Here is a 115343-nt window from a genome sequence, read left to right on the forward strand (position 1 = left end):
ATTTAACCGAAGTATTTATGTGATTCTATCGGAATTATCTCTATTGCCGCTCAATGCTACGTCATATTCAGTGGGTATAAATCGCCAATATAGTTGTAACGCTATTTATTTTTAGGGTAATAATTGAATGACTTTGCTTTCAGGAAAAACCACACTGGTTCTCTGCCTCTCCTCTATTTTATGTGGATGTACGACGAACGGCTTACCCACACCTTATAGTATTAATTTGTCGTTCCCGGTCATTACACAAAACCAGATTAATTCCGGTGGTTATTACATAAATGACGCGGAACAAATTCGGACAACTGATGGTCTGTGCCTTGATACAGGCCCAGATCAACAGAATCGTTTGACGCTGCGGGAGTGTAAGCATGTGCAATCTCAGCTTTTCTCATTTCACCGAGACAGAATCACGCAGGGTGAGAAATGTCTGGATGCCGCAGGACAAGGTACAAAAGAAGGCACACCAATCATTCTTTATTCATGCACGGGTAATGATAACCAGCGCTGGCTCACTGATGATAACAAAATTAAGGGGAAACAGAGCCGAAAATGCCTGGGCACAAATAGCATTATTGTCAGAAAAGGCGACCCTGTTGTGTTGGCCGATTGCGATTTTAGTCGCGCCCTGGAATTTACCATCAGGTAGCAGGACACCGCTGTGAAGAGAGTGCCGCTAACCTCTTGACACGACAACAGGTTAGCGACCTTTACTTCCACGTGCGATCAATTTACTTTACGTCCGCAACGTCAGGATGACAAAACGGCGGCTAAACCTTGACACCAGTTATATACCCAGCTTAAATACTGGTCATCCAACCAGTAAAAAGGAAATGGCGATGTTCGTCGAACTCGTTTATGACAAGCGAAATGTTGAAGGTTTGCCAGGCGCACGCGAAATCATCCTCAATGAACTCACAAAACGCGTACATCAACTTTTTCCCGATGCGCAAGTGAAAGTTAAGCCAATGCAGGCGAACGCATTAAACAGTGACTGTACAAAAACCGAGAAAGAACGGCTGCACCGTATGCTGGAAGAGATGTTTGAAGAGGCTGATATGTGGCTGGTCGCCGAATAACGTCCCCTCCTGCGAAAGCGACATGTCCGATCGAAAACAGCGCCCTGAGGCGCTGTCTGTGACGATATAACGCAAACGCTACCACTCAGAACATGTTGTTGTTGATACCTCAGACCGGTATGTGGAACCGACATTCATCGCTTCACTGGCCTGTCGGTATGAGTAGCCCTTATCAACAATCAGCTGTGCGCATTCCAGCCTGAAATCTGAAAGTACGTTTGGTTTTGTTGTTTATTAAGAGCCTATCCCATTAGACTCTTTTATTCGCCAAACTGGCTTTAACGATTACGCCTACTGGGATAGGTTCTAAACTTATCATCAATACGTAAAATACCTATTTACGAACAAAAAGTAACAGGTAAAAATCCGAAATAAAACCAGCATAACTAAAACTTACTGCAGATATGCACACGCATTATTACTATGTTTCCAGGATAGTCTCGACCAGTCAAGACTATCTATTTTATATAAAAAAGGGAAATACTTCACATGAATAAAATACATGTTACATATAAAAATCTCTTACTTCCGATTACCTTCATTGCAGCAACTCTAATTAGCGCCTGTGATAACGATAAAGATGCCATGGCGGAAGCTGAAAAAAATCAAGAGAAATACATGCAAAAAATCCAGCAAAAAGAGCACCAGCAATCAATGTTCTTTTACGACAAAGCCGAAATGCAAAAAGCTATTGCCAATATCAACGCAAAAGGTGGAGCCAATCTTGCGATTATTGAAGTCCGTTTCTTCAAGGGCGGGTATTCATTCATTCGACAAAGCGTTAACCCCCCTGCTAAAGTAGAGATGTTTAAATTTAACAACGGCTACTGGGGGGGACCTTCGCCTGTCAACTTAACCATCTTTGGCACTATAACAGAGGAGCAAAAACAAGAAGCACTAAAAGAGGCTTTATTCAAATTCGACTCGATCAATTTCAGCATTATACCAGAGCGTATTCAGGAAACAATTAAACGCGCTAACGCCAGTGGCATCATTTCCGTTACGGAAGATAGCGATATCGTTGTACGAGCAGAGATAGCTCATAATGGCGAATTCGTCTATGACATTACCATCACTGCTAAAAATACAGCACGTGCGGTAATGACCTTAAATAAGGATGGTTCTATTGCCGGATATGAGGTCAAAGAACCTTTCGACCCAAAAAAATAAGCCGAAAAAGCACAGCAACTTGTTGAACAATCGAGAAAAGACATTGAAAGTCAGCGTAAAAAAGCAGCTGAAAAGATGAACGAAATACAGCAGACATTTAAAAAATAGCAGGCGATACAAACATTGATAAAAATTATAGCGCGAAAGAGCGCGTGCCAGGTACTAAGGCACTGCTTGAAGACAGCGAATCGCTATTTCATTCTCTGACACTGTAATTTTTCGTACTCAAGATGTTTATTTATTGAGTCTTTTGTGGATAACCAGGTGAAGTTATGTGACGCTAGGAATCTATTCCAGCGGGCGTACTTGTTGGAGCCAGTGTGAAGCCGGGCAGCGCGCAGAAACCGGAGCGTATACGTTGTACGTGAGAATTTCGAGCACTGCCCGACCTAAAAATGATGAATAAAATAGATATTTTAAAGAGGTAATATGAAGAATTTTTTCAAAATAATTACTGATTTCATCGCGGATATTTCCCTTGATCTATTTGCTATATTTTTATGCATGTTATTCGTATACAAAACAGGACCATCAATTGGTGTGATATCATTTTTTATTGCATTAATTATTTATATCATTCTTCATTTTGTTTTTTACTCATTTCGTGAAAAAATCATAAAAAAAATATTCAAATAAGTATTTAAAATTATTGTTTTGAGGTACAAATTCAGCGCAATAAAACAGAGCAACTAAAAAAAAATTAGGCGTAGCGAAGTGGAAAAGGACTGTCATGTACTGGACCGTGAGCTGGTCGGGAGAGCAATGTACGGGAAAGATCGAAATACTGTCATTGATATGAGCAGGAATATCGATAGCCAGTAAATCACTCCTGTGGTAATACAGGCCACTTGATGACTGTGAAGGTCGCTTCATCTGAAGCGCCGGTGAAGTCCAGCGATTTAAGTGAAAAGTAGCCAGCAGGCGCTTCTACTGGTCCATATTCCTCTATTTTGCTAGGCCATACTGGAGCGCCACCCAGGTATCTGCCAGATTGATCCTAAGCTAATAAATATAAAAATATAGCAGCTACTGCCTACCTCAAGAAGTATGCGCTCATGATCATTTAATGCTCTTTTAAAGAGCCTGATAATAAGCTTGTCAATATAATATTATGCAGTCTCTATTAAGCACCAGGTTTATTTGTTTTGCATAATCATATAGTTGACTTTCCGAGTAAGAGTTTTCTTGCAAAGACAAATAAACGTGTTTTATATCTCTGAATAAACATACATCACCATGAATATGAGCTTCTATATAATTCCCTTCATAGCCTTTACCATAATTAGAATGAGCTAAAAATTTTTCGCCCTTAGCCATTTTAACCAAACTCTTAAAGCAATTATAACCAAAAAAATCATTTTGACAGGATGCAATCAGGTTCTCCATATGCCAAAATGTTGATAGTTTACTCGTATCCAGACCAAATCTGTGGCCGTAGATATCAAAAGGTGATAATGTACAATTTGTTTTTACATTATCATTTAATTCAAAAAATGATTTCCCATAGGCGCTGGCACCTCCATTTTCACCGTTCAGAAAGTCCAGTGCAGCATAAATTGGTCTGCTTGTAGGGCTAAAAGTTCTACTGTTGGGAGTATATGCTACGGAAAAACCGCCTGTCTGACCATATGGGGCATAAGGTGAATCTGCAAGCCTCTCCAGTTCAAATGCTTTAGTTTCAACTGAATCACGTCCGACATTATAAGCAGGTAAATCTCCTGGTCTGCAACCTAATGCATAAGAGTTCAGATATTCTTTATTTTTTAAGAGAGAGACAAAGTCAATTTTTGCCGCATTAAAATTTATTGTCAGCCGGGCATTTTGTAAAATATCCACCATCTTATTTAGCAAGAGAGTGCAATCTATTTCGGTACCACACTCACGGCTTATCCGCCTGAGCGCTTTTTCTCTTATTATGTCAGCGTCTCGCTGACACCTGGAATGAATATGCGCAAGTACTTGTTTTCCAAAAAGGCGACCATACACCTTTTTACGCTCTTCATTGCTGAGACCGCAAAACACTTCGTCAAAAGAAAGCCTGTACGCTGCGCTCACAGAACCTCTCACCGTTCTGCTTTCTGGAAATGGCGGAACATCTTCAACAACATTTCTAACTTGCTGAATGTCTGAAGACAGTGGAGTACGTCCGGCATTTTTTTCCTTATCTGTTTCCAGATATTCCGGAACCTTTATACTTCCACTATGGCAGATAGGTTTGAGCATATGTCTCCTGAATTTTTATGACTAATATAGCATTCACTTTCGCTGACGTATTCTTTATCAGGCTGATATTTCAACACTTCTTAGCAGCCTTGTAGAAAAGCAAATAAAGCATGCTAATAATTTTATAAAATACTTAACCTACCCACTATTGTAGTCAATAAACCATCACTTTTTATTAAAAAATTATCCTGATAATAACAATAAATCTGGTAAGGCACTTTCAAAAAATAGCCAAATCACACATTATTAAGAAAACCACTACAATCAAAATCGGTAACTATCAGCTTTCAGGGGGGTCTCAGGTTATCATGACGATCGGGGTAAAGGATGAACTACTATTGCGGTCTGAATTGAGGGAGTTTTGATAAATTTTTTTGATAAAGTTTTGATAACCGTTCGAATACTAATAATAAAAACGGGGACGTTAAGTCCCCGTTTTAGTTTTTAACAATTATCGTTATTACATATTTGCGATAATCGCGTCACCAAACTCACTACATTTCAGCAGCTTAGCGCCTTCCATCAGGCGTTCAAAGTCATAGGTCACGGTCTTCGCGGCAATCGCGCCTTCCATACCTTTAACAATCAGGTCTGCGGCTTCGAACCACTGCATGTGGCGCAGCATCATCTCCGCAGACAGAATAATGGAGCCTGGGTTGACTTTATCCTGGCCCGCATATTTCGGCGCAGTCCCGTGAGTCGCTTCAAACAACGCGCATTCGTCGCCGATATTCGCACCCGGTGCAATACCGATACCGCCAACCTGAGCCGCCAGGGCATCGGAAATATAGTCACCGTTCAGGTTCATACAGGCGATAACGTCGTATTCCGCCGGACGCAACAGGATTTGTTGCAGGAACGCATCGGCGATAACGTCTTTAACCACGATCTCTTTACCCGTGTTCGGGTTCTTAATTTTCAGCCACGGACCGCCGTCAATAAGCTCACCGCCGAACTCGTCGCGCGCCAACTGGTAGCCCCAGTCTTTAAACGCGCCTTCGGTGAACTTCATGATATTGCCTTTATGTACCAGCGTGACGGAATCGCGATCGTTGGTAATAGCGTATTCAATCGCCGCGCGAACCAGACGTTTAGTGCCTTCTTCAGAACACGGTTTGATACCGATACCGCAGTGCTCCGGGAAGCGAATTTTCTTCACGCCCATCTCTTCGCGCAGGAACTTGATCACTTTCTCAGCGTCTGCAGAGTCAGCTTTCCATTCAATTCCGGCGTAGATGTCTTCAGAGTTTTCACGGAAGATGACCATATCGGTCAGCTCCGGATGTTTCACCGGACTTGGCGTGCCCTGATAGTAACGAACGGGACGCAGACAAACGTACAGGTCAAGCTCCTGACGCAGGGCAACGTTCAGAGAGCGGATACCGCCGCCAACCGGCGTGGTCAATGGACCTTTAATCGCTACGCGGTAGTCACGAATTAAATCAAGGGTTTCAGCGGGAAGCCAGACATCCTGGCCGTAAACCTGTGTGGATTTTTCTCCGGTGTAAATTTCCATCCAGGAAATTTTACGCTCGCCTTTATAGGCTTTCTCGACGGCGGCATCGACTACTTTAAGCATGGCTGGAGTGACATCAACACCGATACCATCGCCTTCAATAAACGGGATAATCGGATTCTCAGGAACGTTGAGTTTGCCGTTTTGCAGGGTGATCTTCTTACCTTCCACCGGAACAACTACTTTGCTTTCCATTCACCTCTCCTTCGAGCGCTTCTGGTTTGCTCGTCTGTCATCGCGCTGCATGTGCAATGGCGTCCTGCTGCACGACTGCGTTAGAGCAATTTTTTGTTAATGTTTTGTAATGAGCATGTCAATACTACCCTATTGTTTGCCGCCATGAAAGACACTCATTATTGCGCTATAATGCGGCAATTAATAAGTTCTGAAAACACCATGCAAAAAACTTCTTTTAGAAATCACTACGTTAAGCGATTCAGCTCACGACAAGCATCTAAATCACGGAAAGAAAACCAGCCAAAACGCGTGGTTTTGTTCAATAAACCTTACGATGTGTTGCCGCAGTTCACGGATGAAGCAGGTCGCCGCACGTTAAAAGATTTTATTCCTGTGCAAGGCGTTTATGCCGCAGGCCGCCTGGACCGCGACAGCGAAGGGCTTTTGGTGCTGACTAATGACGGCGCGCTGCAGGCGCGCCTCACGCAACCGGGCAAACGCACCGGCAAGATTTACTATGTTCAGGTAGAAGGCATCCCGGATAATGCAGCGCTGCAGGCGCTTCGTACTGGCGTCACGCTCAACGATGGCCCTACCCTGCCCGCCGGTATTGAGATTGTCGCGGAGCCTGACTGGCTGTGGCCGCGCACCCCGCCGATTCGCGAACGGAAGAATATTCCCACCAGTTGGCTAAAAGTCACCTTATATGAAGGCCGCAACCGCCAGGTAAGACGCATGACAGCGCATGTCGGTCATCCCACTCTACGATTAATTCGTTACAGCATGGGCGACTACACGCTCAACGGCCTCGATAATGGACAGTGGTGCGAGATCGCACAGGAGAAAGACAGATGAAACGGCTTCTCATTGCTTTTGCTTTATTAACACCGTTATCCGTTAATGCGGCCAGCTTCGACTGCCAGAAAGCGCAGGCTGCGGATGAAAAGGCTATCTGCGCGCACCTGACGCTGAATGATAAAGACGTGGAAATGCACACCAAATATCAGTTTCTAAAAGGGTTGTTCGCGATGGGCAGTCGCGGCGCGCTGCAGGACGCCCAGCAGAGCTGGCTTAAACAGCGTCAGCAGTGCAAGGCCGATGTCACCTGCCTGACAAAAGCTTATAACGAGCGTCTGAAACAGCTTGACGCGATCTATGACCACATTGATAAACCGCTTTAATAAGGATGCCTATGTTCAAGCCGCACGTGACCGTTGCCTGCATCGTACATGCCGAAGATAAATTTCTGGTGGTGGAAGAGACCATCAACGGTAAATCGTTATGGAATCAACCTGCCGGACACCTGGAGGCAGATGAAACGCTGGCGCAGGCCGCCGCGCGAGAACTGTGGGAAGAGACTGGCATCACGGCACAACCACAGTATTTTATCCGTATGCATCAGTGGATTGCGCCGGATAAAACCCCGTTCCTGCGCTTTTTATTCGCTATCAAGCTTGATCATATTTGCGCGACCACCCCCCATGACAATGACATCGATTGCTGCCATTGGGTGAGCGCCGACGAGATTCTGAACGCGCCTAATTTACGTTCTCCGCTGGTGGCTGAAAGCATTCGCAGTTATCAAACGGGACAACGTTACCCCTTATCTATAGTGGGCGAATTTAACTGGCCGTTTACAGAGGGTGTCAAGTAAAGGGCTGCGTGGTAGAATACGCCGCCTTGAAGTTCAATGTCGCGAGTATTCCAATGTCAGAAAGCCCAAAAAAAGTGATCGTCGGCATGTCCGGCGGTGTCGACTCCTCCGTTTCCGCCTGGCTGTTGCAACAACAGGGTTATCAGGTAGAAGGCCTGTTCATGAAGAACTGGGAAGAGGACGATGGTGAGGAATACTGTACCGCAGCAGCCGATCTGGCTGACGCGCAGGCCGTGTGCGACAAGCTTGGCATTGAACTGCATACCGTTAATTTTGCCGCAGAATATTGGGATAACGTCTTTGAACTGTTCCTTGAAGAGTACAAAGCAGGCCGTACGCCGAACCCGGATATTCTGTGCAATAAAGAGATCAAATTTAAAGCCTTCCTTGAATTTGCCGCAGAAGATTTAGGCGCCGACTATATCGCCACCGGTCACTACGTTCGCCGCGCGGATGTAAACGGCAAAAGCCGGTTGTTGCGCGGGCTCGACGGCAACAAAGATCAGAGCTACTTCCTCTATACGCTTGGCCATGAGCAGATTGCGCAAAGTCTGTTCCCGGTTGGCGAGCTGGAAAAACCGCAGGTGCGTAAAATCGCCGAAGATCTGGGGCTGGTAACCGCCAAGAAAAAAGATTCTACCGGTATCTGCTTTATCGGCGAGCGCAAATTCCGCGACTTTTTAGGGCGCTATCTGCCTGCGCAGCCGGGGAAAATCATTACCGTTGACGGCGATGAAATCGGCGAGCATCAGGGTCTGATGTATCATACGCTCGGTCAGCGTAAAGGGCTGGGAATCGGCGGCACCAAAGACGGTAGCGAAGACCCCTGGTATGTGGTGGATAAAGACGTTGAAAACAATGTGTTAATTGTCGCCCAGGGGCATGAGCACCCACGTCTGATGTCGGTAGGCCTCATCGCCCAGCAGCTACATTGGGTCGATCGCGAACCGTTCACCGGCACCCTGCGCTGTACGGTAAAAACCCGCTACCGCCAGACCGATATTCCGTGCACGATTAACGCGCTGGATGACGATCGTATCGAGGTCATTTTTGACGAGCCGGTTGCCGCCGTTACGCCGGGCCAGTCCGCTGTCTTTTACAGCGGCGAAGTCTGCCTGGGCGGCGGCATTATCGAGCAGCGACTGCCGCTGACGGTCTGATTATTCAATACACAACACCATTCAAGTCGCCTCAAAGCGGCTTAAAAGATGAAGTGTATTTTATTTGATACAAGGAAGCAGTGATTGTGGCAAAGAATTATTATGACATCACCCTCGCGCTGTCTGGCATTTGCCAGTCGGCACGCCTGGTGCAACAACTGGCGCACCAGGGGCACTGTGATGCCGACGCGTTGCACGTTTCACTCAACAGTGTCATTGATATGAATCCCAATTCTACTCTGGGCGTGTTCGGCGGCAGCGAAGCTAACCTGCGTCTTGGTCTGGAAACACTGCTCGGCGTGCTGAATGCCAGCAGCCGACAAGGACTTAACGCCGAACTGACGCGTTATACGCTTAGCCTGATGGTGCTGGAGCGCAAGCTGTCATCCGCCAAAGGCGCGTTGAATACGTTAGGCGATCGCATTAACGGCCTGCAGCGCCAGCTTGACCATTTTGATTTACAGTCAGACACGTTAATGAGCGCCATGGCGGGCATCTACGTGGATGTGATTAGCCCATTGGGCCCGCGCATTCAGGTGACGGGCTCCCCGGCCGTTCTGCAAAGTCCGCAGGTGCAGGCCAAAGTCCGCGCCTCGCTACTGGCAGGCATCCGTGCAGCCGTGCTCTGGCATCAGGTAGGCGGTGGTCGCCTACAGCTTATGTTTTCTCGTCATCGCCTGACGACTCAGGCAAAACAAATTCTTGCTCATTTAACCCCGGAGTTATGATCTATGGAATTATCCTCACTGACCGCCGTTTCCCCTGTCGATGGACGCTACGGCGATAAAGTCAGCGCGCTGCGCGGAATTTTTAGCGAATACGGTTTGCTGAAATTTCGTGTACAAGTCGAAGTACGTTGGCTGCAGAAATTAGCCGCGCACGCAGCGATCAAGGAAGTTCCTGCTTTTGCTGCCGACGCAAACGGTTACCTGGATACGCTTGTTGCAAACTTCAATGAAGAAGATGCCGCGCGCATTAAAACCATTGAGCGCACCACGAATCACGATGTGAAAGCGGTTGAGTATTTTCTGAAAGAAAAAGTCGCCGCGATCCCGGCGCTACATGACGTTTCCGAATTTATCCACTTTGCCTGCACTTCTGAGGACATTAACAACCTGTCGCACGCGTTAATGCTCAAAACCGCGCGCGATGAAGTGATCCTGCCTTACTGGCGTCAGGTGATTAACGCGGTTAAAGATCTCGCCACGCAGTATCGCGACATTCCTCTGCTCTCCCGCACCCACGGCCAGCCGGCAACGCCTTCCACTCTGGGTAAAGAGATGGCGAACGTGGCGTATCGGATGGAGCGTCAGTTCCGCCAGCTCAACCAGGTGGAGATCCTCGGTAAAATTAACGGCGCCGTAGGCAACTATAACGCGCATATCGCCGCCTATCCGGAAGTTGACTGGCATCAGTTCAGCGAAGAGTTCGTCACCTCGCTGGGCATCCAGTGGAATCCTTACACCACCCAGATTGAACCGCATGATTATATTGCGGAACTGTTTGACTGTATCGCGCGCTTTAACACCATCCTGATCGATTTCGATCGCGATGTCTGGGGCTATATTGCGTTGAACCATTTCAAACAGAAAACCATCGCCGGGGAGATCGGTTCTTCTACCATGCCGCATAAAGTTAACCCCATTGACTTTGAAAACTCAGAAGGCAACCTCGGTCTGTCTAACGCAGTGTTGCACCATCTGGCAAACAAACTGCCGGTTTCCCGCTGGCAGCGCGATCTGACCGACTCAACCGTCCTGCGTAACCTGGGTGTCGGCATCGGCTATGCGCTTATCGCTTATCAGTCCACCCTGAAGGGCGTCAGCAAGCTGGAAGTAAACCGCGATCATCTGCTTGACGAACTGGATCACAACTGGGAAGTATTAGCCGAACCGATCCAGACCGTCATGCGCCGCTATGGTATTGAAAAACCATATGAAAAACTGAAAGAGTTGACCCGTGGCAAGCGTGTTGATGCCGAAGGAATGAAACAGTTTATTGATAGTCTGGCCCTGCCGGAAGCAGAAAAAACGCGCCTTAAAGCCATGACGCCGGCAAATTATATCGGTCGCGCTGTGACTCTGGTCGACGAACTTAAATAATGCCTGCCTCACCCTCTTTTCTTCAGAAAGAGGGTGACTATTTGTCTGGTTTATTAACTGTTTATCCCCAAAGCACCATAATCAACGCTAGACTGTTCTTATTGTTAACACAAGGGAGAAGAGATGATGCGCGTACTGGTTGTAGAGGATAATGCATTATTACGCCACCACCTGAAGGTTCAGCTCCAGGATTCAGGTCACCAGGTCGATGCCGCAGAAGATGCCAGGGAAGCTGATTACTACCTTAATGAACACCTTCCGGATATCGCTATTGTCGATTTAGGTCTGCCGGATGAAGACGGCCTTTCCTTAATACGCCGCTGGCGCAGCAGTGATGTTTCACTGCCGGTTCTGGTGTTAACCGCGCGCGAAGGCTGGCAGGATAAAGTCGAGGTTCTCAGCTCCGGGGCCGATGACTACGTGACGAAGCCATTCCACATCGAAGAGGTAATGGCGCGTATGCAGGCGTTAATGCGCCGTAATAGCGGTCTGGCCTCCCAAGTGATCAACATCCCGCCGTTCCAGGTGGATCTCTCACGCCGGGAATTATCCGTCAATGAAGAGGTCATCAAACTCACGGCGTTCGAATACACCATTATGGAAACGCTTATCCGTAACAACGGTAAAGTGGTCAGCAAGGATTCGCTGATGCTTCAACTGTATCCGGATGCGGAACTGCGGGAAAGTCATACCATTGATGTTCTCATGGGGCGTCTGCGGAAAAAAATACAGGCCCAGTATCCGCACGATGTCATTACCACCGTACGCGGACAAGGATATCTTTTTGAATTGCGCTAATGAATAAATTTGCTCGCCATTTTCTGCCGCTGTCGCTGCGGGTTCGTTTTTTGCTGGCGACAGCCGGCGTCGTGCTGGTGCTTTCTCTGGCATATGGCATAGTGGCGCTGGTCGGCTATAGCGTAAGTTTTGATAAAACCACCTTTCGTTTGCTGCGCGGCGAAAGCAACCTGTTTTATACCCTCGCCAAATGGGAAAATAATAAAATCAGCGTTGAGCTGCCTGAAAATCTGGACATGCAAAGCCCGACCATGACGCTGATTTACGATGAAACGGGCAAATTATTATGGACGCAGCGCAATATCCCCTGGCTGATTAAAAGCATTCAACCGGAATGGTTAAAAACGAACGGCTTCCATGAAATTGAAACCAACGTAGACGCCACCAGCACGCTGTTGAGCGAGGACCATTCCGCGCAGGAAAAACTCAAAGAAGTACGTGAAGATGACGATGATGCGGAGATGACCCACTCGGTAGCGGTAAATATTTATCCTGCCACGGCGCGGATGCCGCAGTTAACCATCGTGGTGGTCGATACTATTCCGATAGAACTAAAACGCTCCTATATGGTGTGGAGCTGGTTCGTATACGTGCTGGCCGCCAATTTACTGTTAGTCATTCCTTTACTGTGGATCGCCGCCTGGTGGAGCTTACGCCCTATCGAGGCGCTGGCGCGGGAAGTCCGCGAGCTTGAAGATCATCACCGCGAAATGCTCAATCCGGAGACGACGCGTGAGCTGACCAGCCTTGTGCGCAACCTTAATCAACTGCTCAAAAGCGAGCGTGAACGTTATAACAAATACCGCACGACCCTGACCGACCTGACGCACAGTTTAAAAACGCCGCTTGCGGTTTTGCAGAGTACGTTACGCTCTTTACGCAACGAAAAGATGAGCGTCAGCAAAGCTGAACCGGTGATGCTGGAACAGATCAGCCGGATTTCCCAGCAGATCGGCTATTATCTGCATCGCGCCAGTATGCGCGGTAGCGGCGTATTGTTAAGCCGCGAACTGCATCCCGTCGCGCCGTTGTTAGATAACCTGATTTCTGCGCTAAATAAAGTTTATCAGCGTAAAGGGGTGAATATCAGTATGGATATTTCACCAGAGATCAGTTTTGTCGGCGAGCAAAACGACTTTGTCGAAGTAATGGGCAACGTACTGGACAACGCTTGTAAATATTGCCTGGAGTTTGTCGAGATTTCGGCTCGCCAGACCGACGATCATTTGCATATTTTCGTCGAAGATGATGGCCCAGGCATTCCCCACAGTAAACGATCCCTGGTGTTTGATCGCGGTCAGCGCGCCGATACCCTACGACCAGGACAAGGCGTGGGGCTGGCTGTCGCGCGCGAGATTACGGAACAATACGCCGGGCAGATCATTGCCAGCGACAGTCTGCTCGGCGGTGCCCGTATGGAGGTCGTTTTTGGCCGACAGCACCCCACACAGAAAGAGGAATAAACATTTCTGTGCGTTCTTCCACGCATCTCGTTAAGCATCCGTTATAATCGGTGTCAGATACCAGCCTGCGGATACTTAACATGGAATACCAATTAACTCTTAACTGGCCCGACTTTCTTGAACACCACTGGCAAAAACGCCCGGTGGTCTTAAAACGTGGGTTTAGCAACTTTATCGATCCGCTCTCGCCGGATGAGCTGGCGGGGCTGGCGATGGAAAGCGAAATCGACAGCCGACTCGTTAGCCATCAGGATGGCAAATGGCAGGTCAGCCATGGCCCTTTCGAAAGCTACGATCATCTGGGTGAGAGCAACTGGTCGCTGCTGGTACAGGCGGTAAACCACTGGCACGAACCCACCGCCGCGCTGATGCGCCCGTTCCGCGCTCTGCCGGACTGGCGTATCGACGATCTGATGATCTCCTTTTCCGTTCCCGGCGGCGGCGTTGGCCCGCATCTGGATCAGTATGATGTGTTTATTATTCAGGGAACCGGTCGCCGTCGCTGGCGCGTGGGCGAAAAGCTGCAAATGCGTCAGCACTGCCCGCATCCCGACCTGTTACAAGTCGATCCGTTCGAGGCCATTATTGATGAAGAGCTGGAGCCGGGCGACATTCTGTATATTCCGCCAGGATTCCCGCATGAAGGCTATGCGCTGGAAAACGCCATGAACTATTCGGTCGGTTTTCGCGCGCCCAATAGCCGTGAGCTGATCAGCGGTTTTGCCGATTACGTCCTGCAACGGGAGTTGGGCAATACATACTACAGCGATCCGGATATGCCGTCCCGCAAGCATCCGGCGGATATCCTGCCGCAGGAGATGGATAAACTGCGTAATATGATGCTCGATTTGATCAATCAACCCGCGCATTTCCAACAGTGGCTTGGCGAGTTTCTCTCTCAGTCACGCCACGAACTGGATATTGCGCCGCCGGAGCCGCCGTATCAGCCTGATGAAATTTACGATGCCTTAAAGCAAGGCGAGGTATTAGTACGTCTCGGCGGGCTTCGCGTATTGCGTATCGGCGATGAGGTCTATGCGAATGGCGAAAAAATAGACTCTCCGCATCGCCCCGCTCTGGAGGCGCTCGCCAGTCATATTGCACTGACCGCTGAAAACTTCGGCGATGCGCTGGAAGACCCGTCCTTCCTCGCGATGCTGGCGGCGCTGGTGAATAGCGGGTACTGGTTCTTCGAAGGATAAGAACATCGCAATGCCCGGCGACCGCCGGGCTGACGCAAACTATCCACAACGATCGCCGCCAGGTTTGGCGAAATCGTTATATTGCGGATCGCCCGGATAAATCGAGTGGGCCATTCGATGGCGAAATGACATTTGCCGATAGCGCCGCGCCAGTACGTTATCGCCAAGACCTTCGGCAATATTAGCCAGTTGCTGTAATCGTTCATACTGCATCTTTGCTGGATAAGCTACGGCATCAAGCGTAAAGGCGCGTTCCGCAAAGTCTTTTGCTTGTTCAAGCTGTTGATTATTCTGATAAAGCAGCGAAATACCATACAACACCATTGATACGTCAGACTGCCGACGTTTATATTCTTCCAGCAATGGGAGATAGGGGGAGGTACTGTCCAGGTCGATGTTTTCGGGCAAATAAAAGCGTAATCGTGATATTACCGTCGCCATTGGCGTTAAACGGCTCTGGTAATACGCGATAAGTTTAAGGTAGAGATCTTTCGCTTCCTTATAATGATGGCCCTGTGCATAAAAGCCAGCAAGATTATTGCTGTCAACCGTCATTTCGCCGAATTCGGCGCCATAAAGCGTTTGCTTAATTTTTAGCGCCTGACTTAGCGCATTAATCGCCTCGCTAATATGTCCTGCATTATAAGCAATATCCGCTTTCTGCTGCAAAAAAGAGGCGACGCGCTCACGATTATCCCAGGTTTTATCCCGTAAAATAACGTTCAGCCACTGCCGCTCCGTTGCGTCTATCTTCGCCAAATAATAGGCTTTACGCGCACTATCACATTCGACATCCCGCTCTTCCAGCGCATCAGAATAAGCGTCGCGCATCCTGTTTAAGGTATAAACCAATGCCTCCGTCGATGCCTTTTTGTCTTTAAGACGCCACGTTAATGCCTGCTCTTGCCAGGCTATCCGCTGACGGTAATCAACCTTGATCTCGTATCGCCACTGCTCTGTCGGTGAATACTCTATATGGCGATCGTCACCGTAAACATAAAAGGCCGCCAGGTGTTCAAACATATCGGCCCGATCACCCGGATAAGTACCCGCCGGAAATGTTTTCATGATTGCCCGCGCTCGCAGCAGCATTTGCGGCGTTAACTCCGGTTTACCCAGCCATTGATAAATATCGCTTTGTAATAGCAGGCTACGAACAAGCTGTATTGAGCGTTTGCCATATTGCTGCGAGGCCAGCCTCACCGCATCATCAATAAACGTCATGCAGGTTTCATCGCCGGTCATAAAACATGCTGCAGATTGTTGCTGGCGCTGGGACCAGGAAGGCGTATATTCGGCGCTCCAGGCAGAAAAATTGATGGCGGAAAATATCCCGCCATAAATAATAAAACGCTTCACCACAATGCGTAACATTCGCTACTGGCCGCGCTTCGCCGTCAGCTCCGCGATACGTACAATCACCTGTACCGCTTTTTCCATCCCCTCCAGCGTCACAAACTCATGTTTACCATGATAGTTATATCCGCCGGTAAAGAGATTAGGACACGGCAGGCCCATAAACGACAGTTGCGCCCCGTCTGTACCGCCGCGAATTGGTTTCATCTCCGGCGTAATATGACAGTCACGCATGGCCTGCTGGGCGATATCGAGAATATGCGGATGCTCAACCACTTTTTCGCGCATATTGTAATAACTGTCTTCAATCACCAGTTCGATATAGCAGTCCGGATGCAGCCCCTTACCGACTTTTTTGGCAATCTCCATCATTTTGCGTTTACGCGCTTCAAACTGCTTACGGTCGAAATCGCGAATGATGTAGTGCATTTCGGCCCGGTCAACGGTGCCTTTCATGCTGGCCAGATGATAAAACCCTTCGTAACCTTCAGTGGTTTCAGGCGCTTCATCCGCCGGCACTTCCGCGTGAATCCTCGCCGCCAACGACAGCGCATTGACCATCACACCTTTCGCCGTACCAGGATGCACGTTATTGCCGACGATTTTGATATTCACCGAGGCGGCATTGAAGTTTTCAAACTCCAGTTCGCCCACGCCGCCGCCGTCGACCGTATAGGCCCACTGCGCGCCAAATTCCTCAACATCGAAGTGCTTCGCGCCTTTCCCTACCTCTTCGTCAGGCGTAAACGCCACTTTAATGTCGCCGTGGGGAATAGGATTACCTTTCAGCACCGCCAGCGCGGTCATGATCTCCGCAACACCGGCTTTATCGTCCGCGCCCAGCAATGTCTTACCATCGGTAGTAACCAGCGTCTGTCCCAGTAATTGATGCAGTACCGGGAACATCACGGGTGACAACACCTCATCGCCAATCCCTAATGCTATATCGCCGCCGCGATAATTCTCGACAATCTGCGGGTTAACGTTTTTACCGCTGAAATCCGGAGAGGTATCCACATGGGAGATAAAACCAATGGCGGGAATATCCCCCTCAACATTGGCCGGGAGCGTCGCCATCAACGTCCCTTTTTCACTTAATGTAATGTTAACCAGCCCCATCTCTTCGAGCTGCTGTTTGAGCAAACGTAGTAACTTCCACTGCCCCTCAGTGCTGGGAACCTGCCGAACACCCGACTTTGATTGGGTATCCAGCGATACGTAGTGTAAAAAACGCTCAAGTAGTTTATCCATGCAGTCACCCTCACTTTTCGTGACAACATTATTAATAAGCAAGAAAAGACAAATATTGCGTCAGGTCACTTTTATCCCTGCAAACAAGAATATTTCACTTTGACACGCTTTCTGACTATAAAGCTAAGTCAGTAATTCGCAACAAGGATTGGCGATCACAGTGGTTTGCCGTAGAATGACCGCCCTCATTAAGAGTGATTAAGGTGGTTAACCACAAACCCCGCAGCGGTCAGCCATCCGTTGCGTTTACATGGGACAGAGTAAGAAATTGAATAATCAACCGCGTTCGCTTTCACCGCTGGTGCTTTTGTCGGGAATTAGCAAAAGTTTCGATGGCAAAGAGGTCATTTCACAGCTGGATTTGACCATTAACAATGGCGAATTCCTCACGCTGCTTGGCCCTTCCGGCTGCGGTAAAACAACCGTTCTTCGCCTGATTGCCGGCCTGGAAACCGTTGATGCCGGGCATATCATGTTGGATAACCAGGATATCACCCACGTTCCCGCCGAAAATCGTTATGTAAATACCGTATTTCAAAGCTACGCTTTATTTCCGCATATGACGGTGTTTGAAAATGTCGCATTTGGCTTACGAATGCAAAAAACGCCAGCCGCCGAGATAGCGCCTCGCGTGACCGATGCGCTGCGTATGGTGCAGCTTGAAGAGTTTGCACAACGTAAACCGCACCAGCTTTCCGGCGGACAGCAGCAGCGTGTGGCTATCGCTCGCGCGGTGGTGAATAAACCTCGCCTGTTATTACTGGATGAATCGCTTTCCGCGCTGGACTATAAATTGCGCAAACAAATGCAGAACGAGCTTAAAGCATTACAGCGTAAACTCGGTATCACGTTTGTTTTTGTCACTCACGATCAGGAAGAAGCGCTCACCATGTCCGATCGTATCGTGGTAATGCGTAATGGCGTGATTGAGCAAGACGGCACGCCGCGTGAAATCTATGAAGAGCCAAAAAACCTGTTTGTCGCCGGTTTTATCGGCGAAATTAACCGCTTTGACGCAACCGTCATTGAACGGCTTGATGAACAGCGCGTCCGCGCCAGCGTAGAAGGTCGGGAGTGCAATATATACGTCAATTTCGCTGTCGAACCAGGCCAAAAACTGAACGTCCTGCTGCGACCGGAAGATCTACGCGTCGAAGAGATCAACAATGATAACCACATCGAAGGGCTTATCGGCTACGTGCGCGAGCGCAATTACAAAGGTATGACGCTGGAGTCGGTGGTTGAACTGGAAAATGGCAAAATGGTGATGGTCAGCGAATTCTTCAACGAAGACGATCCTGACTTCGACCATTCACTTGACCAAAAAATGGCCATTAGTTGGGTAGAAAGCTGGGAGGTCGTACTGGCTGATGAAGAACACAAGTAAATTCCAGAATGTAGTGATTGTCACTATCGTCGGTTGGCTTGTGTTATTTGTTTTTCTGCCCAACCTGATGATCATTGGCACCAGCTTTCTGACCCGTGACGACGCCAGTTTCGTCAAGATGGTCTTTACGCTGGATAACTACGCGCGCCTGCTCGATCCGCTCTATTTTGAAGTGCTCCTGCACTCTCTGAATATGGCGCTGATCGCCACCCTCTCCTGCCTGGTGCTGGGCTATCCTTTTGCCTGGTTTCTGGCGAAGTTACCGGAAAAGATACGTCCGTTATTGCTGTTTTTGCTGATTGTTCCTTTCTGGACCAACTCACTGATCCGCATCTATGGGCTGAAAATATTCCTGAGCACTAAAGGTTATCTCAATGAATTCCTGCTGTGGCTGGGCGTGATTGATACACCGATTCGCATCATGTTCACCCCGAGCGCCGTTATTATCGGCCTGGTTTACATTTTGCTGCCATTTATGGTCATGCCGCTCTACTCCAGCATTGAGAAGCTCGACAAACCACTACTGGAGGCCGCACGCGATCTCGGCGCCAGTAAAATGCAAACGTTCATCCGCATCATTATTCCATTAACCATGCCGGGCATTGTCGCCGGTTGCCTGCTCGTGATGCTACCGGCAATGGGCCTGTTCTACGTCTCCGATTTAATGGGTGGCGCGAAAAACCTGCTGATTGGTAACGTCATTAAGGTACAGTTCCTGAATATTCGCGATTGGCCGTTTGGCGCGGCTACCAGCATTACGCTGACCATTGTGATGGGGCTCATGCTGTTGATTTACTGGCGGGCTTCCCGCTTATTGAATAAGAAGGTGAGTGATATAAGCGATTAATTGCGCAACGCTAACAAATCCACACGCATCCAGGCATGAAGTTTATTCAAGGGTAAACTTCATGCCTTCGGCATAAAAAACGCATGAAAGAAGTTGCCGCCAGTATTGCAAATCTACAACATCATCCGCGGTAGTCCTTCTTTTATTTTTACCTGTAGCGACGCTATCACAGACAGTAATGCGTTTATACGCGAAGCTCTCAGGTTTTATACTGATTGCCAGTCTCTTTTAAAAATTATATTACATCCGATGCGCCCGCAGTTGAGATAAAAAGGGTCGATTTAATCAATTATGTAGTCATTTTTACTCCAGTATAAGTGAGATTAATATGCCGATTACTATAGGGAATGGTTTTTTAAAAAGTGAAATCCTTACCAACTCCCCAAGGAATACGAAAGAAGCATGGTGGAAAGTTTTATGGGAAAAAATTAAAGACTTCTTTTTTTCTACTGGCAAAGCAAAAGCGGACCGTTGTCTACATGAGATGTTGTTTGCCGAACGCGCCCCCACACGAGAGCGGCTTACAGAGATTTTTTTTGAGTTGAAAGAGTTAGCCTGCGCATCGCAAAGAGATAGATTTCAGGTTCATAATCCTCATGAAAATGATGCCACCATTATTCTTCGCATCATGGATCAAAACGAAGAGAACGAATTGTTACGTATCACTCAAAATACCGATACCTTTAGCTGTGAAGTCATGGGGAATCTTTATTTTTTAATGAAAGATCGCCCGGATATTTTAAAATCGCATCCACAAATGACGGCCATGATTAAGAGAAGATATAGCGAAATCGTAGACTACCCCCTCCCTTCGACATTATGTCTCAATCCTGCTGGCGCGCCGATATTATCGGTTCCATTAGACAACATAGAGGGGTATTTATATACTGAATTGAGAAAAGGACATTTAGATGGGTGGAAAGCGCAAGAAAAGGCAACCTACCTGGCAGCGAAAATTCAGTCCGGGATTGAAAAGACAACGCGCATTTTACACCATGCGAATATATCCGAAAGTACTCAGCAAAACGCATTTTTAGAAACAATGGCGATGTGTGGATTAAAACAGCTTGAAATACCACCACCGCATACCCACATACCTATTGAAAAAATGGTAAAAGAGGTTTTACTGGCGGATAAGACGTTTCAGGCGTTCCTCGTAACGGATCCCAGCACCAGCCAAAGTATGTTAGCTGAGATAGTCGAAACCATCTCTGATCAGGTTTTTCACGCCATTTTTAGAATAGACCCCCAGGCTATACAAAAAATGGCGGAAGAACAGTTAACCACGCTACACGTTCGCTCAGAACAACAAAGCGGCTGTTTATGTTGTTTTTTATAAAATCAGACGACGCTTTCTCAGACGTCACGTTCAGGGTTTACTCACGTACTTCCTGTTTGCCTACAGAGTAACCTCTTGCCAGGCGCAATAATGCCGCATATGACCGGATCGGATGAGAATAGTCATTTAAATGGCCTTTTTTTCCCGCTCGTCTGGCAATTTGTTGTAAAATTCGCGGCTTCAAGCGGCAGCTTGCTTCTTCCTGGCTGCTGATAACCGCGAGACGTTTTGGAGAGATTTTGGAGAAGAGAAAAAATTGATCATTTTCAATACTCTAAAAGCACCCCATCCTCTGAATAAGAAGGTGGAACTTGAATGATCGGTCGGCTGCTCCGTGGCGGTTTCATGACTGCCATCTATGCGTATCTGTATATTCCCATCATTATTCTGATCGTGAACTCCTTCAACAGTTCGCGGTTCGGCATTAACTGGCAGGGCTTTACCACTAAATGGTACGATCTACTGGTCAATAACGACAGTCTGTTGCAGGCCGCTCAACATTCACTGACGATGGCGATTTTCTCAGCGACCTTCGCCACGTTGATTGGCTCGTTAACCGCGGTGGCGCTTTATCGCTACCGCTTTCGCGGGAAACCATTCGTCAGCGGGATGCTGTTTGTAGTAATGATGTCGCCGGATATCGTGATGGCGATCTCCCTGCTGGTGCTGTTTATGTTACTCGGCATTCAACTGGGCTTTTGGTCGTTGCTGTTCTCACACATCACCTTTAGCCTGCCGTTTGTGGTCGTCACGGTCTATTCGCGCCTGAAAGGCTTTGATGTCAGAATGCTGGAAGCCGCAAAAGACCTGGGGGCCAGTGAGGTAACGATTTTACGCAAAATCATTCTGCCGCTGGCGATGCCGGCGGTGGCGGCGGGCTGGTTGCTGAGCTTTACGTTGTCGATGGACGATGTAGTGGTCTCGTCGTTTGTCACCGGGCCGGGCTATGAAATTTTACCCTTAAAGATTTATTCCATGGTAAAAGTCGGCGTTTCACCAGAAGTGAACGCGCTGGCGACCGTTTTATTGGTGCTGTCTCTGGTAATGGTCATTGCCAGCCAGCTTATTGCTCGTGATAAAACCAAGGGCCGATAAGGCCCGTAATTCAGGGGACGTTAAATGAAAAAATGGTCACGCCACCTGCTCGCGGCGGGCGCCCTGGCGCTGGGTATGAGTGCCGCTCATGCCTCCGACAACGACACGCTCTATTTCTATAACTGGACTGAGTATGTACCGCCGGGCCTGCTGGAACAGTTCACTAAAGAGACAGGCATTAAGGTGATTTATTCGACCTACGAGTCGAACGAAACCATGTATGCCAAACTCAAAACCTATAAAGATGGCGCGTATGACCTGGTTGTTCCTTCTACATACTATGTCGACAAAATGCGCAAAGAAGGCATGATCCAGAAGATCGATAAGTCGAAATTAACCAATTTCCACAACCTCGATCCGGAAATGCTCAACAAACCGTTTGACCCCAACAACGATTATTCTGTTCCGTATATCTGGGGCGCAACGGCGATTGGCGTGAACAGCGATGCTATCGATCCAAAAACCATTACCAGCTGGGCTGACTTGTGGAAACCGGAATATAAAAACAGCCTGCTTTTAACCGACGATGCGCGAGAAGTCTTCCAGATGGCGCTGCGCAAGCTAGGTTATTCCGGTAACACTACCGATCCGAAAGAGATCGAAGCGGCATATGAAGAGTTGAAAAAACTGATGCCGAACGTAGCGGCCTTCAACTCCGATAATCCGGCGAATCCGTATATGGAAGGGGAAGTCAATCTGGGGATGGTGTGGAACGGTTCGGCCTTCGTTGCTCGTCAGGCTGGCACGCCGCTGGAGGTCGTCTGGCCGAAAGAAGGCGGTATTTTCTGGATGGATAGCCTAGCTATTCCGGCAAACGCGAAAAATAAAGAGGGCGCGCTGAAGCTAATCAACTTCCTGCTGCGTCCTGACGTCGCGAAAGAGGTGGCAGAAACCATCGGCTACCCTACCCCCAACCTGGCGGCGCGTAAGCTGTTAAGCCCGGAGGTCGCCAATGATAAGTCGCTCTATCCGGATGCGCAAACCATCAGCAAAGGCGAGTGGCAAAACGATGTCGGCGACGCCAGCGCCATTTATGAAGAGTATTATCAGAAGCTAAAAGCAGGACGCTAATTCAGCCAAAGCGCCTGTCGGGCCTACAGATGAACGTAACGTGAAATGTAGGCCGGATAAGGCGTTACCGGGCAAACAGCACTACAGCCCTTTCAGGAATTTATCAACAAATTCCGGCACAACCTGGCTTGCCGGGCCGTAGTGCTTCTCTTCAAACTCGCTGCCGACCTGGCTTGGCTCAAGATTCAGTTCCACCGTATGTGCGCCGTGCAGTTTTGCTTCATGCACAAAACCCGCAGCCGGATAGACATGACCGGATGTGCCAATGGCGATAAAAATATCCGCCATCGACAGCGCCATATAAATTTCATCCATGCCAAGCGGCATCTCGCCAAACCACACCACGTGCGGACGTAGCGGCGCCGGGAACTGGCAGCAGTGACATTTATCTTCCGGCATCACATCGCCGTTCCATTCCAGAATCTGGCCGCTTTGCGAACAGCGCACCTTCAACAGCTCGCCATGCATATGAATGATGTTGCGATTGCCCGCGCGTTCATGCAAATTGTCGATGTTTTGCGTCACCAGCAAAAAGCGATCGCCAAGCGCTTCTTCAAGCTTCGCTAACGCCAGATGCGCCGCATTGGGTTGTATTTCCGGCTGTTGAAGCTGCTGACGGCGGGCATTATAAAATGTCTGCACCAGCCCCGGATTACGGGCGAATCCTTCCGGCGTTGCCACGTCTTCAACCCGATGCTCTTCCCAAAGGCCATCCGCCGCGCGAAACGTACGAATACCAGACTCTGCAGAAATTCCTGCACCTGTAAGGACTAATACTCTTGGGTTTTCCATCATTTCCGGCACCACTCTGTCTCTGAAAAAGATCCGCTGGCGCAGACGTTCACGCAACAGACGTTTATTTTTACGAAAGCGGCTTAATCGATGAAACCGACGCGACTGCATAACAACCTCTTTTTTTGATTAGTCGGTAAGATGTAAAAAAGCAGCACCGCGCCTCCCACCTGCATCCCCATGCCGCGCACGCTCAATGCGCGGCGCGCGGGCAACAGGGAGGAGATGGCGCGGCAGTCTTTCCGCCAGTTGCGTTGTTATTGCCGTAAAGTTCGATAGTCCGCCGCCGATCACCAATAAATCGGGATCGACAATCGTCAGTATATTCCCCAGACAAACCGCCAGTAAATCCAGATAGCGCTCAACATGCGCGTGCGCCTGCTCATCGCCCTGCTCCCACAACGCGATAATCTCCGGCGCCTGCAGCGATTGATGATAATAATGCTGATATAGCCACGCAAACCCGCGCCCGGACAGATAATTCTCAATGCAGCCCATCTGGCCGCATCCACAACGGCGGAGAGGAAAATCAAACCCCATCAACGTTAGCGCGTCAACCGGCAAACGCATATGACCAAACTCGCCGGTGATATAGCTCTGACCAGTAATCGGCTTCCCGTTTAGCACCAGGCCGCCGCCGACGCCGGTGCCGAGGATAAGCCCCATAACCAAAGGATATTGCGTGAATTCATCATCCCAGGCTTCGGACAAGGCAAAACAGTTAGCGTCATTGTCCAGACGCACATCGCGATCCAGTCGGGCGCTGAGATCGGCGCGCAACGGCTTACCGCTGGCTGCCGGGACATTCGCGGCGTACAGCGTGCCGTCTTCGGTTTCCGGCATACCGGGTATGCCAATCCCTACCGACCCTTTTACGCCAAATCGCTGGTCGGCTTCCTCGACCAGTTCGCATACGGCGTCTAAAAAGGCGCTATAGCTGGTATGGGGCGTGGGAACCCGTTTTTCCCACTGCAGCCGCCGCGTTGAGTCAAATACGCCTAACGCAATCTTTGTTCCGCCAATGTCAAACCCGTAATACATCACCGCTCCTTGTTTTTATATTCCGCGATTACTGCCCGCTCAATACTCGCGCAGGGTCAATGTTGCTCGCCCGCCGCGCCGGATACCAGCTCGCCAGTAAGCTTAACAACAACGCCGTGACCAGTACGTAAACAACGTCCAGCCAATGTAATTCGGATGGCAGGAAGTCGATAAAATAGATATCGCCGGACAAAAACTGATGCCCGATCTCCTTTTCAATCCCATTAATAATGGCGGTAAGCTGAAGCGAAACGACAACGCCGATCGCCACGCCAATCAAGCTGCCCAGCAAGCCCGCCAGTAGCCCGTACCAGACGAAAATGGCACGAATCAAACCATCTTTCGCCCCCAGCGTTCTTAATACCGCAATGTCGCCGCTTTTGTCTTTTACCGCCATCACTAAGGTGGAAACGATATTAAAACAGGCCACGCCGATCACCAGAATCATCGCCAGATACATAATGGCGCGAATCATCTGGATATCGCGATACATATAGCCGTAGGTGCCGATCCAGCTCTTAATGTAGACATAGCTGTTAGTCACCTCACCCGCGTCACGCACCAGTTTGTTCGCATTAAACACGTCATGGACTTTAAGCGCGATACCGGAAACGCTGGACCCCATATCCAGATACTGCTGCGCATCCTCAAGCGGGATCATGGCGAAGCTGTGATCGAGCTGGCCGCTCAGTTGCAGAATCCCAATGACATGCAAACGCACGCGTTTGGGCTGGAGCAGCTTATGGTCGGCATTCGCATTGGGGATCATGATGGACACCCAGTCGCCCTGTTTCACGTTCAGCGCATCGGCGACGCCTTTACCGATAATGATCTGCTGCTCGCCCGCTTTGAAATGATCCCAGGCGTGATTTTGCACAAATGACGGTAACGCGCTAAGCTGCTGCTCTTGCTTAGGGTCGACGCCTTTAACCTGAATGGCGCGCAAATTCGCTCCGCTCTCTACCAGGCCGGTAAAATTGATATACGGCGCGGCGGCGGCAATGCCCGGTACCTTCTGCACTTTTGCCAGCGCTTCACGCCAGTTGGTCCACGGCTGATTGACCGCTTCAATCTCCCCGTGCGGAACCACCGCCAGAATACGGTTATTCAACTCGCGTTCGAAACCGTTCATCGCGCTTAAACCGACAATCAATACCGCCACGCCCAGCGCGATACCGATGGTAGAAATGACGGAAATGAGCGAAACCATACCGCCGCGCCGCCGTCCACGGCTAAAACGCAAGCCAATTAACAATGATAAAGGCGACGCCATTACTCAGCCCCCATCAGGCTCAGTTCCGCCGTCAGGCGGCCATCGCGCATCTCAAGCTGGCGGCTCATACGTTTCGCCAGTTGCAAATCGTGAGTCACCACCAGAAACGCGGTTCCCTGCAGACGATTTAACTCGCCCAGAAGCTCAAAAATACTGTCGGCATTACGCGCATCCAGATTACCGGTCGGCTCATCCGCCAGTACCAGACGCGGGTTATTCACCAACGCGCGCGCTATCGCGACACGCTGGCGCTCACCGCCGGAAAGTTCCGAAGGTCGATGGGTTGCGCGATGCTCCAGCCCTACAGCATGCAGCATTTCTCGCGCCCGAGCGTCAATCTCCGCCGGTTTCTTTTTGCCAATCAATAATGGCATCGCCACGTTTTCCAGCGCCGTAAAATCCGGCAGGAGATGATGAAACTGATAGATAAACCCCAGTTTCTGGTTACGTAATTCCGCTTTTGCCGCAGAAGAGAGTTTGCTCATCGGCTGGCCGCTAAAAATCACATCGCCGGAGGTGGGCGTATCCAGCCCGCCTAACAGATGCAGCAACGTACTTTTACCCGAACCGGAACTGCCGACGATCGCCATCATTTCGCCTTCGCCGATACTGAAGCTGACATCGTGCAACACGTCGGTTTGTACGGTGCCTTCCTGATAGCGTTTGCACAGGTTGTCGCATTGCAACAGGATCTTATTCATAACGTAAAGCCTCAGCGGGTTGAGTGGCGGCAGCGCGCCAGGAAGGATAAAGCGTAGAAAGCAGCGCGATGGCCATTGCCACCAGAGCGATAACGATCACCTGTAACGGCTCTATCGCCACGGGCAACGCAGCGCCATCCAGAAACGCGCCGATGATCGGCATCAGGTTATTCAGTTGGCTGGCAAGCAATGCGCCCAGCGCGGCGCCCAACAGCGCGCCGATAATCCCGGCGCTGGCGCCCTGCACCATAAAGACCATCATAATTTGTCGCGGCGTCAGCCCTTGAGTTTGTAAAATCGCCACTTCGCCCTGCTTCTCCATGACCATCAGGCCCAACGAAGTAATAATGTTAAAAGCCGCGACTGCCACGATGAGACTCAGCAACAATCCCATCATGTTCTTTTCCATGCGCACAGCCTGGAACAACTCGCCTTTGCGTTCGCGCCAGTCCTGCCACTTCGTGCCTTGCGGCAGCGTCTGTTGACTGAGGGTATCGACTTGCAGCGGTTCATCCAGCCACAGACGCCAGCCGGTAATATTGCCTGCCGGATAGCGCATTAAACGCGACGCGTCCTGAATATTGACCAGCATTTCATAGCCATCGACCTCGCTATTGGCGGCAAATGTGCCAATCACCGTAAACAGACGCTGGCTGGGCAGGCGTCCCATTGGCGTAAACTGGCTGGCAGATGGCACCATTAGCCGAATCTGATCGCCACGGTTGACCCCTAACTGTCCGGCGAGCTGCTCGCCGAGGATGACATTATACTTACCCGGCTGTAATTCGCTTTGCTTCACATTGACCAGATACGGCGTTAACGGATCTTTTTGCGCCGGATCGATACCCAACATCACGCCAACCGCAACGCTACGCGCGCTTTGCAGTACGACATCGCCCGTCGTCAGCGGCGCAATACGGTTAACGCCTTGCAGATTCACCGCTTTTTCCGGCATCTGACTCGGGTTAAGAGAACCATGTTCAGCAGAGAGGATGGCCTGAGGCATCAAACCAAGAATGTTATTTTGCAGTTCGCGCTCAAAACCGTTCATCACCGACAATACCGTGACCAGCGCCATCACCCCAAGGGTAATGCCGATAGTGGAAAGCCAGGAAACGAAGCGACCGAAGCGATCTGCTGCACGCCCGCGCATGTAACGCAGGCCGATGAATAGAGCGACAGGTTGATACATGTAATCCGTCTGGTTGCTGTTAGCAAAGTCCCGAGTATATAAGCGAAAGCGGAATGCGTAAATGTCTGAACCGTAAGAGTTCGTCAGCGTTATTCTGAAAAAGGCCGACAAATCAAGTCACTTACATGTTCATACTTTACCTGTTCGGCGCGTTATCCGGCGGATTCAATTTGCTAATAAACAACGATCGCGGATAATAAAGAACATTGCTTATCAGTCATATGCCCCTGAATACCTGAGTCCTTCATGCTGTCCCGGCGCGCAGCCAACCATGAAGCAGCCTGAAGGGTGACGCGTAGAGTGCGGCGTAAAACAAAAAGAGATACTGACAACCGTTATGCCTGAAAAACAACGTTACACGCTGCCGACAAAAGCGGGCGATCAGCGCCAGTTGGGCGAACTTACCGGTGCCGCCTGCGCTACGCTGGTGGCGGAGATAGCCGAACGCCATGCCGGTCCGGTGGTACTCATAGCGCCTGACATGCAAAATGCTCTGCGATTGCATGATGAAATCCGCCAGTTTACCGATCAGATGGTGATGAACCTGGCGGACTGGGAAACGCTACCGTATGACAGCTTCTCCCCGCATCAGGAAATTATCTCTTCGCGCCTGTCCACGCTCTACCAGTTGCCGTCGATGCAGCGCGGCGTCTTGATTGTACCGGTAAACACCCTGATGCAGCGCGTTTGTCCGCATAGCTATCTGCATGGTCATGCGCTGGTGATGAAAAAAGGCCAGCGGCTGTCCCGCGACGCTCTGCGCGCGCAGCTTGACAGCGCCGGTTATCGGCATGTCGATCAGGTGATGGAGCATGGCGAATACGCGACGCGCGGCGCGCTGTTGGATCTCTTTCCGATGGGCAGCGAACAGCCTTATCGCCTCGACTTTTTTGATGATGAAATCGACAGCCTGCGTCTGTTTGACGCGGATACCCAGCGTACGCTGGAGGAGGTCGAGGCCATCAATTTGTTGCCCGCGAACGAATTTCCTACCGACAAAGCCGCTATTGAGCTTTTCCGTAGCCAGTGGCGCGATACCTTTGAGGTAAAACGCGACGCCGAACACATCTATCAGCAGGTCAGCAAAGGCACCTTGCCCGCCGGGATCGAATACTGGCAGCCGCTCTTTTTCAGCGAACCGTTACCGCCATTATTTAGCTATTTCCCCGCCAATACTCTGGTGGTGAATACTGGCTCGCTGGAAACCAGCGCCGAACGCTTTCAGGCCGATACGCTGGCGCGTTTTGAAAATCGCGGCGTCGATCCTATGCGCCCGCTTTTGCCGCCGGAAGCCCTCTGGCTACGGGTAGATGAGCTCTTTTCCGAGCTTAAACGCTGGCCTCGCCTCCAGCTTAAAACCGACCATCTGCCGGAAAAAGCCGCCAATACCAATCTTGGTTTCCAGAAATTACCGGATTTGGCTATCCAGGCACAGCAGAAAGCGCCGCTGGACGCGCTGCGTAAGTTCCTCGAATCTTTCAGCGGCCCGGTGATTTTTTCTGTGGAAAGCGAAGGACGCCGCGAAGCGCTGGGAGAGCTCCTGGCTCGCATAAAAATCGCGCCGAAGCGGATATTACGCCAGGACGAGGCGCAGGATGCGGGACGCTATCTGATGATTGGCGCCGCAGAACATGGCTTTATCGACACCCAACGCAATCTGGCGCTGATTTGTGAAAGCGATCTTTTGGGTGAGCGGGTGGCGCGTCGCCGCCTGGATTCCCGCCGCACGATCAACCCGGATACGTTGATTCGTAACCTGGCGGAGCTCCACGTCGGTCAACCGGTAGTGCATCTGGAGCACGGCGTCGGACGCTATGCCGGCATGACCACTCTGGAGGCTGGCGGCATCAAGGGTGAGTATCTGATGCTCACCTACGCCAATGACGCCAAACTGTATGTGCCGGTCTCCTCATTGCATCTGATTAGCCGCTATGCCGGCGGCGCGGAAGAAAGTGCGCCGCTGCATAAACTGGGCGGCGACGCCTGGTCGCGCGCCCGGCAGAAAGCGGCGGAAAAAGTGCGCGATGTCGCAGCGGAACTGTTGGATATTTATGCGCAACGGGCGGCAAAAGAGGGGTTTGCCTTTAAGCATGATCGTGAGCAGTATCAGTTATTCTGCGACAGCTTCCCGTTTGAAACGACGCCCGATCAGGCACAGGCGATTAACGCCGTATTGAGCGATATGTGCCAACCGCTGGCGATGGACAGGCTGGTGTGCGGCGACGTCGGCTTCGGCAAAACCGAAGTGGCGATGCGCGCCGCGTTCCTGGCAGTGGAAAACCATAAACAAGTAGCGGTACTGGTGCCAACCACGCTGCTGGCGCAGCAACACTATGATAACTTCCGCGACCGTTTCGCCAACTGGCCGGTACGCATTGAGATGCTGTCCCGCTTTCGCAGCGCCAAAGAGCAGACACAAATCCTGGCGGAAGCCGCCGAGGGTAAGATCGATATTCTGATCGGTACGCATAAACTGCTACAAAGCGATGTGAAGCTGCGCGACCTGGGCCTGCTGATTGTCGATGAAGAGCACCGTTTCGGCGTGCGCCACAAAGAGCGAATTAAGGCGATGCGCGCCGATGTCGATATTCTGACGCTCACGGCGACGCCGATCCCGCGGACGCTGAATATGGCGATGAGCGGTATGCGCGATCTCTCCATTATCGCCACTCCCCCTGCCCGTCGTCTGGCGGTAAAAACCTTTGTTCGCGAGTATGATAGCCTGGTAGTAAGGGAAGCGATTCTGCGTGAAATCCTGCGCGGCGGTCAGGTTTACTATTTGTACAATGACGTCGAAAATATTCAGAAAGCCGCAGAGCGGCTGGCGGAACTGGTACCGGAAGCGCGAATCGCTATAGGCCACGGGCAGATGCGTGAACGTGAGCTGGAACGGGTCATGAACGATTTCCACCATCAACGTTTTAACGTGCTGGTGTGTACTACCATTATCGAAACGGGGATCGACATTCCCACCGCTAACACGATCATCATTGAACGCGCGGATCATTTCGGCCTCGCGCAGTTGCACCAGCTGCGTGGCCGCGTTGGGCGCTCGCACCACCAGGCCTACGCCTGGCTGTTGACGCCACATCCTAAGGCCATGACCACCGATGCGCAAAAACGGCTGGAGGCGATTGCGTCGCTGGAGGATTTAGGCGCCGGGTTTGCGCTGGCGACCCACGACCTGGAGATCCGCGGCGCGGGCGAACTGCTTGGCGAAGAGCAAAGCGGCTCAATGGAAACCATTGGCTTCTCACTCTACATGGAACTGCTGGAAAACGCCGTCGATGCGCTGAAAGCAGGCCGCGAACCCTCGCTGGAAGATCTCACCAGTCAGCAAACGGAAGTCGAGCTGCGAATGCCGTCGTTGCTGCCAGATGATTTTATTCCGGATGTTAATACCCGGCTGTCATTCTATAAACGCATTGCCAGCGCGAAGAACGAAAACGAGCTGGAGGAGATCAAAGTGGAATTGATCGACCGCTTCGGCCTGCTGCCCGATCCGGCGCGTAATCTGCTGGATATCGCCCGCCTGCGCCAACAGGCGCAAAAGCTCGGCATCCGAAAACTGGAGGGTAACGAGAAAGGCGGAACGATTGAGTTCGCCGAGAAAAACCACGTTGACCCCGCCTGGCTTATCGGGTTGCTGCAAAAACAGCCGCAGCATTTCCGTCTGGATGGCCCGACGCGCCTCAAGTTTATTCAGGATTTAAGCGAACGTAAAACGCGTATAGACTGGGTACGCCAGTTTATGCAGCAACTGGAAGAAAACGCTATTGCATAAGCGTCAGGCCGGGCGTCATTACTCTGCGTCCGGCCTAATCTTTACAGATTCTTTGCACTTCCCTGCAGTTCCAGACACAGCCAACCGCCATAATTCTTATTTCCTCTTTTATAAAAATAACCACATAATAATCATGGGTTTATTATAATGTTCAACAATACGCGACTCTCTCGCTGGTGGGCGTTGTTTGCGCTTACCGCGACCATCATGCTTGCCCTTCCCGCGCAGGCGAATACGTGGCCTCTTCCGCCCCCCGGCAGTCGACTGGTGGGAGAAAATAAATTCCATGTCGTTGAAGACGACGGCGGCTCGCTGGAGGCGATCGCCAAAAAATATAACGTGGGCTTTTTAGCCCTGTTACAGGCCAACCCCGGCATTGATCCTTACGTGCCACGCGCAGGCAGCGTGCTGACGATTCCGCTGCAAACGCTGCTACCGGACGCGCCACGTGAAGGGATTGTCATTAACCTCGCGGAATTACGGCTTTACTATTATCAACCGGGGAAAAATACGGTCACGGTCTACCCTATCGGGATTGGCCAACTGGGCGGCGATACCCTGACGCCAACGATGGTGACGACCATTTCGGATAAACGCGCCAATCCAACCTGGACGCCGACCGCCAATATTCGCGCACGTTATAAAGCGCAAGGCATCGATCTCCCCGCCGTGGTGCCTGCCGGTCCCGATAACCCAATGGGGCATCACGCGATTCGTTTAGCGGCCTACGGCGGCGTCTATCTGTTACATGGCACGAATGCCGATTTTGGCATTGGTATGCGCGTCAGTTCCGGCTGTATCCGTCTGCGCGACGGTGATATAGAGACATTGTTCCGTCAGGTCACGCCGGGAACCAAAGTGAATATTATCAATACGCCGATTAAAGCCTCGGTGGAGCCAGGCGGCGTGCGACTGGTGGAAGTTCATCAGCCGCTGTCTAAAAATATAGGCGACGATCCGCAGGTGCTGCCGATTGTGCTGAATGGCCCGATGCAGGCCTTTAAGGACGCGCCGCAGACCGATGCTGCGGTGATGGAACATGTTATGGAAGTGCGTTCCGGAATGCCGGTGGATGTAACCCGTCAAGCAGAGGCGAAACCGCAGTCGCTGTAAGCGTGAATAGCTGACCGACAAAAAAGCCTCGCGATGCATCGCGAGGCTTTCTTTTTTTATTGTGGCAATCGCAGCGGCATTAATGAGGGTTAATGCTTACTTATAGATTACCGCCGTACCGTGAAGGGTATTCGGGCCGGTAACAGAGGTAATACGGAAAGACTTCGCCCCCATCTCCTGCGCTTTTTGCGCCAGCTGATCTTCCAGCGAGCCCAGATTCGTGCCGCCATTCGCGGAAATGGTACCGAACTTCTGTTGACCTTCTGGCGTTGCCTGAACTTCAACGGCGGCGAAGCTGGCGAATGAGAGCGAACTCAGTACGGCAGCAGCGATGAGGTTTTTTACGTTTTTCATAGTGATGACCTTTAGCAGATGAATGGGTGTCGTAAGCATTAACTTAACGATCGATAAATTAATCATAGATGTGATCTACATCACACGTCAACTTCTTTTTATAATGATCGTTATATAATTTATAAAGATGTTATTTTTCATGTGAATAGAATTGATTTATTTTTCTAATGAATACTCTGGAGCCAGAAGTGGTTTGTTTTTATAATAGAGAAACCGCTCTTTAAACAGGTACAACGGCATCATGACAACGGATACCACGAGTTGCGCGAAGAAAAGCCGTGGCCGACCAAAAGTGTTCGACAGGGAAGCCGCGCTTGATAAGGCCATGACTCTCTTCTGGCAGCACGGCTATGAAGCAACTTCGCTTTCCGATCTCGTAGAGGCTACCGGGGCGAAAGCGCCTACTCTCTATGCGGAATTCACTAATAAAGAAGGATTATTTCGCGCTGTCCTGGATCGCTACATCACTCGCTTTGCCTCAAAGCACGAAGCCCAGCTCTTTTGTGAAGAGAAAAGCGTGGAATCGGCACTGGAAGATTACTTCACAGAAATTGCCGCCTGCTTTACCAGTACAGACACGCCGGCTGGCTGCTTTATGATTAATACGTCCGCCACCCTCGCCGCCTCCTCGCGCGATATCGCCCGCACGGTAAAATCACGCCACGCCATGCAGGAACAGACGCTCATCCAGTTTCTGCGCCAACGTCAGGAGCGCGGTGAAATTCCGGCGCACTGTAACCCGCAGGCGCTCGCGGAATATATAAACTGTATTTTACAGGGAATGTCGATCAGCGCCCGTGAAGGAGCCACCTTCGAACAACTGATGCAAATTACGCGTACGACTCTGCGCATCTGGCCTGAACTACTTAAGTCCTGAACGACGCGGCTTCGGATAAAAAAAGCCCCTCAGCCTGAGCGAATGAGGGGCTAACTTGCAGAGTACAGCTTTTTTATGCTTTGTTATTCAGAACCAGTTGGCCATTGCCGTCGAGGGGAATTTGCGTTCCGGGGTCTTTATCCATGCGGATTTTGCCCTGCTGATCGCCAATTTTGTAGGTCACGTCGTAGCCAAGCATCTTTTCAGATTTGTCATACACCGTCTTACAGCGTTGCTGCGTGGTAGTGTAAGTATCACTTTCCTGCATTGACCCCTGGATTTGATTGCCAGCATAACCGCCGCCCAGCGCCCCGACGACCGTCGCCACATCTTTACCACGACCGCCGCCAAATTGATGTCCAATCACGCCGCCTGCTACTGCGCCAAGCACCGAGCCGGCAATACGGTTTTCGTCCTGAACCGGTCTGCGATGCGTGACCGTGACATTACGGCACTCCTGACGCGGCGTTTTTACCGTCTCTTTAATCGGTTTAGCCGATATCACCTGCGCATATTGCGGACTACGATCAAATACGTTGAGACTGGCCACTGCCGCCACACCCAGCGCAGCCGCTACGCCAATCCCTATACCCGCCAACATTGATTTATTCACGGGAGCTCCTCCTTCGTTGCTATTGGTAACAATTTTGCAACCAGTATGCGAACAAAGCCAATCGGAATGAGGATGAAAAATGCGGGATGAGGCGGTAAAGCTGAAGGATTCGGACAACTCCGAAGCAAGAGATGGAGAAGCGCTCACCGGCGCGAGCAGCCGGTGAGGCGCAGAGAAATTAATGCAGTTTCAGACGCGGACGAATGACGCGGTTAATACTGCCCACCAGCATCATCAGGCCGGTTTTAAAGTATCCATGCAGCGCTATCTGGTGCATACGGTATAGCGAGATATACACGAAGCGGGCGATACGTCCTTCAATCATCATTGAACCGCGGGTCAGGTTCCCCATCAGACTACCCACGGTAGAGAAGTTGGACAGAGAGACCAGCGATCCATGATCTTTATACTGGTAAGCTTTCAGCGGTTTGCCATTCATCTGCGCCAGAATGTTATTCATCGCGCAGGTAGCCATCTGATGCGCCGCCTGAGCGCGAGGCGGCACAAAACCTCCCTCCGGACGTGCGCAGGAAGCGCAGTCGCCAATCGCATAAATATCAGGATCGCGCGTGGTTTGCAGCGTCGGTTCCACCACCAGTTGGTTAATGCGGTTCGTTTCCAGACCACCAATCTCTTTCATAAAATCTGGCGCTTTGATACCCGCCGCCCACACCATCAGATCGGCCTGAATATATTCACCTTCTTTCGTATGCAGACCGCCTTCGTCGGCGCTGGTGACCATAGTTTGCGTCAGCACGCGAACGCCCAGTTTGGTCAGTTCATTATGCGCGGCGCTGGAGATACGCGGCGGCAACGCAGGCAGAATACGCTCGCCAGCCTCAACCAACGTCACGTTCAGCGCGTCGTTGGTCAGCCCCTTATAACCATAGCTATGCAGCTGTTTTACCGCATTATGCAGTTCAGCCGACAGCTCAACCCCCGTCGCACCGCCGCCAACGATGGCGATATTGACCTTACCGTTCGCGCCCAGATTAGCCGAATACTTGAGGAACAGGTTCAGCATCTCCTGGTGAAAACGGCGCGCCTGATGCGGGTTATCGAGGAAGATACAGTGCTCTTTCACGCCCGGCGTGTTGAAATCATTAGAGGTGCTGCCCAGCGCCATCACCAGCGTGTCATACGCGATTTTGCGCTCCGGCACCAGCAGTTCGCCCTTTTCATCACGCAACTCGGCAATGGTGATGGTCTTCGCTTCGCGATCGATATCCATCACCGACCCCAGCTGGAACTGGAAACCATGATTACGCGCATGAGCCAGATAGCTCAGCGCATCCACGCCTTCGTCCAGAGAGCCAGTCGCCACTTCGTGCAGCAATGGTTTCCACAGATGGCTGTGATTTCTGTCTACCAGCGTGATTTTCGCTTTTTTCTTGCGCCCCAGTTTATGGCCTAACTGCGTCGCCATTTCCAGCCCGCCAGCGCCGCCGCCGACAATCACGATCTTTTTTAATGGTGTAGTCAACGTGCCCCCCTTAAATTTATTAACCAATTGTTAATTAAAAGTTATTAGTATAGCCTTTAATTAACAACAAGTTACGTTAATGAGAATAAGCTTCTGATATGAGAATAGCATGAACGGTGCATTGGTCATACCAAAATTGATGTGCATCAAGTTTTCATGCTGAAAAGATAGACAGTTTGCGAGAATTGAGCATAAAAAAACCAGCCGCAAGGCTGGTTATCCGGTCACTGATAACGCCATATTGCCGGATGGCGTTATCCCAGCGTTTTAAACGCTTTGATACGTTGCAAATGCGGCGAAATATTTTTGAATTTGTGAGTCTGTTCCTCATCCCACACAATTTCATAATACGGGTGAAGCGCTTGCGCTGAGCGTTGGCTGTCCAGCGCTTCGTCATGACGCGAGAGGATCACCAGACAACGATCGCGATTTTTTTCGCGAAAGTTGGTCACGCACTTTGTAGCGATGTCCGCATATTCTTCCGGGCGATCGATTTTCCCCTCCATGTTTTCATAGGGGAACAGGTTCGGGTTAAAAACCACCTGACGGATATCGCACAAAAAGCCAATCCGCTCCGCCCAGTAACCGCCCAGCCCCACGCCACAGATTAAAGGGCGCTCGTCCACATTCAACTGCAACATTTTGTCCACTTCTTTCAGCAGATGCTGCATATCGTGCTTAGGATGCCGCGTACTGTAGCTTACCAGCCGAACATCCGGGTCGATAAACTGTAATTGCAACACTTTTTCATGGTTGCCCGGACTATTTGAATCAAAACCGTGTAAATAAATAATCATCTGGCACCCTCACGAAAACTCGAGTTAATGACCTGCTTTTTCTTCCTGCCAGCGTTCATGTAACTGGTTGAGCTGGGCGCTGGCTGTTTTCCAGCGTGCTGAGTCCATGAGCTCCCGGCGTGAAAATGAACCTTTATGATACAAACGTGTAACACGTTCTGCTTTGATCGGCGACAGATTATCCAGCACGCTGACTGCGCCTTTACGATTATTGCAGACCAGAATCATATCGCAACCCGCATCCAGCGACGCCTGAGCGCGCTCAGCATAGCTGCCCATAATCGCCGCGCCCTCCATCGACAGATCGTCGGAGAAAATGACGCCATCAAAGCCTAACTCCTGACGCAGCACCGTTTTCAGCCAGTACGGCGAACCGCTTGCCGGACGCGGATCGATAGCGCGGTAGATCACGTGCGCAGGCATAATCGCATCCAGTTTATTCTCGCTAATCAGCGTGCGGAACACCGACATATCTTTGCCACGGATGTCCGTTTCAGGACGTGGATCGCACGGCGTCTCTTTGTGGGAGTCCGCCGTGACCGCGCCGTGGCCGGGGAAATGCTTACCGGTCGTTTTCATCCCGGCGTCATGCATACCGTCAATAAAGCGTGTTGCCATTGCCAACGCTTTTGCGGGATCGGCATGATAAGAACGCTCGCCAATTGCCGCGCTGATATGCCCGACGTCCAGCACTGGCGCAAAACTGATATCAATATCCATCGCGATCATTTCGCTGGCCATCAGCCACCCAGCCTCCTGCGCCAGTCGCCCCCCCTCTTCCAGCCCATGCAGCGCAAAAAAAGATTGCGCCGCGGGCAGGCGGGTAAACCCTTCACGGAAACGCTGTACGCGCCCGCCTTCCTGATCGACGGCCACCACCAGATGGTTACGCGATGCCGCCCGAATCTGGCGCACTAATTCGCGCAGCTGTTCCGGGTCATGGTAATTACGCGTGAACAGAATAAGCCCGCCAACCAGCGGATGCGCCAGTATCTCGCGCTCCTCCGCATCCAGCTCACATCCTTCGACATTCAACATTACTGGGCCCACACTGCTCTCCTTATCCTTTCATACGTAGCTGGCGCCAGGTTTCATCGGCCAGCCTGATAAATTGTTGCTCGCCGGTTTGTCGCCAGCGGTATTCGAACCACCCTGCTTTTAGCATAATGACCCAGGGGTGCCATAATCGTATCTGTCGCCATAGCTGCCGGGCGTCGATTCGCGCGCGCGCTGCATACGCGTCTGCCAGTTGTCGGTGCTGGCGTTCATCCTCAACCCATACTGCCGCCAGCTCCAACGCAATATCGCCGTCGCCGGCATACTCCCAGTCAATCAGTCTCAACCCGGCGGACGTTAATACTATATTGTCGCCATGGACATCCATATGCAAAGGCGCGAGCCGCAGCGGGCGAGGTTCACCGTTTTTTTGCAACTGTTTGAGCCGCCGCAACCAAAACGGCGTACGCCTCGCCGGATCGCAACACGACCAGTACTGCGCCAATAGTGGCGATAGCGCGATACGCCAGCCAAAACGCGGCTGTTGATGCAAATGATACAGTAAGGCCGCCAGTTCGTCGGCATCTGGCAGAGCGGAATTTACCACACCATGCAGATATTCTACCGCCATCCAGCCCGGCGTATAAAAAAGCGCTCGCGGCGCAAGACTGGCCGGCAATTGGGATAAGGCGCGGTAATGACGTAAAAAATGGGCTGGTGGAGCGTCGGGGTCGTGATGACGGCGCAGCACGATACGGTGAGTATCGTGGGCAATAATACAGCTCCCGCCGCTTAGCCCCTGCGATGCGGCGACGGCGGGACGATACTGGGGAAAATAGCGCGACAGGATCTCGTCGCGCGTTAAGGGATTATTGTTGTTGGACCGCACCTTTACCTGACCAGATTATCTCGCCCGTTTGCACCAGCATTAACTGCATCTGTAATGCAGGCGCGTTAACGTTACCGGATGCGCTGGAGTAAAGTACATATTGCGCCCCGACATTGCGCGCAATGCCAATAGCTTTACTGCGCGTTCCCAGACTATCCTGCGGAGACAACCCTAACTGCTGTTTTGCCATCGAGAGTTGCTGTACGGAGACCAGCGTAAATTTACCGTTGTTCGCCAGCGCATTACGTAACGTTTCCGTTGCCTCGTTCGCATTTAACGACCCATTCGTCCGGTTATTCACGCTGTCGACAAGCAATACGCTTCCGGCCGTCACGCCATCAGCCTGCAACATTTTGCTGACCAGCGGTTGCATCGCGCCGTTCCAGTCATAGTGGCGCACCTTAGGCGCTGGCTGGCCCGTTTGATCTTCATGTTCGATCGGCCCCGGTTGCTGTGGAATGGTTGGCACAGACGGCACAACAGGAGGTTGCGGTGGCTGCGCGGGTTGTTCTGGCGCTGGTTTTACCTCTTCAACTGGCGCAGGTTGACGTTGCGCCATACACCCGGAGAGAAATATCGCCAGCGCAGCAATGGCGGCGTAGCGATGCATTTTTGTCATCAAAATTCACTCCTCACAAATAAAGATAAAGCCTGACCTTATGCGCCCCCAGATAATTGGCGCTGCCAAATAGCGTTACCGACGAACGCGCGGGTATGGTTACGCTACGCGGCGCCTCCAGCGGATGCATCTCCAGCCCCCGCGCGTCATACCAGTAAAACCGATAATGAACGGTTATGGGCTCTTGCCTTTCGTTATAGACGCGGGAAGAGGCTGATGGCTGGATATCAGACGCCGTCAGTTCAGGCGGCTCTGCGGTGACGCCCGCCGCCAGAACCGTGGACTCCATCACCAGCGACTGCGCGTCGCTTACCGGAATTTCAGGGTGTGACCGGCAGCCGGTAAGCAGCAGCAAGCCCAGAGAAACCGCGATGCATCCTTTGATCATACTTACAAGCCTTTATGCGCCAGCATCGGGCCTAGCGGGCGGCCGCCCAGTAGGTGCATATGGATATGATAAACCTCCTGGCCCCCATGACGGTTGGTATTCATGATTAAACGATACCCATCTTCGGCAATGCCTTCCTGTTCGGCGATTTTCGCCGCCACGGTGATCATCCGACCTAACGCCTGTTCATGTTCCGCCGTCACGTCATTGACGGTTGGGATCAGGATATTGGGAATAATCAAGATATGCGTCGGCGCCTGCGGTGAAATATCACGAAAGGCGGTGACCAGCTCATCCTGATAAACGATATCCGAAGGGATTTCACGACGAATAATTTTGCTGAATATAGTTTCTTCTGCCACGACGTTTTCCTTTTTCATAATAGCCCTTGCAGCGCACATGCTACGCCGAGCCATACTGCGAGTATAGAGTATGAGCGAGTTACCGACGCTCTTTCAACTTTAACCCACGATTTATTAAGCGAAAAATGACTACATGCTGGACTTACCGCCATATCCCCCTGCCATGACGCCTTTGTACGCTTAAAAAATATTTCTAGTTTCCCTGTTTATACCGTTTTACACATTTAATACAAATGCGTATATTTCTCATTTGCATTTTTATGCGCATTAACTAGCAAAGAATGAAAAGGTTCAACGTCATACGTCCTGAACTTACCCCAATAACAAGCAAGGATTTTCAGATGTCTTTCATTCAATACCGCCGGGACAAACACCTTCCGTCCACCGCCGCACCGTCGCTGTTAGCTATGGGTATGGCGATGGCATTTATGCCTGCCGCCTTCGCGGCTGAGGATACCGTTATTGTCGAAGGCGCGACGACCGCTGACGCCGTAAACCGTGAAGAACAGGATTACAGCGTGAAAACGACCGCAGCGGGCACCAAAATGCCGATGACTCAGCGCGATATCCCGCAGTCGGTCAGTATTGTCAGCCAACAGCGTATGGAAGACCAGCAGTTGCAAACCCTGGGCGAGGTGATGACCAATACGCTGGGGATCAGCGGAAGCCAGGCTGACTCCGATCGCATCAGCTATTACTCGCGCGGGTTTGAAATTGACAACTATATGGTTGACGGTATTCCAACGTATTTTGAGTCCCGCTGGAATCTGGGCGATGCGCTAACGGATACCGCGCTGTATGAGCGCGTGGAGGTGGTTCGCGGCGCGAATGGGCTGATGACCGGGACCGGTAATCCTTCGGCCTCAATTAATATGATCCGTAAACACGCCACCAGTCGGGAGTTCAAAGGTAACGTTTCCACAGAATACGGTAGCTGGAATAAGCAGCGTTACGTCATGGATCTGCAAAGTCCGCTCACCGCGGACGGCAATGTCCGTGGGCGCATCGTGGCGGGTTATCAGAATAATGATTCCTGGCTGGACCGCTATAACAGTGAGAAAGCGTTCTTTTCCGGAATTGTCGATGCCGATCTGGGTACAACCACCAACCTTTCAGCCGGTTATGAATATCAAAAAATTGATGTCAACAGCCCAACCTGGGGCGGTCTGCCGCGCTGGAACACCGATGGCAGCAAAAATAGCTATGACCGCGCGCGTAGTACCGCCCCGGACTGGGCTTATAACAACAAAGAGATAAATAAATTCTTCGTCACGCTTAAACAGCGTTTTGCCGAAAGCTGGCAGGCGACCCTGAATGCGACCCATACTGAGGTCAAATTCGACAGTAAAATGATGTATATCGATGCGTTAGTCGATAAAGAGACAGGTACGCTGGTGAGTCCTTATGGCGCAAGCTACCCCGTGGTCGGCGGTACGGGCTGGAACAGCGGCAAGCGCAAAGTAGATGCCATAGATCTCTTTGCCGATGGCGCTTATGAGCTGTTTGGCCGTCAGCACAATATGATGTTTGGCGGCAGTTATAGTAAACAGAATAACCGCTATTTTAGCGCCTGGGCGAACGTCTTTCCGGACGACATTGGCAACTTCAGCGCCTTTAACGGTAATTTCCCCCAAACCCACTGGGCGCCACAAAATCTGGCGCAGGACGATACCACGCATATGAAATCGCTGTATGCCGCTACGCGCATTTCGCTGGCCGACCCGCTGCATCTGATTCTCGGCGCTCGTTATACCAACTGGCGTGCTGATACACTGACCTACAGCATGGAGAAAAACCATACCACGCCGTATGCCGGGCTGATTTATGATATCAACGACAACTGGTCCGCTTATGCCAGTTATACCTCTATCTTTCAGCCGCAGAATAAACGCGACAAAGCGGGTCAATATCTGGCTCCGATTACCGGTAATAACTATGAAGCGGGTCTGAAGTCCGACTGGATGAACAGTCGCCTCACCACCACGTTGTCCGTATTCCGCATTGAGCAGAATAACGTCGCTCAGGCAACCACTATTCCCATCCCTGGCAGTAATGGGGAGTTTGCCTGGAAGTCTACTGACGGAACGGTGAGCAAAGGCGTCGAATTTGAAGTGAACGGCGCAATTACCGATAACTGGCAGATGACTTTCGGGGCTACCCGGTATGTTGCCGAGGACAATGAAGGTAACGCCGTGAACCCTAATCTTCCGCGCACCAGCGTGAAGTTATTCACCCGCTATCGTCTGCCGGCGATACCGGAGCTGACGGTCGGCGGCGGCGTGAACTGGCAGAATCGGGTTTACAAAGATACCACGACGCCGTACGGCACTTTCCGCGCCGAACAGGGCAGCTATGCGCTGGTCGATCTGTTTACCCGCTATCAGGTGACGAAAAATTTCTCCGTACAGGGAAACATCAACAACCTGTTTGATAAAACCTACGACACCAATATTGATGGTTCCATTGTTTACGGCGCACCGCGTAACGTCAGCCTCACCGCCAATTATCAGTTCTGACAGACTGTCGGAGAGCGGCATGTAAAGCGCCATTAAAAAAGGCAGCCGAATGGCTGCCTTAATTCTCCCCAACATCATTACTGCTTAGCTGTTACGGATGTACTCATCCATTTCCGTTTTCAGGTTATCGGATTTCGTACCGAAAATAGCCTGAACGCCGGAACCCGCGACGACAACGCCTGCCGCGCCCAGTTTCTTCAGGCCAGCCTGATCCACTTTCGCTACATCGGCTACGCTCACGCGCAGACGCGTGATACAGGCATCCAGGTTAGTGATGTTCTCTTTACCGCCAAACGCCGCAACCAAAGCCGGCGCCATTTCGCTGGTCGCCCCCGCTTTTGCGTCATCAGTAGTGTCTTCACGACCCGGCGTTTTCAGATCCAGCGCTTTGATCAGCACGCGGAACACGGTGTAGTACACAATCGCATAACCGGCGCCAACAATCGGGAACAGCCACAATTTGCTGCTGTTACCGGACAGCACGATAAAGTCGATCAGACCGTGGGAGAACGACGTACCGTCACGCATCCCCAGCAGGATACAGATCGGGAATGCCAGACCTGCCAGAATCGCGTGAATGATGTACAGGATCGGCGCCACGAACATGAAGGAGAACTCGATAGGCTCGGTAATACCCGTCAAAAACGAGGTCAGCGCGGCGGAAATCATGATACCGCCCACTTTTGCGCGGTTTTCCGGTTTAGCAGAGTGCCAGATAGCAATGGCTGCAGCCGGCAGACCGTACATTTTGAACAGGAAGCCGCCAGACAACATACCCGCCGTCGGGTCGCCCGCCATATAGCGCGGAATGTCGCCGTGGAATACCTGACCCGCTGCGTTGGTGTATTCGCCGATCTGCATCTGGAAAGGAACGTTCCAGATATGATGCAGACCAAACGGCACCAGGCAACGCTCGATAAAACCGTAAATACCAAACGCGACAACCGGATTCTGATAAGCCGCCCACTGCGAGAACGCCTGGATAGCCGTACCGATTGGCGGCCATACGAAAGACAGCACCACACCGGTAAAAATAGCGGCCAGACCCGAAATGATCGGCACGAAGCGTTTGCCCGCAAAGAAGCCCAGATACTCAGGCAGTTTGATGCGGTAGAAGCGGTTAAACATATACGCTGCGATCGCACCGGAGATAATCCCCCCGAGAACACCCGTATCAGCAAGGTGTTTAGCGGCGATCTCTTCAGCAGGTAAATGCAGAACCAGCGGCGCAACCACAGCCATGGTTTTCACCATGATGCCATACGCTACTACCGCCGCCAGAGCCGAAACGCCGTCGTTGTTGGTGAAGCCCAACGCCACGCCGATAGCGAAAATCAGCGGCATATTGGCAAAAACAGATCCGCCCGCTTCTGCCATAACGTGCGATACAACGGCTGGCAGCCAGCTGAAGTTAGCGGAACCGACACCCAGCAGGATACCTGCGATAGGGAGTACGGATACCGGCAGCATCAGCGATTTACCGACCTTTTGCAGGTTAGCAAATGCATTCTTAAACATAATTGAGAGTGCTCCTGAGTATTTGTGCTTTTCTACGTTCTCACGCATTGGCGAGGGGGGAGAACCCCGCCGTGGACAGGACATCTAAGTGCCCTTTTATTTATTACACAGAGTAAAATAAATACGTCTGATTTTGTTTGACGGCTATCACGTTTCAGCGCCAGATAGCCTAAAAAGTATCACATTCTGCCAAAATGAGTTTCCGAATGTTTCCATAAGCTCGCTCACCGCCCCTTTTGTGGCGGTGAACTTTACGCGCTTTGCTTATTAATTACGAGCTTTAAAAAAACTCGTTTAACGGATTGATGACAGGCGAGACGCGTCAATATGGAACAGGCGAGCAAAGTTATCGGTGGTGATCTGCGCCAGTTCTTCAACGGCAACCCCTTTCAATACCGCCATATATTCTGCGACGTCGCGTACCATCGCAGGCTGGTTCTCTTTACCGCGATGCGGCACCGGCGCCAGATAAGGAGAATCGGTCTCGACTAACAACCGATCCAGCGGCACATAGCGCGCCGCATCACGCAACTGTTCAGCGTTACGGAACGTTACGATGCCGGAAAAAGAGATATAAAACCCCAGATCCAGCAATTTGCCGGCCGTTTCTCTGTCTTCTGTAAAACAGTGTAGTACGCCGCCGCAATCCGTCACTTTTTCTTCGCGCAGGATAGCCAGCGTATCGGCACGCGCGTCGCGAGTATGGACAATCACCGGTTTATGCAATTCGCGGCCAATCTGAATATGATGAATAAAAGACGCCTGCTGGCGGATTTTGGTCTCAGGCGTGTAAAAGTAATCAAGCCCGGTCTCGCCCATCGCCACCACATCGTCTTCTGCAGCAAGGAGGCGCAGTTCTTCTACGTCATATGCTTCATCCTGATTTAACGGATGCACGCCGCAGGAAAAGACCACATTATCGCGCTTGCCCACCAGCTTGCGCATATGGCGATACCCCGGCAGCGTCGTCGCCACCGCTAAACAGAACTTCACATCGCGCGCGGCGGCTTTCGCCAGCACATCGTCCACGTCCTTATGCAAAGATTGATAATCCAGACCATCAAGATGGCAGTGTGAGTCGACTAAAAACATAATGTCTCTCTCAAAGATGAGGAACAGGCAACAAGGTGCCTGGTTGCAGGTAATGCTCGATGCGGAGAATGAGATCGGTTAATACCAGTTCGCGGTTTAATCCGGTCACATGAAGTAATTGATCACGACAATGGCAAACATCGTTCAGGATTGCCTGAATACGCGCCGGGGATAGCGGCCCCGCCAGCGCGGCAACAACCGCGTCCGCATCAACGTTTGTCAGGTACGACGCGCCGTGCTGACGTTTCAGCGCGTCTACCAGCAGCGTCGCCAGCCAGTGCAGGCGCGCCGGGGCTTGCTCATGATTGAGCGCCGTTAATAACGCATACCAGTCGCCCGTATGCAAACTGTCCATTAACGCCTGACACAGCGCCTCACGCTGCGCCCAGCGTTCAGACTGCAACAGCGCCAGCGCGGCGCCGGGCGACCCCGCATTCAGACGTAGCGCCGTGAGCAATGCTTCTTGTGACGCCGTCACTTCTCGCGATAGCCATGACATCGCATACGATTCGGACGGCGGCGCCAGATGATGCAGCCGACAGCGGCTACGTAATGTCGCCAACAGACGAGCAGGCTCCGGGCTGGCAAGGAAAAACCAGGTTTGCTCCGGCGGCTCTTCCAGCGTTTTGAGCAACGCATTGGCGGCGGCGTCGGTTAATAGCGCCGCATCCGCAATCCACACCACCTTCGCACCGCCCAGACGGGAGTGCTCGTACAATTTCTCGCTTACCTCGCGTACCGCATCTACGCCGAGGCTGCTTTTGCCTTTATCCGGCGTCAGCGTGTAATAGTCCGGATGCGTGCCAGCCTGCATAAGCTGACAGCCACGGCAATGCCCACAGCTTTTGTGGCCCTCAGGCTGCTGGCATAACAGATAACGGCTCAGCGCATAGCACAGCGCCTCGTCGCCCATGCCAGGTAAGGCCTGAATCAGTAGCGCATGGTGCCCACGTCCCGCCTGGTAACTTTCTACCAGTTTTTCATAGGCGGGCCGTAACCATGGATACCATTTCATGCCGCTTGCTCCTGCACCCACTTCGTCACCGTGGCGCGAATGTCGCGCATGACGGCATCCAGCGGCTGGGTCGCGTCAATGGTGCGGATACGCGAGTCTTGCGCCGCCAGTTCCAGATAGCGCGCGCGAGTCCGGTTAAAGAAATCAAAAGATTCCTGCTCAATGCGATCCAAATCGCCGCGCGCTCTGGCGCGTTTTAGCCCGACTTCCGGCGTGACATCCAGATACAGCGTCAGGTCAGGGCGAAAATCGCCCAGCACGGCATCGCGTAGTGTCGCCAGCATGGTTTGATCAATGCCGCGCCCTCCCCCCTGATACGCCTGGGTCGAGAGGTCGTGGCGATCGCCGATCACCCATACGCCTTGCGCCAGCGCGGGTTTGATTACCGTTTCGACGAGCTGTACGCGAGCGGCATAAAACATCAGCACTTCCGCTTTATCGGTAATCACTTCGTCGCCTACCGATCGAATATCCAGCACCAGACTTCTTAGTTTTTCGGCAAGCTGCGTACCGCCCGGCTCACGGGTAAAAATCATATTACGAATACCCAGTTGCTCAAGGGTCTCCACCACCACGTCGCGCGCAGTGGTTTTTCCGGCGCCTTCCAGGCCCTCGATGACGATATAATTACTGCCCATTTTTTTCCTTAAGCACTTTCAGGTACTCCTGCACTGACCGATTATGGCTGGCAAGATTGGTGTTAAATGTGTGACCGCCTTTACCGTCGGCCACAAAATAGAGATACGGCGTTTTCGCCGGATGCGCCGCCGCCTGCAATGACGCTTCGCTGGGCGATGCAATCGGTCCTGGCGGCAGCCCGGTTATGGTATACGTGTTATAAGCCGTCGGCTTTTCCAGATCCGCACGCGACAAGTTACCATTATAACTCGTCCCCATTCCGTAAATCACGGTGGGATCGGTCTGAAGGCGCATACCGATTCTCAGGCGATTAATAAAGACTGAGGCCACCTGATCGCGTTCGCTGGCGACAGCCGTTTCTTTTTCAATAATCGAGGCCATTGTCACCAGTTGGTTCTGATCTTTATAAGGCAGCCCCTCGGCCCGGCCTTTCCAGACAGTATCGACAGCTTTCACCATCTTTTGGTGCGCTCGCTTGAGAATAGCGACATCGCTGGTGTTGGCGGTATACATCCAGGTATCGGGCCAGAACCACCCTTCTACCCATTCCGGATGCGCAAGCTTTAATGCCTGAGCGACAGTGGCGTAGTCATCATCCGGCAATGTATGGCGAATATACGGCGCCTCTCGTAGCTGTTTCAGGTAATCGCTAAGGCGCATCCCTTCCACAAACCGCAACGGGAATTGCGCTTCTTTGCCGCTCTCCAGCAACTCAAGCATCTCCCGTACGGTCATCCCCGGCGTAAAACGGTAAGTTCCTGCTTTAAAGTGCGATAACTCAGGCTCCACGCGCAGCAGCCACTGAAATACCCGGGGGCGATTAATGATTTTTTCATCATAAAGCTGGTCGCCAAGCGCCAGCCGCCCCGTTCCCGCCTTGAGCGTAAAGATAGTCTCGTTTTTAATAAGTAACGTGCTGTTCGCCAGATGGCGAACTTTCCACATCCCCACGCCCGCGGCAATACCCAGCACAACCAACAGCAGAAGGAAAACGCCTGACAATTTTTTCATAACTAATTCGGATGCTCACAAAATGGGGCTAAAAATTGAAACAGTGTTCGCGAAGAATACGACGTCCCGTGATAGGCGCGTATGGGAATAATCGGCATTAGCGCGTTGCAAATGATAATCTCATCCGCCTGCCTGACTGCCTCCTCTCTCGCCTGTACTTCAAGAACCTGGAAAGGAGATTGCGCCAGTTGGCGTAAACAAAATTGTCGCATAATGCCGTTCACCCCGGCCTGATCCAGACGCGGCGTAAAAACAATGTCGCCTGTACGCCAGAACAAATTAGCCGCACAGCATTCCGTAACCCATCCCTCGCTGTCAAGAACCAGCGCCTCATCGGCGTCCGTCTGCTCAAGATGAGAGCGAATCAACACCTGTTCGAGGCGGTTCAGATGTTTTAATCCGGCAAGATAAGGATTGCGCCCAAGCGGTATGGGACTAAGGGTAAGAGTGATGCCTTGCTTACGCCACTGAGAATAATAAGCGGGATAAGCAGAAACGGAGAGGATTCGGGTAGCTGCCTGACAATTCATGGCGCTGTATCCCCGGCCACCGCTACCACGGCTAATGATCACTTTCAACACGCCTGAATCATGCCCTGTGGCCAACATTGTCATCTCTTGCCGAAGGGTCGCCCAATGGCTAAAAGCGATCCGTAATTTTTCACAGGCAACCTGCAAGCGCTGAAGATGCGCTTCCAGATGGCAAATGTTGCCATCAACAATACGTGCGGTCGTAAAACTGCCATCGCCGAACTGCGTCGCCCGGTCGCTTACAGCAAGTTGATCCTGCGCATGGCCATTAATTAAAAACATAGTGGCTCCTTATCCGTCGCCTGCTAGTGTGGCAGGATGAATAACGCAGAACAAGAGGTGATATGCCTGATAAAAAAGGCCCGACAAGCGGACCTTTTTATTAATGTCTGTCTCTGGCTTAACTTAGATCTTTTTAAAAATCAAGGAACCGTTAGTTCCGCCAAAGCCAAAGGAGTTACACAGAGCGTACTCCAGATCGCTGACCTGGCGCGCTTCATGCGGCACGAAGTCCAGATCGCAACCTTCATCCGGGTTATCCAGATTAATGGTTGGCGGAATGGCCTGATCGCGTAACGCCAGAATAGAGAAAATAGACTCTACTGCGCCTGCGGCGCCCAACAGATGGCCGGTCATCGATTTGGTCGAGCTCACCATCACTCGGCTTGCGGCATCGCCAAAGACTGACTTAACCGCCTGCGTCTCAGCTTTGTCGCCGGCAGGCGTCGACGTGCCGTGCGCGTTGACGTAGCCAATCTGAGCAGGCTCAATCGCGGCATCACGCAACGCGTTAACCATCGCCAGCGCAGCGCCTGCGCCATTTTCCGGCGGCGACGTCATATGGTAAGCATCGCTGCTCATACCAAAGCCGACGATTTCAGCATAGATTTTCGCACCACGCGCTTTCGCATGTTCGTACTCTTCAAGCACCAACATACCGGCACCGTCGCCCAGTACAAAACCATCGCGTTCTTTATCCCACGGACGGCTCGCCGCCTGTGGGTTATCGTTGCGGGTCGACAGCGCGCGCGCTGCGCCAAAACCGCCTACACCCAGCGGCGTACTGGCTTTTTCTGCGCCACCTGCCACCATCGCGTCCGCATCGCCATAGGCGATGATACGCGCGGCATGGCCGATGTTATGCACGCCTGAAGTACAGGCAGTCGCAATAGAGATGCTTGGCCCACGCAGGCCATACATGATAGTCAGATGGCCTGCTACCATGTTAACAATCGTCGACGGGACAAAGAACGGGCTAATCTTACGCGGTCCGCCTTTTACCAGCGAACTGTGGTTTTCTTCGATCAGACCGAGACCACCGATACCGGAGCCGATAGCGGCGCCAATACGGCTTGCGTTCTCTTCCGTCACTTCAAGGCCAGAATCCTGCATGGCCTGTACGCCAGCGACAATTCCATATTGAATGAAGGCATCCATCTTGCGCTGTTCTTTGCGCGAGATAATGTCATCACAGTTAAAATCCTTTACTAAGCCAGCAAATTTCGTTGCATAGGCGCTAGTATCGAAATGGTCGATCAGGCTGATGCCACTCTGACCGGCAAGGAGAGCTTTCCAGGTAGACTCTACGGTATTGCCGACAGGAGACAACATGCCCAGTCCGGTCACAACTACACGACGCTTAGACACGGTTGTCCTCCAGGGAGGGAAAATGATTCTAGTGGGACAAAAAGATAAAACTCAGGCGGTCGAACGACCGCCTGGAGATGTTCACTTACGCCTGGTGGCCGTTGATGTAATCAATGGCAGCCTGAACGGTGGTGATTTTCTCAGCTTCTTCGTCCGGAATCTCAGTATCAAACTCTTCTTCCAGAGCCATTACCAGCTCAACGGTGTCAAGAGAATCTGCGCCCAGGTCTTCAACGAAAGAAGCATTGTTGGTTACTTCTTCCTGCTTAACGCCCAGCTGTTCGCCGATAATTTTCTTAACGCGTTCTTCGATAGTGCTCATACTCTTAAATTTCCTATCAAAACTCGCTTTCGCGATGGTTTTCGTAGTGTATAAAATGTTGAAAAATTTGCAACTAAATCCCGGCAGGTCTTACCACGATTTTACGTTATTTTGCGGCCTTTCGCCCTAATAACGCAAATATTTTTCAATCGTGATTAAACCATGTACATTCCGCCGTTGACGTGCAGAGTCTCACCAGTGATGTAACTCGCTTCGTCAGAGGCTAAAAATGCAACCGCACTGGCGATTTCCTGAGCGCCGCCGAGGCGACCCGCAGGCACCTGCGCCAGGATACCCGCACGCTGATCGTCAGACAGCGCACGCGTCATGTCCGTTTCAATAAAACCCGGAGCCACAACATTGACAGTAATACCACGGGACGCAACTTCACGCGCCAGTGATTTACTGAAACCGATCAGGCCCGCTTTCGCCGCAGCGTAGTTTGCCTGACCTGCATTTCCCATGGTACCAACCACAGAACCAATAGTGATAATGCGACCACAACGCTTTTTCATCATAGCGCGCATTACCGCTTTTGACAGGCGGAAAACGGATGATAAATTGGTTTCGATAATATCGTTCCACTCATCATCTTTCATTCGCATCAACAGATTATCACGAGTGATACCGGCATTATTAACCAGGATATCCACTTCACCAAATTCTGCGCGAATATTTTCCAGAACAGATTCAATAGATGCAGGATCGGTCACATTCAGCATCAAACCTTTCCCGTTAGCACCTAAATAGTCGCTAATGTTCTTCGCACCATTTTCACTGGTCGCAGTCCCGATAACTTTCGCGCCGCGGGCAACGAGAGTCTCTGCAATTGCGCGGCCTATGCCACGGCTTGCACCAGTCACCAGCGCAATCTTTCCTTCAAAGCTCATGGTTTTCCTCTTTTATTGCGTAAGTGCCGCAGACAGCGCCGCCGGCTCGTTCAGCGCCGACGCTGTCAGGGTGTCGACAATACGTTTCGTCAGACCAGTGAGGACTTTACCTGGACCCACTTCATAAAGATGTTCAACGCCCTGCGCCGCGATAAATTCCACGCTCTTCGTCCACTGTACCGGATTGTACAACTGGCGAACCAGCGCATCGCGGATAGCGGCGGCATCGGTTTCACATTTCACGTCAACGTTGTTTACTACCGGCACCGTTGGCACGTTAAAGGTAATTTTGGCTAATTCAACCGCCAGCTTATCTGCCGCTGGTTTCATCAGCGCGCAGTGCGACGGTACGCTCACCGGCAGCGGCAGCGCGCGTTTCGCGCCAGCGGCTTTACAGGCTGCGCCTGCGCGTTCTACCGCCTCTTTATGCCCGGCGATAACCACCTGTCCCGGCGAGTTAAAGTTAACCGGTGAAACAACCTGCCCTTCGGCAGATTCTTCACAGGCTTTAGCAATAGAGGCATCATCCAGCCCTATGATCGCAGACATGCCGCCAGTACCTTCCGGAACCGCTTCCTGCATGAATTTACCGCGCATTTCCACCAGACGAACGGCATCAGCAAAGTTGATGACGCCAGCGCAAACCAGCGCGGAATATTCGCCCAGGCTGTGACCTGCCATTAACGCAGGCATTTTACCGCCCTGCTGCTGCCAAACGCGCCAAAGCGCGACGGAAGCGGTTAATAGCGCCGGCTGCGTCTGCCAGGTTTTATTCAGTTCTTCCGCTGGACCTTGCTGGGTGAGCGCCCACAGATCATATCCCAGAGCCGCAGAAGCTTCAGCAAACGTTTCTTCTACGATAGGGTAATTTGCCGCCATCTCGGCCAACATCCCAACGCTCTGAGAACCCTGACCGGGGAACACAAATGCAAATTGCGTCATGTTTAAATCCTTATACTAGAAACGAATCAGCGCGGAGCCCCAGGTGAATCCACCCCCGAAGGCTTCAAGCAATACCAGCTGACCGGCTTTAATTCGCCCGTCACGCACGGCTTCATCCAGCGCGCACGGCACAGAAGCCGCGGAGGTATTGCCGTGCCTGTCCAGCGTGACGACGACATTGTCCATCGACATGCCGAGTTTTTTCGCTGTCGCGCTAATGATACGCAGGTTAGCCTGATGCGGCACCAGCCAATCGAGTTCTGAGCGATCCAAGTTATTAGCCGCCAGCGTCTCATCGACAATATGCGCCAGTTCAGTGACCGCCACTTTAAAGACTTCATTGCCCGCCATCGTCAGGTAAATCGGGTTATCCGGATTTACGCGATCGGCATTCGGCAGGGTCAGTAATTCACCGTAACGGCCATCGGCATGAAGATGAGTGGAGATAATACCCGGTTCTTCAGAAGCGCTCAGTACGGCCGCGCCTGCGCCATCGCCGAAAATAATGATCGTACCGCGATCGCCAGGATCGCAAGTGCGGGCTAATACATCGGAACCGACCACCAGCGCATGTTTAACCGCGCCGGATTTAACGTACTGGTCGGCGATGCTTAACGCGTAGGTGAAACCTGCGCACGCTGCCGCGACATCAAACGCCGGGCAACCTTTAATACCGAGCATACTTTGAATCTGACATGCCGCGCTTGGAAATGCATGCGTTGCTGATGTGGTAGCCACCACAATCAAGCCAATTTGGTCTTTATCGATCCCCGCCATCTCAATCGCGCGATTCGCAGCGGTAAAGCCCATCGTCGCGACAGTTTCATTAGGCGCGGCGATATGGCGTTCACGAATACCTGTACGAGTGACAATCCACTCGTCAGAGGTCTCAACCATTTTTTCCAGATCGGCGTTAGTCCGCACTTGTTCGGGCAGATAGCTGCCAGTACCAATAATCTTCGTATACATGTACGCTCAGTCACTTTTCGGTTATATACCGTTACCTGTAAACGTCTGGCACGCTGGCGGCGCCGGGGAGACAGCGATATTATCTGTGCGCCCGCAGGTTTACGCCTTTGCCATCGTCCAGCGGTTCAAATCCGGCTGGGTATACAGATTCCAGGCGAGCGGCAATTCGCTGAGGAACTTGTCGCTGCACCGCCTGCACTGCCTGTTCAATCGCGACTGCAAATGCTCGCTGATTGGCCGCACCATGACTTTTTATCACCGTGCCGCGCAATCCTAACAGACAGGCGCCATTATACTGGTCGGGGTTGAGGTGACTGAATCGCCTCGTCAGGCTTTTTTGTAACCAACGTTTTAATAACAGCAGCCACCACGACCGTTTTTTCCCCTCGCCCTGTGATTTCAGCAGTGAAAGGAACATTCTGACAACCCCCTCCATCGTTTTAAGTGTGACATTGCCTGTAAAGCCGTCACACACCAGTACATCGGTTTTTCCCGTCAGTAACTCATTCGCCTCAAGGTAGCCGATGTAATTGATGGTTGGGACTGTTTTTAACATTAAAGAGGCTTCGCGAATACTGTCGAGGCCTTTGGTTTCTTCTTCCCCGATATTGAGTAGCGCCACGCGGGGATTTTTGATCCCGACGACCTCTTCCGCCAAAACGGCGCCCATCACGGCAAACTGCACCAGCATGGTACTGTCACAGTCGACGTTGGCCCCCAAATCAAGCACTACCGTTTTGCCCTTTTGCTGGTGCGGTAATACCGTCACCAACGCCGGACGCTCAATCCCCTCAAGAGGCTTGAGCAATAATTTCGCCAGCCCCATCAGCGCCCCGGTATTACCGGCGCTAACGCAAGCTTCGGCTCGGCCTTCTTTCACAAGCTCCAGGGCCACACGCATGGATGTCCCGCGACTGGCGCGGATCGCCTGCGAAGGCCGGGCATCACTGGCAATAACTGACTGTGCAGGGATAATCTGCAGACGCGAACGTTGTTCAAAGTCAGCTTTGGCAAGTAATGGCGTGATAATATCGGGATTCCCGACTAAAAGAAGAGTGAGCTGCGAATTAGCGTTCAGTGCCTGCAATGCTGCAGGCACCGTCACGGAAGGACCAAAATCGCCCCCCATGACATCTAACGCCAGGGTTAGACGTGTCAAGGTATCGTCGCTGCCTGGTTCGGTGTTCTCCGCTTACGCGGAGAAATCCTCACTAAGCTTTATCACGCTTGTACTCTTCGGCTTTTACACCACAGGCACGCCTGTGATGCAAAAGGCATCGAGTATCGCGCGATTACTTAGCGATGACCTTACGGCCGCGGTAGTAACCGTCGGCAGTGATGTGGTGACGCAGGTGTTTTTCACCAGAAGTTTTGTCTACAGACAGGCTGGTGACTGCGGTCAGAGCGTCATGGGAACGACGCATGCCACGTTTGGAACGGGTTGGTTTATTCTGTTGTACGGCCATGGACCTTACTCCTCAATTACGGTTTATCCCTGCGTCCGCGGGGAAGACCTATTACTTACGCTTTAAGCTGGCTAATACGGCAAATGGGTTTGGCTTTTGCGCTTCATCAGGCAGTTCGCCAAAGACCATGTCCGCCTCGGACACTTCACAGTGTTCAGAATCATGCACCGGAACTACCGGCAAGGCGAGGATGATTTCATCTTCAACCGTCGCCAGCAGATCGATTTCGCCGAATTCGTTTACCTCAATCGGCTCATACGCTTCCGGCAGTGCTTCAGCCTGCTCGTCGGAACGGACAGGGCTAAAACAATACGTTGTGTGAACCTGATGGGTAAACGGTTTCCCGCAACGCTGGCATTCGAGCGACACCGTAACGACCGCATCGCCGGTTAAAACGGCGAGACGCTGGTTATCGATAGCGAACGACATGGAGCATTCCACATCACTGTCCACACTGACTACAGATTCGGCAACGCGCTCAACCTGATCGGGGGTATAGATACCCTGGTAATCAAGGCGTTTTTGAGCGGTACGAACCGGATCAAGAGTCAGGGGTAATTTTACCTTTTGCATAGGGCGCGCATATTAACTTCGTAACGTCATATAGTCAAAGAAAAAGGCAGCCTGCGGTTGCCTTTTGCCAATAATTCGCACACATTGCGGGTTACAGACTTATTTTCGCTCAAGACGAGTCAGTATGACAGGCTTGAAGACCGAAGAGCATAGTTTAAGATGGCTCTCATCATTACGCTATATCTGAGGGAAAAAATATGCCCCGTCTCATCCTTGCGTCTACCTCTCCCTGGCGTCGCGCGCTGCTGGAAAAGCTGACGATTCCTTTCGAATGCGCCACGCCGGATGTTGATGAAACCCCCATGCCGGGCGAAGCGCCGCGTCAGTTGGTGCTGCGGCTGGCGCAGGCGAAGGCGCAATCGCTCGCCGCGCGTTTCCCGAATCATTTGATTATTGGCTCCGACCAAATTTGTGTTCTGGACGGCGAAATCACCGGCAAACCGCTGACGGAAGAAAAAGCGCGTCAGCAATTAGCCAAAGCCAGCGGAAATATTGTGACGTTTTATACCGGACTGGCACTGTATAACTCCGCCTCCGGGCACTTACACACCGAAGTGGAGCCTTTTGACGTTCATTTTCGCCATTTAAGCGAAGCGGAAATAGACGACTATGTCCGTAAAGAGCATCCGCTGCACTGCGCGGGAAGTTTTAAAAGCGAAGGTTTAGGCATTGCATTATTTGAGCGCCTGGAGGGCCGCGATCCGAACACGCTGATCGGCTTGCCGCTTATTGCTCTGTGCCAGATGCTGCGACGGGAAGGCTTCAACCCGCTACTGCAGTAAACGGATATTCTGTAGGCTTTTCAAATACCGCTAAAAGCCGTTTCTGCACGTGTTGGTAGTTATCTCCCGTTTATTGGGGAGCAGTTTCGACCGCTTCCAGTTCTAACCAACTGGAAAGCGCTTGTTGTGAACAATTTAGCGCCTGCCGATCTTCACTCTCTTCGTGCGGGCCCGTTTCCTGGTCAATCCATTCACCGACCAGAAAAAAAGCATTGGTATTACGAACCGATGTACGGTGCGTTTTATCCCATAGGGTATCAACAGCGGTGTACGTGCGCGTTAATGAATTCCCCATCTCAGTTCAGTTTTGTAAAAACACATGTTCTCAATACTCGCCTGACGCGCTCTACGGCGTCAAAAGCGGCTTACAAACTTATTCTCGCGAGCAACTCTCAGGACGTTTACTGTCCTGAAACCTTCCCTTTGCGACTCGTTAAATTCCATCTCGCGATGAGTTTACGCCCCCCTAACATTGCTTCACCTCACGACACATTCCTTTAATTAACGCCGCCAGCATCCGCCGCATCTTGTTGACTATTTATAAATTCAACCATCTGCTGAGTAAGATGGTTTATATCATTCTGCGTAATGAAAAAATTAAATTGTTGATCCTGAAAGTGTTCTTTTGCTGCCAGGTCGACAAAAACCGCTTTTCCATCCGTTTCAAAGCGGACTTTATTTCCCTGTTTTTGCAGAAACTCGCCCATTGCGACCAGCTGGTCGAGCCGCTTTCCGCGCAGAAAATAATAGCGAGTCATCGTCTCATCCAGCGGTGTTACGGTTTTATTCCACGCAGCGTCAAAGACAGGCTTCACATCAGAGGGGAGCTTTAAAGCAGAATATTTTTTCTGTTTTCACTACTCACATTTTTCAACCGAAGGATAAATCGATTGTTTACGTCACGAGCCACACGTAGCTCGTTCAGGAAAACCAGATTATCACGCTCAGACTGAATAACACCGGTGATCTTATCCTCCTAGCCGGTCTCATACACCACAGCAAAGATTTGCCCGTAGGCAGCTAATAGTACATCGTAGTCATCGGCGTAATGACCAAAAGCCTGACGTTGGGCTGGCGTCAACTCACAGACGCCCACCACGGGAGACGTAATGATTTGCGTATTCAAATACTCAACGAAAGCCCGTCGTGAACTATCGCCCTTCCCTTCGCAACCGGTCAGCATCGCGATCACGAGCGGCACGATAACGTATTTTCCCCAACGCTGAGTAAATGAGCGCATCCAGCTAGTATTGGCCATCTGTTCGTCCTTAAACACGCCGAAATCCGGATCGCAAGAATAAACAGTACACAACGGTAAAAATGCGTCGGATACAGCAAAACAAAAATATTATGAGAAAAGTGAGATTCGGGCAGATAACCTGCCCGAGAGAGGAACTATTTTGCGTTACGCAGCACCTGCAGACAGCGCTTCAGGGCGTTATCCATCGGCGCTTCAATGCGCATGACTTCGCCCGTTCCCGGATGCGTGAACTTCAGCGCCGCGGCGTGTAGAAAGAGACGTTTAAGACCGGTTCCCGCTTCGGTAAGCTGTTGATCAAACTCACGGTCGCCGTAGCGATCGTCGAACGCAATAGGGTGACCGGCATATTGGGTATGTACGCGAATCTGATGCGTACGGCCCGTTACCGGGCTACAGCGCACCAGCGTGGCGAAGGCATAGCGCTCTTCCACCTTGAAGCGCGTTTCTGACGGTTTGCCTTCCTGGCTCACGCGAACAATACGTTCGCCGCTTTGCAGAATGTTCTTTAATAATGGCGCCTGTACGGTTTTAACGTGCGATTGCCACTGGCCGCGCACCAGCGCCAGATAATCTTTCTGCATTCCCTTTTCGCGCAGTTGCTCATGCAGCGAACGCAGCGCGGAGCGTTTTTTCGCCACCAACAGCACGCCGGAGGTATCGCGGTCAAGACGATGCACCAGTTCCAGGAATCGCGCTTCCGGACGCAACGCCCGCAGCCCTTCGATGACGCCAAAACTTAACCCGCTCCCGCCGTGTACGGCGGTGCCGGAAGGCTTATTCAGCACCAGAATATGGTCGTCTTCATACAAAATGACGTCCGCCAACGCCGCCACTTTTTGCAAATGCGGCGACACGGCCTCTTCTTCGCGTTCAGCAACGCGAACCGGCGGAATGCGGACTTCATCGCCCGCTTCCAGTTTGTATTCCGGTTTAATGCGTTTTTTGTTCACCCGCACCTCGCCTTTACGCAAGATGCGATAAATCATACTTTTTGGTACCCCTTTCAGTTGGGTGCGCAAAAAGTTATCAATGCGTTGCCCCGCTTCGTCAGCGGCGATAGCAACAATTTTTACGGATGGCGTTTCTGTTTTCATGGGGGGCGATTCTAAATAGCCTGTGAGATTCGCGCCACACATTTTTCTATGCTTATAGAGACGTCTACGCCAGTGGATGAACATTTTTCACTGCGGTTTTGCTGGTTATTAAAGCGATTGGCTCGCGCTGGTGAAAAAACTGTGAGTAAGCGGGTGATAAATGGTAAAAGTCATCTTGCTATAACAAGGTTAGCAGTGGAATAATGATGCGGTTTCCGCACCGAAACTTGTTAAAACAAAAAGTTTAGCGGAATAACCCATTTTGTCTGACCGATCATCAACGCAGCAATGGCGTAAGACGTATTGATTTTTCAGACAGTTAGCGGGCTGCGGGTTGCAGTCCTTACCGGTAGATAGGATCTTCTCTGGAGAGTAATGCCCAGGCTGCTTCCCTGATAATTGCGCTGTGTTTCCGTATGAAATACAGGCAACCGACACTCTGCGCCTCTTTGAGCTGACGATAACCGTGAGGTTGGCGACGCGAAATAGTCACGAGGCCATCGGTTCATGCCCGGTAAGGCGTCACCATGCCCGCAGCTTAGTCGTCAACGTAAGAATAATGAGTAAGTTACGATGAAAAGAATGTTAATCAACGCGACTCAGCAGGAAGAGTTGCGCGTCGCCCTTGTAGATGGGCAGCGTCTGTACGATCTGGATATAGAAAGCCCCGGACACGAGCAGAAAAAAGCGAACATCTATAAAGGCAAAATTACCCGTATTGAACCGAGCCTGGAAGCGGCTTTTGTTGATTACGGCGCAGAACGCCACGGTTTCCTCCCGTTAAAAGAAATTGCCCGCGAATATTTCCCCGCTAACTACAGCGCTCATGGTCGCCCGAACATTAAAGACGTGTTACGCGAAGGCCAGGAAGTCATTGTTCAAATCGATAAAGAAGAGCGCGGCAACAAAGGCGCGGCGTTAACCACCTTTATCAGTCTGGCGGGCAGCTACCTGGTACTGATGCCGAATAACCCGCGCGCGGGTGGTATTTCCCGTCGCATTGAAGGCGACGATCGTACCGAGTTAAAAGAAGCGTTGGCCAGCCTGGAACTTCCTGAAGGGATGGGGCTTATCGTACGTACCGCGGGCGTGGGTAAATCCGCCGAAGCGTTGCAGTGGGATTTAAGCTTCCGCCTGAAACACTGGGAGGCCATTCAGAAAGCCGCTGAAAGCCGTCCCGCGCCGTTCCTGATCCATCAGGAAAGCAACGTCATCGTACGCGCGTTTCGCGACTATCTGCGTCAGGATATCGGTGAAATCCTGATCGACAATCCAAAAGTGATGGAAATGGCGCGTCAGCATATCGCCGCGTTGGGCCGCCCGGATTTTAGCAGCAAAATTAAGCTGTACACCGGTGAAATCCCGTTGTTCAGCCATTACCAGATCGAATCGCAGATCGAGTCAGCGTTCCAGCGTGAAGTGCGCCTGCCCTCCGGCGGCTCCATCGTCATTGACAGTACCGAAGCGTTAACCGCCATCGATATCAACTCCGCCCGCGCGACTCGCGGCGGCGATATCGAAGAAACGGCGTTTAATACCAACCTGGAAGCGGCCGATGAGATTGCCCGCCAGTTGCGTCTGCGCGACCTGGGCGGCCTGATCGTTATCGACTTTATCGATATGACGCCGGTACGTCACCAGCGCGCGGTAGAAAACCGTCTGCGTGAAGCGGTGCGTCAGGACCGGGCGCGTATTCAGATTAGCCATATTTCCCGCTTCGGCCTGCTCGAAATGTCGCGTCAGCGCCTGAGCCCGTCGCTGGGCGAATCCAGCCATCACGTGTGTCCGCGCTGTAGCGGTACCGGCACCGTGCGCGATAACGAATCTCTGTCGCTGTCCATTCTGCGCCTGATTGAAGAAGAAGCGCTGAAAGAGAATACGCAGGAAGTCCATGCCATTGTTCCGGTGCCGATCGCCTCTTATCTGCTTAACGAAAAACGGACGGCAGTTAACGCTATTGAGACGCGTCAGGATGGCGTCCGCTGTGTCATCGTCCCGAACGATCAGATGGAAACGCCGCACTATTCCGTGCTGCGCGTACGCAAAGGGGAAGAAACGCCGACCCTGAGCTACATGCTGCCGAAGCTGCACGAAGAAGCGATGGCGCTGCCTTCTGAAGAAGAGTACGCCGAGCGTAAACGCCCGGAACAGCCTGCGCTGGCGACATTCGCTATGCCAGATGTGCCTCCGGCGCCGACGCCTGTCGAACCGGCGGTTAGCGTCGCCACGGCGAAAAAGGATAATGTTGCCGCCGCGCAGCCTGCCCAGCCGGGTCTGTTTAGCCGCTTCCTTAACGCGCTGAAACAACTGTTCAGCGGTGAAGAAACGAAAGCCGTCGAAACAGCCGCGCCGAAAGCGGAAGAAAAAGCGGAGCGTCAGCAGGATCGTCGCAAGCCACGGCAGAACAACCGTCGCGATCGTAACGAACGCCGCGACACCCGTGATAACCGTGCCGGACGTGACGGCGGCGAGAGCCGCGACGATAATCGTCGTAACCGTCGCCAGACGCAGCAGCAAAATGCGGAAGCGCGCGATACCCGCCAGCAGGAAACGGCGGAAAAAGTGAAAACCGGCGATGAACAGCAACAGACGCCGCGTCGCGAACGCAGCCGCCGCCGCAATGATGACAAGCGCCAGGCGCAGCAGGAAGTAAAAGCGCTTAACCGCGAAGAACAGCCTGTCCAGGAGACCGAGCAGGAAGAACGCGTTCAGCAGGTTCAGCCGCGCCGCAAGCAGCGTCAGCTTAATCAGAAAGTCCGCTTTACCAACAGCGCAGTGGTTGAAACGGTTGACACGCCGGTCGTCGTCGACGAACCACGCCCGTTTGAAAACGTTGAACAGCCCGTTCCAGCGCCGCGTACCGAGCTGGCGAAAGTTGATTTACCTGTCGTCGCCGATATCGCGCCGGAGCAGGATGATAGCGTAGAACCTCGCGATAATACCGGTATGCCGCGTCGCTCCCGCCGTTCTCCGCGCCACCTGCGCGTAAGCGGTCAGCGTCGCCGTCGCTATCGTGACGAGCGCTACCCGACACAATCGCCGATGCCGTTAACCGTCGCCTGCGCGTCGCCGGAAATGGCGTCCGGTAAAGTCTGGATCCGCTACCCGATTGTCCGTCCTCAGGAAACGCAGGTTGTTGAAGAGCAGCGTGAAGCAGATCTGGCGCTGCCACAATCGGTTGTCGCTGAACAGCAGGTTATCGCTGCGACCGTAGTGCTCGAACCACAAGCGTCGGTACAGGCAGTAGAAAACGTTGCCGTTGAGCCGCAGACCGTCGCCGAACCACAGACGTCGGAAGTCGTCGAGGTCGAGACAACGCATCCGGAAGTCATTGCCGCGCCAGTTGATGAACAGCCGCAACTGATTGCCGAAAGCGATACGCCGGAAGCGCAAGAGGTTATTGCTGACGCCGAACCGGTAGCAGAAACCGCCGACGCGTCCATTACGGTGGCTGAAAACGTGGCTGATGTTGTCGTTGTCGAGCCAGAAGAAGAGACAAAAGCGGAAGCGGCTGTTGTGGAGCACACGGCAGAAGAAACCGTTATCGCACCGGCCCAGGTGGTGGAAAAGCCGCAGGACGTTGTCTGCGTTGACGACGATCATAATCACGCCAGCGCGCCGATGACGCGTGCGCCAGCGCCGGAATATGTGCCGGAAACCCCGCACCATAGCGACTGGCAGCGCCCTTCCTTCCACTTTGAAGGTAAAGGCGCAGCAGGCGGACACAGCGCCACACGTCACGCCAGCGCCCCGGCGACACGCCCACAGCCGGTAGAATGATGTAAATGCTGATACAAAGCCGACCGCCAGGTCGGCTTTTTTATGCCCCTTACAGGGCGATGCCTCACCCCATGGCGTCTTTTAGTCACTCCAGGCGTTTATGAGATCGGGCGGGATAATACGTACGGATGGCGTCGCTACGGGCGCGACAATATGACCACTAACTCAATGACGACTAAAAAAATGCCCGCGCCGGGGTGGATGGCGCGGGCAGACAAAACATATCCAGTTTCGTGATATGTTTCAAAAAGAGGCGTTACCGGTTCAACTGGAAAAGCGACATTCCCTGCATGTCGGTAAACGTTTTATAGGACGCCTGTAATGCCGCCTGTTGCATGACGTAGGAGGAAATGACCGAGTTCCAGTCCACATCTACCAGGTTGCTCATCTGCAACTTCTGTCCCAGCGCACGGTCGCTTCCCAGTGAATCCAGCGTACTGAGTTCGCTCAGTTGCGTTCCCAGTTCCGCACGAACGGTCAGGACGTTATTAAGCGAATTTTTTAAGCCGCGATTGGTTTTATCAATGGCGGCAGCGGCTTTTTCTTTTTCCACGTCATTGCCTTCCACCGGGGTCTTGAGCGCGGCAATTGCCGTATCGAGCATGACAAACAGATTCTTTTCGGAGTCCGAGCCATCCGGTTCCGGCACCGCATTGCTGGTGATGCTATTAAAAATTTGCGCTCCCGTATGGCCAATTACCATCGTGCGTGCGGAATCCACCTGCTGGGTAACACTTTTCTCGCCGCCATGATAACCACCTGTCGCCTGGTCGAATGGCGCCGCTTCCGTTTTATACCCGGCAAAGATATAGCGACCATTGCCGTCAGTGCTGTTTGCCAGGTTCATCAGCTGATCGCGGATCCCCTGTAAATCCGTCGCCAGCGACGCGCGGTCATCGTCGCTTAACGTGCCGTTTCCGGCATAGACGATTTTTTCCTGCGCGGTTTGAATCGCCGTCGTCACCTGACTGAGTACGCTTTCTTCCAGCGACACTTTTTGGGTGGCAAACGTACGCGCCAGGGCGTACTGGCTATTCTGCGCCTGCGCCTGAGAGAGTACTACCGCCTGCGACGCGGCGATCGGATCGTCAGATGGGTTGGTAACGCGCTTACCGGTAGACATCTGCTCGCCCAGCTTCATCCATTCGGCCTGAGAATTAGTGATGCCGCTCATATTTTGTTCGTACATCATCTGGGTACTGATACGCATGTCATCCTTCTCCTTTAGCGAATATTCAATAACGCATCAAACAGCGCATTCGCGGTCTGCAATACTTGCGCATTCGCCAGATAATACTGCTGATAACGCTGCAAATTGCCGTACTCTTCGTCGAGGTTAACGCCGGAAACCGACTGTTGCTGTTTATAAAGCTGTTTAACCACATTCGCCTGCGTGGTGCTGCTGGTTTTCAGCGTTGACGTTTTGTTACCCACATCGCTGACCAACGTGGCGTAAGCATCGTTAAAAGTTTTGTTGCCGCCCACTACATTGCTGTTTTGTAAGTCCAGCAATGCCTGACCATTGCGGTTATCGCTGTCGCCGGTATCCACGTCAGGATCGAGTTTTGACTCAGACGCCATCGCAATCTCGGCTTCATTCGTCACTTTAACGTTCATGTCGACGATAGCATTGCTGACCGGCTTGAGAAGAAAACTGTCGTTTTTCTGTGCGCCGGTCCCTACCGTCACTTTCAGACCGTCAATCTCCAGTTTTCCGTCAGCATCTTTTGTCGCCGTGAAGGTGGTGTTATCCGCAGTGCGAGTAACCTGCCAGTCTGTACCGTCAAAAACAATCTTATAATCCGTCGCCTGAACCTTCGTGCTGTCGACCACCTTAGCGGTTAGCGATACCGTTTTATCGGCATTATTACTGTTGCTATATACCACCGGCGAGCCAATGCTAAAGAAGTCTTTCCCTTTATTGCCGTCGGCGTCATAACCTTTGGTATGCTGCGCGTTAAACGCATCGGCAAACGCCAACGCCAACTGGCCCAGCGTATTACGAGTCTGATCCAGATCCTGAGAACGGAACGTCAGTAGCCCGCCGAGCGAACCGGTGTTCAGCAACTTTTCCGGAATTTCGATGTTACCGGCGGCCTCATCGACATAAGCGACAGTCGTTCGCGTCGGGTCGGCGCTGGAGGGAACCGCCGCCAACTGACGCGCCGTCGACCCCTGCACCAGCGTATAGCCATTGGCCATCGTCAGGTTATAGGTGCCGCCGTCCTGTACACTCACCTCGACGCCAACGATCTTGTTAAGCTCGCTGACCAACTGATCACGCTGATCGAGCAGGTCGTTCGGCGATGCGCCCGCGCCTACGCCCGTCATACGGGAGATTTGATCGTTCAGGTTAGCTATCTGCTTCGCGTAATTGTTGATTTGCGCCACGCTGGAGCCAATCGCGATATTGACCTGTTTATCCTGATCGCGCAGATACTGATCGGTGGTTTTGAACTGGTTTACCAGCCCTTCCGCTTTACCAATCAGCGCCTGACGCGCCGCAGGATCTTCCGCGTTACTGACTAACGTTTGCAGGCTGGTAAAAAAACTCTGCAGCGAGCCAGACAGTGAGCTGGATTTATCGGCCAGCAGGTTGTCGATTTTCGACATTTGTTCATAGCGCGTGGTTAAGCCGCTGCTCTGGTTTTGCGCGCCGCGTAGCTGATTAGTGATAAACGCATCATATTCGCGCTGTACGCCTGAAACGTAAACGCCATTACCTATCCAGCCGCCAGCCCCTAACGTACTGTTTGCCTGCGCCAGAATAGTTGTCTGCCGGGTATAACCCGCAACGTTATAATTGTTGATGTTATTACTGACCGTATTTAACGCGGCCTGCGCGGCGTTAAGTCCGCTCATGGCGTGATTAATCAAGCTGGACATGATGGTTCCTTTTAATCCTTCAATACTCGTTGTTATCGGCAGCGACTACGAGGACTTGAGCAATTTAAAAGAGATTGTCGAGATTCGCGCTGTAGGTTTTGCTGACCTTTTCACTCATCGCTTTCAACTGCTGAATCATGCTGGTCAATTTACGAGCGTAATTCGGGTCAGTGGCGTATCCGGCGTTTTGCAGAGCCACTGCGCCCTGCTCTGCCGTGGCGGCAGTGGTCACGGCAGCGTAGCGTGGGTTACGCGTTAACAGCGCGACATAATCCGATAACGCCTCCAGATACGAGCTATAGACGCGGAATTTCGCTTTCACTTTTTTCGCTTCGCCATTTTCGTATTCAGTGGTGGTGATTTCCGTCACCGGCCCTTTCCAACTGGCGGTCGCTTTCACGCCAAATACGTTATAGCTGGGTTCGCCATTCTCCCGCAGGATTTGCCGCTGCCCCCAGCCGGACTCCAGCGCCGCCTGCGCCAGAATCAGATGATGCGGCACCCCGCTTTGTTCGCTGGCCAGCCTCGCCGGGAGCGAAAGCCGGGCCAGAAAGTCTTTACTGTCGCCGGAGAGCGGCGCATCGCTGCTGTCCGGCGTTTTCGGTATGGCTTTGCGCACCAGTTGGGTCAGCGCCTGATTTTGATAGCTGTTTACCGTCTCCAGGGAGAATTTAAGCGGTACTTGCGGCGCATCATCTGCAGGCATCGTCTGCCCGCCCGTCATCTGTTTAACCATCATATCCGCCAGCCCCAATCCCTTACCGGCGGTCATCTGCTGGGCGATCTGCTGGTCATACATGCTGGTATACAGACGCGTCTGATCGCTGCTGAATAAACCATCTTTGGGTAAAGCCTCGCGCATACTTTTCAGCATCATCTGCACAAACATCCCTTCCACCTGACGGGCCACAGGACGGATATTCGCCGCCGGGTCCTGGCCCGCTTTCGCTTTCAGTTCGTTCAGAGATTGCGCATCCCAGGCCGCGCTGGCCAGCAATTTACCGTCTCCGATCATCAGATGATTTCCAGTTTGGCGCGTAGACAGCCCGCGCTCTGCATGGACTGCAAAATCGACATCAGGTCCATCGGCGTCGCGCCAAGCGCATTCAGCGCACGCACTACGCTGTTCAGATTGGCGCTGGAACGCACGCTCTGTAGCGATCCGCCGCTCTGACGCAAATCTATTTGAGTCTGTGGCGTCACCACGGTCTGCCCGCCGCCAAATGGCGTATTCGGCTGGTTGACGTTGAGCTGGCGATTGACTGTCACTGACAAATTGCCCTGCGCCACAGCGCAGCTATCCAGCGTGACTTCCCGATTCATGACCACCGAACCGGTACGCGAGTTGATCACGACTTTTGCATCCTGCGGCGTCACGTTGACTTCCATATTTTGAATGTCCGCCAGAAAACGCACCTGCGAGCTGTTGCCGCTGGGCACGCGCACCTGTACCGTTCGCGCATCAAGCGCAGTGGCGCTGCCGTAACCGCGGGCGCGGTTAATGGCGTCGGTAATTTGCTGCGCCATCGTAAAATCTTCGTCGTTCAATTGCAGATTAATGGTGTTGCCAGCGCCGAACTGAGTCGGCAACTCGCGTTCGATAATCGCGCCGTTAGTGATGCGCCCGCCATTAAGCTGGTTAACCTGCACGCTACTGCCGCCTGCGGAAGCGCCCGCGCCGCCGACCAGAATATTGCCCTGCGCCAGAGCATACACCTGGCTGTCCACCCCTTTTAACGGCGTCATTAATAACGTCCCGCCACGCAGACTTTTAGCGTTCCCCATTGAGGAAACGACGACATCGATCGTTTGTCCCTGTCGCGCAAAAGGCGGATACGACGCCGTCACCATCACCGCCGCCACGTTTTTCAACTGCATGTTGGTGCCGGTGGGGACCGTAATCCCCAGTTGTGACAGCATGTTATTCAGCGTCTGGGTGGTAAATGGCGTCTGGGTCGTCTGGTCGCCCGTACCGTCCAGCCCGACCACCAGCCCGTAGCCGATCAGCGAGTTTTCCCGTACTCCCTGGACACTGGTCAGATCCCGGATACGCTCGGCGTGCGCCAGAGTGGCAACCAGTGCCAGAACGATTCCTGCAAGAGCTTTAAACACATACACCTCGCTTACATCGGCGACAAATTAAGGAAGAAACGTTGCAGCCAGCCCATATTTTGCGCTTCGTTAATATAGCCGTTCCCGACATATTCAATCCGCGCATCCGCCACCTGTGTCGAGGGAACGGAGTTGCTGCCGCTGATGGTGCGTGGATTTACCACGCCGGAGAAGCGGATGAATTCCGTTCCCTGATTAATCGCGATCTGTTTTTCCCCCACGACGTGTAAATTGCCATTGGCCAGAACCTGATCGACGGTCACGGTCAGCGTGCCGCTAAAGGTATTGCTGGCATTCGCGCCGCCTTTACCATTAAAAGAGTTGCCGCCGGAGGCCTCCATATCCGCGCGGGAATTACCGAATAATCCCTGCAGATAACGCGGTACCGTATCAAAACCAAAGCTGGTTTTGCCGTCGCGGCTGGCATTTGCCGACGAGCTTTTACTGGCGCTGACGTTTTCCTGTAACACAATCGTGAGCGTATCGCCGATATTACGCGGTCGACGATCTTCAAAAAGCGGCTGATAGCCATAATTAATCGGCTGCGCAGACTGAAATATGGAGCCATTCGCCACCGGTACCGGGCCAGGTATCGGCTGCGCCGTGGTCGCCCCCTGCACGAGCGGTTTAGCGGGTATCCAGGCGCATCCTGTCAGCGTCGCGACCATCAGGGCCATAACTGGGTAAGCGTGAAGCGCGTATTTTTGCATTACCTTCATCTTCAAAATCAGGGAGCCGGTGGCGTATCCCCCACCGGCGGCCCCTTAGAGTTGCGTCAGTTTCTGCAGCATCTGATCGGTCGTCGATACTGCTTTACTGTTAATTTCATAGGCGCGTTGAACCTGAATCATGTTCACCAGCTCTTCCGCCACGTTAACGTTCGACGTTTCGACATACCCTTGATACAACAACCCCGCGCCGTTGAGCCCCGGCGTGCTTTCGTTCGGCGCGCCGGACGATTGCGTTTCGATATAGAGGTTCTCGCCGATGCTTTCCAGCCCGGTGTCGTTCATAAAGGTGGTCAGGTTAAGCTGCCCGACCTGAACCGGCGCGGCCTGCCCCTGCTGGGTCACGCTGACCACGCCGTCGCGGCCAATCGTGATGCTTAACGCGTTGGCCGGAATGGTGATTGCCGGCTGCACCTGAAAACCGCCCGCCGTCACCAGTTGACCATTCTGATCCACCTGGAAAGAGCCGTCGCGGGTATAGGCAGACGTACCGTCCGGCAGCATGACCTGGAAAAAGCCCTGTCCTTTAATCGCCACATCTTTACTGTTGTTGGTCTGCGACAGGTTCCCCTGACTGTGCAGGCGCTCCGTGGCGACCGGACGCACGCCGGTACCGATTTGCAGCCCGGAAGGCAGCGTCGTCTGCCCGGACGACTGCGCGCCCGGCTGGCGGATGGTCTGATACAACAGATCTTCAAATACCGCGCGCTGACGCTTAAAACCATTGGTGCTGACGTTTGCCAGGTTATTGGCAATCACATCCATATTGGTTTGCTGCGCGTCCAGACCGGTTTTGGCGATCCATAATGAACTGATCATAAAATGTCCTGTATTAACTCATCGACAGCAGTTGGTTAGCTCGCCCTTCGTTCTCATCTACGCTGGTGATAACCTTCATCTGCATTTCAAAACGACGTGCGTTGGCGATCATGTCGGTCATCGCTTCAACCGGCTTGACGTTACTGCCCTCCAGCACGCCCGACATAATGCGAATTGACGGGTCGGCGGCCAGTACCGCCCCGCGTTCAGCCTGTGCCTCGGCGGTAAGGCGGAATAAACCGTCATCGCTCCGCTGCACTTCATTGCCTTCCGCTTTGACCAGCTTCAGTCGCCCAACGGGCGCCACCGTGTTTGGCGGGTCGCCGGGATTGAGCGCGGAGATCGTGCCGTCTGCCGCAATGGTGATTTCCGACCCTTCAGGAACGGTAATCGGGCCGCCTTCGCCGATAACCGGATGTCCCTGAATGGTTAACTGCCCGGTCGGACCCACCTGGATATTCCCGTTACGGGTATATCCTTCAGCGCCATCCGCCGCTTGCACTACCAGCCAGCCGTCCTGCTGTAACGCGACATCCAGCGGGCGGGAAGTGTAGTCCAACTGACCCGGGGTCATATCCGCCCCGGGCGTCGACGCCGTAACCAGCGTGCGCGTTGCTAAAGAGAGGCCATCAACGGGCACCGCGCGTAGCGCGTTAAGCTGCGCGCGAAAGCCCGGCGTTGAGGCATTAGCCAGGTTGCTGGCCGTTACCGCCTGCTGGTTAAGCGTCTGGCTGGCCGCCCCCATGGCGGTATAAATTGCGTGATCCATTAAGCTATCCCGTCAGGCGCTTAGCGCAGGTTAACCAGCGTATTGAGGATCTGGTCCTGGGTTTTGATGGTCTGCGCATTCGACTGGTAGTTACGCTGCGCGACGATCATATTCACCAGCTCTTTACTCAAATCCACGTTAGAGGCTTCCAGCGCGCCGTTCGTCAGCTTACCGAAGTTGCCGGAACCGGCAGTCCCCAGCAGCGCAACCCCGGAAGCCTGCGTCGCCGCCCAGACGTTATCGCCCTGGGATGCCAGACCTTCGTTGTTGGCGAAGTTAGCCAGCACAATCTGCCCCAGCACCTGCTCCTGCTCGTTGGAGTAGTTGCCAACTACGGTGCCGTCGTTGTTAATCTGGTAGCTCACCAGGTCGCCCGGCTTATAGCCGTTTTGATTGGTGGCGACGATGTTGTTAGCCCCGGTGTTCTGCTGCATGGAGTTAAGGAAGCTGAGGGAGAAGGTGGCCGCTGTCGCGCCATTAATCGTACCGGTGGTGATGTTCACCGTACCGCCAGACTCCAGAATCCCGTTTTCATTGAATTTCAGCGTAGTGGACGCCGTTGTTGGCGCAGTGGCTGCAGGATCGCTGCTGTCATGGGTGTACACAGCCCATTCATTATCTTTGGTTTTCACAAAATAGACGTTCATGTCATGGGCATTACCCTGGCTGTCATAAACGGTGACGGTGCCTTTTTTGTTATACGAATCCGCATCACTCACGCTAAAGGGCGTTTTAGACGGTACAGGGTCCGTTGAGTTCAGGTTGATCTGCATTGACGCGGTGGTGGTCGATTTCGCCGCCATCAGCGTGTTCGGAATGGTGATCGGCGCAGGATTCACCCCCTGCTGAATGGTCGGCGGCGTACCGGTGGCCGGATAGCCGGTCAACTGCATCCCCTGCATATTGACCAGGTTACGGTTCTCGTCCAGTTTGAACTGGCCGTTGCGGCTATAGAACACGGAACCGTTGCTGTCTACCAGGCGGAAAAAACCGTTCTGGCTAATCGCGACATCCAGCCCGCGCCCGGTGTTCGTTGTCGTACCGTCGGTAAAATCCTGGGTAATCCCCGCCACTTTTACGCCCAGCCCCACTTTGGAACCGGCGAACATATCGGCAAATGATGCCGTACCGGACTTAAAGCCATAGGTGGCGGAGTTGGCGATGTTATTACCGATAACATCAAGGTTGGTGGCCGCAGCGTTCAGGCCGCTAACCGCTTGAGAAAAAGACATGACTGACTCCTGATAAGTGCAAGGGCTTAGATTATTTGCCGAACTTCGTCGAGTGTGGTGGTGCCGTAGGTACCCAGATCCAACAGGTTGCCGTTACTGCCCTTCGTCACGCCCTGTACCAGAGCGAATTGCAGCGGCTGCGCCACCAGTTGCGTTCCGCCATTGCTGGCGGTAATCGCAATGTTGTAAGAACCATTCGGTACCGTTGTTCCGTCCGTTTGCTTACCATCCCAGGTAAAGGTGTGTACCCCGGCTCGCAACTCACCGATCTCCAGCGTCCGTACCACCCGGCCATCTTTATCGGTAATGGTTGCCGTCACTTTGTCCGCAGGCTGTTGCAATTCCACGCCAAACGGCGTCGTGGACGTCACGGCCCCTTCTTCCGCGCCTTTACCCGCCAGAATTGTGGTGCCAGGCACCATAACGCCATGTCCAATCAGCGTGGTCGCCTGTAGGGACTGACTATTATCGATTTGCCCGGAAATAGCCCCCAGCGTCGTATTCAGTTTTTCAATGCCGCTCACGGTACTGATTTGCGCCAACTGTGTCGTTAACTCATTATTTTGTAATGGGTTAGTCGGGTCCTGGTTCTTCAATTGCGCGACCAGTAAGGTCAGGAAACTGCTTTGCAGATCGGCAGCGTTGCTTCCGGTCATCGACCCGCTGCCGGTCGTCGTTTTGACGCCCGTGTTGGTCGGGTCATTCATATTTACGGCAATAGACATACGCGCCTCCTTTACTGGCCTAATGTCAGCGTTTTAAGCATCATGCTTTTTACGGTATTCAGGACTTCGATATTTGCCTGATAGCTGCGCGAGGCTGACATCGTGTTGACCATTTCGCCGACCACATCGACGTTGGGCATTTTGACGTAACCATTAGCGTCCGCCAGCGGATTGCCTGGCTCATAAACCAGCTTTTCCGGTGCCTGACTTTCAATCACGCTGGCGACCTTTACCCCGCCAGTGGCTTGACCCGGCGCGGCGTCCACCTGAAAAACCACCTGTTTGGCGCGATAAGGCTGTCCGTCCGGGCCGGTGACGCTATCCGCATTCGCCAGGTTACTGGCCGCAACGTTCAACCGCTTGGACTGCGCGGCAAGCGCCGATCCGGCAATATCAAAAATGTTTAACAGCGCCACGAATTAGTTTCCTCCCTGTAGCACATTCATCATGCCTTTGAGTTGGCTACCCAGAACGGTAAGCCCCATCTGATATTTGAGACTGTTATCCGCAAACTGCGTACGTTCCCTGTCCATATCTACGGTGTTACCATCCAAAGAAGGCTGATCGGGTACGCGGTAAAGCAGATCCACTGCGGGAGAAGAGACCGCCTGGGCGGGAATATGGTGAGAGGAAGTCAACGTTAACGCGACGCCGCCGGTTTCTTCCCGTCCACGCACCATCACCTTTTTTAACTCACTGGCAAAATCAATATCGCGCGCCTGATACCCCGGCGTATCGGCATTGGCGATATTCGCCGCTAATATTTCCTGACGTTGCGCGCGCAGATTAAGCGCTTCCTGCTGAAATCGTAAGGCGGCATCGAGCCTGTCGAGCATATCTCCTCCGCAAATGGCAAAATTCAGCCGACAGCTTAAATGCCTTCACGCGCGCGTTATCGCCGGAATAAACGCAAAATGCGTCGCTATTTATTGCGTTGATGCCTGCTTCACACGGGTAGAATCCTGTCATGACATCAACCAGGGGGAAGTACCATGCAAACGTTAAAACGAGGATTCGCCGTGGCGGCTTTGCTGTTCAGCCCCCTGACAATGGCGCAGGACATCAACGCCCAGCTGACCACGTGGTTTTCCCAGCGTCTGGCTGGCTTCAGCGACGAGGTGGTTGTCACGCTCCGTTCATCGCCCAATCTGCTACCGAGCTGCGAACAGCCAGCCTTCAGCATGACGGGCAGCGCGAAGCTGTGGGGCAACGTCAATGTGGTGGCGCGCTGCGCCAATGAAAAACGTTATTTACAGGTGAATGTGCAAGCGACCGGCAATTATGTCGCCGTTGCCGCGCCCGTCGCGCGCGGCGGAAAATTGACGCCGGCCAACGTCACGCTAAAACGTGGCAGGCTGGATCAGTTACCGCCGCGGACGGTACTGGATATCCGTCAGATTCAGGATGCCGTCAGTTTGCGCGATCTCGCACCCGGGCAGCCGGTACAGCTTACGATGATACGTCAGGCCTGGCGCGTCAAAGCGGGGCAACGAGTACAGGTCATCGCCAATGGCGAGGGGTTCAGCGTCAATGCGGAAGGTCAGGCGATGAATAATGCCGCCGTCGCGCAAAATGCGCGCGTGCGCATGACATCGGGTCAAATCGTGAGTGGAACCGTCGATTCTGATGGGAATATTCTTATTAACCTATAATTGTGTAAAGATTTTGTCGCGGCTGCCGATGAGATATTCAACCATGATGGTAGCTGGCCGCTACAACGTAACCCTCGATGAGGATAAATAAATGAGCATTGACCGTACCTCACCTTTGAAACCCGTTAGCACTGTCCAGACGCGCGAAACCAGCGACACGCCGGTACAAAAAACGCGTCAGGAAAAAACGTCCGCCGCGACGAGCGCCAGCGTAACGTTAAGCGACGCGCAAGCGAAGCTCATGCAGCCAGGCGTCAGCGACATTAATATGGAACGCGTCGAAGCATTAAAAACGGCTATCCGTAACGGTGAGTTAAAAATGGATACGGGAAAAATAGCAGACTCGCTCATTCGCGAGGCGCAGAGCTACTTACAGAGTAAATAAGCGTATGACTCGTTTGTCAGAAATACTTGACCAGATGACCACCGTCCTGAATGACCTGAAGACGGTGATGGACGCCGAGCAACAACAGCTTTCCGTAGGCCAGATTAACGGCAGCCAGCTACAGCGTATTACAGAAGAAAAAAGCTCGTTGCTGGCGACGCTGGATTATCTGGAACAACAGCGCCGTCTGGAGCAGAACGCGCAGCGTAGCGCAAACGATGACATTGCAGAGCGCTGGCAGGCGATTACCGAAAAAACGCAGCATCTTCGCGACCTCAACCAGCACAACGGCTGGCTGCTGGAAGGGCAAATCGAGCGTAATCAACAGGCGCTGGAGGTGCTGAAACCTCACCAGGAGCCGACCTTGTACGGGGCTGACGGTCAGACTTCCGTCTCTCACCGCGGCGGTAAAAAAATTTCTATCTAATCATTGCCGGATGGCGACGTTGCGCCTTTCCGGCCTGAATGCCTTGTAGGCCTGATAGCACAGCGCTATCAGGCACTGAATTTACGCCGTCCGGCGAACAAACTCTTTCACTTTAAAGCCCAGCACGGCAAGCGCGGCGAAATAGGCCGCAATACCCGCGATCACTACCGCCATCAAACGTAGCAAACGCCATAACATCGACCCTTGCGACCACTCCGGCATAATATGCAACACGCCGAACAATACGGCGGCCATCACCAGTACGGAAATGATCAGACGCATCAGGAACCACATCCAACCCGGTTGTGGCGTAAAGATATTCTGTTTGCGCAGTTGCCAGTACAGCAGCGACGCATTGAGACATGCCGCCAGACCAATAGAGAGCGACAGCCCGGCGTGTTTCAGCGGTCCAATAAACGCCAGGTTCATTAACTGAGTCATGATTAACGTCACTATGGCGATTTTCACCGGCGTTTTAATATCCTGGCGAGAATAGAAGCCCGGGGCCAACACTTTTACGACGATCAAGCCAATCAGCCCCACCGAATAGGCGATTAACGCCCGCTGCGTCATCGCCGCATCAAAGGCGGTGAATTTACCGTACTGAAACAGCGAGACCGTCAGCGGCTTCGCCAGAATGCCTAACGCTACCGCGCTCGGCAACGCCAGTAAAAAGCACAAACGCAGCCCCCAGTCCATCAGGCGGCAGTACTCATCATGATTGCCGCTGGCAAAGCTTTTCGACAATGACGGCAACAGGATGGTCCCCAACGCCACGCCCAGCACGCCGGACGGGAACTCCATCAACCGATCGGCATAGTACATCCATGAGACCGAGCCGGAGGCCAGAAACGAGGCAAAAATGGTATTGATGATAAGGGAGATCTGACTGACGGATACGCCCAAAATCGCCGGCCCCATCTGTTTGACCACCCGCATCGCCCCGGTGTCGCGAAAGTTAATGCGCGGCAGCACCAGCATACCGATCTTTTTCAAATACGGAAGTTGATACACCAGTTGCAGCACGCCGCCGACGGTGACTGCCCAGGCTAACGCCAGCACCGGCGGATTAAAGTATGGCGCGGCGAATAATGCAAAACCGATCATGCTGATATTAAGAAATGTCGGCGCAAAAGCGGGAATAGAGAAGCGATTCCAGGTGTTGAGAATGGCGCCAACCAGTGAAGCCAGCGAGATCAGCAGAATATAGGGAAACGTAATCCGCAGCAGTTGCGTCGTCAGCGCGAATTTATCCGCAGTATCGGCAAAACCCGGCGCGGTTACCATAATCACCCACGGGGCGGCCAGCATACCGGCCACTGTCACGACGGCCAATGCCAGCGTCAACAGGCCGGAAACGTAAGCGACAAAGATCCGCGTCGCTTCTTCACCCTGCTTGCTCTTATATTCCGCCAGGATAGGCACAAAGGCCTGAGAAAAAGCGCCTTCGGCAAAGATCCGGCGTAGTAGATTGGGGAGTTTAAACGCCACAAAAAAGGCGTCGGTCGCCATCCCTGCGCCAAAAATTCTGGCGACAATCGCATCACGGGCAAAGCCCAACACGCGTGAAAACATAGTCATCGAGCTGACGGCAGCCAGCGATTTCAATAAATTCATTTCTTTTGTATTCCAGACCCTGGCGTAAAACTCCTGCATGGCTGATCCATCGACCGGATAACGCAACTTCTGCCGTATCCGGCTGTATCACCGCGCCTGACGGCGACGTTAAAACGTCTTATCAGGCCTTACAGACTCCCCACGGTTTGCCATTATTCACTGTGAAAAGAGGTATTGTGTAGAGTGGGCATATATACCCGCCATACTTCGAGCTGCATGTGCGTTAGCTTTTCTGCAACTCGAATTATTGAGGGTATAGTACCTGGATTACGATGAATTACTACCGCCAGATGTTACAGAGGGTTATTCGCTGATGGCGTCCCGCCACAGCGCCTCCACGACGCGCTGGGCCAAAATCGCCTGCTCCCCCGCCGTTTCCGGAACCGTCTGATTTTGTACGCAGTCAATGAAATGCCGCGCGCATCCGACAAAACCACGCTGTTCAAGCGTCGTTTGCCAACTAGGAATGGGTTTGATGAGAATACCCTGCCCGCGCTCTTCGCGCCATTCACGCATATCCGTCACGTCATATAGCCCGCCGTCGGTGACGGCCTGGACCGATTCACGCTGACTTCCGGCGCGCCGGTGCATACTGGTGGTAATTTGTAGTTTGTCGGCGGAAAAATGATGTTCCGCATAGCACATTTCGCCGGACTCGCTGGTGAGCAACGTGCCGCTGGCAAGGCGCGCCTCGCCGCCCGCCAGCCACAGAGCGGTATCCACGACATGCAGATAGTCATCGAGCAAAGTAAAACGTAAGTCGTGCGGCCCGACGCTATCGGTACGATGTTTATCCATACGTAGTGACGCCGCAGTGCCGAGGCGCGTCTTCAGTTCGCGGTACAGCGGCGCGAAACGGCGATTAAAGCCAACCATCAGCGTCAATTTTTTTTGCGCCGCCAGCGCCACCAGCCGTTCGGCATCACGTAGATTTTCCGCCAGCGGTTTATCCACGCAAACATGGACGCCGGCATTGAGAAGTTCGCTGACCACGGCATAATGGCTTGCGGTACTGGAGTGGACGAAGACCGCATCGCAGCCGGACGCTAAATTCGCCAGCGAATCCACATACGGTATGCGCCAGCTTTCGCAGATACGTAAGGCTTTATCCCGCGAAGGAGACCAGGCGCCCTGTAACGTCCATCCGGCGGTGTTGGTTAATACCGGCAGCCAGGCCTTCTGCGCAATACCGCCTAATCCGACAATGCCAATCCGTAATGTTCTCACATTACTCTCCCAGGTGAGCTAACAAAGAATCCAGCCGCTGCTTTAACTCCGCCACTTCGCTTTCCAGCGCTTCGACGCGCGACTGAAGATCGCCCGACGCACTTTCCGGCGCAGACGTCTGGAGAGACAGTTCATCGACGTCGCCGCAAAAAAGGTGCATATAACGGCTTTCGCGCTTACCCGGTTCACGCGCCAGACGGACGACATACGGGCCGTCCTCACGACTGGCAAGCCGTTCCAGCGTGGATTCAACTTCCGCCATATCGCTGAATTCATGCATCCGCGACGCCCGGCTACGCAACTCGCCGGGCGTTTGCGCGCCGCGCAGCAGCAGCGTAGTGACAAGCGCCACTTCCGCCGCGCTAAGTTTCAGATCGCCAAATTCGGAATTACAGAAGCGCTGTTCATATTTGGTGACGCGATTGCCAAACCCGCTGACCGTACGCAAAAAGTGGCGTTTCACCAGGTTATCGAGCTGTTCTTGTACCTCTTGTTCCGTCAGGTTCATCACCGGTTCACGGTTGGTTTTCTGATTACAGGCTGTCACCACGCCGTTGACGGAAAGCGGATACTGTTCCGGCGTTGTCACCTGCTTTTCCAGCAGACAGCCAATCACTCGCGCTTCAGTGGCGGTTAATTCATATTTCATCGTTTTCTCCCTTTGCCTCTCATTCCGTAAGCCGCTCAACGCCCCGGCGTCCATAACGGCGTGGTTAACGCCGTCAGGACATGGTCGCGCCATTGTCCATCAATCAACAGGTAATCTTTCGCATAGCCTTCTTTTTCAAAGCCAAGCCGCGCCAGCAACGCGCCGCTACGTTTGTTGTGCGGCATATAGTTCGCCATGATACGGTGGATATGCTGAGTGCGCTGCATATAGCGAATCGCAGCGGTTAAGGCTTCAAACATCAGCCCTTGCCCCTGCCACTTCTGCGCAATGGAATAGCCCAGATAACAGGCATGAAAAGAACCGCGCACCACATTGGAAAAATTCGCCACGCCGATAATTTCTTTTTCTTCCGGATCAAGTAGCGCGAAATAGAAGGCGGAGCCCTGTTTGTGAAATTCACCGATCATTCCCAGACGCGCCTGCCATCCTGAAGGATAACAATGACTTTCATCACGGACCGGTTCCCAGGGTTTTAAAAAATGACGATTTTCCGCGTAATAATCGGCCAGACGCCAGGCATCACGCTCATGCACTAAACGTACCACCAGACGATCGGTGGTTAAGCGCACTTTTGGCACGTTACTACGATAGCCAAACATTCTATACCTACTCCTTCCTGTAACGTCTTCAGCACGCCAGTAACATTACTATACCTGCGCAACCAGGCTCTGTGAAAAGCGCAAATCGTCATTTTTTGAATTGCTGCCACATTTTGATGAAAACTCTCGATTAAAAAGGACTTTTGATAAAAAAATATTGTCCCGCTAACGGTAGGAAAAAACGAAACGCCGCCGCAGAATAGAAGACGCTCATCTTTTATTTCCCGGGAGGGGAAATGTCGCGCGTCTCGCAGGCGAGGAACCTGGGTAAATATTTTCTTCTCATCGATAACATGTTAGTGGTGCTGGGTTTTTTCGTCGTCTTCCCGCTCATCTCTATTCGCTTTGTCGATCAAATGGGGTGGGCTGCCGTAATGGTAGGGATCGCGCTCGGCCTGCGCCAGTTTATTCAACAAGGTCTGGGCATTTTTGGCGGCGCCATCGCCGATCGCTTTGGCGCGAAACCGATGATTGTCACCGGTATGCTGATGCGCGCCGCCGGCTTTGCCACCATGGGTATCGCGCATGAGCCCTGGCTCTTGTGGTTTTCCTGCTTTCTTTCCGGTCTCGGCGGTACGCTTTTTGACCCGCCGCGTTCAGCGCTGGTGGTCAAATTAATTCGTCCGGAGCAACGGGGCCGCTTCTTCTCTCTGTTGATGATGCAGGACAGCGCGGGCGCGGTGATTGGCGCGCTGCTGGGAAGCTGGTTGCTACAATACGATTTTCGCCTGGTCTGCGCGACAGGCGCTATTTTGTTCATATTATGCGCCCTTTTCAACGCATGGCTGCTTCCGGCCTGGAAGCTATCAACGGTCAGAACGCCGGTGCGTGAAGGAATGCGCCGCGTCATGAGCGATAAAAGGTTTGTCACCTACGTGCTGACGCTGGCGGGCTACTATATGCTGGCGGTACAGGTCATGTTAATGCTGCCGATTATGGTAAACGATATCGCCGGTTCGCCTGCTGCCGTGAAATGGATGTACGCTATTGAGGCGTGTCTCTCGCTGACGTTGCTCTACCCGATTGCCCGCTGGAGCGAAAAGCGTTTTCGGCTGGAGCATCGGCTGATGGCCGGTTTGCTCGTCATGTCGCTGAGCATGCTCCCCATCGGGATGGTGGGCAATTTACAGCAGCTTTTTACGCTTATTTGCGCTTTCTACATCGGCTCGGTTATCGCCGAACCGGCGCGCGAAACGCTCAGCGCGTCGCTCGCAGACGCGAGGGCGCGGGGAAGCTATATGGGCTTTAGCCGTCTGGGATTAGCCATTGGCGGCGCGATTGGTTATATCGGCGGCGGCTGGTTGTTTGATATGGGGAAAGCGCTTGCGCAGCCTGAACTACCGTGGATGATGCTCGGTATTATCGGCTTTATCACCTTTTTGGCTTTAGGCTGGCAATTTAGTCATAAACGCACGCCGCGCCGGATGCTGGAACCCGGCGCCTGATTTGATACCTGTCGCTATCTCCTCCATACTGGTCAGATACCGACAGTCAAATGGAGGAGAAACGTGAAGCTTTATATTTACGATCATTGCCCTTTCTGCGTTAAAGCCCGCATGATTTTCGGCCTGAAGAACATCCCCGTTGAACTTAACGTGTTACAAAATGACGACGAGGCGACGCCCACCCGGATGATTGGTCAAAAGATGGTGCCCATCCTGCAAAAAGATGATAGTCGCTACCTTCCTGAAAGTATGGATATTGTACATTATGTCGACAACCTCGACGGCAAACCGCTGTTAACCGGGAAACGCAATCCAGCCATTGAAGAGTGGTTGCGCAAAGTTAACGGTTACGTTAATCAGCTACTGCTGCCGCGATTTGCAAAATCCGCTTTCGATGAATTTTCTACCCCTGCGGCGCGTCAGTATTTTATCCGCAAAAAAGAAGCCTCATCTGGCAGTTTTGACAACCATCTTGCGCACTCTGCAGGACTGATTAAAAAGATCGGCGATGATTTACGTTTGCTGGATAAACTCATCGTACAGCCTAACGCCGTTAACGGCGAATTATCGGAAGATGATATTCATCTGTTTCCGCTTCTGCGTAATCTGACGCTGGTCGCCGGTATCCACTGGCCGACAAAAGTCGCGGACTATCGCGATAATATGGCGAAGCAGACGCAAATTAATTTACTCTCCTCAATGGCTATCTAACTCCCGCCAGGCGGCAACCCTTTCTTGCCGCCTTTTTCAGCTTTTTCTAGTGGCACCATGTCCGCTGGCGCGACATGCTGCTTTGTGTCAAGATTAGGGCACAGGCAACATGCTAAGGAACGCCATGAAAAAGTTTTTTTTTGCCGCTGCGCTGGTAGTTAGCGGCCTGTTAGTGGGTTGTAATCAACTTACGCAATACACCATTAGCGAACAAGAAATCAATCAAGCGCTTGAAAAACGGAATAATTTCTCAAAAGATATTGGTCTGCCCGGCATTGCCGACGCGCATATCGTATTGACTAACCTTGTCAGCCAGATTGGTCGGGAAGAACCTAATAAAGTCACCCTTACTGGCGATGCCAGGCTGGATATGAATTCCCTGTTTGGCAGTCAAAAAGCGACGATGAAACTCAAGCTAAAAGCCCTGCCGGTCTTTGATAAAGAAAAAGGCGCCATCTATCTTCAGGAGATGGAAGTAGTGGACGCCACCGTGACGCCGGAGAAAATGCAATCGGTGCTACAAACGCTCCTGCCTTATTTAAATCAGTCTTTACGTAGCTACTTTAACCAGCGGCCCGCTTACGTGTTGCGTGAGGACAGCAGTAAAGGCGAAGCGTTAGCAAAGAAACTCGCGAAAGGCATTGAAGTTAAACCTGGTGAAATCGTTATTCCTTTCACCAATTGATTTCGGAGGGCGCGCTCGCGCCCTTTTTTTTACGTGCAAACGAAAACGTTTCCGCTTATCCTTTGTTTCCGGCAAAAAGACTATTCCTCAGCCGGAGCTTATTAATGACTGCACCATCCCAGGTTTTAAAGATCCGCCGCCCGGACGACTGGCACGTTCACCTTCGCGATGGCGACATGTTAAAAACGGTCGTACCCTATACCAGCGAAATTTATGGTCGCGCTATCGTGATGCCGAACCTGGCGTCCCCCATCACGACCGTTGATGCAGCGATCGCCTACCGCCAGCGTATTCTCGATGCGGTGCCCGCCGGGCATGATTTCACGCCGTTAATGACCTGCTATTTAACGGATTCGCTCGATGCCGATGAACTGGAGCGTGGTTTCCATGAAGGCGTATTTACTGCGGCTAAGCTTTACCCGGCCAATGCCACCACTAACTCCAGTCATGGCGTAACGTCAGTCGACGCTATCATGCCGGTACTGGAGCGGATGGAAAAACTCGGAATGCCATTGCTGGTCCACGGTGAGGTGACCCATGCGGAGGTTGATATCTTCGATCGCGAAGCGCGTTTTATCGACACCGTAATGGAACCGCTACGCCAGCGTCTGACCGCGCTTAAAGTGGTCTTTGAGCACATCACGACCAAAGATGCCGCGCAGTATGTACGTGACGGCAACGACTACCTGGCGGCTACCATTACGCCTCAACATTTAATGTTTAACCGTAATGATATGCTGGTCGGCGGCATTCGTCCTCACCTGTACTGTCTGCCGATTCTGAAACGCAATATTCACCAGCAGGCGTTACGCGAACTGGTTGCCAGTGGTTTTACGCGCGCCTTCCTGGGGACGGATTCAGCGCCGCATTCACGTCATCGTAAAGAGACTAGTTGCGGCTGCGCCGGTTGTTTCAACGCTCCCTCCGCCCTTGGCAGTTATGCCGCCGTGTTTGAGGAAATGAACGCGCTGGCGCACTTTGAAGCGTTCTGTTCACTGAATGGCCCGCAATTCTATGGCCTGCCGGTGAATGCGGGGTGGGTGGAACTGGTTCGCGATGAACAACAGGTACCGGAAAATATCGCGCTGGCTGATGATTCGCTGGTGCCTTTTTTAGCGGGTGAAACAGTACGCTGGTCAGTAAAAAAATAAAAAATGCGCTTACCTGTTGCTATATATTAGATTTAACTGTATATATATCCAGTATATTCAACAGGGGGCCATTATGCGTATTGAAGTCACTATAGCCAAAACGTCACCTCTGCCTGCCGGTGCGATTGATGCGCTGGCGGGCGAACTCTCCCGTCGTATTAGCCATCATTTTCCTGAGAACTTGGGTAACGTCACCGTGCGTTACGCTACCGCCAACAACTTGTCCGTCATTGGCGCATCAAAAGAGGACAAAGAACGCATTAGCGAGATTCTCCAGGAGACCTGGGAGAGCGCTGATGACTGGTTCATCAATGAATAAAAAATGATATGCAGTGATGTATGTTTGCCGGGTCGCCCCGGCTTTTTTATTTGCGCAACTGATGAATATTTCGCCTGACCGTCAAAATAATTGCACAACATCCTAAAAAAATATGAATGAACTGCCGCTTTATTGTTCATATAATTCTTAAAAAGAGAAATTTATCCTCCGGTCTCTTTAAAAACGCAGTGAATAGCCTTATTAATTGGTATACTGAAGTTGCTTCAGAAGAAAAACACGCATTGAACCTCGAGAACCGTTGTCTTATAACACGTACCAGGGGGGCATGATGGAAAAGAATAATGAAGTCATTCAGACCCATCCGCTTGTAGGATGGGACATCAGCACCGTCGATAGCTATGATGCGCTGATGCTGCGTTTGCACTACCAGACCCCAAATCGTCCGGAACCGGAAGGGACTGAAGTTGGTCAAACGCTCTGGTTAACGACAGATGTAGCCAGGCAATTTATTTCAATATTAGAAGCCGGCATCGCCAAAATAGAATCAGGTGATTACCAGGAAAACGAGTATCGTCGCCATTAGCGTGACGCGCTCCCCCTCTCTCAGGCACCGTAAGGTGCCTCACTTATTTCTGGCTTGTATATCTCAGCGCAGTTATTTACCCTGAAATCATCGCGATAGCAGAGAGAAGCTGATGAAATACGACCTTATTATTATCGGCAGCGGTTCGGTTGGCGCCGCCGCTGGTTATTACGCCACCCGCGCCGGGCTAAAGGTCCTGATGACCGATGCGCATATGCCGCCTCATCAACAGGGCAGCCACCACGGCGATACCCGTCTTATCCGCCATGCTTATGGTGAAGGCGAAAAATATGTCCCGCTGATGCTTCGCGCCCAGACGCTTTGGGATGAACTCTCCACACACAATGAAGAGCCTATTTTTGTCCGCTCCGGCGTCGTCAACCTCGGCCCGGCCGATTCCGCTTTCTTAGCCAACGTCGCACGAAGCGCGCAACAGTGGCAATTGAACGTCGAGCGCCTGGACGCGACGGCCCTCATGACGCGCTGGCCGGAAATTCGCGTGCCCGATAATTATATCGGGCTGTTTGAAGCTGACTCCGGTTTTCTGCGCAGCGAATTAGCCATTACCACATGGCTTCGTCTGGCCCGAGAGGCTGGCTGCGCACAGCTATTCAACAGCCAGGTAAGCCATATTCATCATGATGATAACGGTGTGACGATAGAGACGAGTGAAGGCAGCTACCACGCCAGCAAGGCGCTAATTAGCGCGGGCACCTGGGTCAAAGCGCTGGTACCGGAGCTGCCCGTTCAGCCCGTACGTAAAGTTTTTGCCTGGTTTAAGGCGGATGGACGTTACAGCACTAAAAACCGCTTTCCGGCCTTTACCGGCGAAATGCCCAACGGCGATCAATATTACGGCTTCCCGGCGGAGAACGACGAGTTAAAAATCGGCAAACACAATGGCGGACAGCTAATACAGGCTCCGGAAGAGCGCAAGCCCTTTGCCGCCGTTGCCAGCGATGGCGCGGAAGCATTTCCTTTCCTGCGTAACGTACTGCCGGGTATCGGCGGTTGTTTACATGGGGCGGCATGTACCTATGATAATTCGCCGGACGAGAATTTTATTATCGATACGCTGCCTGGCCATGAGAACACGCTTGTCATCACTGGACTCAGCGGACATGGTTTTAAATTCGCCCCGGTGTTAGGAGAAATCGCTGCGGATTTTGCGTTGGGAAAAACATCCTCCTTTGATCTGACGCCGTTCCGGCTTTCCCGTTTTAGCCAATAATTTGTCGGCCCCGTAAAGGGGCTGTTTATTAAGGTAACCTATGCGCCGTCTCTTTCATTTTCTGATGAATAATATTCGCGAACATTTCATGCTTTACGTTATTCTTTGGTCACTGCTAGCGGTGATGGATATTGTTTATCTCCTTTTCTTCTGATTGCTTTTCATTGACGCTAACTGACACTTCCTGAAAATTCCTCACTTTTTATTTCATAACGTTGAAGCACGACAATAATGCCAGTTCCTGCCGTTGCGCGGTTACAGGAGTGAAATATCTCGAAACTTCTGAAGCTGAACCGCAAACAACATCAAAATTATTGAAATAAAAATAAATATCATTCAAATTCTTATTTATAAGTTGCATTCGGCGCTTTTCCACGCCATTTTCATTCTCTCGTGAAATATTCATTGGTGTGTTTATGCAATTTAAAAATACTCCACAGCGTTATGGCGTGGTTTCCGCCGCGCTCCACTGGCTGACCGCCCTGGTGGTCTATGGCATGTTTGCGTTGGGTTTATGGATGGTCACGCTCAGTTATTACGACGGCTGGTATCACCAGGCACCGGAAATACATAAAAGTATTGGCATATTACTGATGATGGCGCTGATCGTGCGTATTATCTGGCGGCTTTATTCTCCGCCTCCCGTTGCGTTGACCAGCTATTCCCGCTTAACGCGCGCTGGCGCCGCCGCAGGTCATCTCCTCCTGTATCTCCTGCTCTTTGCGATAATCATTAGCGGCTACCTGATTTCCACCGCCGACGGTAAACCGATTAGCGTCTTTGGCTGGTTTGAGATTCCGGCCACGCTTACGGACGCGGGCGCGCAGGCTGACATCGCCGGAACGCTGCATCTGTGGTTTGCCTGGTCGCTGGTCATTATCTCGCTCTCGCATGGGGTTATGGCGCTAAAACACCATTTCATCGATAAAGACGACACACTGAAACGTATGACAGGAATGTCGTCATCTGACTATGGAGCTCAAAAATGAAAAAAAACCTGCTGGGATTCACCCTCGCATCCTTGTTATTCACGACCGGTTCCGCCGTGGCGGCGGAGTATAAAATTGATAAAGAAGGCCAACATGCGTTCGTCAATTTCCGCATTCAGCATCTAGGCTACAGCTGGCTATACGGCACCTTTAAAGATTTCGACGGCACGTTCACTTTTGACGAAAAAAATCCGTCGGCAGACAAAGTGAACGTGACCATTAACACCAATAGCGTCGACACTAACCATGCCGAACGTGACAAACACCTGCGTAGCGCGGAGTTTCTTAATGTTGCGAAATTCCCGCAGGCAACCTTCACCTCTACCAGCGTGAAAAAAGAGGGCGATGAACTGGATATTACCGGCAATCTGACGCTCAATGGCGTGACTAAACCGGTGACGCTGGAAGCGAAGCTGATGGGCCAGGGCGATGATCCGTGGGGCGGTAAGCGCGCGGGCTTTGAGGCCGAAGGAAAAATTAAGCTGAAGGATTTCAATATAACTACCGATCTCGGCCCGGCCTCACAAGAGGTTGAGCTTATCATCTCAGTAGAAGGCGTTCAGCAGAAGTAACGCCTGGCGAAATGCCGGATAGCGGCCTTTACGCTGCTATCCGGCAAAATATTACTCAGCCGGATCGGGAATGCTCAGTTTGCTATTAAGCCGACCACGCGATTTATTAAAAATTTTATTGCCGTTCTCGCGACCCGCGCGACGTCGGCGCTGTTCTTCCTCCGGCAAGGCCAACTCTTCACAGCATTGTTCACTACAGCAGCCGTTAAATTTACTGGCGCACTGCGGACACTGGATAAACAGCAGATGGCAACCGTCATTTTTGCAGTTGGTATGGCTATCGCAGGGCGCGCCGCACTGATGGCAATGCGCGATAACCTCATCCGAGATTCGTTCGCCCATTCGCTCATCAAATACAAAGTTTTTGCCGATAAAGCGAACGGGAAGCCCCTGCTCGCGCGCGCGACGGGCGTACTCAATGATGCCACCCTCAATATGCCAGACTTTATTGAAACCGTTGTGTTTCATCCAGGCGCTGGCTTTCTCACAACGAATACCGCCGGTACAGTACATCACTATCTTTTTATCTGCATGTTCCCGCAGCATTTCAACCGCTTTTGGCAACTGTTCACGAAACGTATCCGCCGGGATTTCCAGAGCATTTTCGAAATGGCCGACTTCATACTCATAGTGGTTGCGCATATCAATAAAGACCGCATCAGGATCGTCCAGCATCGCATTCACATCTGCCGCCTTCAGATAATCGCCGACATTACTGGCGTCAAAAGTCGGATCGTCAATTCCGTCAGCGACGATACGGTCGCGAACTTTCATACGCAGCACCCAAAATGACTTTCCGTCATCCTCCAGCGCGATATTTAAACGCAGCCCGTCCAGCGCGGGGTCGAACGTATAAAGCTGTTGACGAAAGGTCTCGACCTTGCTTTGCGGCACGCTGATTTGCGCATTGATGCCTTCATGCGCCAGGTAAACACGACCAAAAACGTCCAACGCCGTAAACACCTGATACAACGCGTCCCGCGTCTGCTGCGGCGAGGCGATAGTGAAATATTTATAAAAAGAAATTGTCGTACGCGGCTCGCTTTCCGCCAGCATTTTGGCTTTCAGCTCGTCATTAGAGATGCGGTTGTGTAACACTGGCATGGTGTACGTATCCTGCAATCAGCAAAAAATAAAGTGGGCAGGCATGATAAGGCAAGTCTCGCCAATTTACATCCACACATTTTGAGCTACATTTCCTGCTTTACACTAAATAATTAACAACAATTGCCGATTTAATCGCCACTCTCCTGCTACATATTTTTGCTCAACGCAAAAAGATGCGAGAATACGGGGAATTGTTCGTTGAAAGACAGGATAGAAATGACGAAGTTGCCTAAATTCTCCGTGGCCTTACTGCACCCGCGCTATTGGTTAACCTGGTTGGGTATAGGCGCGCTTTGGTTGGTCGTGCAACTCCCCTACCCGGTCATCTATAAATTGGGTTGCGCATTGGGCCACCTGGCGCGACGCGTAATGAAACGCCGCGCAAAAATCGCCTATCGCAACCTTGAATTATGCTTTCCGGAAATGACCGCGCAGGAACGCCACACTATGGTGGTCAAAAACTTTGAATCCGTCGGTATGGGCGTGATGGAAACCGGCATGGCCTGGTTCTGGCCCGATCGGCGAGTGAACCGCTGGATGGAAGCGAGCGGTCTGGAGCATATCCGTGAAGTTAAGGCGCAGGGGCTGGGGTTCATTCTGGTAGGAATACATTTTCTTACCCTTGAGTTTGGCGCCCGCATGTTTGGTATGCATAACCCGGGGATCGGAGTTTATCGCCCGAATGATAATCCGTTGCTCGACTGGTTACAGACCTGGGGACGCTTACGCTCCAATAAATCGATGTTGGATCGCAAAGATCTGAAAGGCATGGTTAAGGCATTGAAAAGCGGCGAATTGATCTGGTATGCGCCGGATCACGATTACGGCCCGCGCGCCAGCGTCTTTGTACCGTTATTCGCCGTCGACCAGGCCGCTACGACCTCCGGTACCTGGATGCTCGCGCGCATGTCTAAAGCCTGTATTATCCCCTTCGTGCCTCGCCGTAAACCCGATGGGAAAGGCTACGAACTGATCATTCTTCCTGCGGAATATTCGCCTCCGCTGGAGAGCGCAGAAGCGACTGCCGCATGGATGAATAAGATTGTTGAGCAGTGCATTATGATGGCGCCAGAGCAGTATATGTGGCTGCATCGCCGCTTTAAAACTCGCCCTGAAGGCGTACCGTCGCGCTATTGACAGGATTGCAGCCGTCAGGCTGCAATTTTTCCCCTCTTTTAGCTTTAAAAGCTCCCCACATTGCGAGGCTGGTAAGGTCGGCGCATAATTATAATTAGTACGCTCATAATTAAATTGATGATAGCGCAAACCGCGCATCATACTGTGGAACGCTATGTCACCCTCTGATGTCCCCATAAACTGGAAACGCAATCTAACCGTTACCTGGCTGGGCTGTTTTTTAACCGGCGCAGCATTCAGTCTGGTCATGCCTTTTCTCCCTCTCTACGTTGAGCAACTCGGCGTAACAGGCCATAGCGCGCTCAACATGTGGTCCGGGCTGGTCTTTAGTATTACGTTCCTCTTTTCAGCTATCGCTTCCCCTTTTTGGGGCGGTCTGGCGGATCGTAAAGGGCGTAAGATCATGCTGTTGCGTTCCGCTCTCGGCATGGCCATTGTGATGCTGTTAATGGGCATGGCGCAAAATATCTGGCAATTTCTGATCCTCCGCGCGTTATTAGGCCTGCTGGGCGGATTTATTCCCAACGCCAATGCGCTCATCGCCACTCAGGTGCCGCGCCACAAAAGCGGCTGGGCGTTAGGGACGCTCTCTACTGGCGGCGTCAGCGGCGCTCTGCTTGGCCCACTTGCGGGCGGTCTGCTCGCCGACCATTACGGCCTTCGTCCGGTCTTTTTTATTACCGCCAGCGTTTTGTTTATCTGTTTTCTGCTCACCTTCTTTTTCATTCACGAGAATTTCCTGCCGGTGAGCAAAAAAGAGATGCTTCACGTTCGGGAAGTGGTCGCCTCGTTAAAAAATCCCCGCCTGGTGTTAAGCCTGTTTGTCACCACGCTGATTATTCAGGTGGCGACGGGGTCTATTGCGCCCATCCTGACGCTCTATGTGCGCGAACTCGCGGGAGATGTCAGTAATATTGCGTTCATTAGCGGGATGATAGCGTCCGTTCCCGGCGTGGCGGCATTACTTAGCGCCCCCCGGCTCGGCAAGCTTGGCGACAGAATTGGCCCGGAAAAGATCCTTATCGTCGCGCTGATTATTTCCGTACTGCTGCTGATTCCAATGTCTTTTGTGCAAACGCCGTGGCAGCTCGCGCTATTGCGGTTTCTGCTTGGCGCGGCGGATGGCGCGCTGCTGCCAGCCGTTCAAACTCTGCTGGTTTACAACTCTACCAACCAGATAGCCGGGCGCATATTCAGTTACAACCAATCTTTCCGCGATATCGGCAACGTCACCGGCCCTCTCATGGGTGCCGCAATTTCCGCGAGCTATGGCTTCCGCGCCGTATTCTGCGTCACGGCAGGCGTGGTGTTGTTCAATGCTATCTATTCATGGAACAGCTTACGACGGCGCAGACTGGCAATAGAATAATTTTTGCGCTTTCATACTTGCAATATTACAGAATCAGCTATTCTTTCCCTAAATACCTCATCAAATCAAAGGGAGACACTGATGACCATGTATGCCACGCTGGAAGAAGCTATCGATGCAGCCCGGGAAGAATTTCTGGCTGACCATCCAGGCCTCGAACAAGATGAAGCGAATGTGCAGCAGTTCAACGTTCAGAAATATGTACTGCAGGATGGGGACATCATGTGGCAGGTCGAATTTTTCGCCGATGAAGGTGAAGATGGCGAATGTCTGCCGATGCTGAGTGGTGAAGCCGCGCAGAGCGTGTTTGACGGCGATTATGATGAGATAGAGATCCGCCAGGAATGGCAGGAAGAGAATACTTTGCATGAATGGGATGAAGGGGAATTCCAGCTTGAACCCCCGCTTGATACCGAGGAAGGCCGTACTGCGGCAGACGAATGGGATGAGCGTTAATTACTCATAAGGCCCGTGGTGAATATCGAGCGGCAGTAGCAGTGTATCGAAGATCAGTGAGAAGGGCAGATCGAGGATAGTGATATAGCGCCATGCGGAATCACGCATATCCCACTGCACGCCAGGGTAATACTGGTTGCCGTGTCCTTGTCCGGGGATCGTTCTGCTGATAATACTGCCGCAGCCGCTCAGGGTAATCACCATTATGCTCACCGCGAATATACGCACCTGATACCTCATTTCACTATAAAAATACCGGCATCACGCCGGTATTTTTCACCTCACTCCAGACCTGAAGACCTTATCTCGCTGACGATGTTCGTCCCTGCAACGCCTGCGGATTCAGGACGAGAGACTGATAATGGTTTACCCAGGAAGAGTATCTCTCTGGCGCATTCCAGACCCGATAGTGTAAACGCGCCATTGTCACCGGATCGCTGAGCAAAACCAGACGCCGATCGCGGTTCAGTTTCTCCGGCGTTTCGTTTAGCGCCTGCTCCACATGACGATCGCGGGCTATTTCCAGCACCTTACTGGCGCGGTGACGCGCAGTGGCCATCGCGGTCGCCAGCGCATTAAGCGACGGGTTAAATACCGCATGCATAAAGCCATCGTCCAGAATACGGCGGCGATTCATCTCCAGATATTTATCGGTATCGACCAACACCTGAGGCGGCGAATACTCTTCCGGGATCAGGAACAGCTTCCAGCGTTTGGTGCGTAATCCTACCGTTGAACGACTGGAGATCACCGAAACAAATGGCGACAGAATCAGCGAAAAGACAATCGGCGCCAGCCAGAACAGAAAGCGTAAATCCAGCCACGCCATACCCACCGCCCAGACCAGCCCCAGCAGCAGTTGAGAGCCGTGACGCATAAAGGCTTCTCCCCACGGCGTAGAATCATCGTCGCGTTGCGGTGAGTTCCAGACCACTTCCCAGCCGAGGAACGCGCTGACCACAAACACGGTATGAAACAGCATACGCACCGGCGCCAGCAACACGGAGAACAGCACTTCCAGCAACAGCGACAACGTAACGCGCCAGAAACCGCCATACTCTTTGGTGCCTTTACACCAGATCAGCATAATACTGAGCAGCTTCGGCAGGAACAGCAGCACCATCGTTGATGCAAACAGCGCGATTGCCAGTTCCGGACGCCACTGCGGCCAGACCGGAAAAAGCTGGCGCGGCTGAAGGAAATATTGCGGCTCTGTTAACGCATGAACGACCTGCAGCGCGGTAGAAAGCGCGAGGAACATAAACCATAACGGCGCGGACAGATATGACATTACCCCCGTCAGGAACACGGCGCGATGCACCGGGTGCATTCCTTTCACCAGGAACAGACGAAAGTTCATCAGGTTGCCGTGACACCAGCGGCGGTCGCGTTTAAGCTCATCCAGCAGGTTTGGCGGCAGCTCTTCATAGGAGCCGGGGAGATCGTAGGCAATCCAGACGCCCCACCCTGCCCGACGCATTAGCGCCGCCTCCACAAAGTCGTGGGAAAGAATCGATCCGGCGAACGAACCTTCTCCCGGCAGCGGCGCCAGAGCGCAGTGCTCGATAAACGGCTTCACGCGGATAATGGCATTGTGCCCCCAGTAGTGCGACTCCCCCAACTGCCAGAAGTGCAGCCCGGCGGTAAACAGCGGCCCATAGACGCGGGTCGCGAACTGTTGGCAGCGGGCATACAGAGTATCCATCCCCGACGCTTTCGGCGAAGACTGGATAATCCCGGCGTTTGGATTCGCTTCCATCAGGCGCACCAAGCCGCTCAGACACTCGCCGCTCATCACTGAGTCCGCGTCCAGCACCACCATATAGCTGTACTGATTGCCCCAGCGGCGGCAAAAATCGTCAATATTGCCGCTTTTGCGTTTCATACGGCGGCGGCGGCGACGGTAAAAAATTTGGCCTTCGCCCTGCACTTCCGCGATAAGCTCCATCCACGCCTTTTGCTCCGCCACGCAGATATCCGGGTTATAACTGTCGCTAAGGATATAGACGTCGAAATGCGCGGCGTTGCCTGTGGCTTTAACGGACTCCCAGGTCGCGCGCAGACCGGCGAAAACGCGACTAACGTCTTCATTACAGATAGGCATGATCAGCGCCGTCCGGTGTTCCGGATTGAGGGGCTCATCGCCAACCGTAGACGCGGAGATGCTGTACTTATCGCGCCCGATAAGCAGTTGCAGGAAGCCCATCAGCGCCGTCCAGAATCCGGCTGACACCCAGCAGAACAGCACGGCAAACAGAATCAGGATACCGGTTTGCAGCATGTAGGGCAGGAGCTGCATAAAAGAGACCCAAATATCCTGCCCCACCATATCCATAGGATTGATGAGCGCCCATCCCTGATAAGGCAGAATGGTCTTCATATACCAGGTCGCGACGACGGTTTGCGCCAGAGTCAAAATTAACAAAATATAGCGGCGTATAGTGCCGACGGTACGCCATTTTTGCTCGCTCGCCTGCTCTTCTTTTGTCAGACGAGAAACATAGCGCGGCGTTACATCCCGCCCACGCAGACGATCCCAGAAACGGCCAACCGGGTTGGTTCGCCAGGGATCGGGAAACATCGAAGAGCGCGTCGCTTTTGGCATAGCCTGCAACTGATCGCGCCCTTCATCATCTTTAATTAACTGCCCCTTCGCCAATGAATCCGGCCAGGCGTGTTCAAGGCGGGCTTTTACGGAACCCTGCGGTGAATCGTCTTCTCGCGAGTAAGTCCGATGCTCGGCATCCAGCGCCTGATGCACGGCGCGGATGTCAGTTTTCGGCAATGCCGCTTTCTCACGTTCAGAAAGCAGCAGTGCGTCAATATACTCAGTTGTTTTATTCATTGGCAGGTAACTGGTAGCTCCAGGTTTCACTTAGCGTCTGATCGGCATTCACCAATGCGGCACGCATTTCCGTGGTTTTCTTCGCGTCTTTGACTTTCACGCGCAGCATTAAACGCCAGCCTTTAGTGACTGGGTTATAGCGTACATTACTGTCAACGATTTCACCGTTATCGCCAATGCTGGTTTGCGCAGCGACAGGCGTATCCGGCGGCAGTTTTTTCATGTCGGCGCCAACGAAATCCACCACAAAGGCAATAGTGCCGTCGGGCTGGCGAATCAGATTCGACTGTTTAACGTCGCCCGTTGAGCGGCGTGTTTGCAGCACCCAGGCATTATCCGGCGCATGAAGTTTATCTTCATCGCGGCTGAAGGTCAGAGTGTACTTGAAGTTCATCTCTTTACCCGGTTCCGGCAGTTGATCCGGAGTCCAGTAAGCGACGATGTTATCGTTGGTTTCATCATTGGTCGGAATTTCAACCAGTTCAACCTTACCTTTGCCCCAGTCGCCTTTCGGGGTAATCCAGGCGCTTGGACGCAGGTCGTAGCGATCGTCTAAATCTTCAAAGCGCGAGAACTCGCGACCACGCTGCAACAGGCCGAATCCCTGAGGGTTTTCCATTGCATAGCTGCTCACAGCGAGGTGTTTTGGATTGTTCAGCGGACGCCAAATCCACTCGCCATTACCCGCATGAATGGATAAGCCGTTCGAGTCATGCAGTTCCGGACGATAGTTGGTCGTCGGCGACGGCTGGTTTGGCCCAAACAGGAACATACTGGTTAATGGCGCAACGCCCAGCTTGCCCACTTTATCGCGCAGATAGACTTTTGACTGCACGTCCACCACGGTATCGCGGCCAGGAATGATCACAAAACGGTAAGCGCCGGTCGCGCGCGGAGAATCCAGTAATGCATAGACGGTCAAACGATTATCGGTGGGTTTTGGACGCTCAATCCAGAACTCGCGAAAGCGGGGAAACTCTTCACCAGATGGTAAGGCGGTATCAATCGCCAGGCCGCGCGCAGATAAGCCATATACCTGGCCTGCGCCGATAACGCGGAAATAGCTGGCGCCAAGCATACTGACGATTTCGTCGTTCTTATCTTTACTGTTGATGGGGTACAGAACTTTGAACCCGGCGAAGCCTAAATCTTTTACCGTGTCTTTATCGTGCTGAACATTGCCAAAATTGAAGTAATCCGGGCTGTATTTGATTCTTTTGACCGTCGTCGCCGTCACTTCGTTAATCTTGACCGGCGTATCGAAGTACATCCCCTGATGGTAAAATTCGAGCTTAAAAGGGGTCTTTAAGTTGTTCCAGTAGGCTTTATCGCTGTTAAACTGGATCTGCTGATAATCCGCATATTTCATGTCGCGGAAAACGGAGGGCAAGTTGCTTTTAGGCGCCTCATAGCCTTTCCCGGCTAAAGATTGAGCTTGTTTTGCCACGTCATCAATACTGAACGCCCAGCTCGATGATGCGTAGAGCGTTAACATAATAGCTGCGCCCAACCAACGCATTTTCATCATTTGTCGTTTATGTTTCATAATAAGTAAGCACTTCCCCCTTTGTGTGCTTATATCGATCCGATCCATTTTAATGGATAATCAGGCATTACGACAACTGAATCCAGGCTTTGTTCAGCGCGCTGGCTCATGGATTAAGCACCTCCCGCGCCTGTTTTCACTTTGCGTGCTTATCCTGGAGACAGGTTGTCGGAGTTGGTGTAGGGTTGCTACCGAATGTAACTATAATTCGCCTTATGGATAAGGTGAAAAATCTGAGAATACGTGACCTTATATGAGCTCTGTACCCGCGCCGCGTGAATATTTTCTTGACTCTATCCGCGCATGGCTGATGTTGTTAGGGATTCCCTTTCATATCTCGTTGATCTATTCCACTCACAGTTGGCATGTCAATAGCGCCACGCCATCGTGGTGGCTAACTCTGTTTAACGATTTTATCCACGCTTTTCGTATGCAGGTGTTTTTTGTTATTTCTGGTTATTTTTCGTACATGTTGTTTTTACGTTATCCGTTAAAACGCTGGTGGAAAGTACGGGTAGAACGTGTGGGTATTCCCATGCTTACCGCAATCCCTTTGCTTACCTTGCCGCAATTTATCCTGTTGCAATATGTCAAAGAGAAAACAGAGAACTGGCCTACACTCTCTGCCTATGAAAAATATAATACGTTAGCGTGGGAACTCATTTCACATCTGTGGTTTTTACTGGTGCTGGTGATATTAACCACCGTCAGCATCGGGATTTTTACCTGGTTCCAAAAAAGGCAGGAAACAAGCAAGCCTCGTCCCGCCGCTATTTCACTGGTCAGGCTTTCGCTTATTTTTTTCCTGCTGGGGATGGCTTACGCCGCTATCAGGCGCATTATTTTCATCGTATATCCAGCAATCCTCAGTGACGGCATGTTCAATTTTATTGTGATGCAAACGCTATTTTATGTGCCGTTTTTTATTCTCGGTGCGTTGGCCTTCATTCACCCCGATCTGAAAGCGCGCTTCACCACGCCCTCACGCGGATGCACTTTAGGCGCTGCCGTTGCTTTTATCGCGTATCTGCTGAATCAACGTTATGGGAGCGGCGACGCCTGGATGTACGAAACCGAATCCGTGATTACGATGGTAATGGGGCTGTGGATGGTGAACGTGGTATTCTCACTGGGGCATCGCTTGTTAAACTTCCAGTCCGCGCGTGTCACCTATTTCGTGAATGCTTCGCTGTTTATCTATCTGGTGCATCATCCCTTAACGCTTTTCTTTGGCGCGTATATTACGCCGCATATCTCCTCCAACCTGATCGGGTTCTTGTGTGGGCTGATATTTGTCATGGGTATTGCGTTAATTCTGTATGAAATTCATTTACGCATCCCGCTCCTGAAATTTCTCTTTTCAGGTAAACCGCCGGTAAAACAAGAAAGCCGCGCCGCGATCGGGTAGTTTTCCGCGCGCGGGTTCACAGCAACCATTCCACAGGTAAAATTGCCGCCAACCGTACCAGAACTCGCTGCCAGAAACGCGTAGCGGGTTCTTTCTTTAACACCTTTTCCTCTTCTTGCTGACGATCGATCCAGTTAATTCGTCCCCAGCGATCCAGCCGCAGTTGCCAGGCCGCATCGCGTTGGCTCTGCGTAAAACGCTTATGAATAAGCGTCGCCAGCGTTTCACTTTCAATGACAAAGCCCATTTCGGTATTTAAAAGCGTTGAACGGGGATCAAAATTAAGCGACCCGATAAACACCTTACTACCATCAATACTGAACGTTTTAGCATGTAAGCTGGAACCTGAGTTCCCGGTGAGTCCGCGATCATGTACGGCGGTTTCATGTTCGCGGGTCGGTTTCAGTTCGTAGAGCTCCACGCCATAGCGCAGTAATTTCTTGCGCCAGCGCGCGTACCCTGCGTGAACGACCGCCACATCGTTGGCCGCCAGAGAGTTAGTTAAGATGGCGATCTTCACGCCTTTCCTGACCAGATTAAGCAACTGCGCCACGCCTGCGCGCGTAGGGACAAAGTAAGCGGAAATAATGTCGATACGCTCCGTCGGCGACCCCATCACGTCAAATAATCGCTGCGGAAGAAGCGAATGGCGCTGCGCCTTCCCCTCGCCTTTAGAAGGGTCATCGCTAAGCAAGCGTGTTTTTGCCCAAATCAGCGGCAACGTTCCGCGATCGAGATCCGCCATAAACTGGCTGGTTTCCAGCTTATGCAGATAACGGCGGGTGATCTCATCGTTATACCAGGATTCGGGAAGTTCGATACGCTGCGTCAATTCCTGCTCAGAAAGGGATAATACTTGCTGCAATGTCGACACTGAACTACAGCGCCAGTAACGTTCAAAATCATTGGCGACATCATTGACCACCGGGCCAATGGCCATCACGTCCAGATCGGAAAATAGCGGCTCCTCGCCAGCGCCGAAATAGGCATCGCCGATGTTGCGCCCACCGACCAGCGTCACTACGCCGTCGGCAGTGTAACTTTTATTGTGCATCCGCCGATTCAGCCGCGCAAAATCCGTCAAATATCCCAGCGCGCGTAGCGTACGAAAAGAGAAAGGATTAAACAGACGAACTTCGATATTAGGATGGCTATCCAGCAAGCGCAACGTATCATCCAGACCAGGCGTATTGTTATCATCCAGCAGCAGACGAACATGAACGCCGCGCTTCGCCGCCGACAGCAGTACCGAAAAGAGCAGTCGCCCGGACATATCGTCTTCCCAAATATAATACTGCACATCCAGCGTCCGCGCCGCCATTTCGGTCAGGCGGTAGCGGGCGGCAAAAGCGTCCAGACTGTTATCCAGCGCGAGAATGCCGCACTCTCCGGGATGGCGCGCGCATAGCGGTTCAACGGCACGCTCCAGGCGTGTTTTATCAGGCAGGGTCGTCGCCTTGCTGAGTAAGTAATCTTGCGTAAAGCCGGGCAGTTTCTTCATCATAACAGACAAAGTATACCTGTTCAGGCAGAGCGTAACGGGTAATAAAATCTGAAACCGTCCTGACGGCGACTTCAGCGGCCTGGGCGCGTGGATAGCCATAAACGCCGGTACTGATTGCCGGAAAAGCGATGGAACGAAAGTGATTCGCCTCGGCAAGCAGCAAACAATTCCGGTATGCCTCTTCGAGTAGCTCAGCTTCCTGGTGTTCGCCGCCTCGCCAGACGGGCCCCACTGTGTGAATAACCGCCTTTGCCGAAAGCTTGCCAGCAGGCGTGATAACCGCATGTCCCGTCTGACATTCGCCCTGTTGCTGACGGATGAGTTTACAGGCGTCCAGCAATGCCGGCCCCGCCGCGCGATGAATCGCGCCGTCTACGCCACCGCCGCCCATTAATGATGCGTTAGCGGCATTCACAATCGCATCGACGCTAAGTTGAGTGATATCACCCTGTATGACCTGAAGACGTGATGTCATAACCCCCCCTTTTGTCTCACCTTATCTGCAAAGTGTACAGCAGGGCTTTCAACAGAGTCGCTCTTTTTATATCTATGACACCGCCGTTAACGGTACTCAATATTCATCACCGCCAGGCTTTTTTGCGCATCGAGATAATGCAGCCTCACCGTCGCAATGGACTGAATATCCTGCGGTAATCCAGATGCCTGCCGAAGGTCAATCCGGTGCATTTGCTTTTTACCTTCGCGCAGGCAGGTTAAATCAATATTTTCGGCATGAGTAGAAATATCGCACAGTGGCTCAACAATCGCGCCGCGAAAATGGATAACGCCGCCCTGTACCGTTTGTTGCCCTACCGCAGAATGGATAAAAAAAGCGCAGATACACAGGCCTATGCCAGGGATATTTTTCTTGATTACGGACATGTTAACTCCTCAATGATCAGTCATCCTCGAGGGTTCGGCGTTACCTTATAGCGACATGCCGAGACGATGAGACGCTTTTATCGCCTCTTTATACCCAGGTCAGCCAATCCATTTCCGCCACCATCAAAAACTACTGTGCAGAAGGCGGCCATTGTTGTGATAAATGCAGTGATTGTCCGTCCGAAACAGTAACAATAATTTTAACCGAGTCCTCTGAAGATATATTTACACTAAGACGAGACAACTCAATCGGTTGATTAGCAGGTAAAGATAGCGTTTGTTTTTGCTGTGTATGGCTTTGTCCCCCGACGCCGTCGCGCACAGAGAGAATTTGCACCTGACAGACGCAGGGTTCGTTTAATGTGACCTGAGGGATCACCGTGTAAATATCGCCTTGCTGAGTCGTGGTAAACGTAATCTGATTTGAAAGTGCGGCAAGGAGCAATAAAGTATGCATAATTTCCTCCCGAAAAAAAACAGGGCTTATGCCCTGTTTTTTTATTAGCGCAGACGCTAAATTAATACTGGTTAGCCGTGGCGTTGTTGCCAAAACCAACCTGACGCACCATTACGCTGGAATCAGATGCGGTCTGATTAACCAGCGCGGCGTTATTACCGCCGTATTGGCCGACAGTAATATCGGAGTTTTTAGCGTTCCACTGGTCGATGGTGGCATTATTTCTGAAACCATTCTGAGTCAGTTCAATAGTACTATTATCCGCACCCTGGCCTACATCGGCGCCGTTACCATAACCGCTCTGGGTAATGGTCGTTTCAGATTTACGGGCATCGCTTTGCAGAGCAAGCGCAGCGTTAGCGGAACCGTACTGATAAATGCTCAACGTTGAGTCCGGGCCGGAACTATTGCCGCCGCCGTTATGATTACCGCCGCCGCCCCATTGTGGAACGACGCCAGCCAGAGCACTGCCAGAAACTACGATTGCTGCGAATGCTGCCACTTTTAAAAGTTTCATGGTAAAACCCCCATCGGATTGATTTAAAAGTCGTAACGGTATTAGCGTTGGGTGACGCGAATAGCCATATGCGACTGTTTCTGCACTACAACTGCTGTTTTCTGCGTACCGTACTGGGTAATATTGGCCTTATTTCCAGAACCTTTCTGGATAATAGCCGCACTATTACCGTAAGCGCTTTGCGATATACTGGCATCGTTGGCATTGCCCGTTTGCTCAATATACGCAAAGTTATAATTCCCTGCCTGGTCGACTTTCGCCCGATTATTTCCTCCTTCTTGTGAAATAACGGACAATAGTTTTGATCCTTCCTGGCGTACTCTGGCACTATTATCCGTGCCGACTTGACCAATAATGGCCGCCTGATTAAATGAAGACTTGCTTAATTCATTTACCGCAAAATTATATTCTGAACGAGCCAGATCATAATTTGTCGCGGTTGCAATCCCAGGCGCACCCAGTATTGTCAACATCATAAATAACAATTTGTTTTTCATGCTGTCACCCTGGACCTGGTCGTACATAGCGAAAATTATCTATTACCTTGTTAGCGACATGCGTTTTTTGCTAACGCGTCGTTACGATGAAGAGTATGTCCGTGGAAAAATTTTTAATAACTCACCCACGCGTGGTATTTTGTTATTTAAGCTCATACCAAAGTGCTAATAAAACGATAGCCATGTGATTTTTTATAATTGATTTTTGGCCATAGAAGATAGTGTATCGCGAACCCAAAAAATGAAGTGTTGGTGTGTGTTATGCCGCCATGGGGATGTTCTTATGCTTCCTATGGGGGGCAATACGCACAAGACGTGACACACTTCGTTTTTTTTGTCTTTGTGCTGTCCAGGTTAATGCCTCGTCTCAAATTTTAAGAAAAAATAAAATCAAAACATGACACACAATAATTAAAATGATTAAAAATCAATGAATTATTATAATTTGTATGATTTTTTAAATCTATGCAATAACAGCGAAATGTACAACTTTACTATCAAATCTAAACTTCAAAAAAACCCAAAAACAACATTTTAATATATATTTTTACATCTTGTTACAAGTTTAACACTTGCTTTAAGATTTGTAATGGCTAGATTGAAAACAGTTAAAAGTATTTTCGTAAATATTTTTCTCTTTCTGGATAATGGGCTATTTCAACCCACAGCAGTGCAACATCTGTCAGTACTTCTGGTGCCTTTATTTTATGGGGGCAGCTGTCAGATGTGCGATTAAAAAAAGTGGAGTTTCATCATGTTTAATGAAGTCCATAGTAGTCATGGTCACACACTATTGTTGATCACAAAGCCATCTCTGCAAGCTACGGCATTATTGCAACATTTAAAGCAATCGCTGGCCATAACCGGAAAACTGCATAATATTCAACGTTCTCTGGAAGATATCTCAGCCGGTTGCATTGTTTTAATGGATATGATGGAAGCGGATAAGAAGCTTATCCACTATTGGCAGGATAATTTAAGCCGCAAAAACAATAATATAAAAACATTATTGTTAAATACCCCTGACGATTATCCCTACCGTGAAATTGAAAACTGGCCTCATATTAACGGCGTGTTTTACGCCACTGAAGACCAGGAACACGTGGTCAGCGGATTACAGGGTATTCTGCGTGGCGAATGCTATTTTTCACAAAAATTAGCCAGTTACCTGATTACGCACTCAGGAAATTACCGCTACAACAGCACCGAGTCCGCATTACTCACTCATCGCGAAAAAGAGATCCTCAATAAGTTACGTATTGGTGCCTCTAATAATGAAATCGCGAGGTCGCTATTTATCAGCGAGAATACGGTTAAGACACATCTTTATAATCTTTTCAAAAAGATAGCTGTCAAAAATCGCACCCAGGCAGTTTCATGGGCAAACGATAATCTCAGGCGGTAAGGCCATGAAACGCTATCTGACCTGGATTGTAGCAGCAGAGTTACTGTTCGCTACCGGAAACCTGCATGCCAATGAAGTTGAAGTCGAGGTTCCCGGATTGTTAACCGACCATACCGTCTCTTCGATAGGACATGAATTCTATCGTGCATTCAGCGACAAATGGGAAAGCGAATACACCGGCAATCTGACCATTAATGGAAGACCCAGTGCGCGTTGGGGAAACTGGATCACCATAACGGTAAATCAGGACGTTATTTTCCAGACCTTTTTATTTCCAATGAAAAGAGACTTCGAGAAAACCGTCGTCTTCGCATTAGCGCAAACAGAGGAAGCATTAAATCGCCGACAAATAGATCAAACGCTATTAAGTACGAGTGATTTAGCGCGTGATGAATTCTAAAACATGATTTTTATCCGGAGGCTGTCATGCGTGTTAAACATGCAGTAGTGCTGCTCATGCTTTTTTCGCCATTAACCTGGGCTGGAAATATGACGTTCCAGTTCCGTAATCCTAACTTTGGTGGAAACCCCAATAACGGTTCCTTTTTATTGAATAGCGCCCAGGCGCAAAATTCATATAAAGACCCCGCTTATGATAACGATTTTGGTATCGAAACCCCCTCAGCGTTGGATAACTTTACGCAGGCTATTCAATCGCAAATTCTGGGCGGCTTGTTGACCAATATTAATACCGGGAAACCAGGACGTATGGTGACCAACGATTTTATTATCGATATCGCTAATCGCGACGGACAGCTCCAGCTCAACGTCACGGACAGAAAAACGGGAAGAACCTCGACCATCGAAGTGTCAGGTTTACAAACTCAGTCAACCGATTTTTAAGCTACAGTCACTAAAGGATATAAATCATGCCGCGCTTACTTATTTTGGTTGCCGTTTTATTGTTGAGCGGATGCTTAACTGCCCCGCCGAAACAAGCTGCGAAACCGACATTAATGCCCCGCGCACAAAGTTACAAAGATTTGACGCACTTACCTGCTCCCACCGGTAAGATCTTTGTTTCGGTATATAACATTCAGGATGAAACGGGCCAATTTAAACCTTACCCGGCAAGTAACTTTTCTACGGCTGTGCCGCAGAGCGCCACCGCTATGTTGGTCACTGCGCTGAAAGATTCGCGCTGGTTTATCCCGCTGGAACGACAAGGCTTACAGAATCTTTTGAATGAACGGAAAATTATTCGCGCAGCCCAGGAAAACGGCACCGTGGCGATGAATAACCGTATCCCGCTTCAGTCGCTGACGGCGGCAAATATTATGGTGGAAGGTTCTATTATTGGTTATGAAAGTAACGTCAAATCCGGCGGGGTCGGCGCAAGATATTTCGGTATTGGCGCCGATACGCAGTATCAGCTGGATCAGATTGCTGTCAACCTGCGCGTGGTTAACGTCAGTACAGGCGAGATCCTTTCTTCGGTGAACACCAGTAAAACAATCCTTTCCTATGAAGTACAGGCAGGCGTGTTCCGTTTTATTGATTACCAGCGCTTACTGGAAGGCGAAATCGGCTATACCTCGAACGAACCGGTGATGCTGTGTCTGATGTCAGCCATTGAAACCGGCGTTATCTTCCTCATTAATGATGGTATCGATCGCGGACTGTGGGATTTGCAGAATAAAGCGGACAGGCAAAATGATATTCTGGTGAAATACCGTGAGCTGTCAGTACCGCCAGAATCCTGATGAATACGACAAAGCGTGGGGAAGAACCCCACGCTTTTTTATTTTGTGACCGCCGTATTCGCTGAATGTTGCTCGCGGCGTGATGCCAGCCATAGCCCACTATTTTTCATGGCATAGCCAAAGATTAGCCCCAGCGCCAGCGACGGTAATACCAACCGCCAGTCACCCTGCCCTGCAAATGTCGCGCAGGCGCCGATAAATGTTCCCGGAACAAAAGAAAGCAATAGCTGCTTTGCCTGGATACACATCAGGAATGCCACGATCCCCGTCAACACGTAACTGACAATTTCCAGATGCGGCGCCAACGCGCTACCGTGAATAATGACCAGCGCCCACACCATACCGCTTAACAGCGTACAGACGGAAATTAACAATCCCTTAAAGCCGCCCTGCGGACAGGCGAAATAAGCCGTACAACCTAAAAAACCGGCCCAGCTTAGTAACCCCAGGGAGACGGCCACCCATCCCCATATTCCAGAAAGGATGCCCGTCGTGATAGCAATAGAAAGAAGTATGTTCATGGCGCGCATCATAACAGAAAAGCGGCGCATTAATGAGATCACGCACACATTTTATGCAATGATGTAAAACCAGTTGCAGTTAAGGGTGATTTACATCACATTATTCTTCATCTTCTTCCTGAAGTTCATCCCACATGGCCCCTATCGCATCACGCGTTAGCGGCGCCAGAGTGCGCCAGAATGGCGTAACGGCATGGGCTTCAACTTTACCGAGGAAGGTATTGCACCAGGGAAGCAGATAATCGGCAAATAAGGTTTCCAGCGCTTCACTTTCATCTTCGGCAGACTGATCTTCCAGCCAGGAGGCCGCGAGCAATAAAGTGCCAATGTGATCGGCAGGCGTATCGGCCAGCGGCATCCCTCGCGACGTTAAAAAAGCGCGCACCTCAGACTCTTCCGCGCCTTCGACCCACGCACTGCGGTATGGCGCTACCGCGCACTCTTCCCCAACAAATAACGCATTGTAATCAGTGGAAATCTGCGTGATATCGCAGCTTTTCTGTAAACGCGCCAGCATGTCATCCTGCTCCAGCGGCCAGTTTGCCGCCAGTTTACCTTCACGGATTAACGTAAACAGCGGAACCAGTAAAGGATCTTGCGGTTGGCGGTAAAACAACGATCCCAGCACACGGCACAGGATTGAAAACTCATTCATTGATATCTTCCCGTAAATAACGATTAAAGTTCGGCAAATTCCGGTACAGGCGCCATACCGCGTGATTCGAGAAAGGCCAGTAAGCGCTGCGGAGAGACGTTCAGGATTCGATCTTCCGGAAAATTCACCGCATCCAGAATTTTCCGGCATTCGGTGAAATCGCCAAGCGTAAAGGCCGTATGGGAATCAGAGCCTAACGCTACCCAGCCTCCCGCATCGCGTACGGCGGCAGCGACCGCGCGGCAATTATCTTCGCTTCCTTTACGCGAATGCAGAAAAGAAGAGTTGTTGATTTCCAGCGCTACATGGTGTTTCGCCGCCGCCTGCGCGATGGCTTTAACCTCCACTGGATACTTTGGATTTCCGGGGTGACTAATTATATGCACCTTGCCGCTGGCGATGGTCGCGATCATCGCCTGGGTATTGGTTTCTTTATCATGTGGCGCAAAAACGGGCTCATGGAAGCCTGCGATAATCAGATCCAGCGAGTCGAACATCTTTCCGGAACAATCAATTTCACCGTTAATGTTCTTGATATTCGCCTCAATGCCACGCAGTATCCCCACGCCGTCAACCAGACGCGGCCAGATGCGCATGTTAATAAAATGCCAGTGATGCGGCGCATCTTCCATGTCCGGACCATGATCGGTAATCGCAAAAAGTTTAATGCCTTTGCGTTTGGCTTCCGCGATATAATCGCTCAGAGTACTGTAGGCATGAGTGCTGGCGACGGTATGCATATGCAGGTCAACGGGATACATTGCTCTCTCCTGTAGTCATTTCCGACAAGGATAGCAGGTATCGCCAGCGTTTTTTAGCGAAACCCGGCCCGCGCCGGGTTGATGTCAATATCCTCTCGCCCGATCCACCTGCCCCGTCACCGGCTCTCCCTTCTCCAGCTGGGTAATGGTGCGGCTAATATAATCGATGGCTTCCGCTGGACGGGTGACTGCCGCAATGTGCGGCGTCATGGCGACTCGCGGATGGCGCCATAATGGACTTTCCTGCGGTAACGGTTCCTGGCTAAAGACATCCAACATCGCGCCTTTTAGCTTACCGCTATCAAGCGCAGCCAGCAGATCCGCCTCCTGAACATGCACGCCGCGCGCGAGATTCAACACGTAAGCGCCATCCGGCAATTGATCCAACAATTCGCTATTAATAATTCCTACCGTTTGGGCCGTATTCGGCAGCAGATTAATCAGCACCCGCGTCTGGTTCAGGAAAGCGTGCAGCTCTTCACGCCCAACATAACTTTCCACGCCAGGCCAGGATTTGCGGCTACGACTCCAGCAACGTAACGGGAACCCCCACGCCTGTAGACTTTCTGCCACTTTTGCGCCCAGTACCCCTGCGCCCATGATACCGACGCTAAACTCTTCGCGGGTATATTCCGGCAACGGTTTCCATAGCGCCTGATTTTTCAGCGCCTGATAATCATCGAAACGACGGAACCAGTGTAATACCTGACTTACGGCATATTCCTGCATTTGCAGGCCCATTCCGGTATCTTCCAGACGGAATAGAGGAATGGAGGCGTCCAGCATTTCCGGATGCGCATTTAATTTACTCAGAATTGCATCCCCCCCCGCGCCCAGCGCAAAGACGGCTTTTAAGCGTCTTCCGGCCAGCATTTCAACCGGGGGCTGCCATACAAGCGCATAGTCTGCGGGGTTGTTATCACCGACCTTCCATTCACGAACGCGCGCATGTGGGAGAGCCTTCTCCAGCGCATTTACCCACCAGGCGGCGTTAAATGTCGGGTGATAAAAAATTATCTCCATGTTATCTCCTGAGCAGTATTGTGCGGAATGTGATTGCGCCTGTTATCAGCGTTTTCAACGGGATGTGCAGCATAGCAAATTTCCCGGCGCGGGCAAAAAAAGCAGTTTTCGCTTATTAAAACCACAGATTGGTGGAAGTTTGTATAAACGCGCTTTTTTTTAAAAAAGTTGATTGACGTAGAAAAGATATTTCCCTACATTAGCGCCCGTTCCAGTAATGCTGGAGCGACAATTTGGTGAGGTGTCCGAGTGGCTGAAGGAGCACGCCTGGAAAGTGTGTATACGGCAACGTATCGGGGGTTCGAATCCCCCCCTCACCGCCATATCTAAGTTGAGAGCCTGTACAGAAGTACGGGCTTTTTGCTTATATGTATCCCCCAAACCAAGGGGGGATGAGAACCACCGACCGGGGTTCGACAACTGGCGCAGCCAGTTGGACAGACGACGAGCTTGCGAGGAGACTGCCCGAAGGGCGAGCGCAGCGAGTCAATCCCCCCCTCACAGCCATATTTAAGTTGAGAGCCTGTACAGAAGTACGGGCTTTTTGCTTATTATGTATCCCCCAAACCAAGGGGGGATGAGAACCACCGACCGGGGTTCGACACAAAAACGCCGGGAGCATTTTTGAACAGAGCTTGCTCTGGCCCCGAAGGGGCGAGGCCCAGGGATGGGCTGAGTAGCGTCGCAGCCAGTTGGACAGACGACGAGCTTGCGAGGAGACTGCCCGAAGGGCGAGCGCAGCGAGTCAATCCCCCCTCACCGCCATATTTGATACAAAATCAATCGATTACAACGTAATATTGGTTTTGTCCTGCATAAAATACTGCATAAAGAAGCTCGTGTAAACGGACTTTTTTTGCATCTTAACCTCTTGTTTTTACTGTGATTTTCCTGATGAAAGGTTTATTTTTGGACCTTTGGCTGCTATGGGAAAGTTGCTGTAGATTGTGAAAAAACAGCCCCATTCCCCTACCTGAAACGCTTTAGAAAAGTTTGCATAAGTATCTCTCGGTAGTAAAAAGCACCGAGTTCCTCTGCCTGATGCTGCTGTTGCTTTATTAGAAGGCTTACCGCGTTTGAAAGATAACAATCAAGTATCCCCTGCCCCTCGCGCTTGACCTTCCCCCTGTAAACAGTATCAGTCTAAACTGAAGTTTCCGGTCTTTCTTCCATCTCACAGAGAGGCGCATTGCCATGAAAAAGACCCGTTATACCGAAGAACAGATTGCATTTGCCCTGAAACAGGCTGAAACCGGCACCCGCGTCGGGGAAGTCTGCAGAAAGATGGGAATTTCTGAGGCCACATTTTACATCTATGGACTACCTCCGTTTTGCAAGTACTGAATCTGGTTTTGGCTTGTTGCTTACATCTATCCGGCATCAGGAAAATCTGTGCCCAAATGGGTAGCCTCAACAACTGGACGGCCTCTGAGGCCAGTATAAAAATCAGGTTCCGATTGTGCAGGTGCAACCTGTCATCATTTCTCAGTACGCTGCAACTTTTGCTGGCAAGGGATTAATTACACACTACCTGATACCCGGTATCATTTCTCAGCATCGACCAGATTATTCTCGCGTTTTTGTTAGCGACCGCCACGGTCGTTTTATTAAATCCGCGCCGTTCCTTTAACTGGTTAACCCACTGATTCATATGACCATCATTGTTATTCGTGGCAACCCTGACGACAGCGCGGGCACCATGAATAAAAAGTGTCCGCAGATGCTTGTCGCCTTTTTTCGTCATATTCATCAGCACCTGCCTGTCGCCACTCGAATGCTGGCGTGGAACCAGACCCAGCCATGCAGCAAAGTGGCGACCATTCTTAAATTCAGTTCCTTTGCCAATAGCAGCAACAACGGCCGTGGCCGTTTTAGGACCAATGCCTTTAACTTTGGCGATACGCGGACAGGCTTCTGATTGCCTGAATACTGTTTCAATTTCCTTATCAAAAAAATGGATCCGACGCCCGAGATCGTTAAAGAGATCATAGAGTTCGGCAATTGTTCTGCGCATACGGGAACTTAGACCGTTTTCTGCATCTTCAAGGATAAGAGGAATAGCACGTCGAGCTCTGGAGACAGCACTGCCAATGGGGATCCCCCGGTCAAGTAACAGCCCCCTTATTTGACAGACTGTAGCAGTGCGGTGATTGACAATACGCTGCCTTGCCCGGTGTAAAGCCTGGATATCCTGCTGTTCGGGGCTTTTTGGCGGCACGAACTGCATTGTCGGTTGCATCAGAGCCACTGCGATGGCCTGTGCATCATTACCATCATTTTTTTGCCCGCGGACAAAGGGTCTTACATACTGAGGACTGATGACCTTTACTTTGTGCCCCAGTTTCTCAAGCTCACGCTGCCAGTAAAATGCCCCGGTGGACGCTTCGATCCCAATCAGACATGCAGGAATATTTGCCAGCGTCTGGAGCAATTCTTTTCGGCCAGTGCGTTTCGTATAAACCGGTTTGCCGGCCTGGTTTAACCCGCAGAGCTGAAAAACATTTTTAGCCAGATCAATACCCAGAAATACGATATTCATGGTGATTCTCCTGGTGAGCACATTTCGTACAGTTAACCGCAGCGGGAGGAAGTAGTCCATCCCATTAACTGGAAGAAAAAATTTGCCGGGCCGGGCGTGACGGAACTGCGGCGTCTGCGGCAACTGGAGGATGAGAATCAGCGGCTGAAGAAGCTGGTGGCTGACCTGAGTCTGGACAAGGAGATGCTGCAGGAGGTACTGAACTGACCAGAACACCATGATAAACACTGACAACAAATTAAAAGCGTAGTATTTTTGATTTGCGGCAACAAAATTAATAAGAGTCATGGTAGCTAAAAAAACTCTTTTTCTTTTCCTGTACAAATAAGATAAAAATCGCTTCATCCACCACCGCAAGAATATGTATATTATCTGTTATTACTATTTCGATAACACAATATCAAATTAAATATATCTCTATTACCTATCCATTAGTGTAATTTTCTTAAACTGAAAATTTATCATTTACAGCCCAAACTCTTACGCATTTTTTCTTTTAATGGCTCGGCTACTTCTGGACGTAATTTTGAGTATAAATTTTGTAGATTTTCACAGCCAGCAGGTTGGCCTGATGATAAAGGCTCTATTTTTGTCAGGATATTCCACAAAATATAAATTGCAAATGCGATTAGCATTATACTTAAAAAACAAATACGGATACCCCGAGCATTAAACAACGCTGGGACATTTGATGCTTCTTGTTTAACGGATGGCACATAATTTACGACTGGAGCAGTAACCTCAGGAATAACAAGTTGTTTTCCATACGGAACGAAGTATTCAGAAATATGCTCTGGGCTATAATGCTGTTCAACACGTTTCCACTCATCTGACGGAATGAGTAAGAACGATAATGTATCACTAAAAGTGCTGTTCTGATATACCCGCAAACTATATCCACTATTAGCCAATATATGCTCAATGCGCACCAGTTCTGTATCAAAACCATCACTTCCCATTGGGTAGTGATGAAACACATACTGCGTATCAACCAAATTTATCGTTGCTGTTTCAATCTCACTGTCATAATCGAATTTGACCGTGACAGGCTTCCCTCCCTGATTATCTGAAAGTGCCTCAAGCAGGCTAAAAGTCCCCTCTTTCCAGTCAATATTAATTCCGTAGATACTCATAAACAGCGCCTGGTAGTCCTCTAATGCAGACTCAGACAGACACGGTTCTTTATGTTTCTCCAAAAAAAACTTACGCCTTAAAGAGGCTTGTTCATCATCATTGGCAGCAAAAAAATCAGAAAACTCATCCTGTTCTGGTAATTGCATCGTGGTTCCATCCAATATTTTATTAATCAAAAATCGATCCCAGCAGCTAATTTTCCCTGCTGTCTATGATAGAATAGAATATGTGATCTCAAAGCGTCAAGATGACAAGACCAAACGAGCACGCATCCATTCAATAAATGAATAAACCCTGTTAATACAAATAGTTTCAAAAATGATTTATCTGGACAACTGAAATTATCTTTATACTGATAGCAGTACAGCCATTTCTGTAAGTTTAAATGACAGATAAAAACACGGACAAATCGTTTTACGTTATTTCCAATATTTTCAATGTCTGCCCTCTGTTTTTTTACGTAATCCCTATGTTGTCGCGACGGGAACAATAATAGCGAATTCGCGTATGACGTTTTAGGGGCATTCATAAAAGAGTTTTTTGAAAACATGAAGGGAGATGAACGGAAAAAGGTTCGTTAAGGCTGGATGCGATCACGTTCGCTTACGGCGAACGTAACCCTTTTTACCTGGCTGCATTTTTCTTCTTCTTTTCGTCCTCAACATGCTTATCAACAGGTGAGTCTTTTAAGCGATTGTTTTGCATGATGTCATCTTCAAGCGATTTTAGATAGCTTGCATCAGTCAGCAAGGCTATTGCCAGCGTTTTCGCATAAAATTGCGCGTGGCTTCGTGTCGTAGGATTTACCGCGTAGGTTCTGGCAAGCTCATGTCCAGGGGAGGCGGTATCACCACTGAAAAAGATTTCGCCTCTTTTCCACCATCCTCCAGCAATCCATTTCCTTTAAGATACCCTCACAGGATCCGTGTGAAGCAACGGCAGTTAAACTGTTTTGTCACCAGAGATGTGAGATGGGCGTTGCAAAAGAGTGTGAGCTTGTGAGCTAAAGAAGATAAAAGTGGATGCCCGACGCGCAGCAAAATGGTAAAAAACAGCATCAGTAGTAAGAAAAATCGAGCGAGTGAAAGAAATTTTAATGCAGGGATTTATGTATGACGAAATCAAAAACGCTTTGTCAGTGATTGATTTTGTTGAATGATTGGCGGAGAGAGGGGGATTTGAACCCCCGGTAGAGTTGCCCCTACTCCGGTTTTCGAGACCGTCCCAATATTCTTATTTAACATTAACTTATCTAATAACATGAGAAAAAAGTAGCATTTTTGTACGCAGTATTTTCAGAAAGTTAGCCTACTTATCAAAATCATTTTCTCACCATGATAGACTATTTTTTAAACAAAACCATCTCCTTTATTGACTTCCCACAACAACATGCGCCATAACATCTTCGTGGCATCTGGTGGTTTCCGTCCTTAATCAGTTATGGGATTCCTACAGGTTCACCGGATGCCACAACCTTCCCTCATGCTTCTAGTTAGCGCGGTAATCCCGTTTTTTAACTCCCTTCCGGTTAGCCGATAACAGAATCCAGTACAGCCCGTGTATCGACAGCCCCACATCATAAATAATCGCTACCTGCTGTCGCGGTATTCCTGCCCCAATCAGACGCCCGGCCTGCGCCCATTGCTCAGGTGATAACTTTGGTCTTCGCCCGCCAATCTCCCCTGTCCCCCTGCAATACAATAAAAACATATCGTATAAGAAGTATAAAATACTTATTCAAAAATGTAATTTTAAGCCCCCCCTAACCAAGTAAAAACTATCGTTTCAGATAGCTATGGCACGAAAATACGGTAGCAAATCTTCATACAAAAATCTTCCAATTTATTAAACTAAGGTTAAAACCCGATATCTTATCAATCTCAAATCATGGTATGTTATATTAATAGCGTAAGGGTTGAAAAATGTTTTCTCGAGTCAGAGGTTTTCTTTCATGCCAGAACTATTCTCATACTGCAACTCCAGCTATTACTCTGCCTTCATCAGGTAGTGCAAACTTTGCCGGAGTTGAATATCCTTTATTGCCATTAGATCAGCACACCCCCCTACTTTTTCAATGGTTTGAACGAAACCCAAGCAGGTTTGGGGAAAACCAGATCCCAATTATTAATACTCAACAAAACCCCTATCTCAATAATATTATCAACGCCGCTATAATAGAAAAAGAGAGAACTATCGGGGTTTTAGTTGATGGGAATTTTAGTGCTGGACAAAAGAAAGCATTAGCAAAGCTGGAAAAACAATATGAAAATATAAAGGTTATCTATAATTCCGACCTGGATTATAGCATGTATGACAAGAAACTATCAGATATTTATTTAGAAAACATCGCTAAAATTGAAGCTCAACCAGCAAATGTCAGAGATGAATATCTGCTTGGTGAGATAAAAAAGAGTTTAAATGAAGTTTTAAAGAACAATCCAGAGGAGTCCCTTGTTTCGTCCCATGATAAACGCTTGGGACATGTACGGTTTGATTTTTACAGAAATCTTTTTTTATTAAAAGGAAGTAATGCTTTTCTGGAGGCGGGCAAACATGGCTGCCATCACCTGCAACCTGGAGGTGGCTGCATATATCTTGATGCTGATATGTTACTTACAGGTAAACTCGGCACTTTGTATTTACCTGATGGTATTGCTGTTCATGTAAGTCGTAAAGGTAATAGCATGAGTCTTGAAAATGGGATTATCGCCGTTAACCGCAGCGAGCATCCGGCATTGAAAAAAGGACTTGAAATTATGCACAGTAAACCTTATGGCGATCCATACATTGATGGTGTCTGCGGTGGGCTAAGGCATTATTTTAATTGTTCTATACGGCACAATTATGAAGAGTTTTGTAATTTTATAGAATTTAAGCATGAACATATTTTTATGGATACCAGCAGTTTGACTATCAGCTCCTGGAGATAATTATTTGCAAACGTATGATATAAACGCGAGCAATGTTTCGGCAAAGCTAAACGTAAAGACCATACTGACGATTTCGATCGATATCGTGGATGTGACGCGCGTACCTCCATTAAATTGGATGACCTGCGTGCCGTGGTGAAAATCACTCATCCGGTTAACTCCGTGGTTAAGGGGTGAGTATATTTTCAGGTCAGTACACAAGAGGGGGCTATTTGTACCGGCTGTCAGGTTGATGGCACAACGACAGGAAAAAGAAAAGGCGGGTAATAAACCCGCCTGAATATTTAGCGTGGTATATCCGGCCAGTCAGGCGCAGATGTATCCACCCTGTTTACCATTACGCTATAAAGTTCCCATGCTTCCAGCCGTTTAATCTCTTCATCTGTGGCAATTTTTAGTTTTACTGCCCGTGCCAGTGGTGCGATGGCTGATTCAGCCTCAGCAAGGCGGCGAACTTTTTCAGCCTCCGCCTTTTTACGCAGCTCTTCCGGAGAATAACCCCGTTGAACGACTTTACCGTCCTGATATAACCACGTACCATCACCACGGCAATCATCAGGGCAGTCAGCAGCGTCTATTTCCGCAACAGACATATTAACCGGCCACAACATTGATACAGAATATGTGTTTCCTCGTTGCGGGACTGGCTTATTAACAACACCCCAGATAACCCCCTCATGGTCGTACATTATTTTTGCAGTATCATCAGAAAATAATGACTGACACTCATACCAGTCCTGTCCATCGTCCGACTCCAGAAAATATGCACCTATATTTATTTCAGCCTGAGTTTTATCCCTGTTTACGGGCGCGTCAATAAGTCTGAAATTTTTGATATTCTGATATTTTTTCATTATACCGTTCCCCCTTGTACGGTATACCACTGACTCCCGACTCGTTTTTGCAAAGGCGCATAATTAATACCATCAATATTTTCGCCCTGATAATCTTTCCAGACGGAGGTAACTACATATCCGGGAGTGTTAGGCCAGGAACCTGCATTGTTCCAGGTAGTCACTGATGTGCCAGCCCCTAACTGAACATCTAAGACGAGATTATTATTAATCCAGGTACTTAACCAGCCATTTCCCCATAGCGAACCAAAGATGTCGCCGTTATTCTGATAGATAGCCCCGCCTGCACGAAGCGTGTTAGCGGTGATATCTCCATTGACCGTAAAGACAATCGAACCGTCAGGATTTCGCTGGCTGTACAGATGCCATCCCTGATCGTCGTCCAGTTCAATAACTGTTGGCCTGTTTGCGTCGCCCCATAAATTAAACGTGGCTGTCATTGTCGAATTATTATTGCTCGTCAGTGACAGTTTTTTTGCGTTGCCTGCGCGTACGGCACCATTAGTGAGAACATCTACTGACATGTGCAGCCCGGAATTGTCGATATAACCAACCAGAGCATTATTGGCATAAATCCCCAGAACGCCGTCACTGTGCCACTTAAACCCTGTATCGTTATCTCCGAATACAATCGAATTACCACCCAGCGCATTATCAGTACCAATGCCTAACGGACCGTTTAGCCTCCCTCCATTAACTGACAGTGCCTCAACGTCACCGGCTGTGGGTTTCATCAGACTATTAAACAGTGTATATGTCTGACCGCTGGTTGAGTTTCCCGGCTGAACTGATGAATATTCAGGCGTACTGTGCAGCGTGACATTTGCATTACCGGTGTAATCATATTGCGCAATTAACCAGTACGCATACTGGCCGATATTAATATAAATATCGTAGGTGTCGCCTGATGTATTAACCCATGCGACCTCGTTAGCAGCAGAAGGTGAACGCCTCCATAATGTGGCGGTTATTCCAACAGGTGAACCATTACCGGCACGCAATACCAGTTCGCTGATTGCCGCCTGTTCAGGTGAACCAGCGTTAAACCCCGCCCCACCGTACAGTTTAATCACCGCAGTTGATGTAGCCTGCGGCATTACAACCGTGGCGATTTTGAACCAGCCTGATTCGCCAAGTGTAATGGTGGTTGACGTTACCGCACCGATGGTTCTCGCAAATTGTTTTTTGTCAGGAATATCGCCGCCGTTCTGCGATTTTTGCAGGGCCCCTGCAGCGAGATTTATCGTTTCTCCTAAACCGACGTTCTGGAGAAACAGCGGCTTATTCGGGATGTCCGCGCCATTCTGATTTTTTTCAAGACGGGTTTTAACCTGTTCATCGATCAGCCTGCCAATGGCGGCGTGAAGCTGCGTATGTTCGCCTTTACTGAGTGGTATGCCGGCGGCTTCAATAACAGTACAGACCTCTTCCTGGACTGCATCCCACATATCACTGTTGAGATCCGTTGCGCGGCGGCCCGTGGCGGGATCACCATTCGTAAATCCGTTTTTTCCCTGACCAAATTTATCTTTTTGCGCGGTGGGCGTATCAATTCTGTGCATTCTCTTTTCCTTCCGGATAAGCAAAAACAACAACCGTATGTGACGGACAAAGCTTATCAATCACACATTCAGCAACAGTATCGCCCCACGTTCTGATCGCAGAGTCGCAGGTGCTTGTACAGGTCTGCCAGCTGATGTTCGCATCAGCCGGAATATTCACACGCCAGTAGTAACGCCAGAATTCCCCCCATTCAGGATCGGGTGTGCTGTCGAGATTCTGAAACTGCTCAATGGTGGCAGCGGTATACCCCAACGCATCAAGCTGTTCCCGATAAAACCTCTCGTTTATACCGCCAGCAACATTTGCCTTTGCATCCAGCCGTTGCTGGCGCTGCTGTAATGTCTGAACGCCTTCCGGTGCACAGGAATCAGGCAGGCCATACAGCTGTTCATAACGGTCTATCAGTTCTGTGGTTCTGGCCGGATCAATTTCAGCCATCAGTTCATCCGCTCTCTGATGTACCCGGTTCAGCGACGGCGCCAGCCCTTCAATCAGTGGGTTTTCTCCGTCCCAGGCAGGCCCTTCCGGCAGAAGGTGATAAAGTAACTGCGTATATTCGTCCTGTAATGCCATAGTTATCCGTTCTCCCCGGTATAGGTGGCCCAGGTTATATTCCCCAGGACAGGAAGTTCAGTTTTTCCCAGCACCACATCTGCCGCCGGCACACGCAGCTGATGTGCCACTTCCCCGGTCGCCAGACTTATCGCCTCGCTGATTCGCGAAACATAAATTTTTCCGGACGGCGCGCCATCACGCAGCATCAGCGCATTTAGCTCCGCAATAATGGCAGTACGAATTTCCGGGGTATCTTTGGCCAGTGCGAC

114 protein-coding genes, 1 tRNA gene, 2 other RNA genes and 8 pseudogenes (1 of these 125 cut by a window edge) are annotated in these 115343 nt (G+C 51.2%); 52 read left to right on the forward strand and 73 right to left on the reverse strand.

Annotated features, from left to right (window positions below; all coding sequences use genetic code 11):
- The first annotated feature begins 127 nt into the window (after positions 1-127).
- The 4 genes and pseudogenes from N7E69_RS22055 (at position 128) to N7E69_RS24495 (ending at position 2885) form a co-directional block, all read left to right on the forward strand.
- On the forward strand, positions 128-649 hold the full coding sequence (locus tag N7E69_RS22055; protein ID WP_001532066.1) for an RICIN domain-containing protein: 522 nt from the start codon (positions 128-130) through the stop codon (positions 647-649).
- A 190-nt stretch (positions 650-839) separates the two neighbouring features.
- On the forward strand, positions 840-1079 hold the full coding sequence (gene msgA, locus N7E69_RS22060; protein WP_000497451.1) for a virulence protein MsgA: 240 nt from the start codon (positions 840-842) through the stop codon (positions 1077-1079).
- A gap of 489 nt (positions 1080-1568) precedes the next feature.
- Positions 1569-2357 (forward strand): annotated as a pseudogene (gene envF / locus N7E69_RS22065) (putative envelope lipoprotein EnvF).
- Between the two features lie 321 nt (positions 2358-2678).
- Positions 2679-2885, forward strand: a complete 207-nt coding sequence (locus N7E69_RS24495) for a hypothetical protein (protein WP_000787625.1) — start codon at positions 2679-2681, stop codon at positions 2883-2885.
- A gap of 462 nt (positions 2886-3347) precedes the next feature.
- Here the strand turns inward: N7E69_RS24495 and sopF are convergent, their stop codons facing one another.
- Both sopF and icd read right to left on the reverse strand, forming a co-directional pair.
- A complete protein-coding gene (sopF, locus tag N7E69_RS22070) occupies positions 3348-4472 on the reverse strand; it encodes a type III secretion system effector SopF (RefSeq protein WP_000917273.1) in 1125 nt (374 codons plus the stop codon).
- Between the two features lie 460 nt (positions 4473-4932).
- Positions 4933-6183, reverse strand: coding sequence for an NADP-dependent isocitrate dehydrogenase (gene icd / locus N7E69_RS22075; protein WP_000444508.1), 1251 nt, complete (start codon positions 6181-6183; stop codon positions 4933-4935).
- A gap of 171 nt (positions 6184-6354) precedes the next feature.
- Here icd and rluE point away from each other — a divergent pair, with 171 nt between their 5' ends.
- From rluE to N7E69_RS22120, 9 genes are all read left to right on the forward strand, one after another.
- The gene (gene rluE / locus N7E69_RS22080; RefSeq protein WP_001249411.1) at positions 6355-7020 is read left to right on the forward strand and encodes a 23S rRNA pseudouridine(2457) synthase RluE; all 666 of its coding nucleotides are present in this window, start codon (positions 6355-6357) and stop codon (positions 7018-7020) included.
- Positions 7017-7346 carry a lysozyme inhibitor LprI family protein gene (locus N7E69_RS22085; RefSeq protein WP_000825956.1) on the forward strand — a complete coding sequence of 110 codons (330 nt, stop codon included), beginning with the start codon at positions 7017-7019 and terminating at the stop codon, positions 7344-7346. Before rluE ends, N7E69_RS22085 begins: the two co-directional genes overlap by 4 nt.
- An 11-nt stretch (positions 7347-7357) precedes the next feature.
- Entirely contained in the window at positions 7358-7819 is a 462-nt protein-coding gene (locus N7E69_RS22090) for an NUDIX hydrolase (RefSeq protein WP_000476072.1), read from the forward strand.
- Between the two features lie 53 nt (positions 7820-7872).
- Positions 7873-8979 (forward strand): tRNA 2-thiouridine(34) synthase MnmA, encoded by a 1107-nt coding sequence (gene mnmA, locus N7E69_RS22095; RefSeq protein ID WP_000004540.1) that lies wholly within the window; start codon positions 7873-7875, stop codon positions 8977-8979.
- An 86-nt stretch (positions 8980-9065) separates the two neighbouring features.
- Positions 9066-9707 (forward strand): high frequency lysogenization protein HflD, encoded by a 642-nt coding sequence (gene hflD / locus N7E69_RS22100; RefSeq protein WP_001675572.1) that lies wholly within the window; start codon positions 9066-9068, stop codon positions 9705-9707.
- Between the two features lie 3 nt (positions 9708-9710).
- Complete coding sequence (gene purB, locus N7E69_RS22105; protein ID WP_000423763.1) at positions 9711-11081, forward strand: adenylosuccinate lyase; 1371 nt, start codon at positions 9711-9713, stop codon at positions 11079-11081.
- Positions 11082-11207: 126 nt separating this feature from the next.
- Positions 11208-11879: a two-component system response regulator PhoP gene (gene phoP / locus N7E69_RS22110; protein ID WP_001537766.1), complete on the forward strand. Its 672-nt coding sequence runs from the start codon at positions 11208-11210 to the stop codon at positions 11877-11879.
- A complete protein-coding gene (gene phoQ / locus N7E69_RS22115) occupies positions 11879-13342 on the forward strand; it encodes a two-component system sensor histidine kinase PhoQ (RefSeq protein WP_001031687.1) in 1464 nt (487 codons plus the stop codon). Before phoP ends, phoQ begins: the two co-directional genes overlap by 1 nt.
- A gap of 80 nt (positions 13343-13422) precedes the next feature.
- Positions 13423-14544, forward strand: a complete 1122-nt coding sequence (locus tag N7E69_RS22120; RefSeq protein ID WP_000456501.1) for a cupin domain-containing protein — start codon at positions 13423-13425, stop codon at positions 14542-14544.
- Positions 14545-14583: 39 nt separating this feature from the next.
- Here N7E69_RS22120 and N7E69_RS22125 read toward each other — a convergent pair whose 3' ends face one another.
- Positions 14584-15918, reverse strand: coding sequence for a hypothetical protein (locus tag N7E69_RS22125; RefSeq protein ID WP_000944540.1), 1335 nt, complete (start codon positions 15916-15918; stop codon positions 14584-14586).
- Positions 15919-15921: 3 nt separating this feature from the next.
- The gene (gene pepT, locus N7E69_RS22130; protein ID WP_000359421.1) at positions 15922-17151 is read right to left on the reverse strand and encodes a peptidase T; all 1230 of its coding nucleotides are present in this window, start codon (positions 17149-17151) and stop codon (positions 15922-15924) included.
- A 250-nt stretch (positions 17152-17401) separates the two neighbouring features.
- On the opposite strand from pepT, the gene potA reads away from it, so the two are divergent.
- The 5 genes from potA to potD all read left to right on the forward strand — a co-directional run bounded on the left by potA (position 17402) and on the right by potD (position 22890).
- Positions 17402-18538, forward strand: coding sequence for a spermidine/putrescine ABC transporter ATP-binding protein PotA (potA, locus tag N7E69_RS22135; protein ID WP_000531608.1), 1137 nt, complete (start codon positions 17402-17404; stop codon positions 18536-18538).
- On the forward strand, positions 18522-19385 hold the full coding sequence (gene potB, locus N7E69_RS22140; protein WP_000799391.1) for a spermidine/putrescine ABC transporter permease PotB: 864 nt from the start codon (positions 18522-18524) through the stop codon (positions 19383-19385). The genes potA and potB overlap by 17 nt, the downstream gene beginning before the upstream one ends.
- A 328-nt stretch (positions 19386-19713) precedes the next feature.
- Positions 19714-20724 carry an SPI-2 type III secretion system effector SifA gene (sifA, locus tag N7E69_RS22145; protein WP_001533329.1) on the forward strand — a complete coding sequence of 337 codons (1011 nt, stop codon included), beginning with the start codon at positions 19714-19716 and terminating at the stop codon, positions 20722-20724.
- A gap of 315 nt (positions 20725-21039) precedes the next feature.
- On the forward strand, positions 21040-21819 hold the full coding sequence (gene potC, locus N7E69_RS22150) for a spermidine/putrescine ABC transporter permease PotC (protein WP_000580295.1): 780 nt from the start codon (positions 21040-21042) through the stop codon (positions 21817-21819).
- A gap of 24 nt (positions 21820-21843) precedes the next feature.
- Positions 21844-22890: a spermidine/putrescine ABC transporter substrate-binding protein PotD gene (potD, locus tag N7E69_RS22155; RefSeq protein ID WP_000759329.1), complete on the forward strand. Its 1047-nt coding sequence runs from the start codon at positions 21844-21846 to the stop codon at positions 22888-22890.
- Between the two features lie 81 nt (positions 22891-22971).
- On the opposite strand, the gene cobB is transcribed toward potD, so the two are convergent.
- Genes cobB through lolC form a run of 5 tightly spaced genes read right to left on the reverse strand, consistent with a single transcriptional unit; the run spans position 22972 to position 27889 of the window.
- Positions 22972-23793 carry a Sir2 family NAD+-dependent deacetylase gene (cobB, locus tag N7E69_RS22160; protein WP_001191856.1) on the reverse strand — a complete coding sequence of 274 codons (822 nt, stop codon included), beginning with the start codon at positions 23791-23793 and terminating at the stop codon, positions 22972-22974.
- 18 nt (positions 23794-23811) lie between these two features.
- On the reverse strand, positions 23812-24723 hold the full coding sequence (gene nagK, locus N7E69_RS22165; RefSeq protein WP_000291339.1) for an N-acetylglucosamine kinase: 912 nt from the start codon (positions 24721-24723) through the stop codon (positions 23812-23814).
- A gap of 28 nt (positions 24724-24751) precedes the next feature.
- Complete coding sequence (gene lolE / locus N7E69_RS22170; protein WP_000168092.1) at positions 24752-25996, reverse strand: lipoprotein-releasing ABC transporter permease subunit LolE; 1245 nt, start codon at positions 25994-25996, stop codon at positions 24752-24754.
- Complete coding sequence (lolD, locus tag N7E69_RS22175) at positions 25996-26697, reverse strand: lipoprotein-releasing ABC transporter ATP-binding protein LolD (RefSeq protein WP_001033714.1); 702 nt, start codon at positions 26695-26697, stop codon at positions 25996-25998. Before lolD ends, lolE begins: the two co-directional genes overlap by 1 nt.
- On the reverse strand, positions 26690-27889 hold the full coding sequence (gene lolC / locus N7E69_RS22180) for a lipoprotein-releasing ABC transporter permease subunit LolC (protein WP_001532069.1): 1200 nt from the start codon (positions 27887-27889) through the stop codon (positions 26690-26692). The genes lolD and lolC overlap by 8 nt, the downstream gene beginning before the upstream one ends.
- Before the next feature lie 337 nt (positions 27890-28226).
- Here lolC and mfd point away from each other — a divergent pair, with 337 nt between their 5' ends.
- Both mfd and N7E69_RS22190 read left to right on the forward strand, forming a co-directional pair.
- Positions 28227-31673, forward strand: a complete 3447-nt coding sequence (mfd, locus tag N7E69_RS22185) for a transcription-repair coupling factor (RefSeq protein WP_001114337.1) — start codon at positions 28227-28229, stop codon at positions 31671-31673.
- Between the two features lie 147 nt (positions 31674-31820).
- Positions 31821-32786, forward strand: coding sequence for a L,D-transpeptidase family protein (locus tag N7E69_RS22190; protein WP_000482961.1), 966 nt, complete (start codon positions 31821-31823; stop codon positions 32784-32786).
- A gap of 96 nt (positions 32787-32882) precedes the next feature.
- On the opposite strand, the gene bhsA is transcribed toward N7E69_RS22190, so the two are convergent.
- Entirely contained in the window at positions 32883-33140 is a 258-nt protein-coding gene (gene bhsA, locus N7E69_RS22195; protein WP_000800134.1) for a multiple stress resistance protein BhsA, read from the reverse strand.
- A 241-nt stretch (positions 33141-33381) separates the two neighbouring features.
- Between bhsA and comR the strand changes: the two genes are divergently transcribed.
- On the forward strand, positions 33382-34017 hold the full coding sequence (gene comR, locus N7E69_RS22200) for a TetR family copper-responsive transcriptional repressor ComR (RefSeq protein WP_000205991.1): 636 nt from the start codon (positions 33382-33384) through the stop codon (positions 34015-34017).
- Positions 34018-34090: 73 nt separating this feature from the next.
- Here comR and N7E69_RS22205 read toward each other — a convergent pair whose 3' ends face one another.
- From N7E69_RS22205 to hinT, 8 genes are all read right to left on the reverse strand, one after another.
- Positions 34091-34630, reverse strand: coding sequence for a glycine zipper 2TM domain-containing protein (locus N7E69_RS22205; RefSeq protein ID WP_001043452.1), 540 nt, complete (start codon positions 34628-34630; stop codon positions 34091-34093).
- Positions 34631-34808: 178 nt separating this feature from the next.
- Positions 34809-36113 (reverse strand): NADH-quinone dehydrogenase, encoded by a 1305-nt coding sequence (gene ndh / locus N7E69_RS22210; RefSeq protein WP_000211053.1) that lies wholly within the window; start codon positions 36111-36113, stop codon positions 34809-34811.
- Between the two features lie 254 nt (positions 36114-36367).
- Positions 36368-36910 (reverse strand): alpha/beta hydrolase YcfP, encoded by a 543-nt coding sequence (gene ycfP, locus N7E69_RS22215; protein WP_000587945.1) that lies wholly within the window; start codon positions 36908-36910, stop codon positions 36368-36370.
- 24 nt (positions 36911-36934) lie between these two features.
- A complete protein-coding gene (gene nagZ / locus N7E69_RS22220; protein ID WP_000529340.1) occupies positions 36935-37960 on the reverse strand; it encodes a beta-N-acetylhexosaminidase in 1026 nt (341 codons plus the stop codon).
- A 10-nt stretch (positions 37961-37970) separates the two neighbouring features.
- Positions 37971-38795 (reverse strand): thiamine kinase, encoded by an 825-nt coding sequence (thiK, locus tag N7E69_RS22225; RefSeq protein WP_001257327.1) that lies wholly within the window; start codon positions 38793-38795, stop codon positions 37971-37973.
- Positions 38776-39414 carry a penicillin-binding protein activator LpoB gene (gene lpoB, locus N7E69_RS22230; protein WP_000164359.1) on the reverse strand — a complete coding sequence of 213 codons (639 nt, stop codon included), beginning with the start codon at positions 39412-39414 and terminating at the stop codon, positions 38776-38778. Before lpoB ends, thiK begins: the two co-directional genes overlap by 20 nt.
- Positions 39415-39427: 13 nt before the next feature.
- Positions 39428-39802 (reverse strand): YcfL family protein, encoded by a 375-nt coding sequence (locus tag N7E69_RS22235; protein ID WP_000589563.1) that lies wholly within the window; start codon positions 39800-39802, stop codon positions 39428-39430.
- A gap of 2 nt (positions 39803-39804) precedes the next feature.
- The gene (gene hinT, locus N7E69_RS22240) at positions 39805-40164 is read right to left on the reverse strand and encodes a purine nucleoside phosphoramidase (protein WP_001532068.1); all 360 of its coding nucleotides are present in this window, start codon (positions 40162-40164) and stop codon (positions 39805-39807) included.
- 341 nt (positions 40165-40505) lie between these two features.
- Here hinT and fhuE point away from each other — a divergent pair, with 341 nt between their 5' ends.
- The gene (gene fhuE / locus N7E69_RS22245; RefSeq protein ID WP_000008401.1) at positions 40506-42680 is read left to right on the forward strand and encodes a ferric-rhodotorulic acid/ferric-coprogen receptor FhuE; all 2175 of its coding nucleotides are present in this window, start codon (positions 40506-40508) and stop codon (positions 42678-42680) included.
- An 84-nt stretch (positions 42681-42764) separates the two neighbouring features.
- Here the strand turns inward: fhuE and ptsG are convergent, their stop codons facing one another.
- The 14 genes from ptsG to yceD all read right to left on the reverse strand — a co-directional run bounded on the left by ptsG (position 42765) and on the right by yceD (position 55294).
- The gene (gene ptsG / locus N7E69_RS22250; RefSeq protein WP_000475705.1) at positions 42765-44198 is read right to left on the reverse strand and encodes a PTS glucose transporter subunit IIBC; all 1434 of its coding nucleotides are present in this window, start codon (positions 44196-44198) and stop codon (positions 42765-42767) included.
- A gap of 294 nt (positions 44199-44492) precedes the next feature.
- Entirely contained in the window at positions 44493-45290 is a 798-nt protein-coding gene (locus N7E69_RS22255; RefSeq protein WP_000480277.1) for a metal-dependent hydrolase, read from the reverse strand.
- 10 nt (positions 45291-45300) lie between these two features.
- Positions 45301-46305, reverse strand: a complete 1005-nt coding sequence (gene holB, locus N7E69_RS22260) for a DNA polymerase III subunit delta' (protein WP_000872450.1) — start codon at positions 46303-46305, stop codon at positions 45301-45303.
- Complete coding sequence (gene tmk, locus N7E69_RS22265; RefSeq protein ID WP_000535399.1) at positions 46302-46943, reverse strand: dTMP kinase; 642 nt, start codon at positions 46941-46943, stop codon at positions 46302-46304. The genes holB and tmk overlap by 4 nt, the downstream gene beginning before the upstream one ends.
- The gene (gene yceG, locus N7E69_RS22270; RefSeq protein ID WP_000736459.1) at positions 46933-47955 is read right to left on the reverse strand and encodes a cell division protein YceG; all 1023 of its coding nucleotides are present in this window, start codon (positions 47953-47955) and stop codon (positions 46933-46935) included. The genes tmk and yceG overlap by 11 nt, the downstream gene beginning before the upstream one ends.
- A 2-nt stretch (positions 47956-47957) precedes the next feature.
- Positions 47958-48767, reverse strand: a complete 810-nt coding sequence (gene pabC / locus N7E69_RS22275; protein WP_000478653.1) for an aminodeoxychorismate lyase — start codon at positions 48765-48767, stop codon at positions 47958-47960.
- Between the two features lie 123 nt (positions 48768-48890).
- Positions 48891-50132, reverse strand: a complete 1242-nt coding sequence (fabF, locus tag N7E69_RS22280; protein ID WP_000044664.1) for a beta-ketoacyl-ACP synthase II — start codon at positions 50130-50132, stop codon at positions 48891-48893.
- A gap of 85 nt (positions 50133-50217) precedes the next feature.
- Positions 50218-50454 (reverse strand): acyl carrier protein, encoded by a 237-nt coding sequence (gene acpP / locus N7E69_RS22285; protein WP_000103754.1) that lies wholly within the window; start codon positions 50452-50454, stop codon positions 50218-50220.
- Between the two features lie 155 nt (positions 50455-50609).
- Positions 50610-51344 (reverse strand): 3-oxoacyl-ACP reductase FabG, encoded by a 735-nt coding sequence (fabG, locus tag N7E69_RS22290; protein WP_000007236.1) that lies wholly within the window; start codon positions 51342-51344, stop codon positions 50610-50612.
- A gap of 12 nt (positions 51345-51356) precedes the next feature.
- Complete coding sequence (gene fabD, locus N7E69_RS22295; protein ID WP_000191342.1) at positions 51357-52286, reverse strand: ACP S-malonyltransferase; 930 nt, start codon at positions 52284-52286, stop codon at positions 51357-51359.
- 15 nt (positions 52287-52301) lie between these two features.
- Positions 52302-53255 (reverse strand): beta-ketoacyl-ACP synthase III, encoded by a 954-nt coding sequence (fabH, locus tag N7E69_RS22300; RefSeq protein WP_000288148.1) that lies wholly within the window; start codon positions 53253-53255, stop codon positions 52302-52304.
- A 79-nt stretch (positions 53256-53334) separates the two neighbouring features.
- Entirely contained in the window at positions 53335-54414 is a 1080-nt protein-coding gene (gene plsX, locus N7E69_RS22305) for a phosphate acyltransferase PlsX (RefSeq protein ID WP_001518286.1), read from the reverse strand.
- 133 nt (positions 54415-54547) lie between these two features.
- Positions 54548-54721 (reverse strand): 50S ribosomal protein L32, encoded by a 174-nt coding sequence (rpmF, locus tag N7E69_RS22310; protein ID WP_000290727.1) that lies wholly within the window; start codon positions 54719-54721, stop codon positions 54548-54550.
- Between the two features lie 51 nt (positions 54722-54772).
- Positions 54773-55294 carry a 23S rRNA accumulation protein YceD gene (yceD, locus tag N7E69_RS22315; RefSeq protein WP_001174492.1) on the reverse strand — a complete coding sequence of 174 codons (522 nt, stop codon included), beginning with the start codon at positions 55292-55294 and terminating at the stop codon, positions 54773-54775.
- 197 nt (positions 55295-55491) lie between these two features.
- Here yceD and N7E69_RS22320 point away from each other — a divergent pair, with 197 nt between their 5' ends.
- Positions 55492-56076 (forward strand): Maf family protein, encoded by a 585-nt coding sequence (locus N7E69_RS22320; RefSeq protein ID WP_001137613.1) that lies wholly within the window; start codon positions 55492-55494, stop codon positions 56074-56076.
- Positions 56077-56146: 70 nt separating this feature from the next.
- Here N7E69_RS22320 and N7E69_RS22325 read toward each other — a convergent pair whose 3' ends face one another.
- From N7E69_RS22325 to rluC, 3 genes and pseudogenes are all read right to left on the reverse strand, one after another.
- Positions 56147-56371, reverse strand: a complete 225-nt coding sequence (locus N7E69_RS22325) for a hypothetical protein (protein ID WP_000528430.1) — start codon at positions 56369-56371, stop codon at positions 56147-56149.
- A 202-nt stretch (positions 56372-56573) separates the two neighbouring features.
- Positions 56574-57316 (reverse strand): annotated as a pseudogene (locus N7E69_RS22330) (DUF3053 domain-containing protein).
- 155 nt (positions 57317-57471) lie between these two features.
- A complete protein-coding gene (gene rluC / locus N7E69_RS22335; protein WP_000846319.1) occupies positions 57472-58431 on the reverse strand; it encodes a 23S rRNA pseudouridine(955/2504/2580) synthase RluC in 960 nt (319 codons plus the stop codon).
- A gap of 573 nt (positions 58432-59004) precedes the next feature.
- Here rluC and rne point away from each other — a divergent pair.
- Positions 59005-62211, forward strand: a complete 3207-nt coding sequence (gene rne / locus N7E69_RS22340; protein ID WP_000827454.1) for a ribonuclease E — start codon at positions 59005-59007, stop codon at positions 62209-62211.
- 256 nt (positions 62212-62467) lie between these two features.
- Here the strand turns inward: rne and flgL are convergent, their stop codons facing one another.
- The 11 genes from flgL to flgB all read right to left on the reverse strand — a co-directional run bounded on the left by flgL (position 62468) and on the right by flgB (position 72318).
- Entirely contained in the window at positions 62468-63421 is a 954-nt protein-coding gene (flgL, locus tag N7E69_RS22345) for a flagellar hook-associated protein FlgL (RefSeq protein WP_001223032.1), read from the reverse strand.
- 14 nt (positions 63422-63435) lie between these two features.
- Positions 63436-65097: a flagellar hook-associated protein FlgK gene (gene flgK / locus N7E69_RS22350; protein ID WP_000096425.1), complete on the reverse strand. Its 1662-nt coding sequence runs from the start codon at positions 65095-65097 to the stop codon at positions 63436-63438.
- A 64-nt stretch (positions 65098-65161) separates the two neighbouring features.
- Positions 65162-66112, reverse strand: a complete 951-nt coding sequence (gene flgJ, locus N7E69_RS22355) for a flagellar assembly peptidoglycan hydrolase FlgJ (RefSeq protein ID WP_000578685.1) — start codon at positions 66110-66112, stop codon at positions 65162-65164.
- Entirely contained in the window at positions 66112-67209 is a 1098-nt protein-coding gene (locus N7E69_RS22360) for a flagellar basal body P-ring protein FlgI (protein WP_001518955.1), read from the reverse strand. The genes flgJ and N7E69_RS22360 overlap by 1 nt, the downstream gene beginning before the upstream one ends.
- A gap of 11 nt (positions 67210-67220) precedes the next feature.
- On the reverse strand, positions 67221-67919 hold the full coding sequence (gene flgH, locus N7E69_RS22365; protein WP_001174897.1) for a flagellar basal body L-ring protein FlgH: 699 nt from the start codon (positions 67917-67919) through the stop codon (positions 67221-67223).
- Positions 67920-67973: 54 nt separating this feature from the next.
- A complete protein-coding gene (gene flgG / locus N7E69_RS22370; protein WP_000625859.1) occupies positions 67974-68756 on the reverse strand; it encodes a flagellar basal-body rod protein FlgG in 783 nt (260 codons plus the stop codon).
- A 13-nt stretch (positions 68757-68769) separates the two neighbouring features.
- Positions 68770-69525: a flagellar basal body rod protein FlgF gene (locus N7E69_RS22375; protein ID WP_000349278.1), complete on the reverse strand. Its 756-nt coding sequence runs from the start codon at positions 69523-69525 to the stop codon at positions 68770-68772.
- 20 nt (positions 69526-69545) lie between these two features.
- On the reverse strand, positions 69546-70757 hold the full coding sequence (gene flgE / locus N7E69_RS22380; protein WP_001751307.1) for a flagellar hook protein FlgE: 1212 nt from the start codon (positions 70755-70757) through the stop codon (positions 69546-69548).
- Positions 70758-70783: 26 nt separating this feature from the next.
- Complete coding sequence (gene flgD / locus N7E69_RS22385) at positions 70784-71482, reverse strand: flagellar hook assembly protein FlgD (protein WP_000020450.1); 699 nt, start codon at positions 71480-71482, stop codon at positions 70784-70786.
- 11 nt (positions 71483-71493) lie between these two features.
- Positions 71494-71898 (reverse strand): flagellar basal body rod protein FlgC, encoded by a 405-nt coding sequence (flgC, locus tag N7E69_RS22390; RefSeq protein ID WP_001196448.1) that lies wholly within the window; start codon positions 71896-71898, stop codon positions 71494-71496.
- A gap of 3 nt (positions 71899-71901) precedes the next feature.
- Positions 71902-72318 carry a flagellar basal body rod protein FlgB gene (gene flgB / locus N7E69_RS22395; protein ID WP_000887043.1) on the reverse strand — a complete coding sequence of 139 codons (417 nt, stop codon included), beginning with the start codon at positions 72316-72318 and terminating at the stop codon, positions 71902-71904.
- A 156-nt stretch (positions 72319-72474) separates the two neighbouring features.
- Between flgB and flgA the strand changes: the two genes are divergently transcribed.
- From flgA to flgN, 3 genes are all read left to right on the forward strand, one after another.
- The gene (gene flgA, locus N7E69_RS22400) at positions 72475-73134 is read left to right on the forward strand and encodes a flagellar basal body P-ring formation chaperone FlgA (RefSeq protein WP_001194086.1); all 660 of its coding nucleotides are present in this window, start codon (positions 72475-72477) and stop codon (positions 73132-73134) included.
- Between the two features lie 91 nt (positions 73135-73225).
- Complete coding sequence (flgM, locus tag N7E69_RS22405) at positions 73226-73519, forward strand: flagellar biosynthesis anti-sigma factor FlgM (RefSeq protein WP_000020893.1); 294 nt, start codon at positions 73226-73228, stop codon at positions 73517-73519.
- 4 nt (positions 73520-73523) lie between these two features.
- Positions 73524-73946 (forward strand): flagella biosynthesis chaperone FlgN, encoded by a 423-nt coding sequence (flgN, locus tag N7E69_RS22410; protein WP_000197547.1) that lies wholly within the window; start codon positions 73524-73526, stop codon positions 73944-73946.
- 81 nt (positions 73947-74027) lie between these two features.
- Here the strand turns inward: flgN and murJ are convergent, their stop codons facing one another.
- The 4 genes from murJ to rimJ all read right to left on the reverse strand — a co-directional run bounded on the left by murJ (position 74028) and on the right by rimJ (position 78059).
- On the reverse strand, positions 74028-75563 hold the full coding sequence (gene murJ, locus N7E69_RS22415) for a murein biosynthesis integral membrane protein MurJ (protein ID WP_001537775.1): 1536 nt from the start codon (positions 75561-75563) through the stop codon (positions 74028-74030).
- A gap of 303 nt (positions 75564-75866) precedes the next feature.
- On the reverse strand, positions 75867-76790 hold the full coding sequence (locus N7E69_RS22420) for a Gfo/Idh/MocA family protein (protein ID WP_001259729.1): 924 nt from the start codon (positions 76788-76790) through the stop codon (positions 75867-75869).
- A gap of 1 nt (position 76791) precedes the next feature.
- Positions 76792-77439 (reverse strand): YceH family protein, encoded by a 648-nt coding sequence (locus N7E69_RS22425; protein ID WP_000873047.1) that lies wholly within the window; start codon positions 77437-77439, stop codon positions 76792-76794.
- Positions 77440-77474: 35 nt separating this feature from the next.
- The gene (rimJ, locus tag N7E69_RS22430) at positions 77475-78059 is read right to left on the reverse strand and encodes a ribosomal protein S5-alanine N-acetyltransferase (protein ID WP_000468204.1); all 585 of its coding nucleotides are present in this window, start codon (positions 78057-78059) and stop codon (positions 77475-77477) included.
- Between the two features lie 236 nt (positions 78060-78295).
- Here rimJ and mdtH point away from each other — a divergent pair, with 236 nt between their 5' ends.
- From mdtH to N7E69_RS22480, 10 genes are all read left to right on the forward strand, one after another.
- Complete coding sequence (gene mdtH, locus N7E69_RS22435; RefSeq protein ID WP_000092178.1) at positions 78296-79504, forward strand: multidrug efflux MFS transporter MdtH; 1209 nt, start codon at positions 78296-78298, stop codon at positions 79502-79504.
- Between the two features lie 63 nt (positions 79505-79567).
- Entirely contained in the window at positions 79568-80215 is a 648-nt protein-coding gene (gene grxB / locus N7E69_RS22440) for a glutaredoxin 2 (RefSeq protein WP_000780893.1), read from the forward strand.
- 124 nt (positions 80216-80339) lie between these two features.
- The gene (locus N7E69_RS22445; RefSeq protein WP_000713057.1) at positions 80340-80900 is read left to right on the forward strand and encodes a lipoprotein; all 561 of its coding nucleotides are present in this window, start codon (positions 80340-80342) and stop codon (positions 80898-80900) included.
- Positions 80901-81004: 104 nt separating this feature from the next.
- Positions 81005-82051 carry a dihydroorotase gene (gene pyrC / locus N7E69_RS22450; protein WP_000126602.1) on the forward strand — a complete coding sequence of 349 codons (1047 nt, stop codon included), beginning with the start codon at positions 81005-81007 and terminating at the stop codon, positions 82049-82051.
- Positions 82052-82124: 73 nt separating this feature from the next.
- Positions 82125-82370 carry a DNA damage-inducible protein I gene (gene dinI, locus N7E69_RS22455; RefSeq protein ID WP_001217763.1) on the forward strand — a complete coding sequence of 82 codons (246 nt, stop codon included), beginning with the start codon at positions 82125-82127 and terminating at the stop codon, positions 82368-82370.
- A gap of 289 nt (positions 82371-82659) precedes the next feature.
- Positions 82660-82914, forward strand: coding sequence for a biofilm formation regulator BssS (bssS, locus tag N7E69_RS22460; protein WP_000414441.1), 255 nt, complete (start codon positions 82660-82662; stop codon positions 82912-82914).
- A 112-nt stretch (positions 82915-83026) separates the two neighbouring features.
- Positions 83027-84145 carry an N-methyl-L-tryptophan oxidase gene (gene solA / locus N7E69_RS22465; protein ID WP_000872758.1) on the forward strand — a complete coding sequence of 373 codons (1119 nt, stop codon included), beginning with the start codon at positions 83027-83029 and terminating at the stop codon, positions 84143-84145.
- Positions 84146-84185: 40 nt separating this feature from the next.
- Positions 84186-84299, forward strand: coding sequence for a YceO family protein (locus N7E69_RS22470; protein WP_001253282.1), 114 nt, complete (start codon positions 84186-84188; stop codon positions 84297-84299).
- A 262-nt stretch (positions 84300-84561) separates the two neighbouring features.
- Entirely contained in the window at positions 84562-85134 is a 573-nt protein-coding gene (locus N7E69_RS22475) for a cytochrome b (RefSeq protein ID WP_001159784.1), read from the forward strand.
- The gene (locus tag N7E69_RS22480; RefSeq protein ID WP_000739886.1) at positions 85131-85706 is read left to right on the forward strand and encodes a YceI family protein; all 576 of its coding nucleotides are present in this window, start codon (positions 85131-85133) and stop codon (positions 85704-85706) included. Before N7E69_RS22475 ends, N7E69_RS22480 begins: the two co-directional genes overlap by 4 nt.
- A gap of 51 nt (positions 85707-85757) precedes the next feature.
- On the opposite strand, the gene N7E69_RS22485 is transcribed toward N7E69_RS22480, so the two are convergent.
- A complete protein-coding gene (locus tag N7E69_RS22485; protein WP_001144637.1) occupies positions 85758-86810 on the reverse strand; it encodes a rhodanese-related sulfurtransferase in 1053 nt (350 codons plus the stop codon).
- A 219-nt stretch (positions 86811-87029) separates the two neighbouring features.
- Here N7E69_RS22485 and N7E69_RS22490 point away from each other — a divergent pair, with 219 nt between their 5' ends.
- The 3 genes from N7E69_RS22490 (at position 87030) to N7E69_RS22500 (ending at position 89775) form a co-directional block, all read left to right on the forward strand.
- Positions 87030-87950: a Kdo(2)-lipid IV(A) acyltransferase gene (locus N7E69_RS22490; RefSeq protein WP_000163977.1), complete on the forward strand. Its 921-nt coding sequence runs from the start codon at positions 87030-87032 to the stop codon at positions 87948-87950.
- A gap of 154 nt (positions 87951-88104) precedes the next feature.
- Positions 88105-89319: a multidrug efflux MFS transporter MdtG gene (gene mdtG, locus N7E69_RS22495; protein ID WP_000075044.1), complete on the forward strand. Its 1215-nt coding sequence runs from the start codon at positions 88105-88107 to the stop codon at positions 89317-89319.
- Between the two features lie 81 nt (positions 89320-89400).
- A complete protein-coding gene (locus N7E69_RS22500; protein ID WP_000180050.1) occupies positions 89401-89775 on the forward strand; it encodes a MysB family protein in 375 nt (124 codons plus the stop codon).
- On the opposite strand, the gene N7E69_RS22505 is transcribed toward N7E69_RS22500, so the two are convergent.
- From N7E69_RS22505 to mdoG, 3 genes are all read right to left on the reverse strand, one after another.
- Positions 89776-90003, reverse strand: coding sequence for a YceK/YidQ family lipoprotein (locus N7E69_RS22505; protein WP_001217832.1), 228 nt, complete (start codon positions 90001-90003; stop codon positions 89776-89778). It lies immediately after the preceding gene.
- 73 nt (positions 90004-90076) lie between these two features.
- On the reverse strand, positions 90077-92620 hold the full coding sequence (mdoH, locus tag N7E69_RS22510; RefSeq protein WP_001044610.1) for a glucans biosynthesis glucosyltransferase MdoH: 2544 nt from the start codon (positions 92618-92620) through the stop codon (positions 90077-90079).
- Entirely contained in the window at positions 92613-94148 is a 1536-nt protein-coding gene (gene mdoG, locus N7E69_RS22515) for a glucans biosynthesis protein MdoG (protein WP_001675580.1), read from the reverse strand. The genes mdoH and mdoG overlap by 8 nt, the downstream gene beginning before the upstream one ends.
- 271 nt (positions 94149-94419) lie before the next feature.
- Here mdoG and mdoC point away from each other — a divergent pair, with 271 nt between their 5' ends.
- The gene (gene mdoC / locus N7E69_RS22520) at positions 94420-95574 is read left to right on the forward strand and encodes a glucans biosynthesis protein MdoC (protein WP_000100071.1); all 1155 of its coding nucleotides are present in this window, start codon (positions 94420-94422) and stop codon (positions 95572-95574) included.
- A gap of 16 nt (positions 95575-95590) precedes the next feature.
- Here the strand turns inward: mdoC and N7E69_RS22525 are convergent, their stop codons facing one another.
- The 6 genes from N7E69_RS22525 to csgB form a co-directional block, all read right to left on the reverse strand.
- Positions 95591-97078, reverse strand: a complete 1488-nt coding sequence (locus N7E69_RS22525; protein ID WP_000976323.1) for a phospholipase D family protein — start codon at positions 97076-97078, stop codon at positions 95591-95593.
- Positions 97014-97553, reverse strand: a complete 540-nt coding sequence (ymdB, locus tag N7E69_RS22530) for an O-acetyl-ADP-ribose deacetylase (protein WP_000203944.1) — start codon at positions 97551-97553, stop codon at positions 97014-97016. The genes N7E69_RS22525 and ymdB overlap by 65 nt, the downstream gene beginning before the upstream one ends.
- An 86-nt stretch (positions 97554-97639) precedes the next feature.
- Positions 97640-97960 (reverse strand): type 1 fimbrial protein, encoded by a 321-nt coding sequence (locus N7E69_RS22535; RefSeq protein ID WP_000111257.1) that lies wholly within the window; start codon positions 97958-97960, stop codon positions 97640-97642.
- 130 nt (positions 97961-98090) lie between these two features.
- The gene (csgC, locus tag N7E69_RS22540; protein WP_000557256.1) at positions 98091-98417 is read right to left on the reverse strand and encodes a curli assembly chaperone CsgC; all 327 of its coding nucleotides are present in this window, start codon (positions 98415-98417) and stop codon (positions 98091-98093) included.
- A gap of 61 nt (positions 98418-98478) precedes the next feature.
- The gene (gene csgA / locus N7E69_RS22545; RefSeq protein WP_000771416.1) at positions 98479-98934 is read right to left on the reverse strand and encodes a curli major subunit CsgA; all 456 of its coding nucleotides are present in this window, start codon (positions 98932-98934) and stop codon (positions 98479-98481) included.
- A gap of 41 nt (positions 98935-98975) precedes the next feature.
- The gene (csgB, locus tag N7E69_RS22550; RefSeq protein WP_000791655.1) at positions 98976-99431 is read right to left on the reverse strand and encodes a curli minor subunit CsgB; all 456 of its coding nucleotides are present in this window, start codon (positions 99429-99431) and stop codon (positions 98976-98978) included.
- A gap of 754 nt (positions 99432-100185) precedes the next feature.
- On the opposite strand from csgB, the gene csgD reads away from it, so the two are divergent.
- From csgD to csgG, 4 genes are read left to right on the forward strand one after another with little or no spacing between them, the layout of a single operon-like run.
- Complete coding sequence (gene csgD / locus N7E69_RS22555; RefSeq protein WP_000481517.1) at positions 100186-100836, forward strand: biofilm master transcriptional regulator CsgD; 651 nt, start codon at positions 100186-100188, stop codon at positions 100834-100836.
- A 4-nt stretch (positions 100837-100840) separates the two neighbouring features.
- Positions 100841-101236: a curli production assembly/transport protein CsgE gene (gene csgE / locus N7E69_RS22560; RefSeq protein WP_108610903.1), complete on the forward strand. Its 396-nt coding sequence runs from the start codon at positions 100841-100843 to the stop codon at positions 101234-101236.
- 26 nt (positions 101237-101262) lie between these two features.
- Entirely contained in the window at positions 101263-101679 is a 417-nt protein-coding gene (gene csgF, locus N7E69_RS22565) for a curli production assembly/transport protein CsgF (protein WP_001264073.1), read from the forward strand.
- Between the two features lie 26 nt (positions 101680-101705).
- Positions 101706-102539, forward strand: coding sequence for a curli production assembly/transport protein CsgG (gene csgG / locus N7E69_RS22570; RefSeq protein WP_001137620.1), 834 nt, complete (start codon positions 101706-101708; stop codon positions 102537-102539).
- Positions 102540-102577: 38 nt separating this feature from the next.
- Here the strand turns inward: csgG and N7E69_RS22575 are convergent, their stop codons facing one another.
- From N7E69_RS22575 to ghrA, 4 genes are all read right to left on the reverse strand, one after another.
- A complete protein-coding gene (locus N7E69_RS22575; RefSeq protein WP_001675581.1) occupies positions 102578-103060 on the reverse strand; it encodes a DUF1097 domain-containing protein in 483 nt (160 codons plus the stop codon).
- 100 nt (positions 103061-103160) lie between these two features.
- A complete protein-coding gene (locus N7E69_RS22580) occupies positions 103161-103715 on the reverse strand; it encodes a molecular chaperone (RefSeq protein WP_001001883.1) in 555 nt (184 codons plus the stop codon).
- Positions 103716-103738: 23 nt separating this feature from the next.
- Positions 103739-104476, reverse strand: a complete 738-nt coding sequence (locus tag N7E69_RS22585; protein ID WP_000283643.1) for a phosphatase — start codon at positions 104474-104476, stop codon at positions 103739-103741.
- Positions 104477-104560: 84 nt separating this feature from the next.
- A complete protein-coding gene (ghrA, locus tag N7E69_RS22590; protein ID WP_000402545.1) occupies positions 104561-105499 on the reverse strand; it encodes a glyoxylate/hydroxypyruvate reductase GhrA in 939 nt (312 codons plus the stop codon).
- A gap of 235 nt (positions 105500-105734) precedes the next feature.
- Here ghrA and N7E69_RS22595 point away from each other — a divergent pair.
- From N7E69_RS22595 to N7E69_RS22615, 5 genes and pseudogenes are all read left to right on the forward strand, one after another.
- A tRNA-Ser gene (locus tag N7E69_RS22595) sits at positions 105735-105822 on the forward strand.
- 48 nt (positions 105823-105870) lie between these two features.
- A non-coding RNA gene (locus N7E69_RS22600) (RtT sRNA) lies at positions 105871-106006 on the forward strand.
- Positions 106007-106056: 50 nt separating this feature from the next.
- Positions 106057-106264, forward strand: a non-coding RNA gene (locus N7E69_RS22605) — RtT sRNA.
- Positions 106265-106512: 248 nt separating this feature from the next.
- Positions 106513-106611, forward strand: a pseudogene (locus N7E69_RS22610) (integrase); the annotation flags it as partial.
- An 82-nt stretch (positions 106612-106693) separates the two neighbouring features.
- Positions 106694-106810: pseudogene (locus N7E69_RS22615) on the forward strand (transposase); the annotation flags it as partial.
- Between the two features lie 205 nt (positions 106811-107015).
- Here the strand turns inward: N7E69_RS22615 and N7E69_RS22620 are convergent.
- A complete protein-coding gene (locus tag N7E69_RS22620) occupies positions 107016-108038 on the reverse strand; it encodes an IS110-like element ISSaen1 family transposase (protein ID WP_001028173.1) in 1023 nt (340 codons plus the stop codon).
- Between the two features lie 69 nt (positions 108039-108107).
- On the opposite strand from N7E69_RS22620, the pseudogene N7E69_RS22625 reads away from it, so the two are divergent.
- Positions 108108-108239, forward strand: a pseudogene (locus N7E69_RS22625) (transposase); the annotation flags it as partial.
- 260 nt (positions 108240-108499) lie between these two features.
- Here the strand turns inward: N7E69_RS22625 and N7E69_RS22630 are convergent.
- The 3 genes and pseudogenes from N7E69_RS22630 to N7E69_RS22635 all read right to left on the reverse strand — a co-directional run.
- Positions 108500-109318, reverse strand: a complete 819-nt coding sequence (locus tag N7E69_RS22630; RefSeq protein ID WP_001176778.1) for a hypothetical protein — start codon at positions 109316-109318, stop codon at positions 108500-108502.
- A gap of 478 nt (positions 109319-109796) precedes the next feature.
- Positions 109797-110042 (reverse strand): annotated as a pseudogene (locus tag N7E69_RS24500) (hypothetical protein); the annotation flags it as partial.
- A 618-nt stretch (positions 110043-110660) separates the two neighbouring features.
- Positions 110661-110864, reverse strand: a pseudogene (locus N7E69_RS22635) (helix-turn-helix domain-containing protein); the annotation flags it as partial.
- Positions 110865-111094: 230 nt separating this feature from the next.
- On the opposite strand from N7E69_RS22635, the gene sseK3 reads away from it, so the two are divergent.
- The gene (sseK3, locus tag N7E69_RS22640; protein ID WP_000492926.1) at positions 111095-112102 is read left to right on the forward strand and encodes a type III secretion system effector arginine glycosyltransferase SseK3; all 1008 of its coding nucleotides are present in this window, start codon (positions 111095-111097) and stop codon (positions 112100-112102) included.
- A 27-nt stretch (positions 112103-112129) separates the two neighbouring features.
- On the opposite strand, the pseudogene N7E69_RS22645 reads toward sseK3, so the two are convergent.
- From N7E69_RS22645 to N7E69_RS22665, 5 genes and pseudogenes are all read right to left on the reverse strand, one after another.
- Positions 112130-112252, reverse strand: a pseudogene (locus N7E69_RS22645) (hypothetical protein); the annotation flags it as partial.
- A gap of 134 nt (positions 112253-112386) precedes the next feature.
- Positions 112387-112986 (reverse strand): tail fiber assembly protein, encoded by a 600-nt coding sequence (locus N7E69_RS22650; protein WP_015701331.1) that lies wholly within the window; start codon positions 112984-112986, stop codon positions 112387-112389.
- Positions 112956-114518, reverse strand: a complete 1563-nt coding sequence (locus N7E69_RS22655) for a hypothetical protein (protein ID WP_000554737.1) — start codon at positions 114516-114518, stop codon at positions 112956-112958. Before N7E69_RS22655 ends, N7E69_RS22650 begins: the two co-directional genes overlap by 31 nt.
- Entirely contained in the window at positions 114505-115092 is a 588-nt protein-coding gene (locus tag N7E69_RS22660; RefSeq protein WP_001207832.1) for a YmfQ family protein, read from the reverse strand. Before N7E69_RS22660 ends, N7E69_RS22655 begins: the two co-directional genes overlap by 14 nt.
- 2 nt (positions 115093-115094) lie before the next feature.
- On the reverse strand, positions 115095-115343 hold the 3' portion of the coding sequence (locus N7E69_RS22665; protein WP_000785580.1) for a baseplate J/gp47 family protein. It continues 831 nt past the right edge of the window; only the last 249 of its 1080 coding nucleotides appear in the window; its start codon lies beyond the right edge, outside the window — the gene reads right to left on this strand; its stop codon occupies positions 115095-115097.

Source organism: Salmonella sp. 3C, assembly GCF_025426275.1.
Taxonomy (GTDB): Bacteria; Pseudomonadota; Gammaproteobacteria; order Enterobacterales; family Enterobacteriaceae; genus Salmonella; species Salmonella enterica.

Bases quoted from the DNA above. Each gene is read 5' to 3' on its own strand.
- N7E69_RS22120 (WP_000456501.1), top strand. From the start codon at position 13,423: ATGGAATACCAATTAACTCTTAACTGGCCCGACTTTCTTGAACACCAC.
- lpoB (WP_000164359.1), bottom strand. From the start codon at position 39,414: ATGACAAAAATGCATCGCTACGCCGCCATTGCTGCGCTGGCGATATTT.
- N7E69_RS22580 (WP_001001883.1), bottom strand. From the start codon at position 103,715: ATGAATGAGTTTTCAATCCTGTGCCGTGTGCTGGGATCGTTGTTTTAC.
- N7E69_RS22375 (WP_000349278.1), bottom strand. From the start codon at position 69,525: ATGGATCACGCAATTTATACCGCCATGGGGGCGGCCAGCCAGACGCTT.
- rpmF (WP_000290727.1), bottom strand. From the start codon at position 54,721: ATGGCCGTACAACAGAATAAACCAACCCGTTCCAAACGTGGCATGCGT.
- csgB (WP_000791655.1), bottom strand. From the start codon at position 99,431: ATGAAAAACAAATTGTTATTTATGATGTTGACAATACTGGGTGCGCCT.
- N7E69_RS22655 (WP_000554737.1), bottom strand. From the start codon at position 114,518: ATGCACAGAATTGATACGCCCACCGCGCAAAAAGATAAATTTGGTCAG.
- mnmA (WP_000004540.1), top strand. From the start codon at position 7,873: ATGTCAGAAAGCCCAAAAAAAGTGATCGTCGGCATGTCCGGCGGTGTC.
- N7E69_RS24495 (WP_000787625.1), top strand. From the start codon at position 2,679: ATGAAGAATTTTTTCAAAATAATTACTGATTTCATCGCGGATATTTCC.
- solA (WP_000872758.1), top strand. From the start codon at position 83,027: ATGAAATACGACCTTATTATTATCGGCAGCGGTTCGGTTGGCGCCGCC.
- flgL (WP_001223032.1), bottom strand. From the start codon at position 63,421: ATGCGTATCAGTACCCAGATGATGTACGAACAAAATATGAGCGGCATC.
- acpP (WP_000103754.1), bottom strand. From the start codon at position 50,454: ATGAGCACTATCGAAGAACGCGTTAAGAAAATTATCGGCGAACAGCTG.
- fabD (WP_000191342.1), bottom strand. From the start codon at position 52,286: ATGACGCAATTTGCATTTGTGTTCCCCGGTCAGGGTTCTCAGAGCGTT.
- csgA (WP_000771416.1), bottom strand. From the start codon at position 98,934: ATGAAACTTTTAAAAGTGGCAGCATTCGCAGCAATCGTAGTTTCTGGC.
- N7E69_RS22485 (WP_001144637.1), bottom strand. From the start codon at position 86,810: ATGCCAGTGTTACACAACCGCATCTCTAATGACGAGCTGAAAGCCAAA.
- phoQ (WP_001031687.1), top strand. From the start codon at position 11,879: ATGAATAAATTTGCTCGCCATTTTCTGCCGCTGTCGCTGCGGGTTCGT.
- ycfP (WP_000587945.1), bottom strand. From the start codon at position 36,910: ATGATTATTTATTTACACGGTTTTGATTCAAATAGTCCGGGCAACCAT.
- flgB (WP_000887043.1), bottom strand. From the start codon at position 72,318: ATGCTCGACAGGCTCGATGCCGCCTTACGATTTCAGCAGGAAGCGCTT.
- lolD (WP_001033714.1), bottom strand. From the start codon at position 26,697: ATGAATAAGATCCTGTTGCAATGCGACAACCTGTGCAAACGCTATCAG.
- bhsA (WP_000800134.1), bottom strand. From the start codon at position 33,140: ATGAAAAACGTAAAAAACCTCATCGCTGCTGCCGTACTGAGTTCGCTC.
- tmk (WP_000535399.1), bottom strand. From the start codon at position 46,943: ATGGGCAGTAATTATATCGTCATCGAGGGCCTGGAAGGCGCCGGAAAA.
- holB (WP_000872450.1), bottom strand. From the start codon at position 46,305: ATGAAATGGTATCCATGGTTACGGCCCGCCTATGAAAAACTGGTAGAA.
- fabG (WP_000007236.1), bottom strand. From the start codon at position 51,344: ATGAGCTTTGAAGGAAAGATTGCGCTGGTGACTGGTGCAAGCCGTGGC.
- N7E69_RS22535 (WP_000111257.1), bottom strand. From the start codon at position 97,960: ATGTCCGTAATCAAGAAAAATATCCCTGGCATAGGCCTGTGTATCTGC.
- murJ (WP_001537775.1), bottom strand. From the start codon at position 75,563: ATGAATTTATTGAAATCGCTGGCTGCCGTCAGCTCGATGACTATGTTT.
- lolE (WP_000168092.1), bottom strand. From the start codon at position 25,996: ATGGCGTCGCCTTTATCATTGTTAATTGGCTTGCGTTTTAGCCGTGGA.
- flgK (WP_000096425.1), bottom strand. From the start codon at position 65,097: ATGTCCAGCTTGATTAATCACGCCATGAGCGGACTTAACGCCGCGCAG.
- mfd (WP_001114337.1), top strand. From the start codon at position 28,227: ATGCCTGAAAAACAACGTTACACGCTGCCGACAAAAGCGGGCGATCAG.
- flgA (WP_001194086.1), top strand. From the start codon at position 72,475: ATGCAAACGTTAAAACGAGGATTCGCCGTGGCGGCTTTGCTGTTCAGC.
- rne (WP_000827454.1), top strand. From the start codon at position 59,005: ATGAAAAGAATGTTAATCAACGCGACTCAGCAGGAAGAGTTGCGCGTC.
- N7E69_RS22320 (WP_001137613.1), top strand. From the start codon at position 55,492: ATGCCCCGTCTCATCCTTGCGTCTACCTCTCCCTGGCGTCGCGCGCTG.
- N7E69_RS22500 (WP_000180050.1), top strand. From the start codon at position 89,401: ATGACCATGTATGCCACGCTGGAAGAAGCTATCGATGCAGCCCGGGAA.
- sseK3 (WP_000492926.1), top strand. From the start codon at position 111,095: ATGTTTTCTCGAGTCAGAGGTTTTCTTTCATGCCAGAACTATTCTCAT.
- flgJ (WP_000578685.1), bottom strand. From the start codon at position 66,112: ATGATCGGAGACGGTAAATTGCTGGCCAGCGCGGCCTGGGATGCGCAA.
- flgG (WP_000625859.1), bottom strand. From the start codon at position 68,756: ATGATCAGTTCATTATGGATCGCCAAAACCGGTCTGGACGCGCAGCAA.
- yceD (WP_001174492.1), bottom strand. From the start codon at position 55,294: ATGCAAAAGGTAAAATTACCCCTGACTCTTGATCCGGTTCGTACCGCT.
- phoP (WP_001537766.1), top strand. From the start codon at position 11,208: ATGCGCGTACTGGTTGTAGAGGATAATGCATTATTACGCCACCACCTG.
- flgH (WP_001174897.1), bottom strand. From the start codon at position 67,919: ATGCAAAAATACGCGCTTCACGCTTACCCAGTTATGGCCCTGATGGTC.
- rluC (WP_000846319.1), bottom strand. From the start codon at position 58,431: ATGAAAACAGAAACGCCATCCGTAAAAATTGTTGCTATCGCCGCTGAC.
- flgM (WP_000020893.1), top strand. From the start codon at position 73,226: ATGAGCATTGACCGTACCTCACCTTTGAAACCCGTTAGCACTGTCCAG.
- flgE (WP_001751307.1), bottom strand. From the start codon at position 70,757: ATGTCTTTTTCTCAAGCGGTTAGCGGCCTGAACGCTGCGGCCACCAAC.
- N7E69_RS22525 (WP_000976323.1), bottom strand. From the start codon at position 97,078: ATGATGAAGAAACTGCCCGGCTTTACGCAAGATTACTTACTCAGCAAG.
- csgC (WP_000557256.1), bottom strand. From the start codon at position 98,417: ATGCATACTTTATTGCTCCTTGCCGCACTTTCAAATCAGATTACGTTT.
- N7E69_RS22055 (WP_001532066.1), top strand. From the start codon at position 128: ATGACTTTGCTTTCAGGAAAAACCACACTGGTTCTCTGCCTCTCCTCT.
- csgG (WP_001137620.1), top strand. From the start codon at position 101,706: ATGCCGCGCTTACTTATTTTGGTTGCCGTTTTATTGTTGAGCGGATGC.
- yceG (WP_000736459.1), bottom strand. From the start codon at position 47,955: ATGAAAAAATTGTCAGGCGTTTTCCTTCTGCTGTTGGTTGTGCTGGGT.
- N7E69_RS22190 (WP_000482961.1), top strand. From the start codon at position 31,821: ATGTTCAACAATACGCGACTCTCTCGCTGGTGGGCGTTGTTTGCGCTT.
- N7E69_RS22575 (WP_001675581.1), bottom strand. From the start codon at position 103,060: ATGAACATACTTCTTTCTATTGCTATCACGACGGGCATCCTTTCTGGA.
- N7E69_RS22255 (WP_000480277.1), bottom strand. From the start codon at position 45,290: ATGTTTTTAGTCGACTCACACTGCCATCTTGATGGTCTGGATTATCAA.
- purB (WP_000423763.1), top strand. From the start codon at position 9,711: ATGGAATTATCCTCACTGACCGCCGTTTCCCCTGTCGATGGACGCTAC.
- sifA (WP_001533329.1), top strand. From the start codon at position 19,714: ATGCCGATTACTATAGGGAATGGTTTTTTAAAAAGTGAAATCCTTACC.
- potD (WP_000759329.1), top strand. From the start codon at position 21,844: ATGAAAAAATGGTCACGCCACCTGCTCGCGGCGGGCGCCCTGGCGCTG.
- N7E69_RS22425 (WP_000873047.1), bottom strand. From the start codon at position 77,439: ATGAAATATGAATTAACCGCCACTGAAGCGCGAGTGATTGGCTGTCTG.
- mdoG (WP_001675580.1), bottom strand. From the start codon at position 94,148: ATGATGAAAATGCGTTGGTTGGGCGCAGCTATTATGTTAACGCTCTAC.
- N7E69_RS22445 (WP_000713057.1), top strand. From the start codon at position 80,340: ATGAAAAAGTTTTTTTTTGCCGCTGCGCTGGTAGTTAGCGGCCTGTTA.
- pepT (WP_000359421.1), bottom strand. From the start codon at position 17,151: ATGGATAAACTACTTGAGCGTTTTTTACACTACGTATCGCTGGATACC.
- mdoC (WP_000100071.1), top strand. From the start codon at position 94,420: ATGAGCTCTGTACCCGCGCCGCGTGAATATTTTCTTGACTCTATCCGC.
- flgN (WP_000197547.1), top strand. From the start codon at position 73,524: ATGACTCGTTTGTCAGAAATACTTGACCAGATGACCACCGTCCTGAAT.
- lolC (WP_001532069.1), bottom strand. From the start codon at position 27,889: ATGTATCAACCTGTCGCTCTATTCATCGGCCTGCGTTACATGCGCGGG.
- msgA (WP_000497451.1), top strand. From the start codon at position 840: ATGTTCGTCGAACTCGTTTATGACAAGCGAAATGTTGAAGGTTTGCCA.
- N7E69_RS22235 (WP_000589563.1), bottom strand. From the start codon at position 39,802: ATGATCAAAGGATGCATCGCGGTTTCTCTGGGCTTGCTGCTGCTTACC.
- N7E69_RS22470 (WP_001253282.1), top strand. From the start codon at position 84,186: ATGCGCCGTCTCTTTCATTTTCTGATGAATAATATTCGCGAACATTTC.
- N7E69_RS22630 (WP_001176778.1), bottom strand. From the start codon at position 109,318: ATGCAATTACCAGAACAGGATGAGTTTTCTGATTTTTTTGCTGCCAAT.
- N7E69_RS22085 (WP_000825956.1), top strand. From the start codon at position 7,017: ATGAAACGGCTTCTCATTGCTTTTGCTTTATTAACACCGTTATCCGTT.
- N7E69_RS22490 (WP_000163977.1), top strand. From the start codon at position 87,030: ATGACGAAGTTGCCTAAATTCTCCGTGGCCTTACTGCACCCGCGCTAT.
- N7E69_RS22475 (WP_001159784.1), top strand. From the start codon at position 84,562: ATGCAATTTAAAAATACTCCACAGCGTTATGGCGTGGTTTCCGCCGCG.
- mdoH (WP_001044610.1), bottom strand. From the start codon at position 92,620: ATGAATAAAACAACTGAGTATATTGACGCACTGCTGCTTTCTGAACGT.
- pabC (WP_000478653.1), bottom strand. From the start codon at position 48,767: ATGTTTTTAATTAATGGCCATGCGCAGGATCAACTTGCTGTAAGCGAC.
- cobB (WP_001191856.1), bottom strand. From the start codon at position 23,793: ATGCAGTCGCGTCGGTTTCATCGATTAAGCCGCTTTCGTAAAAATAAA.
- csgE (WP_108610903.1), top strand. From the start codon at position 100,841: ATGAAACGCTATCTGACCTGGATTGTAGCAGCAGAGTTACTGTTCGCT.
- bssS (WP_000414441.1), top strand. From the start codon at position 82,660: ATGGAAAAGAATAATGAAGTCATTCAGACCCATCCGCTTGTAGGATGG.
- csgD (WP_000481517.1), top strand. From the start codon at position 100,186: ATGTTTAATGAAGTCCATAGTAGTCATGGTCACACACTATTGTTGATC.
- csgF (WP_001264073.1), top strand. From the start codon at position 101,263: ATGCGTGTTAAACATGCAGTAGTGCTGCTCATGCTTTTTTCGCCATTA.
- N7E69_RS22325 (WP_000528430.1), bottom strand. From the start codon at position 56,371: ATGGGGAATTCATTAACGCGCACGTACACCGCTGTTGATACCCTATGG.
- rimJ (WP_000468204.1), bottom strand. From the start codon at position 78,059: ATGTTTGGCTATCGTAGTAACGTGCCAAAAGTGCGCTTAACCACCGAT.
- mdtG (WP_000075044.1), top strand. From the start codon at position 88,105: ATGTCACCCTCTGATGTCCCCATAAACTGGAAACGCAATCTAACCGTT.
- fabH (WP_000288148.1), bottom strand. From the start codon at position 53,255: ATGTATACGAAGATTATTGGTACTGGCAGCTATCTGCCCGAACAAGTG.
- nagK (WP_000291339.1), bottom strand. From the start codon at position 24,723: ATGTATTACGGGTTTGACATTGGCGGAACAAAGATTGCGTTAGGCGTA.
- fhuE (WP_000008401.1), top strand. From the start codon at position 40,506: ATGTCTTTCATTCAATACCGCCGGGACAAACACCTTCCGTCCACCGCC.
- potB (WP_000799391.1), top strand. From the start codon at position 18,522: ATGAAGAACACAAGTAAATTCCAGAATGTAGTGATTGTCACTATCGTC.
- pyrC (WP_000126602.1), top strand. From the start codon at position 81,005: ATGACTGCACCATCCCAGGTTTTAAAGATCCGCCGCCCGGACGACTGG.
- ymdB (WP_000203944.1), bottom strand. From the start codon at position 97,553: ATGACATCACGTCTTCAGGTCATACAGGGTGATATCACTCAACTTAGC.
- sopF (WP_000917273.1), bottom strand. From the start codon at position 4,472: ATGCTCAAACCTATCTGCCATAGTGGAAGTATAAAGGTTCCGGAATAT.
- ptsG (WP_000475705.1), bottom strand. From the start codon at position 44,198: ATGTTTAAGAATGCATTTGCTAACCTGCAAAAGGTCGGTAAATCGCTG.
- dinI (WP_001217763.1), top strand. From the start codon at position 82,125: ATGCGTATTGAAGTCACTATAGCCAAAACGTCACCTCTGCCTGCCGGT.
- potC (WP_000580295.1), top strand. From the start codon at position 21,040: ATGATCGGTCGGCTGCTCCGTGGCGGTTTCATGACTGCCATCTATGCG.
- N7E69_RS22090 (WP_000476072.1), top strand. From the start codon at position 7,358: ATGTTCAAGCCGCACGTGACCGTTGCCTGCATCGTACATGCCGAAGAT.
- potA (WP_000531608.1), top strand. From the start codon at position 17,402: ATGGGACAGAGTAAGAAATTGAATAATCAACCGCGTTCGCTTTCACCG.
- N7E69_RS22660 (WP_001207832.1), bottom strand. From the start codon at position 115,092: ATGGCATTACAGGACGAATATACGCAGTTACTTTATCACCTTCTGCCG.
- N7E69_RS22620 (WP_001028173.1), bottom strand. From the start codon at position 108,038: ATGAATATCGTATTTCTGGGTATTGATCTGGCTAAAAATGTTTTTCAG.
- flgD (WP_000020450.1), bottom strand. From the start codon at position 71,482: ATGTCTATTGCCGTAAATATGAATGACCCGACCAACACGGGCGTCAAA.
- icd (WP_000444508.1), bottom strand. From the start codon at position 6,183: ATGGAAAGCAAAGTAGTTGTTCCGGTGGAAGGTAAGAAGATCACCCTG.
- N7E69_RS22585 (WP_000283643.1), bottom strand. From the start codon at position 104,476: ATGTATCCCGTTGACCTGCATATGCATACCGTCGCCAGCACTCATGCC.
- mdtH (WP_000092178.1), top strand. From the start codon at position 78,296: ATGTCGCGCGTCTCGCAGGCGAGGAACCTGGGTAAATATTTTCTTCTC.
- comR (WP_000205991.1), top strand. From the start codon at position 33,382: ATGACAACGGATACCACGAGTTGCGCGAAGAAAAGCCGTGGCCGACCA.
- ghrA (WP_000402545.1), bottom strand. From the start codon at position 105,499: ATGGAGATAATTTTTTATCACCCGACATTTAACGCCGCCTGGTGGGTA.
- N7E69_RS22480 (WP_000739886.1), top strand. From the start codon at position 85,131: ATGAAAAAAAACCTGCTGGGATTCACCCTCGCATCCTTGTTATTCACG.
- rluE (WP_001249411.1), top strand. From the start codon at position 6,355: ATGCGGCAATTAATAAGTTCTGAAAACACCATGCAAAAAACTTCTTTT.
- N7E69_RS22125 (WP_000944540.1), bottom strand. From the start codon at position 15,918: ATGTTACGCATTGTGGTGAAGCGTTTTATTATTTATGGCGGGATATTT.